We start from the raw sequence: 93,202 nt of genomic DNA on the forward strand, positions 1-93,202 counted from the left end.
GCGGCCGGCGTTTTCATGTGCCAATCACCGTCGTCCGTGACCGCTCCGCTAGACTCACCCGAAGCCCCGCCAGGAAATTTTCTTCATGAAGCGATCGACCGCGGCCGTCCTCCTGGCCTTGTCCGTCGGCACTCCGGTCACCGTCGCACACGCGCAGAATCCGGACCCCACCGACATCCGCGCCTGCACCGCCATCGAGAGCGATGCCCAGCGGCTGGCCTGCTACGACCATGCAACCGGCCGGGTCAACCTGCCGATCGCGCAGAAGCGGGTGGTCGAGGCCACCACGACGCCGAGCATCTTCAGCCGCGACCGCCAGAAGCCGTCCAGTACCAGCGTGGAAACCAACAGCGAAGTGGCCACGCCGCTGTCGCTGCTCGACAGCCGCTGGGAACTGTCGCCGGAAAGCAAGCTCGGCACTTACAACATCCGCGGCTACAAGCCGGTGTACGTGCTGCCAGCCTTTCTCACCAGCAACCAGAACAACCAGCCACGCAGCCCGAACCCGAACAATACGGTGACAGGTCAGGGCGAGCAGTTGGACAACGTCGAGGCGAAATTCCAGCTCAGCCTGAAGGCCAAGGTGTGGCAAGGCGTGTTCGGCGACGCCGGCGACCTGTGGGTGGGCTATACCCAGTCCTCGCGCTGGCAGGTCTACAACTCGCAGCTGTCGCGCCCGTTCCGCGAAACCAACTACGAGCCCGAGGCGATGCTGGTGTTCGGTACCCACTACCGGGTGTTTGGCTGGGAGGGCCGGATGCTCGGCATCGGGGTCAACCACCAGTCCAACGGCCGCGGCGATCCGCTGTCGCGCAACTGGAACCGGGTGATCGCCAACGTCGGTTTCGAGCGCAACGGCTGGAGCGTGATGCTGCGCCCGTGGTGGCGCGTTCCGGAGTCACACCGCGACGACGACAACCCCGACATCAGCGACTACATGGGGCGTGGCGAAGTGCAGATCGTGCACGAATGGCGCGGCCAGGAATTCGGCATGCAGCTGCGCCATTCCCTGCGCGGCGGCAGCCGCAGCCACGGCGCCGCGCGCTTCAGCTGGAGCTTCCCGATGGCCGGCAACCTGCGCGGCTACATGGAAGTGTTCAAGGGCTACGGCGAAAGCCTGATCGACTACAACCACAATGCCACCTACCTGGGCCTGGGCGTGTCGCTGCTCGACTGGTACTGAGTGGTCGCCAACGACGAAGGCCCGGTGCAAGCACCGGGCCTTCGCGTAGCGGCGGATCGCGGCCTCAGCGATCAGTGGTGGTGACCGCCGGCGCCGTGCACGTGGCCATGTTCCAGCTCTTCCGCGGTGGCGCCACGCACGTCGGTCACCTCGATGGCGAAATGCAGGGTCTTGCCGGCCAGCGGGTGGTTGGCGTCGATGAAGACCACGCCATTCTCGACCTTGGTCACGGTGACGTTGATCTGGCCTTCCGGGCCGTGGCCCTGGAACTGCATGCCGGGCTGAATGTCCTCGACGCCCTGGAACGCCGCGCGCGGCACTTCCTGCATCAGCTCGTCATGGCGCACGCCGTAGCCCTCTTCGGGCGCCACGTCGGCGGTGAATTTGTCGCCGACCAGACGGCCTTCCATCTGCTTTTCCAGGCCCGGCACGATATGACCGCTGCCATGCAGATAGGTCAGCGGCTCGCGACCCTCGGAGCTGTCGATGACCTGACCCTCGTCGTCGGTCAGCGTGTAGTGGAAGGCGGCAACGGAGTTCTGGGCAATCTGCATGAGGTTCTCGCGAATAGGTTCAAGTCCGCCGGCCAGGTGCCGACACGAACCGCGCAGAATACCAGAACCGCGCCGCCCGACCTGCAGGCCGGGCGATGCCATGGATGCGCCAGCGCGCTGCCGGCGAACTACCGTGGGCGATCGAGAGGGGGCCGGATCAGCCGGCGAGCCGAGCCCGCGTGTCCTTGCCGATCTTCTCCGGCGTGTCGGTGGAGGCATAGCGCTTCACCACCTGGCCATCCGGATCGACCAGGAACTTGGTGAAGTTCCACTTGATCGACTCACTGCCGAGGATGCCCTTGCCTTCGCTCTTCAGCCACTTGTACAGCGGATCGGCATGCTCGCCATTCACCTCGACCTTGGCGAACATCGGAAAGGTCACGTCGTACTGGGTGCTGCAGAAGGTCCTGATCTCGGCCTCGTCGCCGGGTTCCTGGTGGCCGAACTGGTCGCACGGAAAACCCAACACCACCAGACCCAGATCGCGCTGGTCCTGCCACAGCGTCTCCAGCCCCTGATATTGCGGGGTGAAGCCGCATTTGGAGGCGACGTTGACGATCAGCAGGGTCTTGCCGCGCCATTCGGCGAGCGAGCGCTGGTTGCCATCGATATCGCGAACGGTGAAATCGTAGACGCTGGACATGGACGGACTCCGTCTTGATGGATCAATCCAGCAGCATACGCCATCGACCGTGATGTCCGTGGCATAGAATGGCCCACCACCCGCAAGCCAGGTTCCGTCGTGATCCGCTTCGTCGATGTCCACAAGTCCTACCGCGTCGACGGCAAGGACATTCCCGCGTTGCAGCCGTTCAGCCTCGACATCGTCGATGGCGAGGTGTTCGGCATCATCGGTCTGTCCGGTGCCGGCAAATCGACGCTTATACGGCTGATCAACCTGCTCGAGCGACCCAGCGGCGGGCGCATCTTCGTGGGCGACACCGAGATGACCGCGCTGGCCGAACCGGCATTGCGCGCACAGCGACGCCGGATCGGCATGATCTTCCAGCACTTCAACCTGCTCGCCTCGCAGACGGTGGCGGACAACGTCGCGTTTCCGCTGCGACTGGCTGGCGAGCGCGATGCCGGCGTATTGCGCGCACGTGTCGACGCATTGCTGGCGCGGGTGGGACTGACCGCGCATGCCGACAAGTACCCGTCGCAACTTTCCGGCGGGCAAAAACAGCGCGTCGGCATCGCCCGCGCGCTGGCCAATCGGCCGTCCATCCTGCTGTGCGACGAGGCCACCAGTGCGCTCGACCCGCAGACCACCGCCTCGGTGCTGGAGCTGCTTGCCGAGATCAACCGCGAGCTGCAACTCACCATCGTGCTGATCACCCACGAGATGGACGTGGTGCGCCGCGTGTGCGATCGCGTGGCGGTGCTCGACGCCGGCGCGATTGTCGAGCGCGGCGCGGTGGCCGACGTGTTCCTGCACCCGCAGCACCCCACCACGAAGCGCTTCGTCAACGAGGCGCTGCCGGAAGAAGCGGCCAGCGAACTGGCGCCATTCGCGCAGGTGCCCGGACGCATCCTGCGCCTGAGCTTCCGCGGCGATGCCACGCTGACGCCGGCGCTGGGCCGCGTCGCCCGCGAGACCGGAGTCGAGTTCAACATCCTCGCCGGCCGCATCGACCGCATCAAGGACCTGCCCTACGGCCAGCTCACGCTGGCGATGCAGGGCGAGCGGATAGACGCTGCGCTGGCCGCGCTGCGCACGGCCGGCATCGAGATCGAGGAGTTGCACCGATGAACCCGCTGCAGAAACTCTTTCCCAACATCGACGACTGGGGCGAGATCGGCCGCGCCTGCATCGACACCTTGCTGATGCTGGGCGGCTCGCTCGCCCTCACCGTGCTGATCGGCCTGCCGTTAGGCGTGCTGCTGTACCTCACCGGCAAGGGCCAGCTGCGGCCGATGCCGAAGCTCTATGCGATCACCTCGCTGCTGGTGAACATATTGCGCTCGGTGCCGTTCATCATCCTGATGATCGTGCTGATGCCGATCACCTATGCCCTGGTCGGCACCAAGCTGGGCATCCGCGGCGCGATCCCGCCGCTGGTGATCGGCGCGGCGCCGTTCTTCGCGCGACTGGTGGAGACCGCGCTGCGCGAGGTGCAGCAGGGCGTGATCGAGGCCAGCCAGGCGATGGGCGCCAGCTTGTGGCAGATCGTGCGCCACGTCTTGCTGCCGGAAGCCCGCGGCGGCCTGTTTGCCGGCATCACGGTCACTGCGATCGCGCTGGTCGGCTATACCGCGATGGGCGGCGCGATCGGCTCGGGCGGCCTCGGCGACCTGGCCTATCGCTACGGCTATCTCAGCTACAAGTCCGATTACATGCTGGTCACCGTGGTGCTGCTGATCGTGCTGGTGCAGCTGTTGCAGATGGTCGGCGACCACATCGTGACGCGTTATAAGCAACGCTGATTTGGTTATTTGCGTTGGCGGCATGGGCAGCCTAGTTTCGTTTGACCGCCCATGAGAATCGCCGCCATGAGACTGCTGCTCGCCGCCGTCGCCGCCATCCTGGCCCTGCTCCTGCTGGCTGGCTACGCCGCGCCGAAATCGTGACGCACCGAGAGCCGCGCTTTCCCCATGTTTGTATTTGGCAGTATAGACGGCTTATTATTGTGCGCCGCACAAGCGAATCCGCCATGAAACTGCTGCTTGCCCCCCTCGCCCTGACCCTGCTGTTGCTTGCCGGCTGCTCCGGCTCCGGCAAGCAGGGCGACAATGTCCTCACCGTGGCCGCCACCGCGGTACCCCACGCGGAAATCCTCAAGCAGGCAAAGCCGCTGCTGGCGAAGGAAGGCGTGGACCTGCAGATCAAGGTGTTCGCCGACTACGTGCAGCCGAACACCCAGGTGGCCGAGAAGAACATCGACCTGAACTACTTCCAGACCAAGCCCTACCTGGACGCGTTCAACCGCGAGCGCGGCACCCAGCTCACCATCATCACCGGCGTGCACATCGAACCGTTCGGTGCGTACTCGCACAAATACAAGAGCATCGACCAGCTGCCCGACGGCGCCAGCGTGACGCTGCCGAACGACCCCAGCAACAACAGCCGCGCGCTGTTGCTGCTGGCGAAACACGGCCTGATCACGCTGAAGGATCCGACCGACGAGATGGCCACGCTGAAGGACATCACCGCGAACCCGAAGCAGCTGAAGTTCCGCGAGCTGGAGGCGGCGATGCTGCCGCGCACGCTGGACGAGGTCGACCTGGCCCTGATCAACACCAACTACGCGCTGGCCGCCGGGCTGAATCCCACCAAGGACGCGCTGCTGATCGAGAGCAAGGACTCGCCCTACGTGAACTACCTGGTCGGCCGCCCCGACAACCAGAACGATCCGCGCGTGCAGAAACTGGCCAGGGCACTGACCAGCCCGCAGATCAAGGCGTTCATCGAGCAGAAGTACCACGGTGCCGTGCTGCCCGCGTTCTGAGATGTGCTCTCACCCCTGCGATGCAGGAATCTCGAACACCTGCCGCAGATACGCCACGTAGGCCTTGTCCTCGCACATGTTCTTGCCAGGCGAGTCGCTCAGCTTGGCTACCGGTTGGCCGTTGCAGCGGATCATCTTGATCACGATGTTGAGCGGTGTGGGGCCCACGTCGTTGGTGATGTTGGTGCCCACGCCGAACGCGAGCTGGCAGCGGCCGCGGAAGTGCGCGTACAGCTGCATCACCTTGGGGATGTCCAGCCCGTCGCTGAACACCAGCACCTTGCTGCGCGGATCGACGCGGTTCGCGCCGTAGTGCGCCAGCACTTTCTCGCCCCACTCGAACGGATCGCCGGAATCGTGGCGGGTACCGTCGAACAGCTTGCAGAAGTACATGTCGAAATCGCGCAGGAACGCGTCGAGTCCGTAAACATCGGACAACGCGATGCCGAGGTCGCCGCGATACTCCTTCGCCCACGCTTCCAGTGCCGCCACCTGCGAGTCGCGCAGGCGCGGACCCAGCGCCTGGTGCGCCTGCAGGTATTCGTGCGCCAGCGTGCCCAGCGGGGTCAGGTTGAGCTTGCGCGCCAGCCACACGTTGCTGGTGCCAGCCAGCTGCTCGCCCAGCCCCTCGCGCAGCGCGGTCACCACCTCCTCCTGCCACACCCGCGAATAGCGCCGGCGCGTGCCGTAATCGGCGATCTTGCAGCCGGCGTAATCCGGCGTGTCGCGCAGCAGCGCGATCTTCGCCTGCAATCGCCGACGGCCTTCGGCAAGGTCGAGACCGCCGCTGGCATGGCGGAAGTAAATCTCGTTGACGATCGCCAGCAGCGGTACCTCGAACAGGATGGTGTGCAGCCACGGCCCGCGGATGCGGATCTCGATCTCGCCGTTGGCCGCGGCGGCCGGCGCGATCTCCACGTACTTCTCGTTGAGCTGGAACAGCCCCAGAAAGTCCACGAAGTCGCTCTTGATGAAGCGCCAGGTGCGCAGGTAGTCGAGCTCGTCGGGCGCGAAACGCAGCTGGCACATGGCTCTCAGCTCGGTGCGGATCTCGTCGATGTACGGCACCAGGTCAATGCCCGGCGTGCGGCACTTGAAACGGTACTCGACCTGGGCCGCCGGATACTGGTGCAGCACCACCTGCATCATCGAGAATTTGTACAGATCGGTGTCGAGCAGCGAATCGATAATCATCAGCAGCCCATGCGGGGAACGAGAAGGAGCATTATCCACGCGAACCGCATGGCTTGTTCCGCGCAAAAAAAACCCCATCAGCCAGGGGAGGACTGATGGGGTTTGTCAGGCGGCGTCCAGGGGAGGAAATGCCGGCCCCTCAGTGACGCGATGCATTGCGCCACTTCCTGTCGCCATCACGGCGATACACAGGCTTAGTGTGGCTGGCAACGCGTGAGTTCAACGTGCATGTCGAAATTTGTTCAGCTCCCCGACAGGCTTCCAGCAACGGAGCGGGCCGGGACGGTTCGAGTATCCATCGCCTACAATTTCTTTACTTTCATGCGGAATCGACCATGAAGCTGTTCGCCATGTACCTGCTCGTGTCGTGCCTGGCCCTGCCCGCGACGGCCGCCGAACTGAAAGTCGATCTCGGCCATGGCGTCATCACCTATCGCACCGAAATTCTGCTCAAGCGCCGCGACGCGCGCGACATCAGCGCGCCTGGCGATGTCGCGTTCCGTCGCACGATGCATTACCGCGCCGTGCCGCTGGCCGCCCTGCTCGAAGGCATCGGTCCCGACGACCACTTGCAGTTCGTCGCCGGCGACGGCTTTGCCGCCGAGATCCCCGCCGCCCTGCTGCTGAACACGCAAGGCAGCACCGCCTGGCTGGCGATCGAGGACCCGTCCCGACCTTGGCCCGCGCTGGACAAGGATCGCGGCAGCGCCGGGCCGTTCTACATCGTGTGGACCCGGCCGCAGGCCGCCCGCGTGGGCCCGGAACAGTGGCCGTACCAGCTGGCGAGTATCCGCAAGCTGGCTGGCATGGCCGAGCGCTTCCCGGCGATCCTGCCCGATCCTTCGCTACCGGCCGACAGCGAAGTGCGACGCGGCTTTGCGGCATTCCAGCGCAGCTGTTTCGCCTGCCATACGCTCAACGGCCAAGGCGATTCGAAGCTCGGTCCGGACCTGAACATTCCGCACAGCCCCACCGAATACCTGCGCGCCGACCTGTTGCGCGCCTTCATCCGCAACCCGCAGTCGCTGCGACAATGGCCGCAGGCGAAGATGCCGGGGTTCGACACGCACGCGTTGTCCGACGCCGACCTTGATGCCGTGCTGGCCTATCTGCGGCACATGGCCGGGCGCAAGTCGGGGCATTGATGCGCGGGCTCGGCTGCGGCCGACGCTGCGACTGATCCGCCCATCGGTGAACGCGAACCCCGAATCACCCGGCCATTCGATTGCCGCGAACACGTCTGGCCAAGTCACGGGCTTTGCGGCAACAGCGCCTGCAACGCCTGTTCACGCTGCGCCTCCGGCTCGCGCGCCAGCCCGCGCACGCTGGCGTAGAACGCCGGCCAGTCGCGCCCGGCATGCTGGAACAGCGCGGCGAACGCCAGCGTCCACCGGTCGTACAAGCCGAACGGCAGCAGCCGCGCGTTGTTGATTGGCTGCGCGATCCAGGCGTCGTAGCGGTGATCGTCCGGCCAGTCGCGCTCGCGCCACTGCGCGTAGCTGGCGCGAAATGCCGCGATCTCGCGTTGCTTGCCCGCCTCCATCGCCGATGCATCCACGCCGCTGGCATACAGAGCCGCCAGGCGCGTACGCAGGTCCAGCACCAGGTGGGTAAAGCCCTCGTCGATCGCCCGGGCATGCTCGTCCGGCGGCGGCAGGCCTCGCGACCGGCGCCATTCACGCAGGCCTTCGCTCTGCACGAAGCTCGCGAAAGATTCGTTGAACGCGGTGTCGCCCTTCACGTAGATCAGCTGGTGCGCCAGTTCGTGGAAGATCGTGCCGTCCAGATCGTCGTCATCCCAGCGCAGCATGCTCGACAGGATCGGATCGGCGAACCAGCCCAGCGTGGAATACGCCGGCACGCCGCCGACCCAGACGTCGTCGCCGCGCGCCTGCAGCCGCGCCGCATCGGCCTGCGCATCGGCTTCCCTGAACCAGCCGCGATAGGCAACGCAGCCGCTGACCGGAAAGCACTGCGGCACGGCCTGCACCGAGAAGCGCGGTGTGGCAAACACGTTCCACACCACGTAGGGGCGATCCAACGCGACGTAGCCGGTATAGCTGCGGTTGTCCGGCAAGGCCAGCCGCTGCGAGGCGAACCGGCGCGCCTGCTGCGCCTGCTGCAGGCGCGCGGCGAGTTTCGGATCGGTGGCCGGATCGTGCACCAGCTTGCTCACCGCGCGCCGGTGCACGATCAGCGCACCCTGCCCGTGCACCGCCTGCGCGTAGTAGCGCAGGCTGCCGCAGGCGCACAGTAAAAGGCTCACCGCCGCGATGACGATGAGCCTTGCAATACGGGTGCGTGGTGGCACGAATCCGGGCATCCCCCGATTGTGCCTCAAGCCTCAGTCGCGATGATCGCGATCGCCACTGCGGGAGCCGCGCCGCTGCCGGTTGCCATCGCGGTTGCCGTCGCGGTTGCGGTTGCCGTCGCGACTGCCGCCGCGATAGTCGCTGCGGCCATAGCCCTGGCCGCGCCACTGGCCGGCGTGACCGCGATAGTCGCGATAGTCGCGATGATCGCGATAGCCATCATGCCGATAACGCGAGCCGCCGTACCACACGCTGCTGACGCCGACGCTCACGCCGGGCGCATAGCAGCAGCCGTAGTAACCGCCGTAATAGCCATCGTAGTAACCCGGCGCCACGTAGTAGGCGTTGCCGCCGTCACCGTAATAGGCGTCGCCGCTGTAGCCGGAGCCACGTACATAGCTGTAGCCCGGATCGTAATAACAGCCCGACAACGCCGCGGCAGCGACGATCAGCACAAGACTGGCCAACAGGCGTTTCATGATCCGTCTCCATCTGGGAGTTGCGACATCACGCTAGTCCGCAGTGCTTGAACGCGCACTGAGTTCCAGCGCATCGCCAACCGGCGTTCACCCGCCAGCCATGTAGCGCCGTCGCACACCCGTCGACAAAGGCCATCAACCCTCGCGCTTGCTCTGCTCGCCGCGTTCGGGCGCCAGCACGCGTCCGTCGGCAGCTTCGCCGCCGGCTGCACTCGCTACCGGCAGGTGCAGCTCCGCACTGCCCGATCCTAGTTGGGCCGGGTTGGCATCCGGCCAACTCGGCCCTTGCCTCACCCGTTCCTGTTTGGCCTCCAGCAAGGCCTGGATTTTTGCCACGGCGTCTTCCTGGCTGATGTGCTGGATCGGTGCTTCCGCCGGCAGACGTTTGTGCGGGGCCGGCTTTTTCGCGGTAGCGGAGCGGGGGGCTGGCTTTGTCACCGCCGCCGGTTTCGCCACTGCGGCCTTCCTGCTTGCAACCGGCTTCGCCACCGGCTTTTTCGCAGCCACCTTCTTTGCGGCGACCTTCCTGGCGACGGGCTTTTTCGCCACAGCCTTCTTCGTCGCAACTTTTCCTGCCGCGGGTTTCCGCGCTGCCGGTTTCTTCGTCGCGGATTTCTTCGCGGCGACCTTCTTGGCCGCCTTGCGCGGCGCGGGCTTCTTCGTGATCGTTTTCCCGGCCGGCGCCTTTTTGGCGGTTGCTTTCTTTGCCGCGGACTTCTTCGCGGCCGACTTGCGGGTCATAGCCATGCGTTCGTTCTCCTGCGGTGGTCGATGGAACCGCGCCCAGTATGCGCGCCCCGGCCGCGGCGGGCATTACGCAGCGCAGGAAACGTTCATCATCGGAAGCTGGGCTGCATCAGCGCATTGAGGAAATGCGGCAGTACCCGCGGTTCCGCCAGCAGGGTGAAGATCACGCCGTACGCCGCGCCCCACAGGTGTGCGCTGTGGTTGACGTTGTCCTGCCCGCGCCGGTCCATGTAGATCGAATAGCCGGTGTACAGCACCGCGTAGACGATGGCTGGAACCGGTAGCGCGAAGAAGATGTATATCTTTTCCCACGGCGCCAACAGGATAAAGGCGAACAGCACCGCCGACACCGCGCCCGAGGCACCGAGGCTGCGGTAGTTCGGGTTGCCGCGATTCTTCAGGTAGGTCGGCAGGATCGAGACCACCAGGCCGCCGATGTAGAACAGCGCGAAGCCGAACGATCCCAGGCGCGCGGCGAAGAAGCCTTCCATCACCCTGCCGAAGAAGAACAGCGTGATCATGTTCACCAGCAGATGCGTGAAATCCGCATGCACCAGGCCGTAGGTCACCAGCCGGTGGTATTCGCGCTGGCGGGCGATCGCCGGCGGCCACAGGATCAGGTCGTTCATCAGGCGGCTGTTCTTGAACGCCATGAACGAAACGATGCAGGTGATGGCGATGATGACCAGAGTGATCGGCATAGACGATTCCGCGACTAGGGTGCAAAGCTCGGCATCTTGGCGCCGCGCCCTCATCTTGTCGACTCTTCGCGGGCGCAGTCACCCGATATGCCGGCGCTAATGCCACGCTGCCGTACCGATATGCCGAATGATCACTGCCCGGATCCGCCACAGGCCGCTATCATTCGTCGCTTTATGCGGCCGTCAGCCGCTCGATGGATCCCATGACTTCGCTTCGCTACCTGCATCTGGACGTCTTTGCCGCCACCTTGGGCGGCGGCAATCATCTCGGCGTGGTGATCGGCGCCGACGACTGGAGCGCCGCGGCGATGCAGCGCTTCGCGCGCTGGACGGCGCTGGTCGAAACCACCTTCCTGCTGCCGCCGACCGATCCGCGGGCCAGCTATCGCGTACGCATCTTCACTCCGCACAAGGAGATTCCGTTCGCCGGCCACCCCAGCATCGGCAGTGCGCACGCCGCGCTCGAATGCGGCCTGGCCCAGCCGCACGATGGCCTGTTGTGGCAGGAATGCGGCGCCGGCGTGTTGCCGATCCGCGTTGAAGGCAGCAGCGCCGGTCGCGAGCTGTTGCTGCAATCACCCGGCGAGCGCGTGCTGGACACCGGCCGCGACGCCCATCCGCTGCTCGCGGCCACGCTGGCCGGTACCGAACTGGGCGTGCTGCCGCCGGCGCTGGTCGATGGTGGGCGGCGCTGGTGGCTGGCCGAGATAGCGGATGAAGCCAGCCTGCGCGCGTGGCAGCCCGACCACGCGGCGATCGCCGCGCTGGCGCATGCCAGCGACAGCATGGGGCTGTGCGCGTTCGCAAGAAGCAGCCACCCCGACTACCAGCTGGTGGTGCGCGCGTTCCCGGCGGGCGTGGGCATCGTCGAGGACCCCGCTTCCGGCGCCGCCAACGGCCTGATCGCCGCGTACATCATGCACGCCGAACCGCACGGCGCGCTGGCCCGTGGTTACCAGGTCAGCCAGGGCCGCGAGATCGGCCACGACGCGCAACTGATCGTGCACATCGACGGCAACACGATCTGGGTCGGCGGACGCAGCCATACAGTGATCGACGGCACGCTGGAGTGGGCGCCGTAACGCCCTGTACCGGCTATTCGCGCTCGTCCAGATGCGCCCGGCGCGCGGCGACCAGCGCCAGCGCCGACCAGTCCAGCTCCTCGTCGCCGGCGGCCAGCGCTTCCAGCAGGGCGTCGCGCAGCACGCCGGCGAACGGTAGCGGCACGCGCTGTGCGTCTCCCGCAGCCAGCGCCAGCCCCACGTCCTTGTAGCCCAGCGGCAAGGCGAACCCGGCCGGCTTGAAGCGTTGCTCGGCAATCAGCTTGCCGTAGCCCTGATAGGCGGGCGACGCAAACAAGGTGTTCGTCATCACTTCGAGAAAGTCCGCTGCACTGACGCCGTAGGCGCGCGTCAGCGCCGTCGCCTCGGCCATGCTCTCGATCGCGCTGGCCAGCATGAAGTTGCCCGCGATCTTGGCCACGTTCGCGCGCTCCGGCGCTACGCCCAATGGCCACAGCCGGCTGCCCATCGCTTCCAGCAGCGGCCGCACGCGTTCGATCGCGGCCGGCTTGCCGGCCACCAGGATATTCAGCCTTGCCGCGGCGGCCATGTCCGGACGGCCGAACACCGGCGCGGCGACGTACTCCAGCCCGCGTTTCTCGTGCTCCGCGGCCAGCTCCTGCGCCAGCGCCACCGAAATCGTGGCGTGATTCACATGCACGGTGCCGCGATCCATCGCGTCGAGCAGGCCGCCGTCGAGGAACACCTCGCGTACCGCCTGGTCGTTCGCCAGCATGCTGCACAACACCTCGCCCTGCGCGGCGCGGTCGGCCGTCTTCGCTACCTTGGCCCCCAGCGAGGCCAGCGGCTCGGTAGCCGCGACGGAACGGTTCCATACCGTCAGCGTGTGGCCGGCCGCGAGCAGGTTGCTGGCCATCGCGCTGCCCATCGCGCCGAGACCGATGAATCCGACTTTCATGCGGGTGTCCTCATGTCGAAACCGGCGCACAGTGAAGCATGCGAGATATTCAATCCATGCGAAATCCGCCGTGCGAGGACAGCCTCACACCGCCTGCCCGGCGGCCTGCCCCGAGGCCCACGCCCACTGGAAGTTGTAGCCGCCAAGCCAGCCGGTGACGTCGACCACCTCGCCGATGAAGTACAGCCCCGGCACGAGCTTCGACTGCATCGTGCTGGAGGACAGGCCGTCGGTGTCGACGCCGCCCAGGGTGACTTCGGCGGTGCGATAGCCTTCGGTGCCGCTGGCGGTGATCGGCCACGCGTTGAGTTGCGTACCGACCTGCTCGAGTTCGGCGTCGCGGTACTGGCGCATCGGACGGCCCTCAAACCATTGCTCGCACAGACGCTGCGCGAGACGCTTCGGTAACACATCGCCGAGCACGGTCTTCAGCTCCGCCAGTGGCCGCGCCGCGCGCTGTTCGACCAGATGCGCACCGGCGTCCCGGTCCGGCAGCAGGTCGATGCGCAGGTCGTCGCCGGGTTGCCAGTACGAGGAAATCTGCAGGATCGCCGGTCCGCTGATGCCGCGGTGGGTGAACAGCAGGCCAGCGCGAAAACCCTGCCTGCCCACGCGCGCCTCCACCTCGGGCAGCGCCACGCCGGCCAGATCCTGGTAATGCTCCTGGTGCTTGCCGCTCAGGGTCAGCGGCACCAGACCGGCGCGCGTGGGCAGCACGGCGTGGCCGAACTGGCGCGCCAGTTCGTAGCCGAAACCGCTGGCGCCCATGCTGGGAATCGACAGGCCGCCCGAGGCAACCACCAGCGATTCGGCATGCACTTCGCCGCGCGCGGTGAGCACGCTGAAACCTCCCGGCGTGTTACGCACCCGCTGCACGCCGCAGTTCGCTTCCACCGTGACACCGGCGGCGGCGCATTCGTCCAGCAGCATGCGCACGATCTGCTTGGCCGAGTCGTCGCAGAACAGCTGGCCAAGCTCCTTCTCGTGGTAGGCGATGCGGTGCTTCTCGACCAGCGCGATGAAATCCCACGGCGTGTAGCGCGCCAGCGCGGACTTGGCGAAATGCGGGTTGGCCGAGAGATAGTTCGCCGGCGTCGCACCCGTGTTGGTGAAATTGCAACGCCCGCCGCCGGACATCAGGATCTTCTTGCCGACCTTGTTGGCGTGGTCGACCACCAGTACGCGGCGGCCGCGCTGGCCGGCGGCGATCGCGCACATCAGGCCCGCGGCGCCGGCGCCGACGATCAACACGTCCACTTTCACGAACCGGCATCCTCGCGCCGCCACAGGTCGCGCATTATCGCCCAGCCGCATGGCTTACACTTTGGTCCTGTTCCCAGCGAGCCGCCGCCATGCCTTCCTTTGACGTGATCTCCGAAGTCGACAAGCACGAACTGACCAATGCGATCGACCAGGCCAACCGCGAGCTGACCACGCGCTTCGACTTCAAGGGCGTGGACGCGCAGTACGTGCTGGACGGTGGCGTGATCACCCAGAGCGCGCCCAGCGAATTCCAGCTGCAGCAGATGCTGGACATCCTGCGCGGCCGGCTGACCGCGCGGAAGATCGACATCCGTGCGCTCGACGTCGGCGATCCGGAAACCAACCTGGGCGGCTCGCGGCAGAAGATCACCGTGAAGCAGGGCATCGAGCAGCCGGTCGCGAAGAAGCTGGTGGCCGAACTGAAGGCGGCCAAGCTCAAGGTCGAGGCGCAGATCAACGGCGACAAGCTGCGCGTCAGCGGCAAGAAGCGCGACGACCTGCAGGCAGCGATGGCCTTGCTGCGCAAGTCCGAGGTCGAGCTGCCGCTGCAGTTCGACAATTTCCGCGACTGAGCTCAGGCCCTCGACAGCAGCCGACCGCCCATCGCGGCGTTGACCGCCACCACCACGATCACCGCCAGCGCGTGGGTCAGCAGGTCGGTGGCCGCGGAATCGAATGCGTGGCAGATCTCCAGCAGGCTGGCCGAGGCCGCCGCGCTGGCCAGGCCGATCAGCACCGCGGCAAGCACCGGCCGCAGCGGGCAGGCGCGCCGCAGCAGCACGATCAGCAGCGCGGACAGCGGCACCGAGAAGCCGATGATGAAGAGCAGGCAGTCGGCGGTCTGATGCACGCCGGCAAGTTCGGTGCCCGGCGCGATCCATGTGCGCAGGCAGCCGAGGCCGCTGGCGCCGATCCACAGCAAGGCCCCGGGCAGAGGCAGCCACGCCCATGCCGCACGCCGCCCCGGCACGCCCAGCGCGAACGCGGCCCACGCCGCGCTGATCGCGGTGATCACTGCGCCGATGCCGGCCCAAGCCAGATCCGGCGTGGCGGCCCAGCGTTGCAGCATCGGGCTCGCGCCGTAATGCATCAGCAACCCGGCCGCCAGCGCCGCCACCAGCAGCAGCCAGCCGGCGGTGCGCAGCCATGGCGGCAACAGCCGCCGCACCGGCACCAGCTCGGTGCCCAGGCGATCGATCAGTGCCTCATGGAATTGCGGGTCGGACATCACGTCAGGGTTCTCCATGGAAACGTTCGCGCAGTGCCTTCAGCGCGCGATGCAGGTTCACTTTCAGCGCGCCGGTGTTGCGTCCGGTCAGCGCGGCCGCCTCGCTGAGCGAACGCTCGCGCAGGCCCAGCTGTTCCACCGCCTCGCGCTGGCCTGGCGGCAATTCGGCGATCGCCTCGTGCAGGCGCTGCGTGCGCTGTTCGCATTCGGCCGCCGCGCTGGCGTCGCTGCTGTCGGGATGATGGTCGAGCGCGAAATCGTCGTGTAGTTCGCGGCTGTCGCGACGGCCGCGGCTACGCAGCGCGTCGATCGCGCGGCGGTTGGCGATCGCCGTCAGCCACGCATCGTACGAACGGGTCGGGTCGTAGGTGTGGCGCACCCGGTGCACGCTGATCAGGGTCTCCTGCACCACGTCGTCCAGACCATCCGGCGCTACACCATGGCGCCGCGCGGCGGCACGGATCAGCGCCACCGAATCGGCCAGCAGCTTCTCGTAGGCGCGCCGGTCACCGGCCTGCGCAGCTGCCATCCACGCCGCCCGGCGCCGGTCGGGCGATTCGCTGTCGTTCACCGTGGCGACATCGGCTGGCATGGTCTGGTCGAGACTCGCCCGCAGGGAAAGTGCACTATCTAGACCCATGTAGGCGGTGGCGGTCAAGGCTTGCGACATGCTTCGCTCCACGGCGGAACGCCTGTGAGGTATTCGCCGCAGCCGGCGCCAACGTTACTTCATGCCAGCGTGTAACCCTCGCCAGCGCAACGGCGAATAGCCAGGCAACCTTCCACGGATGCTCCCCATGCTCGTGTTGATCCTCGCCTACCTCGGCGGCGTACTGACCATCCTCAGCCCGTGCATCCTGCCGGTGCTTCCGTTCGTGTTCGCCCGCTCCGACCGCCCGTTCATGCGCAATGGCTTCCCGATGCTGCTGGGCATGGCGATCACCTTCGCCGCAGTCGCCACGCTGGCCGCGCTCGGCGGTGGCTGGGCGGTGCACGCGAACCAGTACGGCCGCTGGGTGGCGATGCTGGTGCTGGCCTTCCTCGGCCTGACCCTGTTGTCGACCCGGCTGGCCGAATGGATCACCCGTCCGTTCGTGGCGCTGGGCAACCGGCTGTCGCAGCGCTCGGCCGGCGATGGCGATTCGGTCTGGGGCGCGGCCGGCCTCGGCGTGGCCACCGGCCTGCTGTGGGCGCCGTGCGCCGGGCCGATCCTGGGCCTGCTGCTGACCGGTGCGGCGCTGAACGGCGCCAGCGTGCAGACCACCTTGCTGCTGCTCACCTATGCCGCCGGCGCGGCCACTTCACTCGGCCTGGCGCTGCTAATCGGCGGCAAGGTGTTCGCCCTGATGAAGCGCTCGCTCGGCGCCGGCGAATGGGTGCGCCGTGCACTCGGCGCGCTGGTGTTGTGCGGCGTGGCCGCGATCGCGCTGGGCCTGGATACCGGCCTGCTCACCCGCGTCTCGCTGGCCAGCACCAGCGTCATCGAGCAGAAGCTGATCAACGCCGTGCGCCCGGCACCGGCGCCACGACCCATGCTGAAAGCCGGCGAGCCGCTGCCGGTGGAAGGCACGTTCCCGTCGCTGGCCGGCGCCACGCAGTGGTTGAACAGCCCGCCGCTGGCCACCGAGTCGCTGCGCGGCAAGGTCGTGCTGGTCGACTTCTGGACATACTCCTGCATCAACTGCATCCGCGCGCTGCCGTACGTGCGCGGCTGGGCCGACAAGTACAAGGACCACGGCCTGGTGGTGATCGGCGTGCATGCGCCGGAGTTCGCGTTCGAGAAGAATCCGGCCAACGTCGCCAAAGCCGTGAAGGACCTGGGCGTCGACTATTCGGTCGCGCTGGACAACGACTACGCGATCTGGAGAGGCTTCAACAACGAGTACTGGCCGGCGCACTACTTCATCGACGCACAGGGACAGATCCGCCATCACCATTTCGGCGAAGGCGAGTACCGGCAAAGCGAGGACGTGATCCGCCATCTTCTGGCCGACGCCGGCCAGAAGAACCTACCCGGCGGCTACGTCAGCGACGACCACCGCGGCGTCGAGGCGGCCGCATCGGACGATCCCACCCGCTCGCCGGAAACCTACGTCGGCTACGCTCGCGCGATGAACTTCGTCGGCGGCCGGGTGGCGCGCGACGATGCGCGTGATTATCACGCACCCGCCTCGCTCGCCGTGAACCAGTGGTCGCTCGACGGGCGCTGGACCGTGCACGACGAAAACGCGCAACTGGCGCAGGCCGGCGGCCGCATCGTCTACCGCTTCCGCGGTCGCGACCTGCACCTGGTGCTCGGCCCGACTGCGGACGGCAAGCCGATCCGCTACCGCGTCAGCATCGACGGCAAGCCGCCCGGCGCCGACCACGGCATGGACACCGACGCCGATGGCCACGGCACCATCACCACGCAGCGGCTGTATCAGCTGGTACGCCAGGCCCACGGCAGCGGCGAGCGGCTGTTCGAGATCGAGTTCCTGGATCCGGGCGTGCAGGCGTACGCGTTCACGTTCGGTTGATTGATTGCTGCATGCATCTCCACGGAGGCTGTCATGTCCCGCATCGATGAAACCCTCGCGATGGATCGCCGCCGCTTCCTGCGCGCCGCCCTTGGCGGTGGCGCGCTGCTCGCTGTCGGCGGTGGCCTGCTGCTGCCGCGGATATACGCGGCAGCCAATACCCCGGTCGGCACGCCGGGCGAGGTGTTGCTGGAAATCTTCGACGACGCCGGCCGCGACCTCGGCGCGCGCGAGGTGGCGAAGCTGGTGCTGAGCGACGCGCAATGGCGCCAGCGACTGTCGCCGGCGGCATACGACATCATGCGACATGAGGGCACCGAGCGCGCGTTCAGCGGTGCACACGAGCGGCCCGCCGTGCCCGGTCTGTTCCGCTGCGTGGCCTGCGCCACCGCGCTGTACGACGCGGCCACCGAGTTCGATTCCGGCACCGGCTGGCCCAGCTTCTGGCAGCCGATCGCGGCCCGCAACGTGATCGAGCGCAGCGACCATCTGTTCGGCATGCAGCGCACCGCGATCAGCTGCGCCGGCTGCGACAGCCACCTCGGCCACGTCTTCGACGACGGCCCGCGGCCGACCGGCCTGCGCTACTGCATGAACTCGGTGGCACTGCGTTTCGTGGCGCGCGCGGCAGCCTGATCGCCGAAGCGGCCTATCGGCCTTCCCGCCACCACGGCCACCAGCCACGCCCCGAGCGCGCGTAGCGGTCGGCCGCGCGCTCGAACGGGTTGCGCACGCTGATGCCGCCGCACAACAGGTACAGCGGCAGAAACAGCGGCCCCAGCAGCATGTACTGGTAGACATGCGCACGTTCGTGGTCGGCCAGCGACACCGGCGGCTCGATGCCACGACCGGCGCGATGCGCGTAGGTGAGGCACGGCACGTCCAGACGCTCGCCAGTGTGCACGATCACGTTGCCCAGGGTCAGCGCCCCGCCGCGCCCCCACGGCCAGCGCCGCACCACCAGCGCCAGCTCGCTCCGCTGCCAGCGCATGCGTGCGCCGAAGGCCACGCCGGTCGCGCCCAGCAGCAAGCCAAGCAAGGTATTCGGCAAGGTCCACAACATGCCCAGCACAAGCAGGCTTCGCTGCGGCCAGCGTGAAACGGATGCATCGGAACGTTGCGGCATGTCGGCTCGGCTTGGATTCGGCGGTGGTTGCCGCCATCTTTGTCGGCGTTGGCGCCCGGCGCCTGACCTGTCATCGGAGTGAGTCTGCCATGAGTACACCTCGGGCCATCCCCTGTCCGCATTGCGGCGCGCTGAATCGCGTGCCGGCCGAACGGGTGGGCGAGCATCCGAACTGCGGCCGCTGCAAGCAGGCGCTGTTCGAGGGACGCCCGGTGGAACTGACCGCGGCGAACTTCGAGGCGATCGCCGGCCGCGGCGACCTGCCGGTGCTGGTGGATTTCTGGGCGCCGTGGTGCGGGCCGTGCGTCGGCTTTGCGCCGGTATTCGTGCAGGCCGCCGGCAAGTTCGAACCGCACCTGCGGCTGGCCAAGCTGGACACCGAGGCGCAGCCGCAACTGGCCCAGCGCTTCAACATCCGCAGCATCCCCACCCTGATCCTGTTCAAGCAGGGCCGTGAGATCGCGCGGCAATCCGGCGCACTGAACGCGGCGCAGCTCTCGCAGTTCGTCGAGGGTGCGCTGGCGCGCGGCTGATCAGCGGGTGCCGGTGCCGGCCGCCTGCCAGCGCAGCCAGTCGACCACCGCGGCCACCGCCGCACGCGGTCTTGCGGGCGGCCGCACGATCCAGTACGACGGTCCCAGCGGCACGTCGAGCTCGCCGAACGGACGCAGCAAACTGCCGTTCGCCACGTCATCCGCGGCCAGCCGATGCCGTGCCAGCGCCACGCCCTGGCCCTGCATCGCCGCGCGCAACACCAGGTCGGACGAGGTGTAGCGCGCGCCACCCTGCAGAGAAAGCCTGGCCGGCCCGTGTACCTGCCGCCACAACTCCCATGCCGCCTGTGGGTCGCGGTCGTGCAGCAGGCGCAGGCCAGCCAGCTGGGCCGGTTTCGACGGACGTCCGGACGCCTGCCACAGCGCCGGGCTCATCACTGGATACAGCGCGTCGTCCATCAGTGGTTCGGCATGCAGCGCCGGCCACGGCCCCTTGCCCATGCGGATCGCCAGATCGATGCGGCCGTCGTCCAGCGCGTCGAGGCGCTGCTCCACCTGCACCGACAACTCGATCCTCGGGTGCGCCTTCTCCAGCGCTGGCAGTCGCGGCAGCAGCCAGCGGATCGCAAACGACGGCGAGGCGGACAAGGTCACCGCGTGCGCCGGGCGGGTCTCGCGCAATGCCGCCACCGCCTGCTCGATCTCGCGCAGACCGGACAGCGTGGCACGACCCAGCGCCTCGCCCTGCGGCGTGAAAACCAGCGCGCCGCGACCAGCCGCCGTGCGCAGCAGCGGCACACCCAGCCAGCGGTCCAGTTCGCCCAGGTGCCGGCTTACCGAAGAATGCGCCATGCCCAGCTCGCGCGCGGCGGCGCGCACGCCGCCGTGGGCGTAGACCATGGCAAAAGCACGCAAGGCATTCAGCGGCAGCTCGTTCATGGTCGGAATTCTAGACCATAAGCCGTTCGGCACAGACCAGACATCGGCTTGAACATGCGCTTCATCCGACCATTCACGATGAAGGACATGCCATGGATCCGTTGCTCGCTGCGTGCGGCCTGCTCTGCGTGGCCGCGATCACACCCGGCCCGAACAACCTGGTGGTGCTGCGTGCGGCAGGGCATGCCGGCCTGCGCGGCGCGATGTCGGCGATCGTCGGCATCGTGTGCGGTGGCCTGCTGCTGCTCGCGGTGATGGCGCTGGGTGCGGGTGCGGCGTTCGCCACGCACCCGCCACTGCGGCGCTGGACCGGCGCGATCGGTGCCCTGTACCTGATCTGGCTCGGCGTGTCGCTGTGCGTGGCCGGCATCGCGCCGCGACACGCCGTCGCGACGTCGGCGACCTTGCCGGCCGGCATCCTGGGTCTGATCGGCTTCCAGTTCCTCAACCCGAAAAGCTGGGTGATCGTGCTGACCGTGCTGGCGGCGGTGCCGGCCACCGGCCTGCGCGACTACCTGCCGCTGGCCGGACTGTTCGTGCTGATCCCCGCCCTGTGCCTGCTGCTGTGGGCCGCGCTGGGTGCATGGCTGGCCCGCTGGCTGGTGCACCCCCAGGTCCGCCGCGGCGTCGACATCGTGATGGGCGCCCTGCTGGTTGCCTGCGCCTTCCTGCTGCTGATCGAACCCTGATTCCTTTGCTCACCGGAGATACCGAGATGACTGCCTTCCACACGACTCCCACCCGCCGCGTGCTGTGCCTTGCCGGCAGCCTGCGCCGCAATTCCTGGAACCGCAGCCTGCTGCAGGCGGCCGTGGCCCAGGCACCGGCGACGCTGCAGCTGGACGTCTACGATGCGCTGTCCGCCGTGCCGCTGTTCGATGAGGATCTGGAGCAGCGCGAACCGGCCGGCCCCGCCGGCGTGCAGGCACTGCGCGCGGCGATCGCCGCCGCGGACGGCCTGATCATCGCCACGCCCGAGTACAACCACGCCATGCCCGGCGTGCTGAAGAACGCGCTGGACTGGCTTTCGCGCGAAAGCCCCGCCGGCGAGGTGCTGTCGGAAAAACCCGTCGGCGTACTCGGCGTCAGCAGCGGTCCGTGGGGTGCGCGCCTGGCGCAAGCCTCGCTGCGCCAGGTGCTGCACACCTGCGGCGCCTTGGTGATGCCCACCCCGACCCTGTTTGTGGCGAGCGCAGCCAGCCGCTTCGACGCCGACGGCGCACTGACCGACCTGGCCATCGTGCAATCGCTGCAGGATTTCACGCTGGCGTTCGAACGCTGGATGGAACGCGTGACGCCGTCATTCCGCATGCCGGAACCGGTGGCGGTGGTGCTGCGCTGACCCCATGCCTTTACGCACACCCCCACCGCAGCGCAGCCGGTTAAGCTGGCGGCTTTCGCCTGCGAGGAAAAACCGTGCGCAAGTCCCTGCAATCTGTCCTGCTGGCGGCCTTCGTGCTGGCCGGGTCCCACGCCGCTCCGGCCTTCGCCGCCGACACCCCCAAGCCGACGGCCCCGGATACGGCCAGCAGCGACGGCTTCCAGCTGCCGCCGCTGCCTGCCGATGCGCACGTGACGCAATCGACCACGGTGGATGGCCGCACGCTCAAGTACACCGCCACCGTCGGCTCGCTGCCGGTGCGCGACGGCAAGGGCAAGATCACCGGCGAGGTGGTGTTCACCGCCTACACCATGCCTGGCAAGGACCGGCCGGTGACATTCGCATTGAACGGCGGCCCTGGCGCCTCGTCGGTGTACCTGAACTTCGGCGCGATCGGGCCGAAGAAGGTGAACTTCGGCGTCGAGGGCGACAGCCCGTCCGATCCGGCGACGCTGCACGACAACCCCGGCACCTGGCTGGGCTTCACCGACCTGGTGTTCATCGATCCTGTGGGCACCGGCTACAGCCGCGCACTGGTCGACGACAAGGAAGCGACCAAGCAGTTCTACAGCACCGACAGCGACATCAAGTACCTGTCGCGCGTCGTCTACGACTGGCTGGTCAAGAGCGGCCGCATGACCTCGCGCAAGTATCTGGTCGGCGAAAGCTACGGCGGCTTCCGCGGGCCGCGCATCACCGACTATCTGCAAACCCGGCTCGGCGTGGCGATGAAGGGCGTGGTGCTGCTGTCGCCCTATCTCGACCCGGCGGCATACAACGACGAGAACGTATCGCCGCTGCCGTGGATGCTCACCCTGCCCTCGATCGCCGCCGCGCACCTGGAGCGCGAGCACAAGCTCAGTGCGGAGGCGATGGCGCCGATCATCGAGTACACCCGCGGCGAATACGCCAGCGACCTGATGCGCGGCCGCTCCGATCCGCACGCTACCGATCGCGTGGTGAAGAAAGTCACCGAGCTGACCGGACTCGATCCGCTGTTCGTCAGGCGCTCCGGCGGCCGCATCGAAACCCAGGCCTACCTGCGCGAGGTGTATCGCGCCGAGGGCAAGCTGGGCAGCCGCTACGACTCCAACGTCACCGCGTGGGATCCGTTCCCGTATGCGCCGCACCAGCAGACCGGCGATCCGATTCTCAACGGCATCATCGCGCCGACCACCACGGCGATGGTCAACTTCGTTACCCAGACGGTCGGCTGGAAGATCGACGGCCGCTACAACGCGCTCAGCTACGAGGTGAACAAGCTGTGGCATGAGGACGAGGACGCCAACAAGGGTTCGGTGTCGCAACTACGCGAGGCGGTCGCCAACGATCCGGGCCTGCGCGTGCTGATCGCGCACGGCTGGGACGACCTGTCCTGCCCGTTCATGGCTTCGGTGCTGATCGTCGACCAGATGCCGGCGATGGGTGACCCGACCCGCGTGCAGGTGAAGAACTACCCCGGCGGCCACATGTTCTACGCGCGGGCAGACAGCCAAGCCGCGTTGACCAGCGACGTGAAGGCGTTGTACGGCGTCAAATGAGGTAATCGCAGGCAGCCTGGATGTGCGCGCGCCGCCTCGCGCTCAGCGCGCCAGCGTGCTGGCGCGCACCAGGTACTGCACGCTGAACATCCGCTGCGGATCGGTCCACACGCGCTTCACGGCCAGTCCGGCGCGGGCAGCCAGCGCGGCGAAATCCTCCAGCGAATACTTGCAGCTGTATTCGACCTGGATCGTCTCGTCGACGCGCAACGGCACGTTCACGCGGCCGACTTTGACCTGCTGCTCGCGGCGGCTGACGATGTGCGTCTCGATGCGCCCGGCCATCGGGTTGTAGTGCGCGCGATGGGCGAACGCCGACAGTTCGAAGTTGCTGCCGATCTCGCGGTTGAGCCGCGCCAGCATGTTGAGGGTGAACTCGGCAGTGACGCCGGCGCGGTCGTTGTAGGCCGCCTCGATGACGGCCGGATCCTTCTTCAGGTCCACCCCGATCAGGATGCCGCCGGCATCGCCCATCTCGTTGCGCATCTTGCGCAGCAGCACGGCAGCTTCGCGATTCTCGAAATTGCCGATGGTGGAGCCGGGGAAATACAGCACGGTGCGCCGCGGTGCGCGCGGCGGGATCGGCAGCCGCAGCGGCTTGCTGAAATCCGCGCACAGCGGCTGCAGCGGCAGCTGCGGGAACGCCGCCGCCAGCCGCTCCACACTCTGCCGCAATGGCTCCGGCGAGATCTCCACCGGCACGTAGGCCACCGGCGCGTGCAGGTGTTCGAGCAGCATGCGGGTCTTGTGCGCATTGCCGCTGCCGTACTCGACCAGGCGCACGCCGCTGCCCAATTCGTCGGCGATGCTGGCCGCGTGTTCATCCATCAGCGCGATCTCGCAACGCGTGAGGTAATACTCCGGCTGCTCGCAGATCCGCTCGAACAGCATCGAGCCGCGCTCGTCGTAGAACAGCCACGACGGCAGCCGCTTGGGCTTTGCGCCGAGGCCGCGCTGGACGACTTCCAGAAGATCGCTTGATGGCGGACGACGGTCGTCGTCGCTGATGCCACAGGGTTGCACGCTGCTCATCGGTCCTGTCCCAGTCGTAGCCCGGCAAACTGCCAACGGGCCTGGGGTGGAAAGAAATTGCGGTAACTGGCGCGCAGGTGATCGCGCGGGGTGACGCAGGAACCGCCGCGCAACACCCATTGACCGCACATGAATTTGCCGTTGTATTCGCCCAGCGAGCCGGGCAGCGGGCGGAAGCCCGGGTAGCTGACATAAGGCGAGGCGGTCCACTCCCACACGTCGCCATACAGCTGCAGCAGGCCGGCATCGCCGCTCGCCGCGCGCGGCTGGAAGCGCTGCGCGTCCTGCAGGTTGCCGTCGATCGCGATGTCCTGCGCCGCCGATTCCCACTCGGCCTCGGTGGGCAGCCGCGCACCGGCCCAGCGCGCGAACGCCTCGGCCTCGTAATAACTGAGATGGCAGATCGGCTCGTGCGGATCGAGTTCGCGCACGCCGGCCAGGGTGAATTCGCTGGCCAGGTCGTCCTGCCAGTAGAGCGGATGCTGCCAGGCTTCGCGCTGCAGCGTGGCCCAGCCGTCGGACAGCCACAGCCCGGGTTCGCGGTAGCCGCCTTCGAGCACGAACGCCAGGTATTCGGCATTGGTCACCAGGCGGTTGGCCAGTGCGTGCGGTTGCAGCAGGGTGCGATGGCGCGGGGTCTCGTTGTCGAACGCGAAGCCCTCGCCACGATGGCCGATCTCGACGATGCCCTCGCGGCCATCAACGAAGCGCAGCGGCACGGCTTTCGTATCTGCCGGCGCAGCGATCGGTGCGCCATACGCCGGCTGCAGCGGATTGCACCAGAACGCGTGCTTGATGTCGGTCAACAGCAGCTCCTGATGCTGCTGTTCGTGCTGCAGGCCCAGCTCGACCAGCCCGGACAGCTCCACATCATCGGCGCGGCCGAGCAGCTCACCTACCGCGTCGTCGATGTAGCGCCGGTAATCGCGTACCTCGTCCAGCGACGGCCGCGACAACAGCCCACGCTGCGGCCGCGCATGCATCGGCCCGACCGACTGATAGTAAGAGTTGAACAGGTAATGCCAGGCCGGATCGCGCGGCCGGTAGGCCGGGCCGCGTCCCAGCACGAACTGCTCGAAGAACCAGCTGGTATGTGCCAAGTGCCATTTGCCGGGACTGGCGTCGGGCATCGACTGCAGTTGCAGGTCTTCCGCGCTGAGGCTGGCACAGAGTTCCAGTGTCCGCTGCCGCACCTGCAGGAATCGGGCCGCGATGCCTGCAGGTGCGGACGAGCGCCAAGTCGTCATCGCGACTCCCTTGGCACGGCCGGCAAAGCGGTCGCGTTGCAGTGGGTATCGAGTGTCTTGTCGCTCAAACGCATGTCGGCGAGCATGCCGCGTCAACCGTTCACTTATTGTGATACGAAGATGGCAGATACTTTGCAGCGCCCTTCCACCGTGCCCGCGCGAATGCGGGCCGGCATGCAGTTCGCGTGACTGAATTCACAATATGTGTATTACCCGAAACAGACGAGGTAACGCCCATGAAAACGATCCTCCCTACCCTGCTGCTCGCTATCACCGTAGGCGTCGGTGCTGCGCAGGCCGCCGAGACGGCGCCCGCCCGATCACCGCTGCCTGCAGGTGATTGCATCGACACCACCCAGATCAACGAATGGCACATCGTGGACGCCCGCACCGCGATCGTACGCACCGGTCCGAAGCGTTACCTGGTGGCGTTGCAGAACGACTGTCCGCGACTGGGCACTCCGCCGCCCGGGCTGATCTTCCGCGCCAACCCATCCAATACCGTCGTCAACCGCAGCCGCATCTGCGGCGAGGTGGGCGAGACCGTGCACTCACGCTCCCAGCCACCGTGCGCGATCCAGTCGGTCAGCAAGATCGACAAGGAGCGCTTCGACCAGCTCAGTGCCCGCGCCATGCGTCATGGCAGCGGCGCGGAGCAGCCGACGACCATGCCTGCCCATTGAACGGATGCAACGTCAGCTTGCGCTGAAAAACGAAGGGTCCGGCATGCCGGACCCTTCGTATCGGATGTGGTGGCGCGACCGCCGGGCTCAATCGCCGTCGTCGTAATCGTAGCCATCGTCACGAATGTAGCGCGTCTGGTACGGGTCGTCGTACACGACCGTACGGGTCTCGACCACGCGACGACGCACCACCGGGGCATTCTCGTAGATCACCGTGCGCGGCGGGCCGTAGACAACCGGCGCACCGTAGTACACCGGCGCCGGGCGCAGCGCGTTGTCGACCAGGCCGATCACCGCACCGGTGACGATCGCACCGGCGATCCAGCGACCGCCGCTCCAGTGGCCGCCATGGCCGCCGTAGTAACCGCCGTGATAACCGCCATAGTGGCCGCCGCCATAGTAGCCACCGCCATGGTAGCCATGACCACGCGCAGACGCGCTCAGTGGCATCACCACTGCCGCCGCGACTGCCAGACCGATGGCTGCCAGCTTGCCTGCACCGCTGAAACGTTGGGTCATGATCGTTCTCCCTTGTACAGGGCGGATGCTCGTCGGATCACGCTTAATGTGAACTGAAGGGTTCACCTTTTGATGCGCGCCGTATCCCACGGGTTGATCCCCGGGTCAGCCTTGCGCCGGCGCAACAGCCAGCAGCCGTGGATGTCGGCGCGGCGGGCGAAGTCGAACGGGATGCTGGGCGTGGTCCAGTCCTCGATCTCGAAGTGCTGCGCCAGCGCCTCGCGATCCAGCTTGAAGCGGCGGAAATTGTTGGAAAAAACGATCACGCCGTCGCGGGTCAGCCGCTCGTTGCAAGCCTCTAGCAGCTTCACGTGGTCGCGCTGCACGTCGAAATCCTCGGCGCGCTTGGAGTTGGAGAACGTGGGCGGGTCGACGAAGATCAAGCCGTAATGGCCGCGGTCGCGCTGCAGGAATTCCAGTGCGTCGAACTGCATCAAGCGATGGCCAGCGCCGCTGAAGCCGTTCAACGCGAGATTGCGCGAAGCCCATTCCAGATAGGTGGCGGACAGATCCACGCTGGTGGTTTCCAGCGCGCCGCCGGCCGCCGCGTGCACGCTGGCGGTGGCGGTGTAGGCAAACAGGTTGAGGAAGCAGCGCCCCTCGGCCAGCTCGCGCACTTTCGCGCGCACCAGCCGATGGTCGAGGAACAGCCCGGTGTCCAGGTAATCGGTGAGGTTGACCAGGAACTTCAGGCCGCCCTCCTCCACTTCGATGAACTCGTTGCGCTGATCGAGCTGGCCGTACTTGGAACCGCCCTTGCCGCGCTCGCGGGTCTTCAGCGCGATGCGCTCGCGCGGCACGCCGAGCACCTCGCCGGCGACGCGGGCGATCTCGCGCAGGCGCAGACGGGCTACGTCGGGCGGCACATCGGCCGGCGCACGGTACTCCTGGATATGCAGATGCTCGTCGCCGCTGGTGTCGCCGTAGACGTCGATCGCCGCGGCGTATTCGGGCAGGTCCTGGTCGTACGCACGCCAGCAATGGATGCCTTCGCGCGCCAGCCGCTTGCGCAGATGCTTGACGTTCTTTTCCAGCCGGTTCTTCAGCATCTGCGCGCCGGCCGACAGCGGCTTCGGTTCGCGCGGCTTCTCGTCGCGTGGCTTCAGGTCGAAGGTCAGCAACACGGTTTCCAACGCACCGTTGTACAGCGTGTAACGCTTGTCCGCGTGCAGCTGCATCATCCGGCCCAGCTCCGCCTCGCCGGCCAGCACCGCGGCGCGCCAACCGGTGAAGCGGTTGCGCAAGGTGTCGCCCAGTGCGCGGTACAACTTCGGCATCTCGGCGCGATCGCCGAGCCGCTCGCCGTACGGCGGGTTGGTGATGACCAGGCCGTAATCGATACCCGGCGGTGGCGCCGCATGCACCACGTCCTGCTTTTCCAGGGTGAAGAAGCCCGCTACACCGGCGGCCTGTGCGTTGCGTTTGGATACCTGCACCATGCGCGGATCGACATCGCTGCCGAAGAACACGCTGCGCAGGCCACGCAGGCCTGTTTCGGCGCGCTGCTTCGCCTCGTCCAGCAGGCCGCGCCACAGCGCGATGTCGTGCTGCTGCCAGCCGAGGAAACCGAAATATTCGCGACGCAAGCCCGGGGCCACGTCGGCCGCCATCAGCGCACCCTCGACCAGCAAGGTGCCGGAGCCGCACATCGGATCGAGCAAGGCACCGCCGGCCGCGTACACCTCGGGCCAGCGCGCTCGCAACAACATCGCGGCGGCGAGGTTCTCCTTCAGCGGCGCCTCACCCTGCTCTTCACGCCAGCCGCGCCGATGCAGCGGCGAGCCGGCCAGGTCCAGCGACAGTGTGGCGCGGTCGCGGCGCACACGGACGTTGATGCGGATGTCGGGTTCGTCGGTGTCGATGCCGGGACGCGAGCCATCGCGTTGGCGGAACTGATCGACCACCGCGTCCTTGGTGCGCAGGCCGATGAACTGGCTGTGGGTGAGCTTGCTCAATGCGGTGCCCGCATCCACCGCGAAGGTCGCGTGCGCGGCCAGGTGCTGGCTCCAGTCGATATCCTGCACACCGCGATACAGCGCGTCGTCGTCGGCCGCGTCGAACTCGGCCAGCGGCAGCAGGATGCGGCTGGCCAGGCGCGACCACAGGCAGGCTTTGTACGCCGTCTCCAGCGTGCCGGAGAAATGCGCACCGGCCAGCGCCTCGCGCACGTCGCTGGCGCCGATCGCGACCAGTTCGTCGCGCAGCAGGTATTCCATGCCTTTCGGGCAGGTGGCGAAGTAGTGACTCATGCGGCGCTCGCCAGCTGGTCCAGCATCAGCCGGAACTGCGCGGCGATCGCGTCCATGCTGGCACCCAGCCGATGGTCGTCGTCCAGCACCAGCAGCGGCAAGCGGCGCCGGGCCGCGAACGCCTGCACGCCCGCCAACGGGCAGACCTCGTCGCGCCAGCCGTGGATCAGCAGCGTGGGCACAGCCGGGCGCAGGTCGAACTTGCGCGCATAGCCGGGGATTTCGCTCGGCGTGGCCAGCAGCAGCAGGCCGGCCACCGGCACGTCGAGCGAGACCAGGCCGGAGACGAACGCGCCCATGCTGGAGCCGACCAGCAGCGGTGGCGCGTCCAGCGCCTCGATGGTGGCGCGCAAGCGGGCGATCCGCGGCGCCACCGAACCGGCGTGGCCGCGCGCGTCGTCGCTGCCGTAGTCCGGGCGCTGCGTGCGCCGGCCCAGCGATTCGGCCAGTGCGGCCAGCGCGCTGACCTTGGTGGCATCCGGACTGGAGTCCGAGCCGTGCGAAAGAATGATCTGGCCGCGCATGGCGCGTCTCCATGAAACTGCTGGAAGCAAGGCGCGCATGGTAACAGGCGGCGTTTCCGCGCGGCCTTGCCGCATGCGAAACTGCGGCGCATGAGCCCGAGCATCCACGAGCAGCCGCTGCCTTACGTCGACATCCTGCCCGAGCGCCCGGTCGATGCGGTCGAGCTGGTGGTGATCCACTGCACCGAGCTGCCGGACCTGGCCACGGCGCGCGAGTACGGCGAGAAAGTGCTGCATACCAGCGGCTCCGGCAACAGCGGCCATTACTACGTGGACCGCGACGGCGCGGTATACCGCTACGTACCCGGCACCCGCGTGGCGAATCACGTGCGCGGCCACAACCCGAACTCGATCGGCATCGAGCTGGTTAATCTTGGCCGCTATCCGCACTGGTGGGATTCGCGCCACCAGCAGATGACCGAACCGTACAGCGAGGCCCAGATCGCCGCACTGAATGCCCTGCTGGCGCAGTTGCGCGTGGAATTTCCGAAGCTGCGCCATATCGCCGGCCACGAGGATCTGGACACCGCGCGGATGCCGGCCAGCGACGACGCCTCGCTGGAAATCCGCCGCAAGCTCGACCCCGGCCCGCTGTTTCCATGGGCCGAGGTGCTGCAAGACAGCGGACTGCTGCGGATCGGCGCGCCCCTGGATTCCGCCCGGGGGCCACTATAATCGCGGCTTCGCCACCGCCACGAGCCGCCCACATGTCGCCAAACCACGTCACCGAACTGGTCGAGCTGCTGCAACTGGAACGGCTGGAGGACAACCTGTTCCGCGGCCAGAGCCGTGACATCGGCACCCGTTTCGTGTTCGGCGGGCAGGTCCTGGGGCAGGCGCTGGCGGCGGCGCAGCAGACGGTCGATCCGGCGCGCGAGGCGCACTCGCTGCATGCCTACTTCCTGCGTGCCGGCGACATCGACGCACCGATCGTCTACAGCGTGGAACGCGCGCGCGACGGCGGCACGTTTTCGTCACGGCGCGTGTTGGCGATCCAGCACGGCCAGCCGATCCTGAACGGCTCGGTCTCGTTCCAGCTGCCCGAAGTCGGCGTGGAACACCAGACCTCGATGCCGGAGGTGCCCGCGCCGGAGGACCTGGAACCGCTGCGCCCGCTGCCGCCGGACGAGCTGGCGCGACTGCCGGTGAAGCTGCAACGCTGGCTGGGCATCGACGGCCCGTTCGAATTCCGCCAAGTGTGGCCGCGTGACGAGCGCCACCCGGCCAAGCGTCCGCCGATCCAGCACATCTGGTTCAAGCTGACCTCGCCGATCGACGACTCGGCGATCCTGCACCGCGCGCTACTCGCCTACGCCTCGGATTTCCACCTGATCGGCACCGCCACGCTGCCGCACGGCATTTCCTACCTCACCCACAACGTGCAGATGGCCAGTCTCGACCATGCGCTGTGGTTCCACCGCCCGTTCCGCGTCGACGAGTGGCTGCTGTACTCGTTCGACAGCCCCACTGCGCAGGGCGGCCGCGGCCTGGCGCGCGGGCAGATCTTCAGCCGCGACGGCCGGCTGGTCGCTTCCAGCGCACAGGAAGGGCTGATCCGCGTGCGCGGCGACTGAACGCCGGTTGCCGGGCCGTTCGCGTAAACTGCGCCCATGCGCCAGATCTATACCTCACCCCGCCAGGAAAACATCGACACCGTGGTCGCCCTGATGGCCGAACACGGCATCGAAGCCACCGTGGCCAATCGGTCCAACTACAACCGCCCGACCTGGCAGCGTTTCAGCTATTCGCAGCGGCGGGACGACCGCAGCAGCTGGGCGCAAGTGTGGATCACCCATGCCGACGACTACACCAAGGCGCGCAAGCTGCTGCTCGACCTGGGCATCGAGCCGGTGGTCCGCCACGGCGAGGAACTGGCCGCCGAACGCAACCCCACCCCGGCCGACCGGCGCGCGCGCACGGTAGCCCGCGTGCGCCGCATCATGTTGCTGGCAGTGCTGGGCGTATTCGCGATGGCGATGCTGCGTTACCTGCGAATCATCTGAAGCGCCGGATGCGGCGCCGCGATCGGCAGCATAGAATCGACTCATGCGCCGCTCCGACCAAGTCCGTCTGTTTCAGACCCTGCCCCATGCGTGCGGCTACTACGCCGACCGCACGGCGCAGAACTTGGTGCTGGACCCGGCCGCGCCGAATCTCGACCAGTTGTACGGCCCGGCGCTGGAGCGCGGCTTCCGTCGCGCCGGCGGCCATTTGTACTTCCCGAACTGCGCGCACTGCCACGCCTGCACGCCGTGCCGCATCGACGTGGCGAACTTCCAGCCGGACCGGGCCCAGCGCCGCTGCCTGAAGCGCAACGCCGACCTCACCGTCAGCGAGTCGATCCCCGGCTACAACCGCGAGCGCCACGCGCTGTACGAACGCTACCTGCAAAGCCGCCACGCCGGCGGCGGCATGGACGATGCGGAAGCCAGCGATTTCCGCCGCTTCCTCACCGCACCGTGGAGCCCCACCCTGTTCATGGAACTGCGTCTGGGCGAACGCCTGCTCGCCGTGGCGGTCACCGACATCTGCCTCAACGGAATCTCGGCCGTCTACACGTTCTACGATCCGGACGAAACCGCGCGCAGCCTGGGCACCTGCGCGATCCTGCAGCAAGTGGCGCTGGCCCGCCGCCGCGGCCTGCCGTGGCTGTACCTGGGTTTCTGGATCGACGGTCACCCGAAGATGGACTACAAGCGCCGCTTCAAGCCGCTGCAGATCCGCGCGGCCGGGGGCTGGCAGGTGATGGCCTGAACTACGCGTCGACCCCGGCCTGTCGCCTTGCCGCCTGCGGATACGGAAACAGCTTCTCCAGCGGGATCGACAACCCGTCGTCGCCGACCACGCGGCAATGCCCGCGGTTGAGCTGGCGCGGTTCGCTGACCCCGCAGCTGTGGGCGATGATGCCCACTTCGTGCATCACGTTCTTCGCGTAGTGGAACACCCGTTCGCTCTTGTCGCTGACCACCAGGCCGCGCTGCAGTTTCGGGTTTTGCGTGGTGATGCCGGTAGGGCACGTATTGCGGTTGCACTGCAATGACTGGATGCAGCCCAGCGCCAGCATGAAGCCGCGCGCGGAGTTGACGAAGTCCGCGCCGATCGACAACGCCCACGCCACGTCGTAAGCGGTGATGCACTTGCCCGAGCAGACCACCTTGATGCGCTCGCGCAGGCCCTTGACGATCAGCATGTCGAGCAGCGCCGGCAGCGCCTCGTGCAGCGGCAGGCCGACGCCTTCCATCAGGGTCTGCGGCGCCGCACCGGTGCCGCCCTCGGAACCGTCCACGATGATGAAATCCGGCGCGCTCTCGATGCCCCGCTTCCACACCTCGTCGCACAGTTCGCCGATCCATTCCACCCCGCCCAGCACCGCCTTGAAGCCGACCGGTTTGCCGGTGAGTTCGCGGATATGCCCGATGCTGTCCATCAGCTGCGACACGTTGCCGATGTCGAGATGGCGGTTCGGGCTTTGCGAATCCTCGCCGACCGGAATGCCGCGGATCGCCGCGATCTCGGCGGTGACTTTCGCGCCCGGCAGCAGGCCGCCCATGCCCGGCTTGGCACCCTGGCCGAGCTTGATGCTGACCATCTTCACCTGCGGGTGCGCGCAGATCGCCAGCAGCTTGTCGTCGTCGAGCTTGCCCTCCGGCGTGCGCACGCCGTACTTGGCAGTGCCGATCTCGAAGATGATGTCGCAGCCGCCTTCGAGGTGATACGGCGCCAGGCCGCCCTCGCCGGTATCCATCCAGATGCCCGCCTTCGCCGCGCCGCGCGACAGCGCGCGCACCGCCGGCGCGGATAGCGCACCGAAGCTCATCGCCGAGATGTTGAAGAACGCCGCGTGGCTGTACGGCTCGCGCGCGTACGGGCCGATCGTCACCGGCACCGGCTCGACGTGGTCCACGCCCAGGTCGGGGAACGGCGCGTTGACGAAGAACGGTACGCCCTCGGCGCGCAGGTCGCGGCTGGAGCCGAACGCGTTGGTGTTGTCGACGTTCTTCGCGGCGCGATAGACCCAGGTGCGCTGTGCGCGGTTGAACGGCATCTCCTCGCGATCGCTGGAATACAGGTACTGGCGGAAGAACTCGCCCAGGTGCAGAAACCAGTAGCGGAAGTGGCCGATCACCGGGAAGTTGCGCAGCACCGCGTTGCCGGTCTGGTTGCGATCGACCACCCAGGTCACCGCCAGCACCACCACCGCCAGTGCCAGCAACAGCAGGGCAAAGGCTGTGACCAGTTCGACCAGCACGACCAGCCAGTGCGCAAATCCCGTCGATTCCATCCTGTCACCCTCTATCAGTCAGCGGCCATGACAGACCACCTGCCGTGTTTGCAGAAGCCGCATCACGCAAGCCTATCGCATTGAACCGGAGCGGCGCCGGCGCTCACAACTCGATGCGCAGATGCCCGGCCGCGCGCACCGCCTTGCCCACCGCCGCCTCGATCGACTCGGCGCGCGCCAGCGTCACCGCCATGCGTCGACGCCCCTTCACCTCGGGCTTGCCGAAGATGCGCAGCTGCGTGTCTGGTTCGGCCAGTGCCGCGGCGACGCCGTGGTAGCGCGGTCCCGCACCCTCGCCCTCGACCAGCACCGCGCACGAGGCCGACGGCCCGTACTGGTGGATCACCGGAATCGGCAGGCCGAGGATCGCCCGCGCATGCAAGGCGAACTCGGAGAACTCCTGCGAGATCAGGGTGACCAGGCCGGTGTCGTGCGGCCGCGGACTGACCTCGGAGAAGATCACCGCGTCGCCCTTCACGAAGAACTCCACGCCGAACACGCCCCAGCCGCCGAGCGCGCCGGTGACCGCGGCGGCCTGTCGTTGCGCCTCGACCAGCGCGGCATCGCTCATCGGCTGCGGCTGCCACGACTCGCGATAGTCGCCCTCCTCCTGGCGGTGGCCGATCGGCGCGCAGAAACTCACGCCATCGACGTGCCGCACGGTCAGCATGGTGATCTCGTAGTCGAAGTCGACGAAACCCTCGACGATCACCCGGCCCTTGCCGGCGCGTCCGCCGGATTGCGCGTAATCCCACGCGTGCTGCAGTTCGTCGGCGCCGCGCACCACGCTCTGGCCCTTGCCGGAGGAGCTCATCACCGGCTTGATCACGAACGGGTAGCCGATCGCGGCAACCGCCTCGCGGTACTGCGCCTCGTCGTCGCAGAAGCGGTATAGCGAGGTCGGCAATTTCAATTCCTCGGCGGCCAGCCTGCGAATGCCTTCGCGATCCATCGTCAGCCACGCCGCGCGGGCGGTCGGAATCACCCGCTGCCCTTCCTTCTCCAGCGCGATCAGAGTCGGCGTGTGGATCGCCTCGATCTCCGGCACCACCAGATCGGGCTTCTCCAGCTCGATCACCGCGCGCAGGGCGGCGCCGTCGAGCATGTCGATCACATGGCTGCGGTGCGCGATCTGCATCGCCGGCGCATTCGCGTAGCGATCCACCGCGATCACTTCCACGGCATAGCGCTGCAACTCGATCGCCACCTCCTTGCCCAGCTCACCGGCGCCCAGCAGCAGCACGCGCAGCGCATGGTCGGAATGGGGGGTGCCGAATGGCTTCATCGGGGTCTCCGGTGCGGTCAAACCGGCATTGTATGCGGCCAGGCCAGGCCCAGCCTGTTGCTTCTGCGGGACACGCGACCGCCCCCTTGAACATGATATCAGTTTGATATCTAATCATTGCACCACAGGGAGACAACACATGAACGAACACCATGGCTTTTCCGTCGCAGGCATCCCTTTCATCGGGTTTTGCCTTGTGCTAGCCGGCATCGGCGCGGCACTGCTGATATCCGCCATCCACGGCCATCCGGAAGCTCCTCCGCTGTTCCAGGTATTTACCGGCGTGGTGCTGCTGGCGATCGACGGGTTTCTGCTCAAGGGCTTTTTCCAGGTCGCGCCGAACGAGGGCCAGGTGCTGCAACTGTTCGGCAAGTACGCCGGCACCGTGCGCAAGGAAGGCCTGCGCTGGACCAACCCGTTCTACAGCCGCCAGCGCATCTCGCTGCGCGTGCGCAATTTCGAGAGCGGCAAGCTGAAGGTCAATGACAACGACGGCAACCCGATCGAGATCGGCGCGGTGGTGGTGTGGCAGGTGCTGGACACGGCCGAGGCGGTGTTCTGCGTGGACGACTACGAGAACTACGTCCACATCCAGAGCGAATCGGCGCTGCGGCAGATGGCGCAAAGCTATCCGTACGACGCCCACGACGACGGCAAGCCGTCGCTGCGCAGCCACGGCGACGTGATCAACTCGCATCTGCGCGACGAAATCCAGGCCCGCCTCGGCAAGGCCGGCGTGCAGGTGGTCGAGGCGCGCATCAGCCACCTCGCCTACGCCCAGGAAATTGCCCAGGCGATGCTGCAGCGGCAGCAGGCCGGCGCGATCATCGCCGCCCGCACGCGCATCGTGGAAGGCGCGGTGAGCATGGTCGAGATGGCACTGGACCAGCTCAGCCAGCGCGGCGTGGTGAACCTCGACGAGGAGCGCAAGGCGGCAATGGTCAGCAATCTGCTGGTGGTGCTGTGCGGCGAACGCGGCACCCAGCCGGTGCTGAATACCGGCACGTTGTACTGACGCGCCGCGATGGCCGGCGAGAAGAAAGCCTACCCGCTACGCATCAGCGCCACCGTGCTGGACGCGATGCAGCGCTGGTCGGACGACGAGTTGCGCAGCGTCAACGCACAGATCGAATACGTGCTGCGCGAGGCGTTGCGCAAGGCCGGCCGGCTGAAGGCCAGCCCGGGCAAACCCGTGCTCGACGACGACGCGGGTGAATCCGCCCATGAGAAGAAATGACCGATGACCGCACCGAACGCTCGGATGGCGTGGTGCGCTCGCCTCGTTCTACGGCGGCATCGTGGAAGAAGTGCAGGCTCGGCTGCTGCTGGTCAGCGCGCTGGTGTGGCTGCTGGCGCGCTGCAACCGGCGCGTGACGCTACCGTGGATGTTCGTGCTGGCGATCGTGCTGGCCGCCGTGCTGTTTGGTGCCGGCCATCTGCCGGCCGCGATCGCGGCCGGGATTGCCGACACGCCATTGCTGATCGCGCGCATCGTGCTGTTGAATGCCCTCGTCGCCGTCGTGTTCGGCGGCCTGTTCTGGAAGTACGGGCTGGAGCACGCGATGCTGGCGCACTTTTGCGCCGATCTGGTGCTGCGCGTGGCGCTGCCGCTGGCCGGCGGTTTCTAGCGGTCGCCCACGGCCACCGCCCGCAGCTCCGGCAACTTCAGCAGGCGTACCTTCGGGTACTGCCGGCCCGTCACGAACAACCACGACCCCTGCTGCGCGATCGACTGCACGTCCGGCAAGCCGTCGTCCGCGCCGAGCCGCTCCAGCGGGCGGCCGTCGGTGGCGTCGTAGACCACCAACTCGCGGGTCACCGGGTCGACCACCAGCAGCCAGTCATGGTCCGCATCCTGCCAATGAACGAGTGGCTGGATCGAAGGCGCTTCCGCCGCACGATCGGCAACCGGCCAGCACCACCACAACAGGCACGCCGACAACAGCGCGAGCGCCACGATGACGGGCAGGCTGCGGGGCATGCGGCCGGGTGACCACGCCGCAAGGGATCGATGATGAAGGGCGATCTGCGTGTTCATACCAGCACCATCGCAACCGGCCATGACCACCGGATGACACCCGCAAGAACTATTCGTTGCGTGCCCGCAACGCCCACCCGAGCGCGAGCCAGCCGGCAACGAAGGCGAGCCCACCGAACGGCGTGATGACCCCGACCCAGCGCGGCGCACCCAGCGCCAAGGCGTACAGGCTGCCGCTGAACAGCATGATGCCGACGACAAACGCCACCATCGCGACGCGCCCGCTGCGGCCGTGCCCGAGTCCGACCGCCACGGCCAGCGCCAGCGCATGCCACACGTGGTAGTTCACCGCCGTATGCCACAACTCGGTGCCACGGGCGTCGAGCACGCCGCGCAGCGCATGCGCGCCGAACGCGCCCAGCAGCACCGCGCTGGCGCCGGCGATGCCGACCAGCACGGCGATACGGGTACTGACAGGTTGTCGCATCGTGCGTGTATCCCTGGACTGGCAAACCCGGCCATGCGGCCGGTGTCGTATGCTTGAACGGATGAAGACCCAGGATTCTCGCATGAAGCCCCGCCACTGGCTGCGCCCCACCCTGCTGCTCCTGCTGCTTGCCACCGGCCTGCTGCTGGGCGGCTGCCATCGCGGTGAACCGCTGCCGTTCCGGCTGACCAACATCAGCGGGCACATGCCCGACCTCGACTTCAAGCTCACCGACGACAGCGGCAAGGCCGTCACCGGCGCCGACTACCGCGGCAAGGTGACGGTGTTGTACTTCGGCTACACCCACTGCCCCGATGTCTGCCCGCTGACCCTGGCGCAGTTGCACGTGGTGATGCAGCGACTGGGGCCGCTGGCCGACGGTGCGCGGATCCTGTTCGTCAGCGTCGACCCGGCGCGCGACACCCCGGCGATCATGCACGCGTACGTCAACGCGTTCGACCCGCGCGCCGTCGGCCTCACCGGCAGCGCCCGCGCGGTCGAAGCGCTGAGCAAGCGCTACCGCTCCGCCTTCACCCGCGAGCCCAGCTCGGCCGACGGCGCCTACGAAGTCAGCCACAGCTCGGCGATCTACGTATTCGACCGCGACGGCCGCGCCCGCGTGCTGGCCACGCCGTCCGCCTCGCAGGACGACCTGGTGCACGACCTGCACCTGCTGCTCGACACCGGAACCACCCCATGAAGTCATCCACGCTGTCGTTGCTGCTGTCCGGCCTGCTGCTGGCCAGCGGAGCCCACGCCACCGACGCCGACCACATCCGCGCCAGCCACGCCTGGATCCGCGTGCTACCCGGCACGCTGCCAGCCGGCGCCTATGTCACGCTGGAAAACGATGGCGGACAGCCGGTCGCGTTACGCGGCGCCGGCAGCACGGTGTACGCCGAAGTGATGCTGCACCAGAGTTCACGTGCGGGCGGCATGAGCCGCATGACGATGGTCGACGCGCTGAACGTGCCCCCGCACGGCAAGGCGGAGCTGGCGCCCGCCGGCTACCACCTGATGCTGATGCAGCCGAACGCGCCGGTGAAACCCGGCGACACCGTCACGCTGACGCTGCAGTTCGGCGACGGCAGCACACTGGCCACCGATTTCATCGCGCGCCCGGCGAATGCGCTGGACGCCGGCGACGAACACACCGACCACGCGACGCCGGCGATGGACCACGGCGCGATGCCGCACGGCCACTGAGCCCGCGGCGAAACTCAGTCCGGCACGATCGTATCGGCCGCGCGACGGGCTACGGGCCGACGCAGCGGCTTGCGCGGCAACCGGCCATTGCGCGACAGCCGCAGCCACATGCGCAACGCCATCAGCCCGCCGACCGTTTCCACCAGCGCCGACGGTACCCAGATGATCACGCCGCCGATCAACTGCCCGGTCAGCACGTTGAAGGTGAACGCGCGGCCACAGATCTCGAAGATCGGGTACAGGTCGGTCTTGGAGAACGTGACGATCGCGCCGGCGATGATCTGCGGCGTCATCGTGATCGCCGGCGACAGCACGCGCAGCCCGGCGGTCATCCGCCCCGGCGGATGCGGCCGGTGGTCCAGCACCAGCGACCAGTAGGCGAAGCCGCTGATCAACATACTCCAGTTCATGAAGCGGTAGATGCGCCAATCCAGCATCGCCAGCGTCTGCATCGACGGGATCAGCCAGACCAGGATGAAGGCGATGAACAGCAGCGTCGCCACAGCGGGATTCAACAGCACCCCGACAGTCAGCCGCCACGGCCACGAGCGCTGCAGCGGCCGCAGCAGGCGTACCCGCCAGGCCAGCGGCAGGCCGGCGCGCAGCACCGTGGCCGGATACGCGGTGACGATCAGCAGCGGCGCCAGGTGATGCAGCAGCAGCTGCTGGATGCGATGCATGAAGAACTCATGCTCGGCGTAGTAATCCAGGTAGGTATGCAGCGACAGGTAGATGATCGCCATGCCGATCCAGAACGCCAGCTTGCGGCCGAAGCTCACCGACACGCGGCGGCTGCCGCGCAGGTACAGCACGCTGGCCGTCACGAAGCACGCGAGCAAGACCCACGAGAACTCCCACGGCACGATCCATTTCAACAAGGTTGCGGTCACTGCACCGGCACTTCTGTCTGCGCCGGCAACGGCCGGCGACCTCCCAGCATAATGCCGCGCGCCAGCAGAGTCAGCCGCGGCGGTGCCGCGGGCTTGCGACAGATTGCCGCTTCAGAGCCTGCTCAACGCCGCTGGCGGCTGTACCGGGTGCGCCGCCAGCCGTACAGCAGGCCGAGCAGCACCACCAGCGCCGGCACCAGCACGATGTTGATGAACTTCAGGCGCAGGCCGAGTGCGTCGATCTCGGCGTTGAGCTGGTGCTGCACGTCGCGCAATTCCTTGTTGATCGCCAGCTGGCGCTGGCGGAACTGCTCGATCTCGCGGCGTTGTTCGGCGGTGGCCGTGCTGGCGTGGGCACCCTTGGCCGGCTGCAGTTCGTCCAGCCGGCGCCGGGTGTCGGCCAGCTCCTTCTCCAGCTCCTGCTCCTTCTGCAGGAATTTCTGGTCGGCCACATTGCGCAGCGCCTGCACCCGCGTGAACGGTCGCTGCGAGGTGGAGCGGCCGCGGATCGACAGCAGCGCCGAAGAACCGCTGAGGTTGTCCACCAGGTTGGTGACGAAATCCCCGTTGTTGGCGAAGATCCGCATCATGGTCTGGCCGAGGATGGTCTGCGGCTCCACCCACAGCCGGTCGCTGAGCAGGTCGGTGTCGGCGACCAGGATCACCTCGGCATTCGGCGCCGACCTGGCCCGATGACCCGCCACGCCGGCCCGCTCGGGGAACGCGCTCTCGAAGGTGCCGCGCAGGCGCGCCGCCAGCACGTAATGTGCATTGTCCGGCTTGTAACTCTGCAGCAGGGTCGTGGGATCGCTGCTTGCATCCAGTACCCGCTGGGTCGGCACCACTTCGGCCTCGGCACTGCTCTGCAGCAACGGGATCAGCCGCGTGTGCGCGTCCGCGGCCAGGTCGAAGTAGCCCGCGGTGGACACGTTGATCCGCTGCAGGCTGGCGGTGACCACATCGTTGCGGTTCAGTTCCTGCGCGCCCAGGTCGAGCATCGCCGGATGGTTGAGGCTGCTGCCGGCCAGTTCGATCTGCAGCGCGCGCGCGCGGTCCAGCACCACCTTGTGCGGGTCGTAACTCACCCCCCAGGCTTTGAACAGCCGCGGCAGGTCCGAACCGTGATCGGGGAAGGTGATGCTGTCCGGTCCGTACGGCGAGGCGTCCAGTTCCGCATCGGGATCGACGAACACCGCCAGGTGGCCGCCGCGCAGCACGTACTGATCGATCGCGTACTGCGCGTCGGGCGGTAGCCGCTTGGGATGGATCAGCAACAGCACCTTGATGCTGTCGTCGACCTTCCGCAGCGTCGACGCCTCCAGCGTCTTCACGTCGAACAGCTGGCCGAGCTGCTGCAGCACCGTCCACGGCTGCTCCCCGAGCATCGGGTTGCCTTCGACCGGCAGCGCACTGATCACCCCGATCGGCGGCTTGCTGGCCTGGTTCAACTCGTACAGCAGCTTGGCGATGTCGTATTCCAGGAAGGCCTCGCGGGCCGGGTCGAAGAACGCGATCGCCAACGTCTTCTCCGGCACGCGGTCGTCGGGGCCTTCGTTCTCGAAGCCACCGGACATGGCGCTGCCGGCCAGGCCGAAGAACACCCGCTCGCCGTTGCTGCCGCCGTTCGCCGCGGTCAGGCCATTGCCTTCGGCGCTGGCCTCGTCGTCGGAATACGGTACCGGGTCGATGATCTGCAGGCGGATATGCCCGTGCGAGCGCGCCACCATCTCCTGCAGCATCTCGCGCACGCGCTGTTCGTAGCTGCGCAGTTGCGGCAGGTCGCGGGTGGCATGCTCGGAGAAGTATAGGGTCAGCCGCAACGGCCGCTGCAGCGTATCGACGATGTGCAGCGTGCCCGGCGTCAGGGTGTACAGCTTGTCGGTGGTGAGGTCGACCCGCGCGGCATGCAACCAGCGGCTGCTGGCCACGATCAACGGCACGAACAGCAGCACCAGCAGCACCAGCGCGCCATACAACACACCGCGCCGGGTCAGTTGCAGCGGCGTGGTGAACAGGCGATGCAGGCGCGAGCGGGGCATGCCGTCAACGCGTCCGTTTCAGGTCGAGCAGCAGCACGCCGGCGACCAGCCAGCCGATCGTGCTGAGCAGGAAGTACGTCAGGTCGCGGATGTCCAGCACGCCGCGCGCGATCGCCTCGAAGTGCCGCAGCATGGACAAGTGCGCCACCGCGTTGATCAGCTTGCGCGGCAAGGTGCCCGAGAAGAAATCCAGCACCTGCGGCTGGCCGACCAGGATCAGCAGCACGCACACCAGCGCGGTGAGGATGAACGCCACCACCTGGCTGCTGGTCAACGCCGACAGGCAGGCACCGATCGCGATGAAGCTGCCGGCCATCAGCCAGCTGCCCAGGTAGCCGGCCAGGATCACGCCATTGTCCGGCGAGCCGAGATAATTGACGGTGACCCAGACCGGGAACGTCAGTACCAGCGCCAGCCCGATGAACAGCCACGCTGCGAAGAACTTCCCCAACATCGCCTGCCACAACGTCAGCGGCAGCGTCAGCAGCAGCTCCAGCGTGCCGCCCTTGGCCTCCTCCGCCCACATGCGCATGGTGATGGCCGGCACCAGGATCAGGTACAGCCACGGATGCATCATGAAGAACGGTTGCAGGTCGGCCTGACCGCGCTCGTAGAAGTCGCCGGCGTAGAACGTGAGGATCCCGGCCAGCACCAGGAAGATCACCAGGAACACGTACGCCACCGGCGTCACGAAATAGCTGCGCAGCTCGCGCCGCAACACCGCGTTGACCGGACTCATGCGCGGCCTCCGGCAACATCGCCGTCACCACCGGTGGTGATCTGACGGAACACCTCGTCCAGCCGGCCACGCTCGAGCTGGATCTCCGACACCTCCAGCCCCTGCTCGCGCAACAGCGTCTCGACCGGTTCCAGGATCCGCGCACCCGGTTTCGGGAACACCGTGATGCGGCCATCCAGCGGATCGACTTCGATCGCCGCCACCTGCGGCAGGCGGCCCAGCATCTCCTGCGACATGCCGCTGCCGGGCGCGCTGAACGACACCGCGCCGTGATAACGCGAACGCGCCTCCAGCTCGGCCGGCGTGGCATCCGCCAGCAGCTTGCCGCGGGCGATGATCACCACCCGGTTGCACAGCGCATGCACCTCTTCCAGCAGATGAGTGGAGATCAGGATCGTGCGGTCGCGCGCCATCACGTCGATCAGCTGGCGCACCGCATGCTTCTGGTTCGGATCGAGGCCGTCCGTGGGTTCGTCCAGCATCAGCACCGGTGGATCGTGCAGGATCGCCTGGGCCAGCCCGACGCGCCGGCGCAGGCCCTTCGACAGCGTGTCGATGCACAGCCCCAACACTTCCTCCAGCTGCAACTGCTGTACCACCGCGTCGAAGTGGCGGTAGCCGGCTTCGGCCTTGAGCCCGCGCATGCGCACGATGAACTGCAGGAACTCGCGCACCGTCATCTCGCCGTAGCTCGGCGCGCCCTCGGGCAGGTAGCCGAGCGCGCGCTTCGCCTTCAGCGGCTCGCGGCCGACGTCATGGCCGCACACTCGCGCGGTGCCCGACGTGGGCACCAGGAACCCGGCGATCATGCGCATCGCGGTGGACTTGCCGGCACCGTTGGGTCCGAGCAGACCGAGCACCTGGCCGGGCTCCACACGAATGCTCAGCGCGTCCACTGCAGTCAGGTTGCCATAGCATCGGGTGAGCTGGTCGGTCTCGATCATGTCCGGCGGTGGGCTGTGGCAGGGGTGTCGCGTCGAGCGCGGGCAGGTCCGCTGACCGACGCCGCGGATCGCCCTGCAATGTACCGCAAGACGCCGGCCCGCGGCCTGAAAAGAAAAGGCCCTTCCGGATGGAAGGGCCTCTCGACGTGCTGCAGCGGTGCCCGGCTTATTCGCCGGCGCTGGCTGCCTCGGCCGGCGCGGCAGCGCTGCTGGCCGCTGCCGGTGCCGAACCCGATGCGGCCGGCGCCTCTTCGAGCGTCGGCGGCTGCAGGCCGGCTTCCTGCTCCGGGGTCTGTTCCGGCGCGTTGGTGATCGGCAGGAACACGTTGTACTTCGCGTACGTGGTGATGTTGCCGCCTGCGTCCTTCACTTCCGGCGTGGCGATCACGTCGTAGGCGCGGTTGACCACGTCGTCGTACTTGTAGCCGTGGGTCTGCGCATAGGCCTTGAGCATGTCGCGGGTCTGCGGCACGCCGGCAAAAGTGCCGTTCCATACACCCTTCAGCGCCGCGCCGCCGAAAGCCAGCGTGGCACGCACGTTGCCGTCCACCACCAGCCGACCGTAGCGGTCGCGGCTGCCGACAGCGACGCTGGCATCCGCGGCTGCGGCCGCGCTGCTGGCCTCGGCCGGCGCGCCGGAGGCATCCAGCGCCGGCGGGGTCGCCGCGGTCAGCTGTTCGCTCTGGCCGTTGATGGTCAGCGTGCTGGAGTCGATCGGGAACGCCACGTCGAAGCTGTAGGTCTGGTCGCCATAGTTGGTGGTGATCAGGATCCGCGAGCCGGTGATGTTCACGCCGAGCTTCTTGGCAGCCGCCTGGATCTCGGCGTTCGCCTTGACCACGGCGTCTTCCACGGCCTCCATGCCGTCCTTGCGCTGGATCGAGGTGGACACCAGCAGCACGGGGGTCGGCTGGGTCTGCGCGATGTACGGGATCAGCTGGCTGTAGTCGATGTTCGGCACGCCGGCCAACACGTTCTGCAGGTTGTTCAGGCTGAACTGGATGAACGAGTCGGGATCGCCGTGGATGTACAGGTTGGCGAAGCGGTTGATCAGGTTCCAGCCGTAGGACACGTCATACGACCAGGTGACCTGGGTCAGCTGTCCGCGGCTGCCCTGGCGCTCCAGGTCCAGCGTGAAATGCTTGTCCAGGCCGCGCCAGCTGTTGTCCAGGTTCCAGACGATGCTGGCGCTCTTGGTGTTGCTGTCGATCTTGTCGAATTCCGGCGTGGCGCTGGCGATGGTCAGGCCGCCGTTGCCGACCTTGGGGTCGGTGCTGGCCCAGCTGATCTCGGCACCCGGGCCGTACGACTTGCCGGAGAAGTTGAACTGGATGTTCGGATCGAACGCGCGCAGTACCGAGTAATCCGGCAGCCGGCGGTAGTTGTCGAGCACGTCATAGACCTGCCGCATGTCCTTGCCGATGACCAGCTGGCGTTCCACATGACCGCTGCCGGGCATGACCACAGCCGCCAGGACACCGATGACCGCAACGATGACCAGGGCAACAAGAAATTCAAAGACACGCATCATTCCAGAGTTCTCCGAAGCGTCTTTACGCCATACCTAGATAGTGTTCCCCAGCCGTCCGCGCGGGCCCGCCCGGGGTTCGCTCCGAAGGCCATGGCAGGGGGTCGGCAAACGCCGAAGCAACGGATGTTACTTGCTCACGGGCTGGAACGCCATCGCCGGCATTGCCTCATCCGGAAGGCCAAAAGCAGCCTGCAGCGGGGCTCTGCGACGACGATGCGGGGCCAGCCCCCGGCCTGTTTCAGACGATGCCCATTTCCAGCGCTTTCAGCACGGCACGGGTGCGGTCGCGCACGCCGAGCTTGGACAGGATGTTGGAAACGTGGTTTTTCACCGTGCCCTCGGCCACCTTCAGCGAGTTGGCGATTTCCTTGTTGCTGTAGCCGCCGGACAGCAGCCGCAGGATCTCGGTCTCGCGCTCGGTCAGCGGGTCGGGCTGCTCCAGGCTGGTGAAATTGTTCTGCATCCGCGCCACGCCGGCCATCAGGCGCTGGGTGACCATCGGCGCCACCAGCGAGCCGCCGCCGGCTACGGTGCGCACGGCCTCGACCAGTTGCTCCAGCGAGACGTCCTTCAGCAGGTAGCCGCGCGCGCCGGCCTTGAGCCCCTGCAGCACCAGCTGGTCGTCGTCGAAGGTGGTCAGGATGATGGTCGGCGGCAGCTCGTTGCGGGCGGACAACGCCTGCAGTACTTCCAGCCCGCTCATGTTCGGCATGCGCAGGTCCAGCAGCACCACGTCCGGCTTGATCCGCGGAATGTCCTGCACGGCCTGGGCGCCGTCGGCGCACTCGGCCACCACGCGGATATCTTCAGCCAGGTCCAGCAGCGAGCGAACGCCCTGGCGCACCAGATTCTGGTCGTCGACGAGACAAACGGAAATCATCGCGGATCCTCGGGCAAACATGTCTTCAGGAACTGATACTGACAGCTGGCGGGCTGGGCCACTGCCAACACCGGCGCACTTCGCGCTCCAGCGCGGGCCGCCAAGATTACGACACATTCAGCGCCGGCGGCTCAAACCGCGTCGGCGCGTGCGCCAGCGCGGTGTGCTCGCCCAGCGGCAGCCGCACGGTCAGTGCAAAACCCTGGCTCAGCCCGGTTTCCAGCGTCACGCTGCCGCCGAATTCGGCCAGTCGCTCGCGCATGCCGGACAGGCCATTGCCCGGCTCGACATTCTCGGCGCCGCGACCATCGTCGCGCGCATGCAGGCCGAGCAGGTTTTCCCCGGCATAGGCGAAGTTCAGCCACAGGTTGCGCGCGCCGGCGTGCTTGGCGGTGTTGGTGATGATTTCCTGGGCACAGCGCAGCAGCACCTGGGCGCGGCGCGGGTCCTCCACGCTGAAGCGCGGCGGCATGACCACGTGCACGTTCAGACCGGGCACGCCCTCGGTGAGGCTGCGCAGCGCCTGGGTCAGGTCGATCGCATCGTCCTGGCGCAACTCGCTGACCACCTCGCGCACGTCGGTCAGCAGCAGCTTGGCCGTGCTCTGCGCCTTGCGCACGTGCGTGCCGGCCGCCTCGTTGGTGAGGTGGCTGGCCACCTCCAGGTTCAGGCTCAGCGCGGTCAGATGATGGCCGATCAGATCGTGCAGGTCGCGCGCGATGCGCATGCGCTCGGCGATCCGGCTGGACTCGGCCAGCAGGGCACGGGTGGCGCGCAGCTCGGAGTTCAGCCGGCGCTGCACCTCGCGCTGCTCGGCCTGCTGGCTGGCGACCGTCGAGGTCACGAACACCAGCACCGAAATGCCCAGGTAGATGCTGGCCTGCAGGAAACCCAGCGCAATGCTGTGGTCGTACTCGGGGAAGGTGGCGAAGATCGCCACCAGGCTCAGGTGCTGCAGCACCAGCCAGAACGCAGCCAGCCAGAACGGCAGCAGCCACGGCAGCACCAGCGAGGCAACCACCATCAGCATCGCCGACAGGCCGCTGTGGCTGTACCAGCCCACCGCCACCGCCGCTGCCGTCATCAGGGTCAACCCGAGCAGCTTCAACACCGGATAGCGGCGCGAGCCGAGGTTGCTGGTCAGCAGCCAGTACATCAGGCCGAAGACCAGATAACACAGCGTCCACAGCAGCAACGAGAAGTTCGGCCGCTGCAACTGGCTCAGCCGTTCGGTGGCCCAGTTCGTGATCAGCGGCGTCCCCACCGACAGGTAGGTGAAGAAGCCCGCATAGCGAAGCAGGCGGATATGGTTGAAGAAAGGCCAGCGCATACCCGCATCATTGGCCGTGCGGGCGTTTCGCGCAATGCGCGAGAAGTCATGGCCGGGCGCAAATCCGGCCACGGCTTTACGAAGCTTTTACATGTGCCCTTGCGAGATGTAAGGGCCACGGCCGCATGTCATAATGCGCCATTGCGCGAGGCTGCTGTCCGACCTCGTCCCCGATTCCATCATTGCGGAGCAACGAATGGCCCTTGCCATCCGCGACGTGCGCGAGCACGACCTGGATGCCGTACTGGCGCTCAACAACGCTGCCGGTCGCTCCATCCTCGCCCTCGATATAGCCCAGTTGCGCTACTTCCACGAGCACGCCGAGTATTTCCGCGTGGCCGAGATCGACGGCCACCTGGCCGGGTTCCTGATCGCGCTGCGCGAAGGCAGCGACTACGACAGCCCGAACTACCGCTGGTTTGCCGAACACTACCCGCAGTTCGTCTACATCGATCGCATCGTGATCGCCAACGCCTACCGCCGCCACGGCCTGGGCCGCATCTTCTATTGCGACGTGCACAGCTACGCCGAGGTGCGCGTGCCGCTGCTCGCCTGCGAGGTGTTCCTGGAGCCGCGCGACGACGTGGTGGTGCTGTTCCACGGCACCTACGGTTTCCAGGAAGTCGGCCAGCAACGCATGGGCGAACACGGCCCGCAGGTCAGCCTGCTGGCCCGCGACCTGCCCAGCTACGCCTACGTCCGCGACACCTGGCTCGAACACGGCGGCCTGCCCGACGTACCGTGGCTGGCCGAACGCGAGCGTCCTGCCCTGCACGACTCCACCCCGCGCCGCCTCGCCGGAGAGCGGCGCCCATGAATGTAAAAATGGATACAACCGACGCCTGCGATCTGCGCTTCGGCCAGGTCGGTATTGCCTGCGTGCGCGTGCGTCGGGTCGACGCCGCCGCGCTGTGCGACGAACTCGAACGCCGCGTGCGCGCCGCCCCGCAGATGTTTACCCGCGCCGCGGTGGTACTGGACCTGAGCCACCTGCTCGACCTGCCCGACGACGGCGCGGTCGATGCCTTGCTCGAAGCCGTGCGCAGCGCCGGCATGCTGCCGGTGGGCCTGGCCTACGGCACCAGCGAGACCGAGGCACTGGCCAAGCGCATGGGCCTGCCGCTGATCGCCAAGTTCCGCGCCGCCTACGAGCCAGCCCAGGGCAGCGCACGCGCCGCCGAACCGGCCCCGCGCGCCGAACCCGCCCCGGCGGTGCAGCCCGAGCCGATCCTGTCCGCGCCGCCGCCCGGCAGCATGCAGGGCGCCCAGCACCATGCCGGCTCGGTGCGCTCGGGCCAGCAGATCTACGCACGCGACCGCGACCTGATCATCACCGGTGCCGTCGCCAACGGCGCCGAAGTGATTGCCGACGGCAACATCCATATCTACGGCGGCTTGCGCGGCCGCGCCATGGCCGGCGCGCAGGGCGACGCGAAGGCGCGCATCTTCGTCTCCGACTTCCGCGCCGAGCTGGTGGCGATCGCCGGGCAATATCGCGTGTTCGAGCAGATTCCTGACGACCTCGAGGGCCAGTCCGTGCAATGCTGGCTCGAAGGCGACAAGCTGTTGATCGCCAAGCTGTAATCACCTACAACAAAAACAACCATGCGGAGATGGGCCCTTGACTGCTGAGATTATCGTTGTCACCTCCGGCAAAGGCGGCGTCGGCAAGACGACGACCAGCGCCTCGCTCGCCACCGGCCTGGCCATGGCCGGCAAGAAAACCGCCGTCATCGACTTCGACGTCGGCCTGCGCAATCTCGACCTGATCATGGGCTGCGAGCGGCGCGTGGTGTACGACTTCGTCAACGTCGTGCACGGCGAAGCCACGCTGAAGCAGTCGCTGATCAAGGACAAGCGCTACGACAACCTGTACGTGCTGGCCGCCAGCCAGACCCGCGACAAGGACGCGCTGACCCTGGAAGGCGTCGAGAAGGTGCTCGACGGCCTGTCCGACATGGATTTCGACTACGTCGTCTGCGACTCACCGGCCGGCATCGAGAAGGGTGCCCACCTGGCAATGTACTTTGCCGACCACGCGATGGTGGTGGTCAACCCGGAAGTCTCCTCGGTGCGCGATTCCGACCGCATCCTCGGCCTGCTCGCCAGCAAGACCCGGCGCGCCGAGCGCGGCGAGACCCCAGTCATCCAGCACCTGCTGCTGACCCGCTACAACCCGGCACGCGTGGCGATCGGCGAGATGCTCAGCGTCAAGGACGTCGAGGAGATCCTCGGCATCGAGGTGGTCGGCGTGATCCCCGAATCGGAGAACGTGCTGACCGCCTCCAACAACGGCATCCCGGTGATCGTCGACGCCAATTCACTGGCGGGCCAGGCCTACGGCGACACGGTGGCCCGCATCCTCGGCGAAGAGCGCCCGTTGCGCTTCATCGACGTGCCCAAGAAGGGCTTTCTCCAGCGCGTGTTCGGAGGTTGATCACGATGGGTATTCTCGATTTCCTGAAGCGCAAGCCCGAAGCCACCGCCACGGTGGCACGCGAGCGCCTGCGCATCATCGTGGCGCAGGAGCGCTCCACCCGTGGCGCACCGGATTACCTGCCGATGATGCGCAACGAACTGCTCGAAGTGATCAAGAAATACGTCCACGTCGACCTCGAGGCGATCAACATCAACTTCGAGCGCGACAGCGGCCACGAGATCCTCGAACTTTCGGTCACCCTGCCGGAAGGCAAACTGGCCGCCAAGAGCGCAGCCAAGACCGGCTGAGCGGCCGCCGACAACCCGACCGCCGGGCGACCTCGCGTCGTCCGGCTCCCTTTCCTACCGAAGTCATCCGCGCCCGCCGCGCACGGCCATGCACCCCGACACTTCTTCTCCCGTCTCCGGCGACCCGGCCGCGAGCGTGATGCGCGTGGGCCAGGTCGGATTCGACGCGCCGGCCGCCCTGCTCGGCCGCTTCGGCCTGCAGCTTCAACGCGTGGCGCCGGGCGAACCGATTCCCGGCAGCTTCTGGGGCGACGAGGAGGCCGGCATCATCGGCACCATCGTCTACGCCCGTGACGACACCCCGGTGCATTCGCTGCTGCACGAGGCCGGCCATCTGATCGTGCTGCCGCCGGAAAGACGTCCAGACGTCCATACCGACGCCACCGACTCGATCGAGGAAGAAGACGCCACCTGCTACCTGCAGATCGTGCTGGCCGACGAACTTCCCGGCGTCGGGCGCGAGCGCCTGATGGCCGACATGGACGCCTGGGGCTACACGTTCCGGCTCGGCTCGACGCGCGTGTGGTTCGAACAGGATGCAGACGAGGCACGCCGGTTTCTCATGCAACGCGGCCTGCTCTGAGGCTGCTACTTGGCGTGCCAGTCGCCGTCGGCACCCTTGCTGTACTTCTTCTTCACCGCCGCCCAGGCCACCTTGTGCGCGGCCTCCTCGCGCGATTCGTCGCCGCGGCGCTCGTCCTTGTCGGCGTACTCGCTCCAGGCGCTGTTGAACGCCTCCTTGTAGATCTCCTGCCCGTGTTTCGGCAGGTGGTCGCGCACGGCATCGGGCAGCTCGCTGATGGATGAGTACGGCATGGCTCGGGCTCCGCAGCTGAAGGAATGATCCGCCGCTACCGTGTGCCCGGCGCGATCAAGCCGTCGTCAACTTCATGTTGCCGCCGCGGTAACCACGACGCCCGGTTCAGCGGCGCGAGACGTGCGCATCGCCTGGCACGTACCAGCGCCAGGGTTCGTCGGTCGCACGGGTGATGCCCACGCGCGTCGTCGCCACGGGCACCGCGGGTGGCGGCGTGCCGTCGTCGACGATGCTGAGTCCGCCGACGCCTCCGACCAGGTCGATGCCGTCCTGCGCGCGGTCGATGCCCAGTGCCTGGCACAGCCGCGCCGGCCCACGGCACAAGTCGCGGTCGCTGCGACAGCTCGTTCGCGCCGCACGCATCGCGGGCAGCCCGGTCAGTGGCGCCAATGCACGCAACAACACCGCGACGCCTTCGCCCTCCTCGCCGCAGACCGGGTTGCAGCACCAGTGCATGCCATAGGTGAAATACACATAGAGCAAGCCCGGCGCACCGAACATCGTCGCATTGCGTGCCGTGCGGCCGCGCCAGGAGTGCGCGGCCGGATCCATCGGCCCGCAGTAGGCCTCGGTTTCCACGATGCGACCGCTGCGGCCGTCCGCGCTCAGCAGGATCTTGTTCAGCAGGTCGGGCGCGACCTCGCGCGGATCGCGCCGGTAGAACGCGCGATCCAACGCCACGTGGCGGTCAGGCATGCGCGAACATCCGTTGCGCGAAAGCCGACGCCGGTATTCGACGGAACACTGCCAGTGCCATGCTCAGTCCGCCGCCTTCGCCACGTAGCCGCCCACCTCGGCGCGAAACCCGATCGCCAGGCGGTTCCAGCCATTGATGGCAATGATGGCCAGGGTCAGCTCGACCATGCCCTTCTCGTCGAACTGCGTGCGCACCTCGTCGTACAGCGCGTCGGGCAGATCGTTCGTCGCAACCTGCGTGACCGCCTCGGCCCAGTTCAGTGCCGCGCGTTCGCGGTCCGTGTAGAACGGCGCCTCGCGCCATGCCGACAGCAGGTACAACCGCTGCTCGGTCTCGCCGGCGGCACGCGCATCCTTGCTGTGCATGTCCAGGCAATAGGCACAGCCATTGATCTGCGAGACACGCATCTTCACCAGTTCGATCAGCGAAGGCTCCAGACCGGTGCGGTGCACGCCGGCCTCCAGCGCCAGCATCGCCTTGAACGCGTCGGGCGCGGCCTTCCTGTAATCAACACGACTCTTCGTCATCGAAACCTCCAGTGGGTGAATGTCATGGCTGCACGAACAGCTGTTGTGCATCCGCATAGGTGAACGCAGACGCCAGGCTGTCGAAGCGGCCACTCTCGAGCATCGCCGCGGCAGCGTGATCCACGGCCGCCATCGCCAGCGTGGCGAAACGCGTGGCCGTGCTCACGCGGGCCACTCCGAGCCGGGCCAGCTCGGCCAGGTCCGGCATGCCGGGTCCGGCGGCCACATTGATCGGGGCGTCGACCGCCCGCGCCAGCGCAGCCAGCGTGGCGCGATCGTCCAGTCCGATCGGATAGATGCCATCGGCGCCCGCCGCCAGATAGGCTTGCGCGCGCTGCACGGCATCGGCCAGTCGTTCGGCCGGAGCGGCGGCATCGTGCTGCATCCAGTTGTCCACCCGTGCGTTGATCACGATCGGCACGCCAGCCGCATCGGCTGCCTCGCGTGCGGCACGGATCCGCGCCGCGGCCTCGTCGACCGGCCGCAGCGGGCCGTGGCCGGGTCGCCCGTCTTCCAGGTTGATGCCCACTGCGCCGGTCGCGATCACTGCCCGCACCGTGGCGGCCACGTCCGCTGGTGCCTCGCCGTAGCCGGTCTCGATATCCGCCGTCACCGGCAGCTCGACCACCCGCGTGATCCGCGCGATCGCCGCCAGCACCTCGGCCAGCGGTGCCTGTTCGCCGTCGGCGTAACCGAGCGACCAGGCCACGCCGGCACTGGTGGTGGCGATCGCCGCAAAGCGGCGTCGCGCGAACAGCCGCGCGCTGCCCGCATCCCAGGCATTCGGCAACAACAGGATCGCCGCGCGATCGTGCATCTGTCGGAACGCCTGCGCCCTGTCAACCTGTACTTGTCTGTCCATCCACACACCCGCTGACGATGACGAAACCTGCAGCCTACGCCGCTTGCGCCTTGTCCGGCACTGGTTCCCTCCCGGGTTGCAGCCTAGAGTTGCCGTCGGCAACCCGACGCGCCGCGCTGGAGGGGGACCATGGCCATACGCAAGCTCGTGCTGCTGTTCGACGGCACCTGGAACAAGCCCGAGTCGAACACCAACGTGGAACGCCTGCGCCAGCTGATCGCGCCGCACGATGCCGACGGCAACCCGCAACTGGTCAACTATATTCCCGGTGTCGGCGTGAAGCGCGGCATCACCCACCTGCTCGGCGGCGCGTTCGGCTACGGCCTGTCCGACCATGTGATCGATGGCTACCGCTGGCTGTGCGAGACCTGGCAACCCGGCGACCGGCTCTACCTGTTCGGCTTCAGTCGCGGCGCCTATAGCGCACGCAGTCTCGGCGGACTGATCCGCAAATGCGGCCTGCTTCGCTGCGACACGCACGGCAGCGTGGCCAAGGCCGACGTCTTCGCCGCCTACGATTTCTATCGCGACACTGGCAGCAAACCCGACGACCCGGTCGCGGTGGAGTTCCGCGCCAGCCATTCAACCGTGATCGACATCCACTTCATTGGCGTGTGGGACACCGTCGGCTCGCTCGGCATTCCGGACACCGCCTCGTGGTTCCCGTACGCCCGCTCGCGCTACCGGTTCCACGACACCGAGCTCAGCAAGATCGTGAAGTACGCGTACCAGGCGCTGGCACTGGACGAGCACCGCGCCGACTTCGCGCCCACGGTGTGGACGCGCAACCCGTTCACGCTGAAGCCCGGCGAAACCCTCACCTCGAAGAAGCTCGAACAGATCGAGATCGAGCAACGCTGGTTCATCGGCTCGCACTCCGACGTCGGCGGCGGCAACGACTGCGACGGCGCCGGGCGCAAGCCCGATCCGCTGCCCGACCTGACGCTGGCGTGGCTGCAGCGCAAGGCGATCGACGCCGGCATGGCCTGCAGCAAGCTGCTGGTCCCCACGGTCGATGCCGACAGCGGCGTGCCGCGCAACTCGTACGCGGAATTCATGAGCGGCCTCTACAAGGAATTCAAGTCACCGATCGATCGCACGCTGGGCACCGGCGTCAACGAAAAGGTCGACGACTCGGTGTGGCAGCGCTGGCTCGCCGACGCCAGCTACCGTTCGCCGTCGCTGGTGCGGGCACTGGCCGCCGCCACCGTGCTGATCTCGGCAGATGCCGTGGTGCAGAACCCCGCGCCCCAGCCGGGGGCGCCGGCGTAACTCCGGTCACCCTCGATCCCGCACCGGTCCTCAGCGCGGCTCGGTGATCTCCGCCTGCATCATCGCCGTCTCGGCACCGGCGGCCGGCTGCACCAGTTGGCGGGTCACGCCGTGGTACCACCACCACGCCAGCACGCCGACCAGGGTCAACGTCGACGCGCCGAGCGCCAGATGCAGCATGCTGACCGACAGCAGCGGCGACATCACCCCGGCCACGAAGCTGCACAGCAGCAGGCTGGCAAACGCCTGCACCGAGGAAATCCCGCCGCGATGGTGCGGAAACCGATCCAGCAGCAACAGCGTGAGGGTGGGGAACGCCAGCTGCACACCGACACCGTGCAGGATCAGCGGCAGCATCGACCACGGCAGCCGCGGCGCGGGGTACACCAGCGCCAGCAGCAGGTGCGCCGCACAGGCCAGCAGCATCACCGCGTAACCCAGGCTCACCGTGAACTTCGCACTGCGCCGCTCGGCCATCCGCCCGGACAGCCAGGCGCCGCCGATCAGGCCGACCACCACCGGCATGAACAGCCACGGAAAACCCTGCGCCGACAGCTGCAGCAGTTCGCGCACGATGCGCGGCGCCGAGGCGATGTACAGGAACAGCCCGGCGAAGTTGACCGAGCTGGCCACCAGCAGCGGCCAGAACCGCCGGTCGCGGCCGAACGACAGGTAGCCGGCCAGCAGCGGCCGCGGCGCAAAGCGGATGCGCCGCGCCGGCGGATGGGTTTCGTCCAGGAACAGCTGCAGGGCCAGCGCCAGCAGCACGGTGAACCCTGCCAGCAACCAGAAGATGCCGTGCCAGCCGCCCAGCGGCAGCAGCAACGCGCCGATCATCGGCGCGATCACCGGCGCCACCCCGAAGATCATCATCACCTGCGACATCAGCCGTTGCGCGGCCGGCCCTTCCAGGCTGTCACGGATCACCGCCCGCCCCACCACCAGGCCGGCGCCGGCGCACATGCCCTGCAGGCCGCGGCAGGCCAGCAGCATCGCGAACGAAGTGGACATCGCCGCGCCCACCGAGGCCAGCGCATACACCAGCATGCCGGCGATGATCACCGGCTTGCGCCCGATCGCATCGGAGATCGCGCCGTGGAACAGGCTCATCGCGGCATACGTGATCAGGTATACGCTGATCAGCTGCTGCAGCGCCGCGGCATCCACGTCGAAGCGCGCACCGACCAGCGGAAACGCCGGGAACACCGCGTCGATCGAGAACGGCCCGATCATCGACAGCGCGGCCAGCAGCCATGGCAGGCTGCGGCGCACGGGGCGATGGATTGGGTTCATGGCGGGCAACGGCGTCGACGGGGCCGGCAAGTATAACGATCGCCGCGCTTGACGACGGGGCCGGCGCATCCACTAGGATGCCCACTCGGGAGATGGCATGCCTCCCGTTTCGCGAAGGCTTGCGGCCTTCCCGAAACAAACCACCTCTCGCCCATCGTTGAGGTTGATGATGCCTGCTCCCCCGGCTCCCGGTGGTGCAGGCGCGCCTGCCCGCGGCAACCGGACACTTTCCTTGTCAGGAGGCGCGCACGTGGGCTGGAACGGATTTGTGGCAATCGGCGTCGGCGGCGCCCTGGGCTGCTGGCTGCGCTGGGGGCTGGGCATCCTGCTCAACCCGCTGTTTCCCACCCTGCCGCTGGGCACGCTGGCCGCCAACCTCGTCGGCGGCCTGCTGATGGGCTGCGTGATGGGCCTGTTCGATCATTTCCAGGCGCTGTCGCCGGCACTGCGGCTGTTCGTATTCACCGGCTTCCTCGGCGGGCTGACCACGTTCTCCACCTTCTCGGCCGAGTCGGCCACCCTGCTGCTGCGCCAGCAGTACCTGTGGTTCAGCGGCCACGTGGCGGCGCACCTGGCCGGCTCGCTGGCGATGACCGTGCTTGGCATCTTCCTCACCCGCAGCCTGCTGCGGCACTGAACCGGGAGCAGCGCATGAACCAGGAAACCCTGCAGCACGGCGTGCACCTGTATTTCTACTGCCACTCGCGCGCGAAGCACGACGGCATGCTGCTGTCCGAATGGCTGCTGGAACAGGCCCGGGCCCATGGCCTGGGCGGCGGCTCGGTGTTTCGCGCGATCGCCGGCTTCGGCCGCCACGGCGTGCTGCACGAAGAGCAGTTCTTCGAGCTGGCCGACGACCTGCCGGTCAAGATCGAATTCCTGCTGCGCGAGGACCAGGCCGAGTTGCTGCTGCAGCTGGTGCGCAGCGCCGGCGTCGACGCGACGTATGCACGTTCGCCGGCAAGCTTTGCCGTGCTCGGCGGCGACTGACCGCCACGATTCCACCCACCGCGAGAACGACGCATGAGCCAGGACGATCTGAAAAATCGCGCCAGCGAACTGCTCGAACAGGCCGGCATCCACATCGACGGCGATGCCCCGATCGACCTGCGCGTGCACGACGAACGCCTGTACGCCCGCGTGTTCGCGCACGGTTCGCTGGGCCTGGGCGAGGCCTACATGGACGGCTGGTGGGACGCCGACGACCTGCCCGCGATGTGCACCCGCCTGCTCACCGCCGGGCTGGACCAGGAACTGAAGACGCTCGACACCCTGCTCGCCCACCTCAAGGCGCGCTTCATCAACCTGCAGCGCGGCGAGCGCGCGTTCGAGATCGGCAAGGCCCACTACGACCTCGGCAACGACCTGTTCCACGCCATGCTGGGCAAGCGCCTGGTGTATTCCTGCGGCTACTGGGCCAAGGCCGACAACCTCGACGACGCGCAGGCGGCCAAGCTCGACCTGGTCTGCCGCAAGCTGCAGCTGAAGACCGGCCAGCGCGTGCTCGACATCGGCTGCGGCTGGGGCGAGGCACTGAAGTACGCGGCCGAGCGCTACGGCGTCGAAGGCGTCGGCATCACCGTGTCGCAGCAGCAGGCCGATTACGCGCGCGAGCTGTGCGCCGGTCTGCCGATCGAGATCCGCCTGCAGGACTACCACGACGTCGAGGAGCATTTCGACGCGGTGTACTCGCTGGGCATGTTCGAGCACGTCGGCGGCAAGAACTACCGCGCGTATTTCGAAACCGTGCGCCGCTGCCTGAAGGACGACGGCCTGTCGCTGCTGCATTGCATCGGCAGCAACAGCGCACCGGCGCAGACCGATCCGTGGATCGAGAAATACATCTTCCCGAACTCGGTGATCCCCGCCGCCAGCCAGGTCGCGGCCGCGCTGGAAGACCTGTTCGTGGTCGAGGACTGGCACAACTTCGGCGCCGACTACGACCGCACCCTGACCGCCTGGCGTGCCAACGTCGAGGCCGCCTGGCCCAGCCTGCCGGCGAGCTACGACGAACGCTTCCGGCGCATGTGGCGCTACTACCTCGCCGTCTCCGCCGCGGTGTTCCGCAGCCGCCGCGACCAGCTGTGGCAGCTCACCCTGAGCCCGCACGGCGTGCCCGGCGGCTATCGCGTGCCACGCTGAAACCGCGCGCGCTGCCCGCCGGTTGCCGGCAGCGCGACCGCGCCGCATAGTTCGATCTGACCTTGCACCTGGGGAATACCGATGAAGCGTCGCATCGCCACCTTGCTGGCCGGCTTGGCCCTGCTCGCCACCGCCGCCATGGCCAGCGCCACCACGCCCGGCTCAGGCTACTTCGACCACAGCGACCACGACGACGTGCTTGCCGGCGGCGTCAAGATGATCCCGATCACCACACCCAAGGGCACCTTCCACGTCTGGACCAAGCGCATCGGCAACAACCCGAAGCTGAAGGTGCTGCTGCTGCACGGCGGCCCCGGCGCCACCCACGAATACTTCGAGGCGTTCGACAGCTACTTCCCCGGTGCCGGCATCGAGTACTACTACTACGATCAGCTCGGCTCGGCCTACAGCGACCAGCCGAAAGACAATTCGTTGTGGACCATCGACCGCTACGTCGACGAAGTGGAACAGGTGCGCCAGGCGCTGCACCTGGACAAGGACAACTTCTGCCTGCTCGGCCACTCCTGGGGCGGCGTGCTCGCCATCGAGTACGCGCTGAAATACCAGCAGCACCTGAAGTGTCTGGTGATCTCCAACATGGTCGACTCGATCCCCGCCTACAACGACTACGCACACAAGGTGCTGATGCCGGCAATGGATCAGAAACAGCTCGCCGAAGTGCAGAAGCTGGAAGCCGAACACCGCACTGACGACCCGCGCTACATGGCCACCCTCGGCCCGATGCACTACGAGCAACACGTGCTGCGCATGCCCGAATCGCAGTGGCCCGAACCGGTGACCCGTTCGTTCGGCCACATCAACCAGCAGATCTACACCCTGATGCAGGGCCCCAGCGAACTCGGCGCCAGCGGCCGCCTGCTGAACTGGGACCGCAGCAAGGACCTCCACCGCATCACCGTGCCCACCCTGGTGATCGGCGCCCAGCACGACACCATGGACCCGAAGTACATGGCCGGCATGGCGAAGAAGCTTCCGCACGGGCAGTTTTTGCTGTGCCCGAAGGGGAGCCACATGGCGATGTATGACGACCAGCAGGTTTACTTCGATGGGCTGATCGGGTTCTTGCGGGGCGTTGAAGCGAAGTGACGCAAAAGGTGCGCCGAAACACTGCGGGATCAGGCTGCGGCGTCAGGCTGCGCATGGCAAGCCAAAGTATTGATTCAAAAAGCGACGACCGGAAAAGTGACACCGCCGACACGGGATAGGCTGCAGGATTAGACTGCAATTTGAAATCTACTTAGCGTTAGCGCTCAGGGGAATTTAATGCGTGACTTCAACTGGACATGCCCACACTGCGACCGGGCTGTGACCATCACGGAAGGTCGGACCACCACTGACCGGCATACGCTGTACCAAGAGAACGCAGATGGGCGTCGTAGTCTGATTTCAACCTTTATCGTTTGCCCAAACCCCGACTGTCGAAAGTTCACCTTGACCGCGACCTTGCGTGAAAGCCGAAGTAACCAAGGCAACGAAGTTCTTGGTCAGATTGTTCAAACGTGGAATCTTGTTCCGTCGTCCAGCGCACAAAGCTTCCCATCATATGTTCCCAAGACGATTCTCAACGACTATCAAGAGGCCTGTTACATCAGGGAGCTGAGCCCCAAAGCCTCGGCTACCTTATCCCGACGATGTCTTCAAGGAATCTTGCGAGATTTCTGGAAAGTAAAATCTGGCCGGCTTGTCGATGAGATCGACCAAATTAAGGATCGGGTCGATCCGCTCACTTGGGATGCTATTGATGCACTCCGAAAGCTAGGAAACATTGGCGCTCATATGGAAAGGGACATCAATTTTCTCGTTGACGTTGATCCACAGGAAGCTGAGCTCCTGATTGGATTGATCGAAACTCTCCTAAAGGAGTGGTACGTAGGCAGAGAGGAAAGAAAAGCAAGAATGGGTGCGTTAGTTGCAGCTGCCTCAGCCAAGAAGGCCTGAATGCTTCATGCGCGCTAACAATTCCGTAAGAAACTTCCGATCAAGCCCAGACGCATGACGCTTTTGCCTTGAGCTTTCGCGTTATTCTCGGTGTTGCACCGTGCGTGTCAGTGCCTCGGCTGTTGCCGGTGACAACGCCGCAAGCCATGCTGATCCCCTTGTTCACGTGGGGCTATTGAAGCAAGATCGCCGGGAGTTTTTCTACCACCTCGTTAGACCGCAGGGGAACTGCCGCACTGTCATGAAAATTACGGACAGAATTGCAATAGCGCTTGGGGTGGTAGATATAGGCTATGTGGCGTGGACGATTTTTGGCACCGTAAAGATCGGTGCCACGGCACACAGCATGTCGCAAAACGCCGCCAATGTTGGCCTTCCGTTTCCAGACTTCGTAGTAGCCATCGTGTTTCTTGTTTATCTTCTAATGGTTGCCTGCGGGCTTGCACTCATACTCAGGCGTCGGCGGCTCGCGTGGCTCAATTACGTGCTTCTGCCCTTTCGCGTTGGCTTAGTTCTTCCGACTTTGTATCCCGTTATTGCGCTGCTCGCAGCTGTCGGCATGGTCTTGCCGTCGCTGGCAACTTATATGGTCATTGTGGTAACGGAGATAGCCCGCTGTGCATTCATTTACTTCTGGCGGCGGGAGCAGTCAAATCACTCAGCTGCTGGTGTCGCATCGGCAGCTGTCTAACATTTCGTGTATGGGCTCTTCGTGCAAGGCGGACGGCTACGCCGCCGCTCGAGTCCAGCGTCAGGCCCGCAGCGGGCATTCTCGGAGACTGACAGTGGAGATCTCGGCGATCGTCAGGAACTCTGGAACGGGCTTCGTCGTCTCGGTCCGCACCGACAGCGCCAGTCAAAACCTGGCCATCCCACCCAAAAGTTCTGGCCAAGGCTCCGGCGTCAATGGCGGCGAGTTCCTGCTGCTTGCCCTGGCCACTTGCTATTGCAATGACCTTTACCGCGAGGCGTCCCGCCTGGGTATCAGTCTGGCCGCGGTCGAGGTCGAAGCCACGGCCGACTTCCCTGGCATTGGCTTGGCGGCCACCGATATCCGGTATCGGGCCAAGGTGACATCCCCGGCGGCTGCATCCGCCATCGCAGAGCTGCTTCGGCACACCGATGCCGTGGCCGAGGTGCACAATACCGTCCGCGCGGGGGTGCCGGTGACGCTGGTTGCGGATACGCCCGCGGGCAAACAAGGGGACGGGGGAACTTGATCGCTCCGTACCCATCCACCGCCATCGCCCGTGCTCAAGTAACGGGGTCAGGTTCAGTTACAAACTGAGAGTAAACCTGACCCCATTCTGGTTCACCCCGTTCCGGTTCAGTCAACATGGAGGTCATATGCGATTCAAGGAAAGTACGTCAAAGGATGCATTCGGCGCCACAGTGATTCGTAGTCTGCTTCGCCCTGCACCCGGTCGCCATGGATTCGAAAAGCAGATGTTTCCCGGCATTGAAGTGGGACTGACTGGCTGGCAGAGGGCTCACAGCCAAGGCAGCGGTACAGGTTTCGAAAGTCCTGCCGCGATTCGCTACGCTCCGGAGGAAGTGAACCAGCAGTTCCAACGCCTGGGGATCGAGCGCTACCTGCGTGAACTGCTTAACACCAAGCCTGATGACACCGAGCTTTGGCTCACAACTACCACCTCCACTCATCCCAACAGCCTTCGTCTCAAAGAAATTCAGTATCGCGTTGACGCGCTGAAGAGGGATGCTTCCCGCAGGCTATTTGAGGCAAGCATTGAGATCGCGGATCAACGAATGAATCCGAGAGTAGCCATCCATGCCACACCGTTTCTCAAACTCTTCTAGTTCATATCTGGAAAGGAGCCAGATCCACTAAAGGGTCTTCAAAGGAAGCCACCCCATGAACCAGAAAAGCCCACCCTCCGACTACCTCATCCTCTCGCGCGGCCAATGGAACAAAGACGCCTCGCGCGAAGAGATCCAGACCGTGATCGACCGGTTCTACGCGTGGTACGACCGGCTGGTGAGCGAGGGCCGGATCGGGCCCGGGCACCGGCTCGCCCGCGAGGGCAAGGTGGTGTCGCGGCAGGCGACCACGGACGGCCCGTTTGCCGAGGCCAAGGAAGTGGTCGGCGGTTACTGGTTCATACGCGCGGACAGCCTGGAGGAAGCGGCGCGCATCGCGGCGGAGAACCCGTGCCTGGCTTACGGCCTGGTTTGCGAGGTGCGGCCGCTCGAGCTGACGCGCGCCAGCGCATATGCATCGACCAACGAAACCCCGACGTAAGCCTGTGCGGGGCGGCGCGAGCCCTCCCGCCTTGCGGAGAAAACGCGATCAGGTCCATTTAAAATTGAACCCGAACACCACGAACTCTTCCAAGGAGCTGAAATGGATAGCCAGAACAAGTATTGGTTTCCCGCGAAGCGGTACGGCTGGGGCTGGGGTCTGCCGGCTCGATGGGAGGGCTGGGTTTGCCTGGCCATCTACGCGGGGTGTGTGGCGCTGGTCTTTCGTTTCCTGCGGCCAGCGGCCGACCCCGTCATGTTCGCGATCAGCCTGGTGTTGCTTACCCTCGGCCTGACGGCCGTGTGCTGGCTGAAGGGCGAACCGCCACGTTGGCGCTCAGGCGACTGACCGACCCCGAAACCGCGGGCATCCACCCGCTCGACCCCGCTGCGTTGCGCCGGGCGAGGCGGTAGCGAAGTCCGGCGTCGGGGTGGCGAAGCCCGGCCAGGACGTGCCGAACCCCGACGCCGAGGTTCCGGACAGCGACGGGGACGTGCGCAACCCCAACACCGAAGTTCCGGACATCGACGGGGAGGTGCGCCACCCCGACGCCGAGGTTCCGGACGTCGACGAGGACGTGCGCAACCCCGGCGCCGGGGTTCCGGATATCGACGGGGACATCTGCCACCTCAACGACGAGGTTCCCGGGCTCGGCCGGCACCTGCGCCACCCCGACATCGCGGTTCCGCAGGCCAACGGCCCACGCCATCACCATCTCGCCGGGATTGAACTGGCCACCACCTCCCGCGACACTCCCGACATGAAGCGTTCGATCACCCTGCGCCTGCTCGCCTGCCTCGCCCTGCTGCTCGCCTGCGCCCCGGCGCTGGCGAAACCCGCGTTGTGGATGGTGAAGGACGCCGACACCACGATCTACCTGTTCGGCACGGTGCACCTGATGCCGAGCGACGCCGGCTGGCATTCTCCCGAGCTGGACCGGGCGATGACGGACAGCCAGACGCTGTATATCGAGATCACCGACGACGACCCGGCGAACATGGCGGCGCTGGTGCTGCGCCACGGGATGGATGCGGCGCACCCGCTGTCCAGCCAGCTCAGTCCGTCGGAGGCGCATCGGCTGAGCCTGCTGGCGAACAAGCTCGGCGTGCCCGGCGGCATGCAGACGCTGAACGTGATGCGCCCGTGGCTGGCCGCGCTGACGCTGGCGGTGACGCCGCTGCTGAAGGCCGGGCTCGATCCGGAGCATGGCGTGGACAAGCAGCTGAAGGCGCAGATGAGCGCTTCCGGCAAGCCGGTGCTGGGCCTGGAAACCGCCGAACAGCAGATCCGCTTTCTCGCCGACATGCCGCGCGCGATCGAGCTGGCCTTGCTGCGCTCGACCATGCGCGATGCGAACAAGGGCGCATTCCGCCTCACCGAACTGATCGACGCCTGGAAGGCCGGCGACGTGGACACCATCGCGCGCATCGGCAACGACGACATGCGCCAGCACGAGCCGAAGCTCTACCAATTGCTGCTGGTGCAGCGCAACCAGGTCTGGGCGACGAAGATCGCCGCGATGCTGCAGCAACCCGGCACCGTCTTCATCGCCGTGGGCGCGGCCCATCTGGCCGGACCGGACAGCGTGCAGGCGCAGTTGCACAAACTGGGTCTCGAAGTCGAGCGCCAATGATCCTCGCGAAGCTGCCCCCGTAGGAGCCCGCTGGCGGGCGATGCTCTCTATGCTTTTGCTTTTGCGAATCCCGGCCCCAAGAGCATCGCCCGCCAGCGGGCTCCTACAAGAGCGGGGCGCTTTCTGGCACCATCGACCGGTTATCCCGCGCGTCGCGCGCCACTTCCCTGATGTAACCGCATGAACCTGCAAGCCAATTACGAACAGATCCCGCTGAAGGAATACGCCGAGCGGGCCTATCTCGATTATTCGATGTACGTGGTGCTGGACCGCGCGCTGCCGTTCGTCGGCGACGGCCTGAAGCCGGTGCAGCGACGCATCATCTACGCGATGAGCGAGCTGGGCCTGGCCTCCACCGCCAAGCCGAAGAAATCCGCACGCACCATCGGTGACGTGATCGGCAAGTTCCATCCGCACGGCGACAGCTCCAGCTACGAAGCGATGGTGCTGATGGCGCAGCCGTTCTCGTACCGCTACCCGCTGGTCGATGGCCAGGGCAACTTCGGCTCGCCGGACGATCCGAAGAGCTTTGCGGCGATGCGCTACACCGAGTCCAAGCTCAGCCCGATCGCCGAAGCGTTGCTGGGCGAGCTGGCCCACGGCACGGTCGACTGGGTGCCGAACTTCGACGGCACCCTGGAAGAACCGAGCTGGCTGCCGGCGCGCGTGCCACACGTGCTGCTGAACGGCTCGATGGGCATCGCGGTCGGCATGGCCACCGACATCCCGCCGCACAACCTGCGCGAGCTGGCCACCGCCTGCATCCGTCTGCTGGACGATCCGGACGCCACCGTCGCCGACCTATGCGAGCACGTGCACGGGCCGGATTACCCGACCGAGGCGGAGATCATCACCCCGCGCGCCGACCTGCTGGCGATGTACCAGACTGGCGGCGGCTCGGTGCGCGCCCGCGCGGTGTACCAGCGCGAGGAAGGCAACATCGTGATCACCGCGCTGCCGCACCAGGTCAGCCCGTCGAAGATCCTCGAACAGATCGCCGCGCAGATGCGCGCGAAGAAGCTGCCGATGATCGAGGACCTGCGCGACGAGTCCGACCACGAGAATCCGACCCGGCTGGTGATCGTGCCGCGCTCGAGCCGCGTCGACGCGGACGAGACCATGCAGCACCTGTTCGCCACCACGGACCTGGAAAAGAGCTTCCGCGTCAACCTCAACATGATCGGTCTGGATGGCCGGCCGCAGGTGAAGGACCTCAAGCGCATCCTCACCGAGTGGCTGAGTTTCCGCACCAGCACCGTCACCCGGCGCCTGGAACATCGACTGGCCAAGGTCGACCGCCGCCTGCACCTGCTGGAAGGCCTGCACACCGCCTACCTCAACCTCGACGAAGTCATCCGCATCGTGCGCAGCGAGGACGAGCCCAAGCCGGTGCTGATGGCCCGCTTCAAGCTCAGCGAGGAGCAGACCGACTACATCCTCGAAACCCGGCTGCGTCAGCTGGCCCGGTTGGAGGAAATGAAGATCAACGCCGAGCGCGACCAGCTCGAAGAGGAGCGCGCGCGCATCAACGTGCTGCTGAAATCGCCAGCCAAGCTGAAGAGCCTGATCAAGGACGAACTGCGCGCCGATGCCGAGAAGTTCGGCGACGCCCGCCGCTCGCCGCTGGTCGAGCGCGAAGTGGCGCATGCGCTGGACGAGAGCGCGCTGGTGGCCAGCGAACCGGTCACCGTGGTGCTCTCGCAGAAGGGCTGGGCGCGCGCCGCCAAGGGCCACGACATCGACGCCGAGGCACTGAACTACCGCGAGGGCGACGGCCTGCTCGCCGCGGTGAAGGCCCGCACGACACAGCAGGTCGCGTTCATCGACTCCACCGGCCGCGCCTACTCCACGCTGGCGCACACCCTGCCCTCGGCGCGCGGCAACGGCGAGCCGCTGACCGGCCGCTTCAGCCCAGCCGCGGGCGCCAGCTTCGACGCGGTGGTCGCCGGCGACAACGACACCCGGCTGATCCTCGCCACCGACTTCGGCTACGGCTTCGTCACCCGCTTCGAATCACTCACCGGCCGCAACAAGGCCGGCAAGCAGATCATCAGCCTCAGCGACGGCGCGAAAGTGCTGGCGCCGCAGATCAGCGCCGATCCGGCGCGCGACCGCATCGTGGTGGTCACCACCGAAGGGCACCTGCTGATGTTCTCGGTGGCCGAGCTGCCCGAGCTGGACAAGGGCAAGGGCAACAAGCTGATCGAGGTGCCGAAGAAGCATCTTGCGGAAGGTGAGCGCGTGGCCGGCGTGGCGGTGGTCAGCGAAGGCAAGGGCGAGGTCACCTTGTACGCCGGCCAGCGCAAGCTGACCCTGCGCTGGGCCGACCTGGTCGAGTACGGCGGCAACCGCGCCACCCGCGGCGGCCTGCTGCCGCGCGGCCTGCGCCGGGTCGAGCGGATCGAGACCAGCGCATGACCACCCGCGGGGCCAAGGAACTTCCCGCGCCCCGTTCTTTCCAAAAGGGTTGTACACGCCGAGGCGGCATCGCGCGTTGAATGTGTACCAACCCGGAGCACGCATGAACATCCCACGGCATCTCGTCGCCCTCGCCGCCAGCCTGCTGGCCACCACGGCATGGGCGCAGACGGCCGGCAAGCCGTTGAACCTGAAGCTGCCGCCCAGCGACCTGCCGGCCGCGAGTTCCACCGCCGCCCCACCGGCCCGCAGCGCACCCGGCGTGTACTACGGCGACACCAGCGGGCGCATGGGCAACAACGACACCACCGACGCCGCGACCACCGCCGACTGCGACGACTACCGCTACAACCAGCCCCAGCTGCACGGCAGCGTCGGCATGGGCGTGGTCAGCGGCAATCATTTCGGCGGCAGCTACCAGACCGGCCGGGTGAACCTCACCAAGGCGTTCGGCAGCTGCGACCATCCCACCGGTGGCGTCAGCATCTCGGTCGGCGCCGGCAGCGACCACTTCCACGGCCGCGGCGGCCGCTGACCGAAGGTATAATCGCCGGATGGTGCCAGGGACGCTCTCGATGCACGGCGAATACAAGATGCCCGGCGGCAAGCTGGTGGTGGTCGATCTGGCCGTGCGCGATGGCCGTCTTGCCGACGTGCAGCTGAGCGGCGATTTCTTCCTGGAACCGGACAGCGCGCTGGATGCGATCAACCGCGCGCTGGAAGGTCAACCGGAACACGCCGACGAAGCCACGCTCGCCGCCGTCGTTCGCGACGCGCTCGCCACCGACGTGATGATGTATGGTCTTTCGCCGGAAGCCATCGCGGTGGCCGTGCGCCGCGCCTTGCACAGGGAATCCGCCGCATGATGCGCACCGACTGGCGCGACCACGACTGGCAGCTGATCCACACCGCGCCGCAATCACCCACCCTGCACATGGCACTGGACGACGTGCTGACCCACGAGGTCGGCGCCGGCCGCCGCGCGCCGACCCTGCGCATCTGGGAATGGGCATCGCCGGCGGTAGTGATCGGTCGCTTCCAGTCGCTGCGCAACGAAGTGGACGGCGAGGCGGCCCGGCGCCACGGCATCGAGGTGGTACGCCGGGTCTCCGGCGGCGGCGCGATGTTCATCGAACCGGGCAACACGATCACCTACTCGATCTACGCGCCGCAATCGCTGGTCAAGGGGCTGTCGTTCCAGGAGGCCTATGCGTTCTTCGACGCGTGGGTGCTCGAAGCGCTCGGCGAACTGGGCATCAAGGCGTGGTATCAGCCGCTCAACGACATCACCTCCGAAGGCGGCAAGATCGCCGGCGCCGCCCAGGTGCACCGCGGCGGCGCGGTGCTGCACCACGTCACCATGGCCTACGACATCGACGCGGCGAAGATGCTGGACGTACTGCGCATCGGCCGCGAGAAACTGTCCGACAAGGGCACCGTCAGCGCGGCCAAGCGGGTCGACCCGCTGCGCAGCCAGACCGGCCTGCCGCGCGAGGCGGTGATCGAACGCATGATCGCCACCTTCCGCCGCCTGCACGGGCTCGCCGACGACCACTTGCGCGCCGACGAACTGGTCCAGGCCGAAACGCTCGCGCAAACCAAGTTCAGCAGCCCGACCTGGATTGGCGACGTGGCGTAAGCGCACCTGGCTCGGTTGCTGCGCAGCCGCGATCGGCTTCGTCGCGGATCACCGCGGCAACGATGCGGGTGATCCTCGCGCCGCCACTCACGACCGGCTGTACGACCACGACTGCATGCGCCCGTCCTTGTACGGCATCACGCCATGGAACGGGCGCGGATCGGCGTCGAACACCAGCGGCAGGAAGTGGCGGTCGCCCTCCCACATCGGCAGGCTCATCAGCCGTTCCAGCGCCACCCACTCCAGCGTGCCTTCGTGGTTGGTCATGAACGGCGTGCCGCTGTAGCGGTCGATCACGAAGATGAAGCCGAGCCAGTCCTCGCCGTGCTTGCCGAAACCGGGCCAGTTCAGCGTGCCGCGCAACTGCATCGATGCGCACTCGATGCCGGCCTCCTCGCGGATCTCGCGGCGCATGCAGGTGGCGATGTCCTCGCCCGGCTCCATCTTGCCGCCGAGGCCGTTGTACTTGCCAAGATGCAGGTCATCGGGGCGAGCGTTGCGGTGGATCATCAGCACTTCGCTGCGATCGGGCGACAACACGTAACCGAGAGTCGCCACTATCGGGGTATAGGGCATGGGCGGGTACCATGGAAAAACCCAAGTTTAGCGGCAGCCGGTGTCCGGCGCAGGCAACCAGCGGACTTGCACCGGCGCGGCTGGGCGGCGACCATCGACGGATGCGCCCATTTGTTTCGCCGCCACCCCACCCCTTTCCTGCACAACAGCCATGGCGCGTGCTGCGGCACGTGCTGTTGCCCTTGCTGCTGCTCGTCGGCATGCCCGGCTGCGCGCCGACCGCACGCGCGCTGGACAGCCGCGAGCTGGCGTTCGAGGGCCAGAACTATCGCGTCGTGCACGTGAACCTGAAGCGCGAGCCACTGAGCCTGCATTGGCGCGAGCCCGCCAGTGGCCAGCCATTCGGCAGCATCGAGACGCTGCGCCAGTGGGCCGAGCAGCGTGGCCAGCGGCTGCTGTTCGCCGCCAACGCGGGCATCTACGACCACAAGTTCGCGCCACTTGGCCTGTACGTGGAAAACGGCAAGACCGTGGTGCCGCTGAACCTGGCGCACGGCAACCCCGCCTCGGGCAATTTCTCGCTGCTGCCGAACGGCGTGTTCGCGGTGTATCCGGACGGCCATGCCGCGGTGCGCACCAGCGCCGCATTCAAGGCCGACGGCAAGAGCGCGCAGTGGGCAACGCAGTCCGGGCCGATGCTGTTGATCGACGGCAAGCTCAACGAACAGTTCATCGATGATTCGTCCAGCCTGAAGTGGCGCAGCGGCGTCTGCGCAAAAACCCCGACCGACGTGGTATTTGCCGTGAGCGAGGCCCCCGTGAACTTCCATACGTTTGGACGGCTGTTCCGCGACAAGCTGGGCTGCCGCGACGCGTTGTACCTGGACGGCAGCATCTCGCAGCTGTACGTCGATGGCGAAGGCTACGCCGGCGCGCCGGCCTTCATGGTCAAGCCGTACGCGGGCATCTTCGCGGTGTTCGCCAAGCCATGACGACCCGCCGCTGGCGCATCCTGCGTACCCTGCTGCTGGCCTTGCTGGCGCTGCTGCTGATGGCCTTCGTCGCGCTGTGGTGGCTGCTCGCCGGCAGCCGGGCGCGACTCGACGGCCGGCACCCGGCCGCAGGCCTCGCCGCCGCGGTCAGCATCGACCGCGACGCGCTGGGCACGGTCACCATCGAGGGAAAAAACCGCCCGGACATCAGCTACGCGCTCGGTTATGTGCATGCACAGGAACGCTTCTTCGCGATGGACCTGATGCGCCGCGCGAGCGCCGGCGAATTGTCCGCGCTGGTCGGGCCGGCGGCGCTGAAGGTCGATCTCAACCATCGCCGTCATCGCCTGCGTGCCGTGGTCGAGGCTGCCTATGCGCAATTGCCGCCCGCGGAGAAGCGCGAACTCGACCGCTACCGCGACGGCGTCAACGCCGGCCTCGCCGACCTGCGCGTGCGGCCGTGGGAATACCTGCTGCTGGGCAGCCAACCGCAGCCCTGGCGCTCCGAAGACAGCGCGCTGGTGATCGCCGCGATGTACCTGGACCTCAACGGCGACGGCCGCAACGAGCGCGAATTGCGCTTCGCGCAGATGCGCGCGGTGCTGCCCGGATCGCTGGTGGATTTCCTGCTGGCGCCCGATCCCGACTGGGAGGCCCCGCTGACCGGCCGGCTGTCGCGACCGCCGGTGACTCCGCCCGCCAGCGTGTTCGACCTGCGTCAACTCGCGGCGCCACAGCCCTCCGCGGCGCTGGCCGCCGCCTTGGCGCCGGCGCTCGACGCCGCGCGTCCCGGCAGCAACAATTTCGCGGTCGCCGGCGCCCTCACCGGCAGCGGCGCGGCGATGCTGGCGAACGACATGCACCTGGGCCTGCGCGTGCCGAACATCTGGTTCCGCACCCGCCTGCGCTATCCCGACGCCAGCGCACCGAACGGCCAGCGCGACGTCAACGGCGTCACCCTGCCCGGCACGCCGGCGATCATCGTCGGCTCCAACGGCCAGATCGCCTGGGGCTTCACCAACAGCTATGGCGACTGGCAGGACTGGGTGCGCGTGCTGCGCGATCCCGCCGACCCCACGCGCTACAAGGTGCCCGATGGCTGGGCCCGCATCGAAAGCCACGACGAGCACATCCAGGTCAAGGGCCAGCCGGATACCGTCCTCAAGGTCGAAGACACCCGCTGGGGGCCGATCCTGGGCGAGGACGCCGACGGCACGCCGCTGGCGCTGGCGTGGATCGGTGCCCGGGCACGCGGCTACAACGTCGAGCTGATGCAGCTGGAACGCACCACCGACGTGCCCGGTGCGCTGGACCTGGCGCCCCGGCTCGGCATACCGCCGCAGAACCTGCTGGTCGCCGACAGCGCCGGGCATATCGGCTGGACCATCGCCGGCAACGGCATCCCGCTGCGCGCCGGCATCGACCCGCTGCTGCCGTCGGATTGGTCGAAGCCCGGCAGCGGCTGGCAGGGCTGGCTCGCGCCGGCGCACTACCCGCGCATCGAGAATCCCGCCGACGGCCGGCTGTGGACGGCGAACAACCGTACCGTCGACGGCGATGCGCTGGCCCTGCTCGGCAACAGCGGCCACGACCTCGGCGCGCGCGCGCAGCAGATCCGCGACGACCTGCGCGCCCGCGCCAGCTTCACGCCCGGCAGCCTGCTCGACATCCAGCTGGACGACCGCGCAGTGTTCCTCACCCGCTGGCAGCGCCTGCTGCAGGACACCCTGGCCGACAGCACCGACCCATCGCTGCAGCAGCTGCGCCAGCTCACCGCGCACTGGCAGGAACGCGCCGCCGTCGACAGCGTCGATTACCGCCTGGTGCGCGCGTTCCGCGACCAGGTCAGCGCAGCCGTACTGGCTCCATTCGCGGCGCAGGTGCAGCAACGCTACCCGGACTTCAGCTGGCCCGGCCAGAACAGCGCCGAGGCGGCCATATGGGCACTGCTCCGCGCCCGGCCCGCGCATCTGCTCGATCCGAAATATCCCGACTGGCACGCGCTGCTCACCGAGGCCGCCCGTCAGGTGGTGACCGAACTCGGCCGGCAACCCGGCGGCCTCGCCGCACGCAGCTGGGGCGAACGCAATCGCGCCGGCATCCGCCACCCGCTGTCCGCCGCGCTGCCATCCTGGCTGGGCCGTTTCATCGACATGCCCGACCAACCCATTCCCGGCGACAACAACATGCCGCACGTTGCCTCGCCCGGTTTCGGTGCGTCCGAACACCTGGACGTCTCGCCCGGCCACGAAGCCCACGGCATCCTCAACATGCCCGGCGGCCAGAGCGACCATCCGTTATCGCCGTACTTCGGTGCGGGGCACGAGGACTGGGCCGCAGGAAAGCCGACGCCGTTGTTGCCGGGAACGACATGGCACACTTTGATGCTGGAGCCGCGGCTCGCTGACTGATTGCCGCGGACGACACCGGGCAGGCGGAAAACCCGCCGCGGGTCGACCCTCGATCTGGCGAGCGCCGGTACGATCCACCCATGAGCACCGCCATCGCCCTGTTCCGGCGCGATCTGCGCCTGGCCGACAACCCCGCGCTGAACGCGGCCTGCGCCGCACATGCGCAGGTATTGCCGGTGTATATCCACGCCCCCGACGAGGACAACGCGTGGCCGGCCGGAGCAGCCAGCCGCTGGTGGCTGCATCATTCGCTGGCGTCACTCGATGCGACGCTGCACACGCAGCATGCCGCGCTGCATCTGCGCCGGGGCGACACGCTCGAACAATTGCGCGAACTGATCCGGCGCAGCGGCGCCAGCGCCGTGTACTGGAACCGGCTGTACGAACCGGCATCGATCGCCCGCGACACGCGTATCAAGAGCGCGCTGCGCGAAGAAGGCATCGCGGTACACAGCCACAACGCCGCGCTGTGGTGCGAACCGTGGCAGATCGCCACGCAGCAAGGCCAGCCGTACAAGGTATTCACGCCGTACTGGCGCAACCTGCGCCCACAGTTGCAGGCGACGGAGCCGCTGCCCGTGCCACCCATGCCGGGGTGGCGCGAGCTGCCCGACGGCCTGCCGCTGGCGGCGCTCGATCTGTTGCCGCGCATCGCCTGGGCCGATGGCCTGGCCGCCAGCTGGCAGCCGGGCGAAGCCGGCGCGCAGGAGCTGCTGGAAATCTTCGGCGACGATGCCATCGGCGACTACATGCACGCACGCGACCTGCCCGCGCGCCATGGCACCTCGCGACTGTCGCCGCATCTGCACTTCGGCGAAATTTCACCACGACAGATTCATTTCGCACTCGATCGTCGCGTGCGTGCCACCGACGCCAAACGCCGCCCCGACATCGAACCGTATCTGCGCGAACTGGGCTGGCGCGAGTTCGCCCATCACCTGCTGTTCCACTTTCCGCAGACGCCGACGGAAAATTTCAATCCGCGCTTCACCGATTTCCCCTGGGCAGCACCCGATGAGGCGTTGCTCGCGCGCTGGCAACAGGGTCGCACCGGCATCCCGCTGGTCGACGCCGGCATGCGCGAGCTGTGGCACACCGGCTGGATGCACAACCGCGTACGCATGATCGTGGCCAGCTTCCTGACCAAGAACCTGCGCCAGCACTGGCTGCACGGCGCGCGCTGGTTCTGGGACACTCTCGTCGATGCCGATCTCGCCAACAACACGCTGGGCTGGCAGTGGGTAGCCGGCTGCGGCGCCGATGCCGCGCCGTATTTCCGCGTATTCAATCCGGTGACGCAGGCGAAAAAGTTCGACCCGGACGGCCACTACCTGCGGCGCTGGTTGCCGGAGCTGGCGGATGCGCCATTGGCGTTGTTGCATGAGCCGTGGAAGGATGCCGACCTGCTCAAGCGCAGCGAGTATCCGGCGCCTATTGTGGATCTGGGGCAGTCGCGGCAGCGGGCGCTGGATGCTTACGGTGCACTCGCGCACTGACTTCACATTTGTGGTGCTGCGCTAACTTGTGCGCTTTGGTTCGCACCAGCCCAAAGGTCGGCTCGCAACGCGCTCGCTATCGCGCTCATGAAGCAACGGCTGGCCGATGATATGCGCAAGGTGCCGCAGGCATGGCCCGAGAGCGGAAACTGAAGGACAGGCAGCCGCAAGGCGGCGTCACAGGGGACTATGGCGACCCGCTGTCGGTAAGGTACTGTAACCACCGGGGGCCCTGGGGCCATGACATGCGAAACCGGCGGTGCTGCCGAGGCAGCGGCGTACGGTTTCGTCCATTTGACCTTGCGGGAGCTTTCCGATGCAGCGTTTCGCCGCCGCCGTTGCATGTGTACTCGCAGGATGCCTGTCGCCCACTCTCCGGGCGCAATCGCCCGCGCCACCGGCAACACGACACGCCTTCAGCTACTGCTCCGTGACCGACACGGCAAGCCACAAGGTCTGGGCATCGCCGGTCTTCGAGTACGCATACCTACCCGATGGCAGCAACCGGTTCACCCGCACGCAGGACATGGCCAGCGAATTTCACGCCTTCGTCGGTGGCTTGGGCGGCGAGGGCGACAAAGCCTGCCTTCTCGCCGACGGCGGACAGGCAGACATCGAGGCGTTTCGCAACGAGTCGCGCGCCACCCTGACCAAGCGCTTCATGGGCATCGTGCGTGCCCACAAGTGGGTGGATGTCGCCTGGGCGCCGAAGCCCTGGAGTCCGGCCACCGAAGCGACGAAACCCGCCACCGTCACCAAGTACTTCTACTGCTACGCGACCGACACGGATCCCAACAAGCGCGCGACCGTGGCCGCGCTGGTGTTCGAGAGGAGCGTGGACGGATCGAACCCGATCGCCGTCTATACACAGGCCGAAGCCTACGGCAAGGAATTCGCGCGCGACGTGGCTGCGCCACACGGATTGGCCGAGGGGCAGCCCTCATGCTATTTCAAGGACACCCGCGCGGAAGCCGAGAAGGCGCTGCACGACTACCGCAAGATGTTCAGCGGATTCAATCTGAGATTCACGGATGTCACGTGGCTGCCCACGCAGGAACCAGCGGCAACGCCAGCGGACGTCACTACTCCCGCCGCTCCCGCCGCAGAGTCCGGCACGCCACCCGCCAAAGGCAGGCTCGGCATCGAAGTCGGAGAAGTCAGCCCCACTCTCGCACAGGCGCTCGGCATGGACCGCGCGCGCGGTGCCCTGGTGGTCACGGTGAAGAAAGGTCACCCGGCGGATGCCGCTGGCATCAAACCCATGGATGTCGTGCTCGGCGTCAACCAGCAAACCGTGAATCAGTTCACCGACCTGCCGGTGCTGGTCAGTCGCCTCCCTGCGGGCATGCCCCACACCCTGCAGCTGTGGCGCGAGCGCGCCGAGCATGAGGTACGGATAGAACTGTCCGGCGCAGCCGCAGCGATCCCTGCACCAACCGGCGCGGCCATCGCGCCATCCACGGGTGCCACGGCAGCCGGAACGACTGCGCCCGCCGCTGGAGTCGGCAAATACTGTCACGTCTTCCTGCAGTTCGTCAGCAAGCCGGGCGGCGTGCGCAGCAAGGTATGGGAGAACCGGGACTCGGACGGGAGCGAAGCCGCCATGATGACCACGCTCGCCGCCTTCACTACGCACATGCACCAGCAGCAGCCGAAGGTGTGGCACGAGTTCGCCGGCCATCGCCAGCAATGCGACATGAATCTCGGGTACTGCTACGCCAGCGTCGTTCGCCGTTTCGGTGGCACGTCGCAGATCGCCGGCCAGTTCTGCAAGAGCACGCTCGAGGAAGCCGAAGCCGATTGGGAGCGGTTGAATCGGAACAGTTCGGGGATGGAGATCATTGCGTGGCCCGCGGCGTCCTGAACGACCCGGGGATCGACTGTCGCGCCATGCAGTCCAGCGCGATGAAGCCGCCGTCGCTGCTGTCGTCACCGGCGCTTTGCTCGGGGCCGACGCCGCACAGGTCTTCGGCGCGGCTGGCGATGCACTGACCAGCGCGGCGAGCTCGCCGGAAATCGCGCGGTTCGCGCCGGTGCTGGCGTTGAGGTTGGAAACCTGGAACGAGGTGGGCGGAAAACCGCCCTGCCCCCGTCCCGGCCGCTCGTGCGACATTCGACCGCACGAGCCTCGTAGGCATGTCTGACCGAAGTCAAAGGCATCGCCGTCGTGCGCGCGCATGATCCGCACCGTCCACAAGGCGGATCCGCCCCATGATCAACTGCGACAGCGTCATCATCGGGGTAGGCCCGGTCGGCCTGTTCCCGGTTTTCGAGCTGGGTCTGCCCAAGCTGGATGCCCACGTGATCGATGCCGTGCCGCATGCCGGCGGGCAGAGCACCAGCAGGTGCGCAGCCTCGATCCGCCGGACGCAACGGGTGATGGATCCGTCAACCTTCCAGACACCCATACCGGGCATCTTCGCGGTGGGCGACATCGATACCTATCCGGGCAAGACGAAGCTGATCCTCTCCGGCTTCCACGAGGCGGCGCTGGGCGCGTTTGCCGCGCACGCACATCTGCGCGCCGGCACCCGGGCGAACTTGCAGTACACGACGACCAGTCCGGCGTTGCAGCGCCGTCTGGGTGTGCATGAGGTCGCGCGCGGCAACACCGCGCAACCTCCGCCACGAGTGGCCGTCAGCGCGGCCTGAATCCTCGTACAGCGCGTCACGCCCACGCACTCACCGCCACGGGAAGCCTCCCATGCATCGCTCCTCCGATCCCGGCAACCTGCGCTCGCCCGAGCGCCGCCACTGGCTGAAACAGGCCGGACAACTGGCACTGGCCGGCGGCCTACTAGCCGGCGGCGGCTGGACGGTGCTCAAGCGCAAACAGAACCTGTGGCAGGTTCGGCGCGAGCGCACGCTGATGCAGACCTCGGTGGCGGTCACCTGTCTGGCGGATGACGTGCACGCGGCGGGCGCGGCGATCGAGGCGGCCTTTGCGCGGATGGCCGCGACGGCGGCGGAACTGACCCGCTTCGACCCGGCCAGCCCGCTGTCGCGGCTGAACCGCGACGGCCGGCTGGCGCTGGTGCCGGCGAACCTGCAGGCGGTGCTGCGTGAGGCACTGTCGCTGTCGGCACTGACCGGTGGCGCGTTCGACGTCACCGTGCTGCCGGTGCTGCGTTATCTCGAAACCTTGCGTGGCGTATCCGGCATCGACGCGCATGAACGCGATGCGATCGACCGTCGCGAGCAACAGGTGGGCTGGCGCGATCTCGCGCTGGACGCGCGCGGTGCGCGGCTGCTGCGGCCGGGCATGGCGGTCACCCTGGACGGCATCGCCAAGGGCCATGTGGTCGACCAGGGCATCGCGGCGTTGCGCGCGGCGGGCATCGAGTACGGCCTGATCGACGCCGGCGGCGACATCCAGGCGATCTGCGGCAACGATCCGCAGCGGCACTGGAACGTCGGCATCGTCGACCCGCGCGACGTGAGCCAGGTGGCGGCGGTGGTGCAGGTGCGCAACGCGGCGCTGTCGACCTCCGGCAACTACCGCGTGTTCTTCTCCACCGATCGGCGCCTGTTCCACATCGTCAACCCGCGCACCGGCTATTCGCCGCAAGGTTATTCCAGCATGACCGTGATGGCGCGGCGCTCGGTGCTGGCCGACGGCATGAGCACCGCGGCGTTCTCGCTGGAGCTGCCGCAGCTGGCCGCGCTGATGGCAGCGCAGGACCACCAGTGGCTGGCGTTCTCGCGCACCGGCGAACAGCGCTGGCGCTCGCGCGAACTGCCGCTGATCGCCGGCACGGCGGAGCTGGCCTGATGCGCGGCGCACGCACCCGCTCCTTCATGGCCAGGCTGCTGCTCGCCTTGCTGTTGCTGGTGCCGGCATCCGCGGCATGGGCCGGCATCGACACCCGCTTTCCGCAGTTGCACCAGGTGTTCCCCGACGCCACCCGCTTCGGCGACGTCGAAGGCACCCCGCCCGCGGCGGCCGTGTACCACGGCGACAAGGTCATCGGCTACGTGTTCGAGACGGTGATGGTCGCACCGGTGCCGGCCTATTCGGGCGCGCCGATCAACATCCTGATGTCGATCGGCACCGATGGCAGCATCCGCGATGCGCGCGTGCTGGAGCAGCACGAGCCGATCCTGCTGGTCGGCATCCCGGTGCAGAAGCTGTACGACTTCGTCGCCCGCTACATTGGCCATCGCGTGGACGATCGCATCGTCGTCGGCGGCGGTGGCAGCGACAGCGTGCGCATCGACGCGATCAGCAGCGCCACGGTGACCTCGATGGTGACCAACGAGACGATCATGAACTCGGCGCTGAAAGTGGCCGCCTCGCGCAAGCTGATCGCCGGCGCGGCCGACACCGGCGCGGTCGCCGCGCAGGTCCGCGGCGACTACTTCGTGCCGGCCGACTGGCAGGCGCTGACCGGCAACGGCGCGATCGCCCACCTGCAGCTGGCGCGGAAGGCGGTCACCGACGCGTTCAAGGGCCAGCCAGAAAGCGGCCTGGTCGACGACCCCACCGCCCCGGCCGCCGGCCACGGCGCGGACAGCTTCATCGACCTGTACTTCACCGACGTCACCCCACCCACGGTGGGCCGCAACCTGCTCGGCGCCGCGGCCCACGCCGACCTGATGAAACTGCTCAAGCCCGGCGATTCGGCGATCGCGGTGATGGCCAACGGCATCTATTCGTTCAAGGGTGTGGGCTACGTGCGCGGCGGCATCTTCGACCGCGTGCACCTGCTGCAGGATGGCAAGCTGGTGCTGTTCAAGGATACCGACCTGGTGTCGATGAACGACACCCCGCTGCGCGGCAAGCCGGCGTTCGCCGAACAGGCGATCTTCATCGTGCGCAATAGCGGCAGCGGTTTCGATGCGACCCGGCCGTGGACGCTGCAGTTGATGGTGAACCGCCAGGTCGGTCCGCTGCAGAGCATCTACCACACCTTCACCAGCGACTACCGCATGCCTGCGGTCTACACCACGCGCCCGGAAGCGGCTGCCGAGGCGCCCGCCGATGCGCTGCCGGCCAACGCGCCGCTGTGGCAGAAGGTCTGGTACGGGCGCCGCATCGACATCGCGCTGCTGCTGGCAGGGCTCACCGTGCTCACGCTGATCCTGATGTTCCAGGACTGGATCGTGAAGCGCCCGCTGCTGCTCGAACGCCTGCGCGTGGGCTTCCTGATCTACACGCTGGTGTTCATCGGCTGGTACGGGCTGGCGCAATTGTCGGTGGTGAACATCCTCACCTTCATCCAGTCGGTGCTGCACGACTTCCACTGGTCCACCTTCCTGATGGACCCGCTGGTGTTCATCCTGTGGGTGTTCGTGGCCGCCACCTTGCTGCTGCTCGGACGCGGCATCTACTGCGGCTGGCTGTGCCCGTTCGGCGCGTTGCAGGTGCTGGTGAACAAGCTGGCGCGCAGGCTGCACGTACCGCAGTTCGAGGTGCCCCAATACGTGCACGAACGGCTGTGGGCGATCAAGTACATCATCCTGCTGGTGCTGTTCGGGATGTCGCTGCAGTCGCTCAACATGGCCGAGCGTTACGCCGAGGTCGAGCCGTTCAAGACCGCGATCAACCTGCACTTCGCCCGCTCCTGGAGCTATGTGCTCTACGCGGTGGCGCTGGTGGCGGTGTCGGCGTTCAACAACAAGTTCTACTGCCGCTACGTGTGTCCGCTGGGCGCCGGGCTGGCGGTGTCCGGCCGCTTCCACCTGTTCGAATGGCTGCGACGCCGGCGCGAGTGCGGTCGCCCCTGCCAGATCTGCGCGAACGAGTGCGAGGTGAAGGCGATCAACGCGATCGGCCAGATCAACTTCAACGAATGCCATTACTGCCTGGATTGCCAGGTCACCTACGCCAACGACAAGAAGTGCCCGCCGCTGGTGGAGCGCCGCAAGAAGCGCGAGCGCGCCGCGCGGCCGCTGCCCACGCCGGTGCTGACGATCATCCCGGCGGCGACGCCGGCAACCCCCGAGCCGGCGAAGGTCGCCGACTGACCCACCACCTATCCAAAGGGATGGAGCGCCATGCACGACGAATCGAGCAACAAACCCGGCCAGCCCGGCCAGTCCGCGGCACCGGGCAACCCCGCGCGCCGCAACTTCATGAAGACCAGCGCGCTGGCCGGCCTCGCCGGTGCCGGCGGGCTGGTTGGCGGGCTGGCGCTCGGCCGCCTCGGCCACGGCGGCGCCGAAGGGCATGATGGCGAAGACAAGCACGAGCAGGGGAAAGGCGAGCACGAGGCAGCCTCCGACCACGTGCCGCCCGGCCAGCTCGACGAGTACTACGGCTTCTGGAGCGGCGGCCAGTCCGGCGAAGTGCGCCTGGTCGGCGTGCCCTCGATGCGCGAGCTGATGCGCATCCCGGTGTTCAATCCCGACTTCACCATCGGCTGGGGCCTCACCAACGAGAGCAAGCGTGTGCTCGGGCCGAACTTCCCGCCCGGCGGCGACTGCCACCACCCGCACATGAGCCAGACCGACGGCCACTACGACGGCCGCTACATTTTCATCAACGACAAGGCACATACCCGCGTCGCGCGCATCCGCTGCGACGTGATGCGCACCGACCGCATCACCGACGTGCCCAACGTGCAGGCGATCCACGGCCTGCGCGTGCAACGCGCGCCACGCACCGGCTACGTGTTCGCCAACGGCGAGTTCCTGATCCCGGCACCGAACGACGGCCGCGACCTGGACGATCCGAAGAAATACCAGACCATGTTCAGCGCGCTCGACGGCGACACCATGGAAGTCGCCTGGCAGGTGCTGGTGGACGGCAACCTGGACAACACCGAGGCCGACTACGCCGGCAAGTACGCCATCTCCACCTGCTACAACAGCGAGGGCGGCATGGATCTGCCCGGCACGATGCAGGCCGAGCGCGACTGGGCCGTGGTGTTCGACATCGCGCGCATCGAGGCGGCGGTGAAGAAAGGCGAGTTCAAGACCATCGGCAGCTCGAAGGTGCCGGTGCTGGACGGCCGCCACGGCTCGTCGTTCACCCTCTACATCCCCATCCCGAAGAACCCGCACGGGATCAACGCCAGCCCCGACGGCAAGTACGTGGTGGCCAACGGCAAGCTGTCGCCCACCGTCACCGTGATGGAGTGGAGCCGCATCGACGACTGGTTCGCCGGCAAGCTCAAGGACCCGCGCGACACCGTGGTGGCCGAGCCCGAACTGGGCCTGGGTCCGTTGCATACCGCCTACGACGGTCGCGGCAACGGCTACACCACGCTGTTCATCGACAGCCAGATCGCCAAGTGGAACATCGAGGACGCGATCGCCGCCCACGCCGGCAAGAAGGTCAACTACCTGCGCCAGAAGATCGACGTGGCCTACCAGCCCGGCCACTGCCACACCTCGATGGGCGAGACGCGCGACGCCGATGGCAAGTGGCTGGTGTCGCTGAACAAGTTCTCCAAGGACCGCTTCCTGCCCACCGGCCCGCTGCATCCGGACAACGACCAGCTGATCGACATCTCCGGCGAGACCATGAAGCTGGTCGCCGACGGCCCGGTCTACGCCGAGCCGCACGACGTGATCCTGCTACACCGCCGGTTGCTGATCGACAAGGTCAAGAAGAGCTGGGACCGCGCCGACCCGTTCTTTGCCGAGACGGTGGCGATGGCGAAGAAGCACGGCGTCGACGTGCTGTCCGACAGCAAGGTCATCCGCGAGGGCCGCAAGGTGTTCGTGTACATGACCTCGGCCGCGCCGATCTTCAGCATGGGCAGCTTCAAGGTAAAGAAAGGCGACGAGGTGACCGTGGTGGTGACCAACATCGACGCGGTGGAGGATGTCAGCCACGGCTTCTGCATCGTCAACTACGGCATCAACATGGAGATCAGCCCCGGCGCCACCGCTTCGGCCACCTTCACCGCCAACAAGGCGGGGGTGTTCTGGTACTACTGCACGTTCTTCTGCCATGCGATGCACATGGAGATGAGCGGGCGGATGCTGGTCGAGGCCTGAGCCGCGTCGTGCCGCCGCGCGGTGTGCGGCGGCACGAGCGGGTCTCCGTTCCCATGCATGCACTTCGTTTCCTCGCGGTCCTGATGCTGGCATTGCCGCTGGCGGCGCCTGCGCGCGAGTCGCTGGAGCAGCGGGTGGCGGCGGCGGCGCCGGGCGCCACGATCAGCGTGCCGGCCGGCGTGCACGCGGTGCACCTGCGGCTGGACAAACCGATCACCCTCGTCGGCGAACCCGGCGCGATCCTCGACGGCGGCGGCGCAGGCGACGTGGTGCGCATCGGCGCCGCGCAGGTCGCAGTGCGCGGGTTGATCATCCGCCACAGCGGCACCGATCTCACCGCGATGAACGCCGGCATCTTCGTCGAGCGCCAGGCGCGCGACGTCACGCTCGAGGGCAACCGCATCGAGCAGAGCCTGTTCGGCGTCTACCTCGACGGCGCGGCCAACGTGCGGGTCGCGCGCAACGTGATCCGCGGCATGCGCTCGCTGCGCGTGGCCGACCGCGGCGACGGCATCCATATGTGGAACGACACCGGCTGCACCATCGAAGGCAACGACGTGGCCGATGCGCGCGACGGCATCTACGTCTACGTCAGCCCGCACAACACGATCGCGCGCAACGTGGTGCACGGCGTGCGCTACGGCATCCACTACATGTATTCGCAGCACAACCTGCTGCTGGACAACATCAGCCGCGGCAACCTCGCCGGCTACGCGCTGATGTCGTCCGATCATCTCAAGGTGATCGGCAACATCGCCGAGGACGACGACTCCTACGGCTTCCTGCTCAACTACATCTCGCACAGCGAGATCGCCGGCAACCAGGTCCGCCGCATCAACGGCCAGCGCGACACGCAGGGCGGGCTGATCGACGGCGCCGAGGGCAAGGGACTGTTCGTCTACCTGTCGCAGTTCAACACCCTCCACGACAACCTCGCCGCCGACTCGCAGATCGGCATCCACATGACCGCCGGCTCGGAGAACAACCGCCTGTGGGGCAACCGCTTCGTGGACAACCGCATCCAGGTGAAGTACGTGCAGAGCCTCGCCCAGGAGTGGTCAGCAAACGGCCGCGGCAATTTCTGGAGCGACTACCTTGGCTGGGATCTGGACGCCGACGGCATCGGCGATGTGCCGTTCCGTCCCAACGATGGCGTCGACGTGCTGCTGTGGAAATACCCCTCCGCGCGCAACCTGATGTCCAGCCCCGCAGTGCTGCTGATGCGCTACGTGCAGCGCGCGTTCCCGGTGTTCACGCCGCCGTCGGTGCAGGACAGCCGCCCGCTCATGCAGGCCCCCACTTCCTTCCGGCCCGACCATGAACCACGCGATTGAATTCGAGGCGCTGGCCAAGCGCTACGGCACGCTCGCCGCGCTCGACGGCGTCAGCGCCTGCGTGCCGCGCGGCCAGGTGATTGGCCTGCTCGGCCACAACGGCGCCGGCAAGTCGACCCTGATCAAGCTGATCCTCGGCCTGATCGCACCCAGCGGCGGCCGTCTCGCCGTGCTCGGCCAGTCGCCGTGGCGTGCGCACGCCTTGCGCCGGCGCATCGGCTACTTGCCGGAGAGCGCCACCTTCTACGCCAGCCTGAGCGGGCGCGAGCTGCTCGACTACCTGGCCCGGCTGAAGCAGGCGCCGCGCGGCCAGGCGCAGGCGCTGCTGGACCGCGTCGGCCTGGCGCACGCCGCCGACCGGCGCATCGGCACCTACTCCAAGGGCATGCGCCAGCGCCTCGGCCTGGCGCAGGCCTTGCTCGGCTCGCCGGAACTGGTGCTGCTGGACGAACCGACCACCGGCCTCGACCCGCAGGCCACCCGCGAGCTGTATCGCATCGTCGGCGAGCTGCGTGCGGACGGACGTTGCGTGCTGGTTTCCTCGCACCTGCTGGCCGAACTGGAGCCACATATCGACGGCGCGCTGATCCTGCGCCAGGGCAAGTTGCTCGCCGCGGGCAGCCTCGACGCATTGAGCGAGCAGGCCGCGCTGCCGGCGCAGGTGCTGCTGCGGCCACGCGAGCACGCCATGCCCGAACTGATCGCGCGTCTCGAAACGGGCGGCCTGTCGGCGCAACCGCGTGCCGATGGCCGGCTGGAACTGCAGGTGCCGCGCGCCAGCAAACTGCGCATGCTGCGCGAGCTGCTGGCCGACCCCGCCGTGGTCGACCTCGACGTGCGCGAACCCACGCTGGCGCAGCTCTACGACTGGCTCGGCGCCGGCAACAGATCCGCCGCGGAGGCCTGCGCATGAACACAATCCTCACCGTCGCCAGGAAGGAGTTCCGCGACGACTTCCGCAATCGCTGGACGGTGGCGCTCACGATACTGTTCGCGCTGCTGGCGCTGGGCATCGCCTGGTTCGGCAGCGCCGCTTCCGGCAAAGTCGGCTTCACCTCGTTCGACGCCACGCTGGCCAGCCTGACCACGCTGGGCGCCTTCGTGATCCCGCTGATCGGCCTGCTGATCGCCTACGACGCCATCGTCGGCGAGCGCGACGACGGCACCTTGCTGCTGATGCTCAGTTACCCGCTGGCGCGTGGCCAGCTGGTCGCCGGCAAGTTCCTCGGCCACTGCGGCGCGCTGGCCGCCGCCACCCTGGCCGGCTTCGGCCTGGCGGTGGCGATCATGCAGCTGATGCAGCCGCCTGCGCAGACGCTGCAGGCGTGGCTGCACATCGGCCGCTTCATCCTCAGCGCCTCACTGCTGGGCGCCTGTTTCGTCGGGCTGGCCTGCCTGATCAGCGTGCAGACCGTCGACAAGTCCCGCGCCGCCGGCCTGGCGCTGATCGGCTGGCTGGCCAGCGTGGTGCTGTTCGACCTCGCACTGCTGGCGCTGCTGGTGGTCAGCGGCGGCAACCCGGTCGAGCGCGCGGTGTATCCGTACCTGCTGCTGCTCAATCCGGTCGACGTGTTCCGGCTGGTCAACCTCACCGCACTGGGCGACGGCGCCGGCAACGACCTGCTGACCGGCATGACCGCCCACCACACTTATTCGCCACTGCTGCTGTACCTGGTGATGCTGGCCTGGGCGGCGGCGCCGTTCGCGTGGGCGATGCTCGCGTTCCGGCGCAAGGAAGTCTGAGGAGAACCGCATGCGACCCCGTTCCGCGCTCCGCTTCGGCCGACTGGCCGCACTGTCCCTAGCGCTGGCCCTGCTCGCCGGCTGCGGCGGCAACCCGCCACCGGCGAAGCATGCCGTGGACACCCACGCGGACGACGCCTGTGCCGTCTGCGGCATGTACCTGGATGGCTCGCCCGGCCCGCGTGCGCAAGCCTGGGTGGCCGGCCGCGCCAAGCCGCTGGTATTCGACTCCACCCGCGATTTCTTCGCGTACGTGCTGCAGCCGGAGAACCAGGCCGCGCTGCGGGAACTGTTCGTGCAGGACAGCGCCCGCATCGACTGGCAACAACCCAGCCACGCCGCGGTCAGCTTCATCGACGCGCGCCGCGCGCTCTACGTGGCCTGGCAGCCGCTGCCCGGCTCGATGGGGCCGACCCTGGCGCCGTTCGCCACCCGCGCGGCGGCGGCGGCGTTCGTCCATGAGCATGGCGGCGCCGTGCTGGGCTTCGACGAGATCACGCCGGCACTGGTGGCCACGCTGGACTATCGCTGCCCCGCCCAGATCGCCGCCGCCAGCGGCCGCCCTTTGCAATGCCTTGCCGGGCCCGCGGCATCCACGCATCTGCCCTTTCCGCCGGCATCGTCGGCGCGCACTCCCACGCACCCGTAACAGGAAGATCGAACCATGCCCGGACTGAACAGTTTTTCGCACTGGATCGTGTTGCTCGTACTGGTTCTGTTGGTCTTCGGCACCGGCAAACTGCGCAACGCCGGCCGCGACCTGGGCAGAGCCATCGCCGACTTCCGCAAGGGACTCAAGGACGGCCAGGCGGACGACACCGCAACACGAACCGTTCGGCCGGATGCCGACGACCAACAGCGCTGATGTGCCGACCCATGTCGGGTCAGCCGCAACCGCGGATTCCGCAATCGTCAGCCAGCGGGCTATCGCACGCTCAGCTCTCGATCAGCAGGCGCTTGCAGACGGCGTGATACAGCCGCGGCAACTGCTCCAGTTCCTCCAGCGCCACGCATTCGTCCACCTTGTGGATCGTCGCGTTGACCGGACCGAGCTCCACGACCTCGGCGCCCATCGGCGCGATGAAGCGACCGTCGGAGGTGCCGCCGCCGGTGCTTTGTTCGGGATCGATGCCGCACAGGTCGCGGCAGACGGCCACCACGGTTTCACGCAGCGCGCCGCCGGGCGGGGTGAGGAACGGTTCGCCGGAGAGGTTCCAGTCCAGCACGAAGTCCACGCCATGCCGTTGCAGGATCGCCTCGGTGCGCTCGCGCAGGTCTTCCGCACGACTGGCGGTGCAGTAACGGAAGTTGAGCAGCGCGGTGAGCTCGCCCGGAATCACGTTGTTGGCACCGGTGCCGGCGTTGAGGTTGGAGACCTGGAACGAGGTGGGCGGGAAATCGGCATTGCCTTCATCCCAACGCTCGGCGGCGAGTTCGGCCAGTGCGGGGGCGAAGGCATGGATGGGGTTCAGCGCCTGCTCCGGATACGCCACGTGGCCCTGCACGCCGCGCACCGCAAGCGTGCCGGACAGCGAGCCGCGGCGGCCGACGCGGATCAGGTCGCCGAGCCGGTCCTTCGAGGATGGCTCGCCCACCACGCACCAGTCGATGCGCTCGTCGTTGGCACGGAAGTGTTCGACGACCCGGCGCACGCCGTCGAGATTGGTCGGGCCTTCCTCGTCGCTGGTCAGCAGCAGGCCGACCCGGCCGCGATGATCGGGATGCGCCGCCACGAACTGCTCCAGCGCCACCACCATCGCGGCGACCGAGCCTTTCATGTCGGCCGCGCCACGGCCGTATAGACGGCCATCGCAAACCGTCGGCTCGAACGGCGGGCTTTGCCAGGAGGTTTCCGGACCGCTGGGCACCACGTCGGTATGGCCGAGGAAGATCAGCGTCGGGCCGGCGGCGCCGTGGGTGGCCCAGAGGTTGTCCACCTCGCCGTAACGCAGGTGTTCGACGCGAAAACCGGCACGCTCGAGTCGGGCGCCGATCAACGGCAGGCAGCCGGCGTCTTCCGGCGTCACCGAGCGGCGGCGGATCAAGTCACAGGCAAGCTCGAAGACGTCGGACATGGGTACTCACGCGGCACAGCGATGGGCGATAACACAGCATATCAAGCTAGGTCAGCACGACACCCAGCAGATGGCCCACGCCGTAGGTGATCGCCGCAGCGGCAGCGGTGATGCCGAACTGGCGGGCGATCGAAAACAGCATGCTGCGGCCGGTGAACAGCGAGGTGCCGATGCCGATCAGGGCCAATCCGGCGGCGGTGGAACACGCGCTGGCCAGCAGCGCGGCGTGGCCGCCAAGGAAGAAGTACGGCGCCACCGGAAACAGCGCGCCGCAGGCGAACAGGCAGAACGACGAGATCGCCGCGCCCCAGGCCGAGCCGCCCAGTTCGCCCGGATCGACACCCAGATCTTCGCGCACCAGCATGTCCAGCGCCGCGCGCGGCGTTTCGGCGATGTGTCCGGCCAGGTGTTCGGCGGCGGCTGGCTCCAGCCCCTTCTCGCGGTAGAAGCCGGCGATGTGTTCGAGGCCATCTTCGGGCGCCACGGCCAGGCGTTCGGCGCGTTCGGTGATCTGCGCCTGGTAGAACTCGCGCGAGCTGTTCACCGACAGCCATTCGCCCAGCGCCATCGAACAGGCGCCCGCAACCAGGCCGGCCAGGCCCGCCAGCAACACCGCGCGATCACCCGTGGCGGCACCCGCCATGCCCATCACCAGGCTGACGTTGGAGACCAGCCCGTCGTTGGCGCCCAGCACCGCCGCGCGCAAGGTATTGCCGCTCTGCGGACGATGCCGGCGCCCGTGCGCGCCGTGCTCGCTCACCGGAACGAAGTGATCCCGATGGCCGCTGCGATCGACCGGCGTCTCGTCGTGGTCGGCATGCTCCAGCCGCACCACGGTCGGCATCACGAATTCGGTGCCGAAGCGCTGCGCGAACCAGCTCAGCGTGCGCACGCGCAGGCCGACCCGCGGCGGCGGCACGGCCTCGCCCATCTCGCGCAGGTGCGCCTCCCAGAACTCTGCGTTGATCCGTTCGCCCGCGGCGATGCGCCGGTAGGCGTGGCCCAGCCGCGCATCGGTGGCCAGCTCGGCCAGCCGCGCGTAGAGCGCCGCGTTGTCGCGTTCGATGCGCAGGTTGGCGCGGAAGCGGCGCGCGCGGCTGCCGCTGTCGACTGCCGGCTTCAATGGCCCAGCTCGTCATCGCGCTGGCCGAGGTAGACCAGCGCAAGCAGCAACACCACCACAAAACGGAACGCGCTGGCCAGGCCGTTCCACTGGCTGGACATCCACATGCCAAACCACTCGCCGCCGATCGCCATGAAACCGCCCAGCCACAGCAGCACGCCGATGCTCAGGCCAGTCACGGCGAGGCGCTTGGTACGATGAAACAGCGTGGCCGACGAGTGCCGTGCACGCCACATGCGCCACGCACCCAGCCCGCACAACACGGCGGCCAGCGTCTCGGCAGCGATGATCAGCACGTAGGCGGCATGCTGCAGCAGCGGCGCATGGATCGCGCGGTAACGGATGCTGGCGTCGGGGAAAATCGAATCCATCGCCAGCACGTGCTGCACGAACACCAGGTTGCTGCCGTAGTCGGTGATGTTGCCGAACGCCACCAGTGCCAGCCAAAGCCCGATCGTGGCCACCAGTCCGATCCGGGAAAGCCGTATCGGCATCTCAGCGCCCGAACAATTTCTTGAAGCCATTGTCGCTGAAGCCCACGCTTACCGTGCCATCGGGCTGTGCCACCACCGGGCGGCGGATCAGCGCGGGGTATTCCTTCAGCAGTAACGTCCACTCCGGGTCACTGCCCGGGTTCTTGCGCTGCGGCAACAGGTTGCGCCAGGTGGTGGACGACTTGTTGACCAGCTTTTCCCAGCCGCCGAGCTGCGCCGCCCATGCCTTCAAGGTCGCCGCCGGCACCGGATTGGCGCGGTAGTCGACGAAGTCGTGCGCCACCTCGAAGCGGGCCAGCCAGTTGCGCGCCTTGCGGCAGGTGTCGCAGGTGGGCAAGCCGTAGAGGACAGGATTCATTCGCCGCTCCTGAGCAATTCGTTGATGCTGGTCTTGCCGCGCGTTTTCTCATCCACCTGCTTGACGATGATCGCCGCGTACAGGCTGTAGCTGCCGTCTTTCGCCGGCAGGCTGCCGGCCACCACCACGCTGCCGGCGGGCACGCGGCCGTAACTGGTTTCGCCGGTGGCGCGGTTGTAGATGCGCGTGGACTGGCCGAGGAACACGCCCATGCCGATCACGCTGCCCTTTTCCACCACCACGCCTTCGACCACTTCGGAGCGCGCACCGACGAAGCAGTTGTCCTCGATGATGGTGGGGTTGGCCTGCAGCGGCTCCAGCACGCCGCCGATGCCGACGCCCCCGGACAGGTGCACGCCCGCACCGATCTGCGCGCACGAACCGACCGTGGCCCAGGTGTCAACCATCGTGCCGGCACCGACGTACGCGCCGATGTTGACGTAGCTGGGCATCAGCACCGCGTCTTTCGCGATGTGCGCGCCGCGGCGCACCAGCGCACCGGGCACCACGCGCGCGCCGAGTTGCTGCAATTCGCCGTCGTTGCCGTGGGCAAAGCGCAGCGGCACCTTGTCGAACGCCTGCGCCGGGCCACCATCGACCACACGGTTGTCGTTGATGCGGAAGTACAGCAGCACCGCCTTCTTGATCCACTGATTCATCTTCCAGTCACCCCGACCATCCGGCTCGGCAACACGGCGCTCGCCGGATTCGAGCAGATCGAGCACCTGGTCGATGGCGGGCCGCAGATGGGTTTCGATTTCGGCCTGGGTCAGCGCGTTGCGGCGTTCAAAAGCGTCGTCGATCAGGGTTTCGATGGCTTGCATGGGATTCATTCGTTGGTGGCAGCCGGTCGGCCGGGAGCTGACCGCAAAGAGTACATGCTACGGCCATGGTTGCCGCAGCCGGATTCATCCGCGTACAGCCCGCGCCGGGGGAAAACCGGACGCATGTCCATTCTTCCATACCCTGCCCCCGCACCGGAAACGAACCGCTTTGGAGCCACCGTTTTTTTCGCACCCTTCGACGCCAGTGAACGGATATCGCCGGGGCAACGCGGCCCCGTGCATTTTCACCGCTTCGAAACGGCTGATGTGTTCATCATTCGCCGCAGCCCGCATTGCGAAGGCTGGTCGCAGCGCTGTCCGCCGCTCATGCCGTCGCAACGCGAAGCTCAACCCGCCCAATTTTCGCAGGGAGATCGCACCATGCATGATCAGATCAGCGAAGGATTCATGGTTTTCACCTCGGACGGGGCCGAAGGCATCGGCTCGGTCCGCGAGATCAGGCACGGCCTGCCCGAACTGCTCGTCTACATCGAGAACGCTGGCGACTTCGTGGTCCCGCTTTCGGCAGTGAAAGCCGTCCATTCCGACAAGGTCATCCTGGACTTCGACCACCTTGGCCTGCGCCTGCGCAATGCCATCCGCCACGCGCGCGACTCGGAAGATCCGGACTACGTACCGCCTGCTTCCACCGAAGAAGAAGAATAGGAGCACGGTCGCCTTCCTCGCCCGGCACACCTGAATCCGGTTTGCCGATAGGATGGCGTGTGTTTGCAAGTGTGGTTGACTGGAAGGGCATGATCGACAAAGACGAGGAAAGGCTGAACCGCCAGCTCGACCGTTTCGAGCGGGAACTGCCGAAGTGGGTCAGCCGGGGGATCCGGTGGCTGCGGGAACCTTCGGCGCGCTGGGTGCGCATTCCCGTGGGACTTATCCTCATCGCGGGAGGAATTTTCAGCATCCTGCCCCTGCTGGGCGTGTGGATGTTGCCGTTGGGCCTGTTGTTGCTGGCGCAGGACCTGCCCTTCCTGCGTCGCCCGATGCGGCGGGCACTACTCTGGGTGGAGCGACGCTGGGTCCGCTGGAAGCAGTCGCGGCGGCGCCGAACCGGATAATCGCCGGGGCACGTCTCCTACCGAACACGACCACGACCGGGCTTCGTTGCAGCCGATTATCTCGGCCTGCCGAAATTCGGCGCGTTTCATCGCGCAAGCATATCCTTGGCCGACGCCTGGCCGGTTGTCCCACGTCGATTTAAAACGAATCCGGCGGCTGGTTTTGCGCGAATAATTTGTGATAATGGAAGAATCCCACCTGGAAGGCGGTGCAAGACCATGGCGCAATATAATCTTGAGTCTTTGTTGGCACCGATCGGAGATGAATCTCCGGCAGGCGATGATCTGGAATACGACGCCGAGTTTCTCGCACTCGAACGCGCCGCCGCGCCGAAGGCCGAACGCGCCATTGGCGACAGCGTAAAGGCGGCCGAGGAACCCGACTGGGACAAGGTCGCCGAACTGGCCCGGGCCGTGCTGGGTCGATCCAAGGACCTGCGCGCCGCTGTCCACCTCACCACGGCCTGGACGCGCACCTCCGGCATGCCCGGGTGGAACGCGGGTCTCAGCCTGATTCGTGGCCTGCTTGAACACTTCTGGGATACCGCGCATCCGCAGCTGGATGCCGAAGACGACAACGACCCGACCATGCGTGTCAATTCGGTGGTTCCGCTGGGCGACCTGCAGGGGGTATTGGGCTATTTCCGCACGACACCTTTCGTGCAGTCGCCACGCCTGGGCCGATTCGACTTGCGCGACCTGCGCATCGCCAATGGCACGCTGAAAGTCACCGCCACGGAAGGCGAGCCGCAGCCGAGCATGACCGAAATCGAAGCATGTTGCATGGATTGCGCCGAGGACGAACTGGTGGCCGTAACGGCCGCCATCAGCCAGTCACTGGAAAATGCCAAGGCGATCGACGGCATTTTCAACGACCGGGTCGGCACGGCCGGGCCGGATTTCAAGAACCTGCTCGGCGAAATCTACGAACTGAAGAAGTTTCTGGAACCGCAGCTCGCACGCCGCCTGCCGGCGGAAGGCTCCGCCGAAGAGGGCGAGGCCGGTGAGGAAGGTGCCGGGGGCGGCGGCGTGCGCGCATCCGGCGGCGCAATTGCCGGTCCGCAGGATGTGATGCGCCGCATCGACGAGTTGTGCGATTACTACACCCGCAACGAACCATCGAGCCCGGTACCGCTGTTGCTGCGCCGTGCGCAACGATTGGTCGGCATGGACTTCATGGACCTGCTGAAGGATCTCGCACCCGGCGGCATTTCGGAGCTGCGCGTCGTTTCCGGGACACCCGACGAATAAGCCTCTGCGCCGTTCCCGGGCCGATGACCCGGGGTGACTCTCAGTACACGCCCTTGCAGCTGGTCGCGCCGGGGCGCACGAACAACTGGCGCACTGAGGGATCCCAGCTCAGGGTAAGGCCACCCGGCAGCCCGGTCGTGATACCCGCCGAGGCGATCTGGCTGATCGGCCCGACCGGGACGACATGACCGTCGCCGAACATCGCCTTCACGCTGATCGCGTAGCTGACCGGATCCGTGCAGCCTGCCGTATCGATTTGCTGCGAGACGGTGCCGTTGCCAGCGAAATCCGGCATCGTCCCCGTGATCGGCGGCATGACCTGCTCGACGCCCTTGCCCGCGCGGCATGTTGCGGTCAACGCGTAGCTCACCGATACCTTGACCGGCGGCGCCACCTGCACCGCGGCAACGGCCTCCGGTTGCGCCGTGCAACCGACCAGGAACGCCTTGTGCTTCGGCACCACGTGCAGTACGTAGCTGCCCGACTGGAGCCGGGCGTCGCTGGCCAGTTTAAGTTCGATGCGATTTGGCGAGACGCCGGTCACGCTGGGCTGCACTTCCTGTCGCCGGCCCTGCGCATCGGTCGCGGTGATCACGGGATCCTCGCACTGCGCATCGAGCAGGTTCGCGCCGACCAGGGCGAAGGTCATCTCCTTGCCGCCGTTGCGCAGCACGAACAGCGACCGGTGATCCGCGGTTTCGACGCCATCGATGACCGGCGGCAGCTTGGCCGAGCCGGATACGGCAGCAACCTGTGCAACGGTGCTGGCCAGTGCGTCGGCCATCGCGCCCGCATCGGCGTCCAGGCAACCCTTGCTTACATCAAGGAAGGCCTTGACCCGCTGGACCAACGCATGGACGCGGTATGCGCTCGCCTTGGCGCTTGCGTCGAGTATGTCGAGCGGCTTGCCCGCATCGCCACCCAGCGTCTTGCGCAACGTATCGGCCATGCCGGCAAGACGTTCACTGGTAGCGCCGAGACTGGAATGCGGCAAACTGACCGCGCGGGCGGCCAGTTCGTGCCGGGCCACCTCGAGTTCGGCAACGACGGCCGCCCCGGTCAACCGCGGGGCGATCTGTGCCGCTGCCGAGCCGACGAGGCCCGGCGCGAGCAACCCGAACAGGATGCATGCACCGAGTCTGCGCATGCTCATCTGCGCACGTTCATCATCATGCGCACCATGCCTACGGTATCGCTGCCCTCGCAATCAAGCTGATCGGGCTGGTCAGGGTCGCAACCGCCTTGCTGGTCGGCCGGCAAGCGCACGCCGGACGGCACGATGCCATAGGAGCGGTAGTTTGCCGTGATCACGCCCGGGTCGATGTACGAGTCACCGTGATTGCCGTTCTGCGCGCTGCCGGCACCCGATGCGGTAGGAACGTTGACGGCCAGACCACCACCCAGCGGCAACAGGTTGCCGCTGCTGTCGATTGCGTAGAAATAAGCCGGTGGCATGCCGATATTGGCAACTGTCTGCAGGCCGGTGCCCACCACGTAGATCGGTGCCGGCGCGGACCCCATGCGACCGGTCGAGCCCCACACACCCATGCCGTTGTACACCGGCGTGGTACCGAGCTGGAACAGATCGCCGTTGGTCACGGACAGGTAGAACGCCGAGGTGCCGGCATTCACCGTGAATGCGCTGCCAGCGACCGAAGCCAGCGTCAGCGTCTTGTTGTTGGTCATGCTGAAGCCGGCCGGCGACGAGAAGTTGCCGAGGGTATCGACCATGTTGCTGATGCGACGGGTGGCGCTGCCGAGCGTGGTTCCACTCACAGCACTTCCGCTCAACGTGGCCGCGGTGATCACGCCGCCGGAGCCCTCGTTGATCGCACCGGCCGAGTTCAGCGTGGTTTGCGTGCCATTCACCGCACCATTGATTGCCAGGTCGCCGGCGGTCGTCGTCAGCGTGGTGCTGGCGCCGCCAGTGACCGGACCGTTCACCGCCAATGCCTGCGCATTGGTCAGGGCGAAGCCCGCCGCGGTGAAGTTGCCCAGCGTACCGATGTGGTTAGCCCCGTTCAGTATGGTGGTACCGCCCGACTGGCCAGTCAGGGTGCTGGCAGTGATGCTGCCGGCTGCGCCCTGACTGATCGTACCGACCGACTTCAACGTCGTCGTGGTGCCGCTGATCGCGCCATTGATCACCAAGTCACCGGCAGTCGTGGTCAGCGTCACGCCGGGACCGCCCTCGAGCGGCCCCACCACCGTCAAGGTCTGCGCATTGGTCAGGCTGAAGTCGGCAGTGAAGCTGCCCAGGGTGTTGATGTGGTTGTTGCCATCCAGCGTGGCATTGCCGATCGAATGGCCGGTCAGCAGGTTCGCCGTGATACTGCCACCGGCTCCTTCGGTGATGGCGGCAGCAGAGCTGAGCGTGGTCGTCG

At 67.0% G+C, this 93,202-nt stretch carries 100 protein-coding genes, 3 pseudogenes and 1 riboswitch; of the genes and pseudogenes, 60 read left to right on the forward strand and 43 right to left on the reverse strand.

The genetic code is table 11. The annotated features are described in order from the left end of the window. Positions 1 to 85: 85 nt before the first annotated feature. Complete coding sequence (locus ABD024_RS11230) at positions 86 to 1,183, forward strand: phospholipase A (RefSeq protein ID WP_343852616.1); 1,098 nt, start codon at positions 86 to 88, stop codon at positions 1,181 to 1,183. Between the two features lie 71 nt (positions 1,184 to 1,254). Here the strand turns inward: ABD024_RS11230 and ABD024_RS11235 are convergent, their stop codons facing one another. Together ABD024_RS11235 and ABD024_RS11240 are read right to left on the reverse strand one after the other, a co-directional pair. After that, the gene (locus ABD024_RS11235) at positions 1,255 to 1,737 is read right to left on the reverse strand and encodes an FKBP-type peptidyl-prolyl cis-trans isomerase (protein WP_343852618.1); all 483 of its coding nucleotides are present in this window, start codon (positions 1,735 to 1,737) and stop codon (positions 1,255 to 1,257) included. Positions 1,738 to 1,894: 157 nt separating this feature from the next. Further along, positions 1,895 to 2,380 (reverse strand): glutathione peroxidase, encoded by a 486-nt coding sequence (locus tag ABD024_RS11240; protein ID WP_027484730.1) that lies wholly within the window; start codon positions 2,378 to 2,380, stop codon positions 1,895 to 1,897. 99 nt (positions 2,381 to 2,479) lie between these two features. Here ABD024_RS11240 and ABD024_RS11245 point away from each other — a divergent pair, with 99 nt between their 5' ends. The 3 genes from ABD024_RS11245 (at position 2,480) to ABD024_RS11255 (ending at position 5,186) form a co-directional block, all read left to right on the forward strand. Then, on the forward strand, positions 2,480 to 3,490 hold the full coding sequence (locus ABD024_RS11245; RefSeq protein WP_343852621.1) for a methionine ABC transporter ATP-binding protein: 1,011 nt from the start codon (positions 2,480 to 2,482) through the stop codon (positions 3,488 to 3,490). After that, on the forward strand, positions 3,487 to 4,164 hold the full coding sequence (locus tag ABD024_RS11250) for a methionine ABC transporter permease (protein WP_343852623.1): 678 nt from the start codon (positions 3,487 to 3,489) through the stop codon (positions 4,162 to 4,164). The genes ABD024_RS11245 and ABD024_RS11250 overlap by 4 nt, the downstream gene beginning before the upstream one ends. Positions 4,165 to 4,391: 227 nt before the next feature. Next, positions 4,392 to 5,186, forward strand: a complete 795-nt coding sequence (locus ABD024_RS11255) for a MetQ/NlpA family ABC transporter substrate-binding protein (RefSeq protein ID WP_343852625.1) — start codon at positions 4,392 to 4,394, stop codon at positions 5,184 to 5,186. A 9-nt stretch (positions 5,187 to 5,195) separates the two neighbouring features. On the opposite strand, the gene pncB is transcribed toward ABD024_RS11255, so the two are convergent. Next, positions 5,196 to 6,380, reverse strand: coding sequence for a nicotinate phosphoribosyltransferase (gene pncB, locus ABD024_RS11260; protein ID WP_027484734.1), 1,185 nt, complete (start codon positions 6,378 to 6,380; stop codon positions 5,196 to 5,198). Between the two features lie 335 nt (positions 6,381 to 6,715). Between pncB and ABD024_RS11265 the strand changes: the two genes are divergently transcribed. Beyond that, positions 6,716 to 7,525: a c-type cytochrome gene (locus tag ABD024_RS11265; RefSeq protein ID WP_343852628.1), complete on the forward strand. Its 810-nt coding sequence runs from the start codon at positions 6,716 to 6,718 to the stop codon at positions 7,523 to 7,525. A gap of 104 nt (positions 7,526 to 7,629) precedes the next feature. Here the strand turns inward: ABD024_RS11265 and ABD024_RS11270 are convergent, their stop codons facing one another. From ABD024_RS11270 to ABD024_RS11290, 5 genes and pseudogenes are all read right to left on the reverse strand, one after another. After that, a complete protein-coding gene (locus ABD024_RS11270; RefSeq protein ID WP_343854651.1) occupies positions 7,630 to 8,646 on the reverse strand; it encodes an aminopeptidase in 1,017 nt (338 codons plus the stop codon). A 78-nt stretch (positions 8,647 to 8,724) separates the two neighbouring features. Then, positions 8,725 to 9,171: an LptM family lipoprotein gene (locus ABD024_RS11275; RefSeq protein ID WP_343852630.1), complete on the reverse strand. Its 447-nt coding sequence runs from the start codon at positions 9,169 to 9,171 to the stop codon at positions 8,725 to 8,727. Between the two features lie 135 nt (positions 9,172 to 9,306). Beyond that, the gene (locus tag ABD024_RS11280) at positions 9,307 to 9,507 is read right to left on the reverse strand and encodes a hypothetical protein (protein WP_343854762.1); all 201 of its coding nucleotides are present in this window, start codon (positions 9,505 to 9,507) and stop codon (positions 9,307 to 9,309) included. A gap of 102 nt (positions 9,508 to 9,609) precedes the next feature. After that, positions 9,610 to 9,918 (reverse strand): annotated as a pseudogene (locus ABD024_RS11285) (histone H1-like repetitive region-containing protein); the annotation flags it as partial. Positions 9,919 to 10,007: 89 nt separating this feature from the next. After that, complete coding sequence (locus tag ABD024_RS11290; RefSeq protein ID WP_343852632.1) at positions 10,008 to 10,619, reverse strand: rhomboid family intramembrane serine protease; 612 nt, start codon at positions 10,617 to 10,619, stop codon at positions 10,008 to 10,010. Between the two features lie 203 nt (positions 10,620 to 10,822). Between ABD024_RS11290 and ABD024_RS11295 the strand changes: the two genes are divergently transcribed. Beyond that, positions 10,823 to 11,701: a PhzF family phenazine biosynthesis protein gene (locus tag ABD024_RS11295; RefSeq protein ID WP_343852634.1), complete on the forward strand. Its 879-nt coding sequence runs from the start codon at positions 10,823 to 10,825 to the stop codon at positions 11,699 to 11,701. A gap of 13 nt (positions 11,702 to 11,714) precedes the next feature. On the opposite strand, the gene ABD024_RS11300 is transcribed toward ABD024_RS11295, so the two are convergent. Both ABD024_RS11300 and ABD024_RS11305 read right to left on the reverse strand, forming a co-directional pair. Beyond that, complete coding sequence (locus ABD024_RS11300) at positions 11,715 to 12,599, reverse strand: NAD(P)-dependent oxidoreductase (protein WP_343852636.1); 885 nt, start codon at positions 12,597 to 12,599, stop codon at positions 11,715 to 11,717. Between the two features lie 84 nt (positions 12,600 to 12,683). Continuing rightward, positions 12,684 to 13,862, reverse strand: a complete 1,179-nt coding sequence (locus ABD024_RS11305; RefSeq protein ID WP_343852639.1) for a BaiN/RdsA family NAD(P)/FAD-dependent oxidoreductase — start codon at positions 13,860 to 13,862, stop codon at positions 12,684 to 12,686. 89 nt (positions 13,863 to 13,951) lie between these two features. On the opposite strand from ABD024_RS11305, the gene ABD024_RS11310 reads away from it, so the two are divergent. After that, on the forward strand, positions 13,952 to 14,434 hold the full coding sequence (locus tag ABD024_RS11310; RefSeq protein ID WP_343852641.1) for a YajQ family cyclic di-GMP-binding protein: 483 nt from the start codon (positions 13,952 to 13,954) through the stop codon (positions 14,432 to 14,434). A gap of 2 nt (positions 14,435 to 14,436) precedes the next feature. Here ABD024_RS11310 and ABD024_RS11315 read toward each other — a convergent pair whose 3' ends face one another. Beyond that, the gene (locus tag ABD024_RS11315; RefSeq protein WP_343854655.1) at positions 14,437 to 15,090 is read right to left on the reverse strand and encodes an NrsF family protein; all 654 of its coding nucleotides are present in this window, start codon (positions 15,088 to 15,090) and stop codon (positions 14,437 to 14,439) included. A gap of 4 nt (positions 15,091 to 15,094) precedes the next feature. Further along, positions 15,095 to 15,682, reverse strand: coding sequence for an RNA polymerase sigma factor (locus ABD024_RS11320; RefSeq protein WP_343854659.1), 588 nt, complete (start codon positions 15,680 to 15,682; stop codon positions 15,095 to 15,097). Between the two features lie 205 nt (positions 15,683 to 15,887). Here ABD024_RS11320 and ABD024_RS11325 point away from each other — a divergent pair, with 205 nt between their 5' ends. After that, complete coding sequence (locus ABD024_RS11325; RefSeq protein ID WP_343852643.1) at positions 15,888 to 17,609, forward strand: cytochrome c biogenesis protein DipZ; 1,722 nt, start codon at positions 15,888 to 15,890, stop codon at positions 17,607 to 17,609. Positions 17,610 to 17,642: 33 nt separating this feature from the next. Beyond that, positions 17,643 to 18,245, forward strand: a complete 603-nt coding sequence (gene msrB, locus ABD024_RS11330) for a peptide-methionine (R)-S-oxide reductase MsrB (protein WP_343852645.1) — start codon at positions 17,643 to 17,645, stop codon at positions 18,243 to 18,245. 13 nt (positions 18,246 to 18,258) lie between these two features. On the opposite strand, the gene ABD024_RS11335 is transcribed toward msrB, so the two are convergent. Next, entirely contained in the window at positions 18,259 to 18,735 is a 477-nt protein-coding gene (locus ABD024_RS11335) for a hypothetical protein (RefSeq protein WP_343852647.1), read from the reverse strand. 89 nt (positions 18,736 to 18,824) lie between these two features. On the opposite strand from ABD024_RS11335, the gene trxC reads away from it, so the two are divergent. Beyond that, positions 18,825 to 19,268: a thioredoxin TrxC gene (trxC, locus tag ABD024_RS11340; RefSeq protein WP_343852649.1), complete on the forward strand. Its 444-nt coding sequence runs from the start codon at positions 18,825 to 18,827 to the stop codon at positions 19,266 to 19,268. Here trxC and ABD024_RS11345 read toward each other — a convergent pair whose 3' ends face one another. Then, positions 19,269 to 20,168: a LysR substrate-binding domain-containing protein gene (locus ABD024_RS11345; RefSeq protein ID WP_343852651.1), complete on the reverse strand. Its 900-nt coding sequence runs from the start codon at positions 20,166 to 20,168 to the stop codon at positions 19,269 to 19,271. It lies immediately after the preceding gene. 92 nt (positions 20,169 to 20,260) lie between these two features. Here ABD024_RS11345 and ABD024_RS11350 point away from each other — a divergent pair, with 92 nt between their 5' ends. From ABD024_RS11350 to ABD024_RS11360, 3 genes are all read left to right on the forward strand, one after another. Continuing rightward, on the forward strand, positions 20,261 to 20,857 hold the full coding sequence (locus ABD024_RS11350) for a LysE family translocator (RefSeq protein WP_343852653.1): 597 nt from the start codon (positions 20,261 to 20,263) through the stop codon (positions 20,855 to 20,857). Between the two features lie 26 nt (positions 20,858 to 20,883). Next, positions 20,884 to 21,510 carry an NADPH-dependent FMN reductase gene (locus ABD024_RS11355; RefSeq protein WP_343852655.1) on the forward strand — a complete coding sequence of 209 codons (627 nt, stop codon included), beginning with the start codon at positions 20,884 to 20,886 and terminating at the stop codon, positions 21,508 to 21,510. 74 nt (positions 21,511 to 21,584) lie between these two features. Beyond that, the gene (locus ABD024_RS11360; protein ID WP_343852657.1) at positions 21,585 to 23,090 is read left to right on the forward strand and encodes a S10 family peptidase; all 1,506 of its coding nucleotides are present in this window, start codon (positions 21,585 to 21,587) and stop codon (positions 23,088 to 23,090) included. 42 nt (positions 23,091 to 23,132) lie between these two features. Here ABD024_RS11360 and egtD read toward each other — a convergent pair whose 3' ends face one another. Together egtD and egtB are read right to left on the reverse strand one after the other, a co-directional pair. Then, the gene (gene egtD, locus ABD024_RS11365; RefSeq protein WP_343852659.1) at positions 23,133 to 24,122 is read right to left on the reverse strand and encodes an L-histidine N(alpha)-methyltransferase; all 990 of its coding nucleotides are present in this window, start codon (positions 24,120 to 24,122) and stop codon (positions 23,133 to 23,135) included. Continuing rightward, on the reverse strand, positions 24,119 to 25,369 hold the full coding sequence (gene egtB / locus ABD024_RS11370) for an ergothioneine biosynthesis protein EgtB (RefSeq protein WP_343852661.1): 1,251 nt from the start codon (positions 25,367 to 25,369) through the stop codon (positions 24,119 to 24,121). The genes egtD and egtB overlap by 4 nt, the downstream gene beginning before the upstream one ends. A 236-nt stretch (positions 25,370 to 25,605) precedes the next feature. Between egtB and ABD024_RS11375 the strand changes: the two genes are divergently transcribed. Continuing rightward, positions 25,606 to 26,052 carry a DUF6491 family protein gene (locus ABD024_RS11375; protein ID WP_343852663.1) on the forward strand — a complete coding sequence of 149 codons (447 nt, stop codon included), beginning with the start codon at positions 25,606 to 25,608 and terminating at the stop codon, positions 26,050 to 26,052. A gap of 87 nt (positions 26,053 to 26,139) precedes the next feature. On the opposite strand, the gene ABD024_RS11380 is transcribed toward ABD024_RS11375, so the two are convergent. From ABD024_RS11380 to ABD024_RS11390, 3 genes are all read right to left on the reverse strand, one after another. Further along, on the reverse strand, positions 26,140 to 26,571 hold the full coding sequence (locus tag ABD024_RS11380; RefSeq protein WP_343852665.1) for a hypothetical protein: 432 nt from the start codon (positions 26,569 to 26,571) through the stop codon (positions 26,140 to 26,142). Positions 26,572 to 26,633: 62 nt separating this feature from the next. Next, positions 26,634 to 28,820 carry a bifunctional 23S rRNA (guanine(2069)-N(7))-methyltransferase RlmK/23S rRNA (guanine(2445)-N(2))-methyltransferase RlmL gene (rlmKL, locus tag ABD024_RS11385; RefSeq protein ID WP_343852667.1) on the reverse strand — a complete coding sequence of 729 codons (2,187 nt, stop codon included), beginning with the start codon at positions 28,818 to 28,820 and terminating at the stop codon, positions 26,634 to 26,636. Continuing rightward, the gene (locus ABD024_RS11390; RefSeq protein WP_343852669.1) at positions 28,817 to 29,344 is read right to left on the reverse strand and encodes an alpha/beta fold hydrolase; all 528 of its coding nucleotides are present in this window, start codon (positions 29,342 to 29,344) and stop codon (positions 28,817 to 28,819) included. Before ABD024_RS11390 ends, rlmKL begins: the two co-directional genes overlap by 4 nt. 90 nt (positions 29,345 to 29,434) lie before the next feature. Here ABD024_RS11390 and ABD024_RS11395 point away from each other — a divergent pair, with 90 nt between their 5' ends. Genes ABD024_RS11395 through ABD024_RS11410 form a run of 4 tightly spaced genes read left to right on the forward strand, consistent with a single transcriptional unit; the run spans position 29,435 to position 32,098 of the window. Further along, the gene (locus ABD024_RS11395; RefSeq protein WP_343852671.1) at positions 29,435 to 30,019 is read left to right on the forward strand and encodes an N-acetylmuramoyl-L-alanine amidase; all 585 of its coding nucleotides are present in this window, start codon (positions 29,435 to 29,437) and stop codon (positions 30,017 to 30,019) included. A 32-nt stretch (positions 30,020 to 30,051) separates the two neighbouring features. Next, positions 30,052 to 30,918 (forward strand): acyl-CoA thioesterase, encoded by an 867-nt coding sequence (locus ABD024_RS11400; RefSeq protein ID WP_343852673.1) that lies wholly within the window; start codon positions 30,052 to 30,054, stop codon positions 30,916 to 30,918. Positions 30,919 to 30,954: 36 nt separating this feature from the next. Then, on the forward strand, positions 30,955 to 31,347 hold the full coding sequence (locus ABD024_RS11405) for a hypothetical protein (protein WP_343852675.1): 393 nt from the start codon (positions 30,955 to 30,957) through the stop codon (positions 31,345 to 31,347). A gap of 43 nt (positions 31,348 to 31,390) precedes the next feature. Continuing rightward, positions 31,391 to 32,098 (forward strand): arginyltransferase, encoded by a 708-nt coding sequence (locus ABD024_RS11410; RefSeq protein WP_343852677.1) that lies wholly within the window; start codon positions 31,391 to 31,393, stop codon positions 32,096 to 32,098. Between the two features lies 1 nt (position 32,099). On the opposite strand, the gene ABD024_RS11415 is transcribed toward ABD024_RS11410, so the two are convergent. Together ABD024_RS11415 and purT are read right to left on the reverse strand one after the other, a co-directional pair. After that, positions 32,100 to 33,626 (reverse strand): FMN-binding glutamate synthase family protein, encoded by a 1,527-nt coding sequence (locus ABD024_RS11415; protein ID WP_343852679.1) that lies wholly within the window; start codon positions 33,624 to 33,626, stop codon positions 32,100 to 32,102. A gap of 103 nt (positions 33,627 to 33,729) precedes the next feature. Next, positions 33,730 to 34,911, reverse strand: coding sequence for a formate-dependent phosphoribosylglycinamide formyltransferase (purT, locus tag ABD024_RS11420; protein ID WP_343852681.1), 1,182 nt, complete (start codon positions 34,909 to 34,911; stop codon positions 33,730 to 33,732). Positions 34,912 to 35,050: 139 nt separating this feature from the next. Here purT and ABD024_RS11425 point away from each other — a divergent pair, with 139 nt between their 5' ends. From ABD024_RS11425 to ABD024_RS11435, 3 genes and pseudogenes are all read left to right on the forward strand, one after another. Then, the gene (locus tag ABD024_RS11425) at positions 35,051 to 35,926 is read left to right on the forward strand and encodes an SPFH domain-containing protein (RefSeq protein ID WP_343852683.1); all 876 of its coding nucleotides are present in this window, start codon (positions 35,051 to 35,053) and stop codon (positions 35,924 to 35,926) included. A 9-nt stretch (positions 35,927 to 35,935) separates the two neighbouring features. After that, a complete protein-coding gene (locus ABD024_RS11430) occupies positions 35,936 to 36,148 on the forward strand; it encodes a type II toxin-antitoxin system antitoxin (RefSeq protein ID WP_343852685.1) in 213 nt (70 codons plus the stop codon). 37 nt (positions 36,149 to 36,185) lie between these two features. Next, positions 36,186 to 36,539 (forward strand): annotated as a pseudogene (locus tag ABD024_RS11435) (CPBP family glutamic-type intramembrane protease); the annotation flags it as partial. On the opposite strand, the gene ABD024_RS11440 reads toward ABD024_RS11435, so the two are convergent. Both ABD024_RS11440 and ABD024_RS11445 read right to left on the reverse strand, forming a co-directional pair. Then, positions 36,536 to 36,949 carry a hypothetical protein gene (locus ABD024_RS11440; protein WP_343852687.1) on the reverse strand — a complete coding sequence of 138 codons (414 nt, stop codon included), beginning with the start codon at positions 36,947 to 36,949 and terminating at the stop codon, positions 36,536 to 36,538. The pseudogene ABD024_RS11435 and the gene ABD024_RS11440 overlap by 4 nt on opposite strands. Positions 36,950 to 36,998: 49 nt before the next feature. Then, positions 36,999 to 37,376, reverse strand: coding sequence for a DUF423 domain-containing protein (locus ABD024_RS11445; protein WP_343852689.1), 378 nt, complete (start codon positions 37,374 to 37,376; stop codon positions 36,999 to 37,001). 82 nt (positions 37,377 to 37,458) lie between these two features. Between ABD024_RS11445 and ABD024_RS11450 the strand changes: the two genes are divergently transcribed. After that, on the forward strand, positions 37,459 to 38,076 hold the full coding sequence (locus ABD024_RS11450; protein ID WP_343852691.1) for an SCO family protein: 618 nt from the start codon (positions 37,459 to 37,461) through the stop codon (positions 38,074 to 38,076). Further along, complete coding sequence (locus ABD024_RS11455) at positions 38,073 to 38,582, forward strand: copper chaperone PCu(A)C (protein WP_343852693.1); 510 nt, start codon at positions 38,073 to 38,075, stop codon at positions 38,580 to 38,582. Before ABD024_RS11450 ends, ABD024_RS11455 begins: the two co-directional genes overlap by 4 nt. A 14-nt stretch (positions 38,583 to 38,596) precedes the next feature. On the opposite strand, the gene ABD024_RS11460 is transcribed toward ABD024_RS11455, so the two are convergent. From ABD024_RS11460 to ABD024_RS11490, 7 genes are all read right to left on the reverse strand, one after another. Next, a complete protein-coding gene (locus ABD024_RS11460; RefSeq protein ID WP_343852695.1) occupies positions 38,597 to 39,472 on the reverse strand; it encodes a cytochrome c oxidase assembly protein in 876 nt (291 codons plus the stop codon). Positions 39,473 to 39,594: 122 nt separating this feature from the next. Next, positions 39,595 to 41,511 (reverse strand): Gldg family protein, encoded by a 1,917-nt coding sequence (locus tag ABD024_RS11465; RefSeq protein WP_343852697.1) that lies wholly within the window; start codon positions 41,509 to 41,511, stop codon positions 39,595 to 39,597. A 4-nt stretch (positions 41,512 to 41,515) separates the two neighbouring features. Next, positions 41,516 to 42,250, reverse strand: a complete 735-nt coding sequence (locus ABD024_RS11470) for an ABC transporter permease subunit (RefSeq protein ID WP_343852699.1) — start codon at positions 42,248 to 42,250, stop codon at positions 41,516 to 41,518. After that, positions 42,247 to 43,194, reverse strand: coding sequence for an ATP-binding cassette domain-containing protein (locus ABD024_RS11475; protein WP_343852701.1), 948 nt, complete (start codon positions 43,192 to 43,194; stop codon positions 42,247 to 42,249). Before ABD024_RS11475 ends, ABD024_RS11470 begins: the two co-directional genes overlap by 4 nt. Positions 43,195 to 43,360: 166 nt before the next feature. Beyond that, positions 43,361 to 44,725 (reverse strand): SRPBCC family protein, encoded by a 1,365-nt coding sequence (locus ABD024_RS11480; protein ID WP_343852703.1) that lies wholly within the window; start codon positions 44,723 to 44,725, stop codon positions 43,361 to 43,363. 238 nt (positions 44,726 to 44,963) lie between these two features. Then, a complete protein-coding gene (locus ABD024_RS11485; RefSeq protein WP_056384664.1) occupies positions 44,964 to 45,605 on the reverse strand; it encodes a response regulator in 642 nt (213 codons plus the stop codon). Positions 45,606 to 45,711: 106 nt separating this feature from the next. After that, positions 45,712 to 46,935, reverse strand: coding sequence for a sensor histidine kinase (locus tag ABD024_RS11490; RefSeq protein ID WP_343852706.1), 1,224 nt, complete (start codon positions 46,933 to 46,935; stop codon positions 45,712 to 45,714). A 196-nt stretch (positions 46,936 to 47,131) separates the two neighbouring features. Between ABD024_RS11490 and ABD024_RS11495 the strand changes: the two genes are divergently transcribed. The 5 genes from ABD024_RS11495 to ABD024_RS11515 all read left to right on the forward strand — a co-directional run bounded on the left by ABD024_RS11495 (position 47,132) and on the right by ABD024_RS11515 (position 50,245). Further along, on the forward strand, positions 47,132 to 47,752 hold the full coding sequence (locus ABD024_RS11495; RefSeq protein WP_343852708.1) for a GNAT family N-acetyltransferase: 621 nt from the start codon (positions 47,132 to 47,134) through the stop codon (positions 47,750 to 47,752). Beyond that, on the forward strand, positions 47,749 to 48,519 hold the full coding sequence (gene minC / locus ABD024_RS11500; RefSeq protein WP_343852710.1) for a septum site-determining protein MinC: 771 nt from the start codon (positions 47,749 to 47,751) through the stop codon (positions 48,517 to 48,519). Before ABD024_RS11495 ends, minC begins: the two co-directional genes overlap by 4 nt. A 37-nt stretch (positions 48,520 to 48,556) precedes the next feature. Next, positions 48,557 to 49,372, forward strand: coding sequence for a septum site-determining protein MinD (gene minD / locus ABD024_RS11505; protein ID WP_343852712.1), 816 nt, complete (start codon positions 48,557 to 48,559; stop codon positions 49,370 to 49,372). Between the two features lie 5 nt (positions 49,373 to 49,377). Beyond that, positions 49,378 to 49,662, forward strand: a complete 285-nt coding sequence (gene minE, locus ABD024_RS11510; protein WP_343852714.1) for a cell division topological specificity factor MinE — start codon at positions 49,378 to 49,380, stop codon at positions 49,660 to 49,662. 88 nt (positions 49,663 to 49,750) lie between these two features. Continuing rightward, positions 49,751 to 50,245, forward strand: coding sequence for a hypothetical protein (locus tag ABD024_RS11515; RefSeq protein WP_343852715.1), 495 nt, complete (start codon positions 49,751 to 49,753; stop codon positions 50,243 to 50,245). A gap of 5 nt (positions 50,246 to 50,250) precedes the next feature. On the opposite strand, the gene chaB is transcribed toward ABD024_RS11515, so the two are convergent. The 4 genes from chaB to ABD024_RS11535 all read right to left on the reverse strand — a co-directional run bounded on the left by chaB (position 50,251) and on the right by ABD024_RS11535 (position 52,520). After that, on the reverse strand, positions 50,251 to 50,478 hold the full coding sequence (gene chaB, locus ABD024_RS11520; protein ID WP_343852717.1) for a putative cation transport regulator ChaB: 228 nt from the start codon (positions 50,476 to 50,478) through the stop codon (positions 50,251 to 50,253). Positions 50,479 to 50,584: 106 nt separating this feature from the next. Continuing rightward, on the reverse strand, positions 50,585 to 51,175 hold the full coding sequence (locus tag ABD024_RS11525; RefSeq protein ID WP_343852719.1) for a DNA-3-methyladenine glycosylase: 591 nt from the start codon (positions 51,173 to 51,175) through the stop codon (positions 50,585 to 50,587). A 63-nt stretch (positions 51,176 to 51,238) separates the two neighbouring features. Beyond that, positions 51,239 to 51,703 carry a carboxymuconolactone decarboxylase family protein gene (locus tag ABD024_RS11530; protein WP_343852721.1) on the reverse strand — a complete coding sequence of 155 codons (465 nt, stop codon included), beginning with the start codon at positions 51,701 to 51,703 and terminating at the stop codon, positions 51,239 to 51,241. A 22-nt stretch (positions 51,704 to 51,725) separates the two neighbouring features. Beyond that, entirely contained in the window at positions 51,726 to 52,520 is a 795-nt protein-coding gene (locus ABD024_RS11535; RefSeq protein ID WP_343852723.1) for an isocitrate lyase/PEP mutase family protein, read from the reverse strand. A gap of 174 nt (positions 52,521 to 52,694) precedes the next feature. Between ABD024_RS11535 and ABD024_RS11540 the strand changes: the two genes are divergently transcribed. Next, positions 52,695 to 53,837, forward strand: a complete 1,143-nt coding sequence (locus tag ABD024_RS11540) for a DUF2235 domain-containing protein (RefSeq protein WP_343852725.1) — start codon at positions 52,695 to 52,697, stop codon at positions 53,835 to 53,837. A gap of 30 nt (positions 53,838 to 53,867) precedes the next feature. Here ABD024_RS11540 and ABD024_RS11545 read toward each other — a convergent pair whose 3' ends face one another. Beyond that, entirely contained in the window at positions 53,868 to 55,130 is a 1,263-nt protein-coding gene (locus tag ABD024_RS11545) for a multidrug effflux MFS transporter (RefSeq protein WP_343852727.1), read from the reverse strand. A gap of 79 nt (positions 55,131 to 55,209) precedes the next feature. Beyond that, positions 55,210 to 55,313: riboswitch (Fluoride riboswitch) on the forward strand. A gap of 67 nt (positions 55,314 to 55,380) precedes the next feature. Here ABD024_RS11545 and crcB point away from each other — a divergent pair. From crcB to ABD024_RS11620, 15 genes are all read left to right on the forward strand, one after another. After that, entirely contained in the window at positions 55,381 to 55,767 is a 387-nt protein-coding gene (crcB, locus tag ABD024_RS11550) for a fluoride efflux transporter CrcB (RefSeq protein ID WP_343852731.1), read from the forward strand. Between the two features lie 14 nt (positions 55,768 to 55,781). Then, the gene (locus tag ABD024_RS11555) at positions 55,782 to 56,120 is read left to right on the forward strand and encodes a DUF190 domain-containing protein (RefSeq protein ID WP_343852733.1); all 339 of its coding nucleotides are present in this window, start codon (positions 55,782 to 55,784) and stop codon (positions 56,118 to 56,120) included. Between the two features lie 33 nt (positions 56,121 to 56,153). After that, complete coding sequence (gene cfa / locus ABD024_RS11560) at positions 56,154 to 57,272, forward strand: cyclopropane fatty acyl phospholipid synthase (protein ID WP_343852735.1); 1,119 nt, start codon at positions 56,154 to 56,156, stop codon at positions 57,270 to 57,272. 81 nt (positions 57,273 to 57,353) lie between these two features. Continuing rightward, entirely contained in the window at positions 57,354 to 58,379 is a 1,026-nt protein-coding gene (locus ABD024_RS11565; protein WP_343852737.1) for a proline iminopeptidase-family hydrolase, read from the forward strand. Between the two features lie 177 nt (positions 58,380 to 58,556). Continuing rightward, positions 58,557 to 59,231: a DUF4145 domain-containing protein gene (locus ABD024_RS11570; protein ID WP_343852739.1), complete on the forward strand. Its 675-nt coding sequence runs from the start codon at positions 58,557 to 58,559 to the stop codon at positions 59,229 to 59,231. A gap of 241 nt (positions 59,232 to 59,472) precedes the next feature. Then, complete coding sequence (locus ABD024_RS11575) at positions 59,473 to 59,922, forward strand: hypothetical protein (RefSeq protein WP_343852741.1); 450 nt, start codon at positions 59,473 to 59,475, stop codon at positions 59,920 to 59,922. 94 nt (positions 59,923 to 60,016) lie between these two features. Continuing rightward, positions 60,017 to 60,451, forward strand: coding sequence for an OsmC family protein (locus ABD024_RS11580; protein WP_343852744.1), 435 nt, complete (start codon positions 60,017 to 60,019; stop codon positions 60,449 to 60,451). Between the two features lie 127 nt (positions 60,452 to 60,578). Continuing rightward, positions 60,579 to 61,049, forward strand: coding sequence for a polymorphic toxin type 4 domain-containing protein (locus tag ABD024_RS11585; RefSeq protein ID WP_343852746.1), 471 nt, complete (start codon positions 60,579 to 60,581; stop codon positions 61,047 to 61,049). A 55-nt stretch (positions 61,050 to 61,104) separates the two neighbouring features. Continuing rightward, on the forward strand, positions 61,105 to 61,491 hold the full coding sequence (locus ABD024_RS11590) for a YciI family protein (protein WP_343852748.1): 387 nt from the start codon (positions 61,105 to 61,107) through the stop codon (positions 61,489 to 61,491). A gap of 102 nt (positions 61,492 to 61,593) precedes the next feature. Further along, a complete protein-coding gene (locus ABD024_RS11595) occupies positions 61,594 to 61,839 on the forward strand; it encodes a hypothetical protein (RefSeq protein WP_343852750.1) in 246 nt (81 codons plus the stop codon). A gap of 412 nt (positions 61,840 to 62,251) precedes the next feature. Continuing rightward, entirely contained in the window at positions 62,252 to 63,124 is an 873-nt protein-coding gene (locus ABD024_RS11600; RefSeq protein WP_343854663.1) for a TraB/GumN family protein, read from the forward strand. A 180-nt stretch (positions 63,125 to 63,304) separates the two neighbouring features. Next, on the forward strand, positions 63,305 to 65,542 hold the full coding sequence (gene parC / locus ABD024_RS11605; RefSeq protein ID WP_343852752.1) for a DNA topoisomerase IV subunit A: 2,238 nt from the start codon (positions 63,305 to 63,307) through the stop codon (positions 65,540 to 65,542). 103 nt (positions 65,543 to 65,645) lie between these two features. Further along, positions 65,646 to 66,077: a hypothetical protein gene (locus ABD024_RS11610; RefSeq protein WP_343852754.1), complete on the forward strand. Its 432-nt coding sequence runs from the start codon at positions 65,646 to 65,648 to the stop codon at positions 66,075 to 66,077. A 40-nt stretch (positions 66,078 to 66,117) separates the two neighbouring features. Next, positions 66,118 to 66,408, forward strand: coding sequence for a lipoate-protein ligase small subunit (gene lplB, locus ABD024_RS11615; protein WP_343852756.1), 291 nt, complete (start codon positions 66,118 to 66,120; stop codon positions 66,406 to 66,408). After that, positions 66,405 to 67,181, forward strand: a complete 777-nt coding sequence (locus ABD024_RS11620; RefSeq protein ID WP_343852758.1) for a lipoate--protein ligase family protein — start codon at positions 66,405 to 66,407, stop codon at positions 67,179 to 67,181. Before lplB ends, ABD024_RS11620 begins: the two co-directional genes overlap by 4 nt. Positions 67,182 to 67,268: 87 nt before the next feature. Here ABD024_RS11620 and ABD024_RS11625 read toward each other — a convergent pair whose 3' ends face one another. After that, positions 67,269 to 67,757, reverse strand: a complete 489-nt coding sequence (locus tag ABD024_RS11625; protein WP_343852760.1) for an NUDIX hydrolase — start codon at positions 67,755 to 67,757, stop codon at positions 67,269 to 67,271. Positions 67,758 to 67,957: 200 nt separating this feature from the next. On the opposite strand from ABD024_RS11625, the gene ABD024_RS11630 reads away from it, so the two are divergent. From ABD024_RS11630 to tatA, 13 genes are all read left to right on the forward strand, one after another. Continuing rightward, positions 67,958 to 68,689: a phosphodiester glycosidase family protein gene (locus ABD024_RS11630; protein ID WP_343854669.1), complete on the forward strand. Its 732-nt coding sequence runs from the start codon at positions 67,958 to 67,960 to the stop codon at positions 68,687 to 68,689. Beyond that, positions 68,686 to 71,100, forward strand: a complete 2,415-nt coding sequence (locus ABD024_RS11635; RefSeq protein ID WP_343852762.1) for a penicillin acylase family protein — start codon at positions 68,686 to 68,688, stop codon at positions 71,098 to 71,100. The genes ABD024_RS11630 and ABD024_RS11635 overlap by 4 nt, the downstream gene beginning before the upstream one ends. Positions 71,101 to 71,180: 80 nt before the next feature. Continuing rightward, a complete protein-coding gene (locus tag ABD024_RS11640) occupies positions 71,181 to 72,596 on the forward strand; it encodes a cryptochrome/photolyase family protein (protein ID WP_343852765.1) in 1,416 nt (471 codons plus the stop codon). Positions 72,597 to 72,912: 316 nt separating this feature from the next. Beyond that, complete coding sequence (locus ABD024_RS11645) at positions 72,913 to 74,460, forward strand: PDZ domain-containing protein (protein ID WP_343852767.1); 1,548 nt, start codon at positions 72,913 to 72,915, stop codon at positions 74,458 to 74,460. Positions 74,461 to 74,807: 347 nt separating this feature from the next. Continuing rightward, positions 74,808 to 75,248, forward strand: a complete 441-nt coding sequence (locus tag ABD024_RS11650) for a hypothetical protein (RefSeq protein WP_343852769.1) — start codon at positions 74,808 to 74,810, stop codon at positions 75,246 to 75,248. A gap of 52 nt (positions 75,249 to 75,300) precedes the next feature. Next, a complete protein-coding gene (locus tag ABD024_RS11655) occupies positions 75,301 to 76,368 on the forward strand; it encodes an FAD:protein FMN transferase (RefSeq protein ID WP_343852771.1) in 1,068 nt (355 codons plus the stop codon). Beyond that, on the forward strand, positions 76,368 to 78,563 hold the full coding sequence (locus tag ABD024_RS11660; RefSeq protein ID WP_343852773.1) for a 4Fe-4S binding protein: 2,196 nt from the start codon (positions 76,368 to 76,370) through the stop codon (positions 78,561 to 78,563). Before ABD024_RS11655 ends, ABD024_RS11660 begins: the two co-directional genes overlap by 1 nt. A gap of 30 nt (positions 78,564 to 78,593) precedes the next feature. Then, the gene (nosZ, locus tag ABD024_RS11665; protein ID WP_343852775.1) at positions 78,594 to 80,543 is read left to right on the forward strand and encodes a TAT-dependent nitrous-oxide reductase; all 1,950 of its coding nucleotides are present in this window, start codon (positions 78,594 to 78,596) and stop codon (positions 80,541 to 80,543) included. A gap of 53 nt (positions 80,544 to 80,596) precedes the next feature. Then, complete coding sequence (locus ABD024_RS11670) at positions 80,597 to 81,877, forward strand: nitrous oxide reductase family maturation protein NosD (RefSeq protein WP_343852777.1); 1,281 nt, start codon at positions 80,597 to 80,599, stop codon at positions 81,875 to 81,877. Continuing rightward, a complete protein-coding gene (locus ABD024_RS11675; RefSeq protein WP_343852779.1) occupies positions 81,861 to 82,790 on the forward strand; it encodes an ABC transporter ATP-binding protein in 930 nt (309 codons plus the stop codon). The genes ABD024_RS11670 and ABD024_RS11675 overlap by 17 nt, the downstream gene beginning before the upstream one ends. Then, positions 82,787 to 83,620, forward strand: coding sequence for an ABC transporter permease (locus tag ABD024_RS11680; protein WP_343852781.1), 834 nt, complete (start codon positions 82,787 to 82,789; stop codon positions 83,618 to 83,620). Before ABD024_RS11675 ends, ABD024_RS11680 begins: the two co-directional genes overlap by 4 nt. 10 nt (positions 83,621 to 83,630) lie before the next feature. After that, positions 83,631 to 84,269, forward strand: coding sequence for a nitrous oxide reductase accessory protein NosL (locus ABD024_RS11685; RefSeq protein WP_343852783.1), 639 nt, complete (start codon positions 83,631 to 83,633; stop codon positions 84,267 to 84,269). A 15-nt stretch (positions 84,270 to 84,284) separates the two neighbouring features. Continuing rightward, positions 84,285 to 84,485, forward strand: coding sequence for a twin-arginine translocase TatA/TatE family subunit (gene tatA / locus ABD024_RS11690; protein WP_343852785.1), 201 nt, complete (start codon positions 84,285 to 84,287; stop codon positions 84,483 to 84,485). Positions 84,486 to 84,555: 70 nt separating this feature from the next. Here the strand turns inward: tatA and dapE are convergent, their stop codons facing one another. The 5 genes from dapE to dapD are packed head-to-tail and all read right to left on the reverse strand — an operon-like array spanning position 84,556 to position 88,494. Then, positions 84,556 to 85,695 (reverse strand): succinyl-diaminopimelate desuccinylase, encoded by a 1,140-nt coding sequence (gene dapE, locus ABD024_RS11695; protein ID WP_343852788.1) that lies wholly within the window; start codon positions 85,693 to 85,695, stop codon positions 84,556 to 84,558. A 46-nt stretch (positions 85,696 to 85,741) separates the two neighbouring features. Continuing rightward, on the reverse strand, positions 85,742 to 86,818 hold the full coding sequence (locus ABD024_RS11700; protein ID WP_343852790.1) for a VIT1/CCC1 transporter family protein: 1,077 nt from the start codon (positions 86,816 to 86,818) through the stop codon (positions 85,742 to 85,744). Beyond that, positions 86,815 to 87,342, reverse strand: a complete 528-nt coding sequence (locus ABD024_RS11705; RefSeq protein ID WP_343852792.1) for a DUF2165 family protein — start codon at positions 87,340 to 87,342, stop codon at positions 86,815 to 86,817. The genes ABD024_RS11700 and ABD024_RS11705 overlap by 4 nt, the downstream gene beginning before the upstream one ends. After that, positions 87,314 to 87,670: a Spx/MgsR family RNA polymerase-binding regulatory protein gene (locus tag ABD024_RS11710; RefSeq protein WP_343852794.1), complete on the reverse strand. Its 357-nt coding sequence runs from the start codon at positions 87,668 to 87,670 to the stop codon at positions 87,314 to 87,316. Before ABD024_RS11710 ends, ABD024_RS11705 begins: the two co-directional genes overlap by 29 nt. Beyond that, positions 87,667 to 88,494, reverse strand: coding sequence for a 2,3,4,5-tetrahydropyridine-2,6-dicarboxylate N-succinyltransferase (gene dapD, locus ABD024_RS11715; RefSeq protein WP_343852796.1), 828 nt, complete (start codon positions 88,492 to 88,494; stop codon positions 87,667 to 87,669). Before dapD ends, ABD024_RS11710 begins: the two co-directional genes overlap by 4 nt. A 123-nt stretch (positions 88,495 to 88,617) precedes the next feature. Here dapD and ABD024_RS16305 point away from each other — a divergent pair, with 123 nt between their 5' ends. The 3 genes from ABD024_RS16305 (at position 88,618) to tssA (ending at position 90,818) form a co-directional block, all read left to right on the forward strand. Further along, a complete protein-coding gene (locus tag ABD024_RS16305; RefSeq protein WP_425543143.1) occupies positions 88,618 to 89,160 on the forward strand; it encodes a hypothetical protein in 543 nt (180 codons plus the stop codon). Between the two features lie 89 nt (positions 89,161 to 89,249). Next, the gene (locus ABD024_RS11725; protein ID WP_343852799.1) at positions 89,250 to 89,567 is read left to right on the forward strand and encodes a hypothetical protein; all 318 of its coding nucleotides are present in this window, start codon (positions 89,250 to 89,252) and stop codon (positions 89,565 to 89,567) included. A gap of 219 nt (positions 89,568 to 89,786) precedes the next feature. Then, complete coding sequence (gene tssA, locus ABD024_RS11730) at positions 89,787 to 90,818, forward strand: type VI secretion system protein TssA (RefSeq protein ID WP_343854673.1); 1,032 nt, start codon at positions 89,787 to 89,789, stop codon at positions 90,816 to 90,818. Positions 90,819 to 90,858: 40 nt separating this feature from the next. Here tssA and ABD024_RS11735 read toward each other — a convergent pair whose 3' ends face one another. Next, positions 90,859 to 91,965 (reverse strand): hypothetical protein, encoded by a 1,107-nt coding sequence (locus ABD024_RS11735; protein ID WP_343852801.1) that lies wholly within the window; start codon positions 91,963 to 91,965, stop codon positions 90,859 to 90,861. Between the two features lie 2 nt (positions 91,966 to 91,967). After that, positions 91,968 to 93,202 (reverse strand): annotated as a pseudogene (locus ABD024_RS11740) (hypothetical protein); the annotation flags it as partial.

Origin of the sequence: Rhodanobacter soli, assembly GCF_039523495.1 — a bacterium.
GTDB classification, from domain to species: domain Bacteria; phylum Pseudomonadota; class Gammaproteobacteria; order Xanthomonadales; family Rhodanobacteraceae; genus Rhodanobacter; species Rhodanobacter soli.

Excerpts from the sequence above, each read along its gene's own strand:
- ABD024_RS11230 (WP_343852616.1), top strand. The coding sequence starts at position 86 with ATGAAGCGATCGACCGCGGCCGTCCTCCTGGCCTTGTCCGTCGGCACT.
- ABD024_RS11235 (WP_343852618.1), bottom strand. The coding sequence starts at position 1,737 with ATGCAGATTGCCCAGAACTCCGTTGCCGCCTTCCACTACACGCTGACC.
- ABD024_RS11240 (WP_027484730.1), bottom strand. The coding sequence starts at position 2,380 with ATGTCCAGCGTCTACGATTTCACCGTTCGCGATATCGATGGCAACCAG.
- ABD024_RS11250 (WP_343852623.1), top strand. The coding sequence starts at position 3,487 with ATGAACCCGCTGCAGAAACTCTTTCCCAACATCGACGACTGGGGCGAG.
- ABD024_RS11255 (WP_343852625.1), top strand. The coding sequence starts at position 4,392 with ATGAAACTGCTGCTTGCCCCCCTCGCCCTGACCCTGCTGTTGCTTGCC.
- pncB (WP_027484734.1), bottom strand. The coding sequence starts at position 6,380 with ATGATTATCGATTCGCTGCTCGACACCGATCTGTACAAATTCTCGATG.
- ABD024_RS11265 (WP_343852628.1), top strand. The coding sequence starts at position 6,716 with ATGAAGCTGTTCGCCATGTACCTGCTCGTGTCGTGCCTGGCCCTGCCC.
- ABD024_RS11275 (WP_343852630.1), bottom strand. The coding sequence starts at position 9,171 with ATGAAACGCCTGTTGGCCAGTCTTGTGCTGATCGTCGCTGCCGCGGCG.
- ABD024_RS11290 (WP_343852632.1), bottom strand. The coding sequence starts at position 10,619 with ATGCCGATCACTCTGGTCATCATCGCCATCACCTGCATCGTTTCGTTC.
- ABD024_RS11295 (WP_343852634.1), top strand. The coding sequence starts at position 10,823 with ATGACTTCGCTTCGCTACCTGCATCTGGACGTCTTTGCCGCCACCTTG.
- ABD024_RS11300 (WP_343852636.1), bottom strand. The coding sequence starts at position 12,599 with ATGAAAGTCGGATTCATCGGTCTCGGCGCGATGGGCAGCGCGATGGCC.
- ABD024_RS11310 (WP_343852641.1), top strand. The coding sequence starts at position 13,952 with ATGCCTTCCTTTGACGTGATCTCCGAAGTCGACAAGCACGAACTGACC.
- ABD024_RS11315 (WP_343854655.1), bottom strand. The coding sequence starts at position 15,090 with ATGTCCGACCCGCAATTCCATGAGGCACTGATCGATCGCCTGGGCACC.
- ABD024_RS11320 (WP_343854659.1), bottom strand. The coding sequence starts at position 15,682 with ATGCCAGCCGATGTCGCCACGGTGAACGACAGCGAATCGCCCGACCGG.
- ABD024_RS11325 (WP_343852643.1), top strand. The coding sequence starts at position 15,888 with ATGCTCGTGTTGATCCTCGCCTACCTCGGCGGCGTACTGACCATCCTC.
- msrB (WP_343852645.1), top strand. The coding sequence starts at position 17,643 with ATGTCCCGCATCGATGAAACCCTCGCGATGGATCGCCGCCGCTTCCTG.
- ABD024_RS11335 (WP_343852647.1), bottom strand. The coding sequence starts at position 18,735 with ATGCCGCAACGTTCCGATGCATCCGTTTCACGCTGGCCGCAGCGAAGC.
- trxC (WP_343852649.1), top strand. The coding sequence starts at position 18,825 with ATGAGTACACCTCGGGCCATCCCCTGTCCGCATTGCGGCGCGCTGAAT.
- ABD024_RS11345 (WP_343852651.1), bottom strand. The coding sequence starts at position 20,168 with ATGAACGAGCTGCCGCTGAATGCCTTGCGTGCTTTTGCCATGGTCTAC.
- ABD024_RS11350 (WP_343852653.1), top strand. The coding sequence starts at position 20,261 with ATGGATCCGTTGCTCGCTGCGTGCGGCCTGCTCTGCGTGGCCGCGATC.
- ABD024_RS11355 (WP_343852655.1), top strand. The coding sequence starts at position 20,884 with ATGACTGCCTTCCACACGACTCCCACCCGCCGCGTGCTGTGCCTTGCC.
- egtD (WP_343852659.1), bottom strand. The coding sequence starts at position 24,122 with ATGAGCAGCGTGCAACCCTGTGGCATCAGCGACGACGACCGTCGTCCG.
- egtB (WP_343852661.1), bottom strand. The coding sequence starts at position 25,369 with ATGACGACTTGGCGCTCGTCCGCACCTGCAGGCATCGCGGCCCGATTC.
- ABD024_RS11375 (WP_343852663.1), top strand. The coding sequence starts at position 25,606 with ATGAAAACGATCCTCCCTACCCTGCTGCTCGCTATCACCGTAGGCGTC.
- ABD024_RS11380 (WP_343852665.1), bottom strand. The coding sequence starts at position 26,571 with ATGACCCAACGTTTCAGCGGTGCAGGCAAGCTGGCAGCCATCGGTCTG.
- rlmKL (WP_343852667.1), bottom strand. The coding sequence starts at position 28,820 with ATGAGTCACTACTTCGCCACCTGCCCGAAAGGCATGGAATACCTGCTG.
- ABD024_RS11390 (WP_343852669.1), bottom strand. The coding sequence starts at position 29,344 with ATGCGCGGCCAGATCATTCTTTCGCACGGCTCGGACTCCAGTCCGGAT.
- ABD024_RS11395 (WP_343852671.1), top strand. The coding sequence starts at position 29,435 with ATGAGCCCGAGCATCCACGAGCAGCCGCTGCCTTACGTCGACATCCTG.
- ABD024_RS11400 (WP_343852673.1), top strand. The coding sequence starts at position 30,052 with ATGTCGCCAAACCACGTCACCGAACTGGTCGAGCTGCTGCAACTGGAA.
- ABD024_RS11405 (WP_343852675.1), top strand. The coding sequence starts at position 30,955 with ATGCGCCAGATCTATACCTCACCCCGCCAGGAAAACATCGACACCGTG.
- ABD024_RS11410 (WP_343852677.1), top strand. The coding sequence starts at position 31,391 with ATGCGCCGCTCCGACCAAGTCCGTCTGTTTCAGACCCTGCCCCATGCG.
- ABD024_RS11415 (WP_343852679.1), bottom strand. The coding sequence starts at position 33,626 with ATGGAATCGACGGGATTTGCGCACTGGCTGGTCGTGCTGGTCGAACTG.
- purT (WP_343852681.1), bottom strand. The coding sequence starts at position 34,911 with ATGAAGCCATTCGGCACCCCCCATTCCGACCATGCGCTGCGCGTGCTG.
- ABD024_RS11425 (WP_343852683.1), top strand. The coding sequence starts at position 35,051 with ATGAACGAACACCATGGCTTTTCCGTCGCAGGCATCCCTTTCATCGGG.
- ABD024_RS11430 (WP_343852685.1), top strand. The coding sequence starts at position 35,936 with ATGGCCGGCGAGAAGAAAGCCTACCCGCTACGCATCAGCGCCACCGTG.
- ABD024_RS11440 (WP_343852687.1), bottom strand. The coding sequence starts at position 36,949 with ATGAACACGCAGATCGCCCTTCATCATCGATCCCTTGCGGCGTGGTCA.
- ABD024_RS11445 (WP_343852689.1), bottom strand. The coding sequence starts at position 37,376 with ATGCGACAACCTGTCAGTACCCGTATCGCCGTGCTGGTCGGCATCGCC.
- ABD024_RS11450 (WP_343852691.1), top strand. The coding sequence starts at position 37,459 with ATGAAGCCCCGCCACTGGCTGCGCCCCACCCTGCTGCTCCTGCTGCTT.
- ABD024_RS11455 (WP_343852693.1), top strand. The coding sequence starts at position 38,073 with ATGAAGTCATCCACGCTGTCGTTGCTGCTGTCCGGCCTGCTGCTGGCC.
- ABD024_RS11465 (WP_343852697.1), bottom strand. The coding sequence starts at position 41,511 with ATGCCCCGCTCGCGCCTGCATCGCCTGTTCACCACGCCGCTGCAACTG.
- ABD024_RS11470 (WP_343852699.1), bottom strand. The coding sequence starts at position 42,250 with ATGAGTCCGGTCAACGCGGTGTTGCGGCGCGAGCTGCGCAGCTATTTC.
- ABD024_RS11475 (WP_343852701.1), bottom strand. The coding sequence starts at position 43,194 with ATGATCGAGACCGACCAGCTCACCCGATGCTATGGCAACCTGACTGCA.
- ABD024_RS11480 (WP_343852703.1), bottom strand. The coding sequence starts at position 44,725 with ATGATGCGTGTCTTTGAATTTCTTGTTGCCCTGGTCATCGTTGCGGTC.
- ABD024_RS11485 (WP_056384664.1), bottom strand. The coding sequence starts at position 45,605 with ATGATTTCCGTTTGTCTCGTCGACGACCAGAATCTGGTGCGCCAGGGC.
- ABD024_RS11490 (WP_343852706.1), bottom strand. The coding sequence starts at position 46,935 with ATGCGCTGGCCTTTCTTCAACCATATCCGCCTGCTTCGCTATGCGGGC.
- ABD024_RS11495 (WP_343852708.1), top strand. The coding sequence starts at position 47,132 with ATGGCCCTTGCCATCCGCGACGTGCGCGAGCACGACCTGGATGCCGTA.
- minC (WP_343852710.1), top strand. The coding sequence starts at position 47,749 with ATGAATGTAAAAATGGATACAACCGACGCCTGCGATCTGCGCTTCGGC.
- minE (WP_343852714.1), top strand. The coding sequence starts at position 49,378 with ATGGGTATTCTCGATTTCCTGAAGCGCAAGCCCGAAGCCACCGCCACG.
- ABD024_RS11515 (WP_343852715.1), top strand. The coding sequence starts at position 49,751 with ATGCACCCCGACACTTCTTCTCCCGTCTCCGGCGACCCGGCCGCGAGC.
- chaB (WP_343852717.1), bottom strand. The coding sequence starts at position 50,478 with ATGCCGTACTCATCCATCAGCGAGCTGCCCGATGCCGTGCGCGACCAC.
- ABD024_RS11525 (WP_343852719.1), bottom strand. The coding sequence starts at position 51,175 with ATGCCTGACCGCCACGTGGCGTTGGATCGCGCGTTCTACCGGCGCGAT.
- ABD024_RS11530 (WP_343852721.1), bottom strand. The coding sequence starts at position 51,703 with ATGACGAAGAGTCGTGTTGATTACAGGAAGGCCGCGCCCGACGCGTTC.
- ABD024_RS11535 (WP_343852723.1), bottom strand. The coding sequence starts at position 52,520 with ATGCACGATCGCGCGGCGATCCTGTTGTTGCCGAATGCCTGGGATGCG.
- ABD024_RS11540 (WP_343852725.1), top strand. The coding sequence starts at position 52,695 with ATGGCCATACGCAAGCTCGTGCTGCTGTTCGACGGCACCTGGAACAAG.
- ABD024_RS11545 (WP_343852727.1), bottom strand. The coding sequence starts at position 55,130 with ATGAACCCAATCCATCGCCCCGTGCGCCGCAGCCTGCCATGGCTGCTG.
- ABD024_RS11555 (WP_343852733.1), top strand. The coding sequence starts at position 55,782 with ATGAACCAGGAAACCCTGCAGCACGGCGTGCACCTGTATTTCTACTGC.
- cfa (WP_343852735.1), top strand. The coding sequence starts at position 56,154 with ATGAGCCAGGACGATCTGAAAAATCGCGCCAGCGAACTGCTCGAACAG.
- ABD024_RS11565 (WP_343852737.1), top strand. The coding sequence starts at position 57,354 with ATGAAGCGTCGCATCGCCACCTTGCTGGCCGGCTTGGCCCTGCTCGCC.
- ABD024_RS11570 (WP_343852739.1), top strand. The coding sequence starts at position 58,557 with ATGCGTGACTTCAACTGGACATGCCCACACTGCGACCGGGCTGTGACC.
- ABD024_RS11575 (WP_343852741.1), top strand. The coding sequence starts at position 59,473 with ATGAAAATTACGGACAGAATTGCAATAGCGCTTGGGGTGGTAGATATA.
- ABD024_RS11585 (WP_343852746.1), top strand. The coding sequence starts at position 60,579 with ATGCGATTCAAGGAAAGTACGTCAAAGGATGCATTCGGCGCCACAGTG.
- ABD024_RS11590 (WP_343852748.1), top strand. The coding sequence starts at position 61,105 with ATGAACCAGAAAAGCCCACCCTCCGACTACCTCATCCTCTCGCGCGGC.
- ABD024_RS11595 (WP_343852750.1), top strand. The coding sequence starts at position 61,594 with ATGGATAGCCAGAACAAGTATTGGTTTCCCGCGAAGCGGTACGGCTGG.
- ABD024_RS11600 (WP_343854663.1), top strand. The coding sequence starts at position 62,252 with ATGAAGCGTTCGATCACCCTGCGCCTGCTCGCCTGCCTCGCCCTGCTG.
- parC (WP_343852752.1), top strand. The coding sequence starts at position 63,305 with ATGAACCTGCAAGCCAATTACGAACAGATCCCGCTGAAGGAATACGCC.
- ABD024_RS11610 (WP_343852754.1), top strand. The coding sequence starts at position 65,646 with ATGAACATCCCACGGCATCTCGTCGCCCTCGCCGCCAGCCTGCTGGCC.
- lplB (WP_343852756.1), top strand. The coding sequence starts at position 66,118 with ATGCACGGCGAATACAAGATGCCCGGCGGCAAGCTGGTGGTGGTCGAT.
- ABD024_RS11620 (WP_343852758.1), top strand. The coding sequence starts at position 66,405 with ATGATGCGCACCGACTGGCGCGACCACGACTGGCAGCTGATCCACACC.
- ABD024_RS11625 (WP_343852760.1), bottom strand. The coding sequence starts at position 67,757 with ATGCCCTATACCCCGATAGTGGCGACTCTCGGTTACGTGTTGTCGCCC.
- ABD024_RS11630 (WP_343854669.1), top strand. The coding sequence starts at position 67,958 with ATGCCCGGCTGCGCGCCGACCGCACGCGCGCTGGACAGCCGCGAGCTG.
- ABD024_RS11635 (WP_343852762.1), top strand. The coding sequence starts at position 68,686 with ATGACGACCCGCCGCTGGCGCATCCTGCGTACCCTGCTGCTGGCCTTG.
- ABD024_RS11640 (WP_343852765.1), top strand. The coding sequence starts at position 71,181 with ATGAGCACCGCCATCGCCCTGTTCCGGCGCGATCTGCGCCTGGCCGAC.
- ABD024_RS11645 (WP_343852767.1), top strand. The coding sequence starts at position 72,913 with ATGCAGCGTTTCGCCGCCGCCGTTGCATGTGTACTCGCAGGATGCCTG.
- ABD024_RS11650 (WP_343852769.1), top strand. The coding sequence starts at position 74,808 with ATGATCAACTGCGACAGCGTCATCATCGGGGTAGGCCCGGTCGGCCTG.
- ABD024_RS11655 (WP_343852771.1), top strand. The coding sequence starts at position 75,301 with ATGCATCGCTCCTCCGATCCCGGCAACCTGCGCTCGCCCGAGCGCCGC.
- ABD024_RS11660 (WP_343852773.1), top strand. The coding sequence starts at position 76,368 with ATGCGCGGCGCACGCACCCGCTCCTTCATGGCCAGGCTGCTGCTCGCC.
- nosZ (WP_343852775.1), top strand. The coding sequence starts at position 78,594 with ATGCACGACGAATCGAGCAACAAACCCGGCCAGCCCGGCCAGTCCGCG.
- ABD024_RS11670 (WP_343852777.1), top strand. The coding sequence starts at position 80,597 with ATGCATGCACTTCGTTTCCTCGCGGTCCTGATGCTGGCATTGCCGCTG.
- ABD024_RS11675 (WP_343852779.1), top strand. The coding sequence starts at position 81,861 with ATGAACCACGCGATTGAATTCGAGGCGCTGGCCAAGCGCTACGGCACG.
- ABD024_RS11680 (WP_343852781.1), top strand. The coding sequence starts at position 82,787 with ATGAACACAATCCTCACCGTCGCCAGGAAGGAGTTCCGCGACGACTTC.
- ABD024_RS11685 (WP_343852783.1), top strand. The coding sequence starts at position 83,631 with ATGCGACCCCGTTCCGCGCTCCGCTTCGGCCGACTGGCCGCACTGTCC.
- tatA (WP_343852785.1), top strand. The coding sequence starts at position 84,285 with ATGCCCGGACTGAACAGTTTTTCGCACTGGATCGTGTTGCTCGTACTG.
- dapE (WP_343852788.1), bottom strand. The coding sequence starts at position 85,695 with ATGTCCGACGTCTTCGAGCTTGCCTGTGACTTGATCCGCCGCCGCTCG.
- ABD024_RS11705 (WP_343852792.1), bottom strand. The coding sequence starts at position 87,342 with ATGGCTTCAAGAAATTGTTCGGGCGCTGAGATGCCGATACGGCTTTCC.
- ABD024_RS11710 (WP_343852794.1), bottom strand. The coding sequence starts at position 87,670 with ATGAATCCTGTCCTCTACGGCTTGCCCACCTGCGACACCTGCCGCAAG.
- dapD (WP_343852796.1), bottom strand. The coding sequence starts at position 88,494 with ATGCAAGCCATCGAAACCCTGATCGACGACGCTTTTGAACGCCGCAAC.
- ABD024_RS16305 (WP_425543143.1), top strand. The coding sequence starts at position 88,618 with ATGTCCATTCTTCCATACCCTGCCCCCGCACCGGAAACGAACCGCTTT.
- ABD024_RS11725 (WP_343852799.1), top strand. The coding sequence starts at position 89,250 with ATGATCGACAAAGACGAGGAAAGGCTGAACCGCCAGCTCGACCGTTTC.
- tssA (WP_343854673.1), top strand. The coding sequence starts at position 89,787 with ATGGCGCAATATAATCTTGAGTCTTTGTTGGCACCGATCGGAGATGAA.
- ABD024_RS11735 (WP_343852801.1), bottom strand. The coding sequence starts at position 91,965 with ATGCGCAGACTCGGTGCATGCATCCTGTTCGGGTTGCTCGCGCCGGGC.